Source organism: Acinetobacter sp. ANC 4973, from assembly GCF_002135275.1.
GTDB classification, from domain to species: Bacteria; Pseudomonadota; Gammaproteobacteria; order Pseudomonadales; family Moraxellaceae; genus Acinetobacter; species Acinetobacter kyonggiensis.
The window spans coordinates 1-115,343 of record NZ_NEGM01000010.1; the positions used below are offsets into that span (position 1 = coordinate 1).

The 115,343-nt window shown below is 40.9% G+C and carries 83 protein-coding genes and 3 pseudogenes (1 of these 86 running past the window's edge); 49 read left to right on the plus strand and 37 right to left on the minus strand.

What is annotated here, in order from left to right:
- Window positions 1-185, plus strand: a pseudogene (locus B9T30_RS12330) (hypothetical protein); the annotation flags it as partial.
- Between the two features lie 277 nt (window positions 186-462).
- Entirely contained in the window at window positions 463-699 is a 237-nt protein-coding gene (locus B9T30_RS12335) for a VF530 family DNA-binding protein (protein WP_086185257.1), read from the plus strand.
- Between the two features lie 739 nt (window positions 700-1,438).
- On the opposite strand, the gene B9T30_RS12345 is transcribed toward B9T30_RS12335, so the two are convergent.
- Window positions 1,439-2,377, minus strand: a complete 939-nt coding sequence (locus B9T30_RS12345) for a LysR family transcriptional regulator (protein ID WP_086185332.1) — start codon at window positions 2,375-2,377, stop codon at window positions 1,439-1,441.
- A 202-nt stretch (window positions 2,378-2,579) separates the two neighbouring features.
- Here B9T30_RS12345 and B9T30_RS12350 point away from each other — a divergent pair, with 202 nt between their 5' ends.
- The 3 genes and pseudogenes from B9T30_RS12350 (at window position 2,580) to B9T30_RS12355 (ending at window position 7,166) form a co-directional block, all read left to right on the plus strand.
- A complete protein-coding gene (locus tag B9T30_RS12350) occupies window positions 2,580-6,059 on the plus strand; it encodes an indolepyruvate ferredoxin oxidoreductase family protein (RefSeq protein WP_086185259.1) in 3,480 nt (1,159 codons plus the stop codon).
- 100 nt (window positions 6,060-6,159) lie between these two features.
- A pseudogene (locus tag B9T30_RS16375) lies at window positions 6,160-6,285 on the plus strand (MerR family transcriptional regulator); the annotation flags it as partial.
- A gap of 182 nt (window positions 6,286-6,467) precedes the next feature.
- Window positions 6,468-7,166, plus strand: a complete 699-nt coding sequence (locus B9T30_RS12355) for a DUF1826 domain-containing protein (RefSeq protein WP_086185260.1) — start codon at window positions 6,468-6,470, stop codon at window positions 7,164-7,166.
- Window positions 7,167-7,308: 142 nt separating this feature from the next.
- On the opposite strand, the gene B9T30_RS12360 is transcribed toward B9T30_RS12355, so the two are convergent.
- From B9T30_RS12360 to B9T30_RS12375, 4 genes are all read right to left on the minus strand, one after another.
- Window positions 7,309-8,109, minus strand: coding sequence for a sulfite exporter TauE/SafE family protein (locus B9T30_RS12360; RefSeq protein ID WP_086185261.1), 801 nt, complete (start codon window positions 8,107-8,109; stop codon window positions 7,309-7,311).
- 45 nt (window positions 8,110-8,154) lie between these two features.
- Window positions 8,155-8,646, minus strand: a complete 492-nt coding sequence (locus B9T30_RS12365; protein ID WP_086185262.1) for a flavin reductase — start codon at window positions 8,644-8,646, stop codon at window positions 8,155-8,157.
- Window positions 8,647-8,861: 215 nt separating this feature from the next.
- Window positions 8,862-9,893 carry a methionine synthase gene (locus B9T30_RS12370; RefSeq protein WP_086185263.1) on the minus strand — a complete coding sequence of 344 codons (1,032 nt, stop codon included), beginning with the start codon at window positions 9,891-9,893 and terminating at the stop codon, window positions 8,862-8,864.
- A 30-nt stretch (window positions 9,894-9,923) separates the two neighbouring features.
- Window positions 9,924-10,931, minus strand: coding sequence for a DUF1852 domain-containing protein (locus B9T30_RS12375; protein ID WP_086185264.1), 1,008 nt, complete (start codon window positions 10,929-10,931; stop codon window positions 9,924-9,926).
- Between the two features lie 511 nt (window positions 10,932-11,442).
- Here B9T30_RS12375 and B9T30_RS16860 point away from each other — a divergent pair.
- Complete coding sequence (locus B9T30_RS16860; RefSeq protein WP_413772572.1) at window positions 11,443-11,592, plus strand: hypothetical protein; 150 nt, start codon at window positions 11,443-11,445, stop codon at window positions 11,590-11,592.
- Between the two features lie 311 nt (window positions 11,593-11,903).
- Here the strand turns inward: B9T30_RS16860 and B9T30_RS12390 are convergent, their stop codons facing one another.
- From B9T30_RS12390 to B9T30_RS12400, 3 genes are all read right to left on the minus strand, one after another.
- Window positions 11,904-13,124: an acetamidase/formamidase family protein gene (locus B9T30_RS12390; RefSeq protein WP_086185266.1), complete on the minus strand. Its 1,221-nt coding sequence runs from the start codon at window positions 13,122-13,124 to the stop codon at window positions 11,904-11,906.
- 378 nt (window positions 13,125-13,502) lie between these two features.
- Window positions 13,503-15,659 (minus strand): TonB-dependent siderophore receptor, encoded by a 2,157-nt coding sequence (locus tag B9T30_RS12395; protein WP_086185267.1) that lies wholly within the window; start codon window positions 15,657-15,659, stop codon window positions 13,503-13,505.
- Between the two features lie 486 nt (window positions 15,660-16,145).
- Window positions 16,146-17,624, minus strand: a complete 1,479-nt coding sequence (locus B9T30_RS12400) for a PLP-dependent aminotransferase family protein (RefSeq protein WP_086185268.1) — start codon at window positions 17,622-17,624, stop codon at window positions 16,146-16,148.
- A 107-nt stretch (window positions 17,625-17,731) separates the two neighbouring features.
- On the opposite strand from B9T30_RS12400, the gene B9T30_RS12405 reads away from it, so the two are divergent.
- Window positions 17,732-18,919, plus strand: a complete 1,188-nt coding sequence (locus B9T30_RS12405; protein ID WP_086185269.1) for a benzoate/H(+) symporter BenE family transporter — start codon at window positions 17,732-17,734, stop codon at window positions 18,917-18,919.
- Between the two features lie 131 nt (window positions 18,920-19,050).
- Window positions 19,051-19,506, plus strand: a complete 456-nt coding sequence (locus B9T30_RS12410; RefSeq protein WP_086185270.1) for a GNAT family N-acetyltransferase — start codon at window positions 19,051-19,053, stop codon at window positions 19,504-19,506.
- Between the two features lie 62 nt (window positions 19,507-19,568).
- On the opposite strand, the gene B9T30_RS12415 is transcribed toward B9T30_RS12410, so the two are convergent.
- Entirely contained in the window at window positions 19,569-21,446 is a 1,878-nt protein-coding gene (locus B9T30_RS12415) for a potassium transporter Kup (RefSeq protein ID WP_086185271.1), read from the minus strand.
- Window positions 21,447-22,104: 658 nt separating this feature from the next.
- Here B9T30_RS12415 and B9T30_RS12420 point away from each other — a divergent pair.
- The 3 genes from B9T30_RS12420 to hchA all read left to right on the plus strand — a co-directional run bounded on the left by B9T30_RS12420 (window position 22,105) and on the right by hchA (window position 25,461).
- On the plus strand, window positions 22,105-23,031 hold the full coding sequence (locus B9T30_RS12420; protein ID WP_086185272.1) for a chromate resistance protein ChrB domain-containing protein: 927 nt from the start codon (window positions 22,105-22,107) through the stop codon (window positions 23,029-23,031).
- Window positions 23,028-24,377: a chromate efflux transporter gene (gene chrA / locus B9T30_RS12425; RefSeq protein ID WP_086185273.1), complete on the plus strand. Its 1,350-nt coding sequence runs from the start codon at window positions 23,028-23,030 to the stop codon at window positions 24,375-24,377. The genes B9T30_RS12420 and chrA overlap by 4 nt, the downstream gene beginning before the upstream one ends.
- 214 nt (window positions 24,378-24,591) lie before the next feature.
- Window positions 24,592-25,461 carry a glyoxalase III HchA gene (hchA, locus tag B9T30_RS12430; protein WP_086185274.1) on the plus strand — a complete coding sequence of 290 codons (870 nt, stop codon included), beginning with the start codon at window positions 24,592-24,594 and terminating at the stop codon, window positions 25,459-25,461.
- 283 nt (window positions 25,462-25,744) lie between these two features.
- Here the strand turns inward: hchA and B9T30_RS12435 are convergent, their stop codons facing one another.
- Genes B9T30_RS12435 through B9T30_RS12465 form a run of 7 tightly spaced genes read right to left on the minus strand, consistent with a single transcriptional unit; the run spans window position 25,745 to window position 36,909 of the window.
- Window positions 25,745-27,148 carry an efflux transporter outer membrane subunit gene (locus tag B9T30_RS12435; protein ID WP_086185333.1) on the minus strand — a complete coding sequence of 468 codons (1,404 nt, stop codon included), beginning with the start codon at window positions 27,146-27,148 and terminating at the stop codon, window positions 25,745-25,747.
- 11 nt (window positions 27,149-27,159) lie between these two features.
- A complete protein-coding gene (locus B9T30_RS12440; RefSeq protein ID WP_086185275.1) occupies window positions 27,160-30,264 on the minus strand; it encodes an efflux RND transporter permease subunit in 3,105 nt (1,034 codons plus the stop codon).
- Entirely contained in the window at window positions 30,261-33,344 is a 3,084-nt protein-coding gene (locus tag B9T30_RS12445) for an efflux RND transporter permease subunit (RefSeq protein WP_086185276.1), read from the minus strand. Before B9T30_RS12445 ends, B9T30_RS12440 begins: the two co-directional genes overlap by 4 nt.
- 3 nt (window positions 33,345-33,347) lie before the next feature.
- Complete coding sequence (locus tag B9T30_RS12450; protein ID WP_086185277.1) at window positions 33,348-34,556, minus strand: efflux RND transporter periplasmic adaptor subunit; 1,209 nt, start codon at window positions 34,554-34,556, stop codon at window positions 33,348-33,350.
- 9 nt (window positions 34,557-34,565) lie between these two features.
- Complete coding sequence (locus tag B9T30_RS12455) at window positions 34,566-34,919, minus strand: DUF3325 domain-containing protein (RefSeq protein WP_086185278.1); 354 nt, start codon at window positions 34,917-34,919, stop codon at window positions 34,566-34,568.
- On the minus strand, window positions 34,916-36,601 hold the full coding sequence (locus B9T30_RS12460) for a PepSY-associated TM helix domain-containing protein (protein ID WP_086185279.1): 1,686 nt from the start codon (window positions 36,599-36,601) through the stop codon (window positions 34,916-34,918). Before B9T30_RS12460 ends, B9T30_RS12455 begins: the two co-directional genes overlap by 4 nt.
- Window positions 36,598-36,909 (minus strand): hypothetical protein, encoded by a 312-nt coding sequence (locus B9T30_RS12465; RefSeq protein WP_143223208.1) that lies wholly within the window; start codon window positions 36,907-36,909, stop codon window positions 36,598-36,600. The genes B9T30_RS12460 and B9T30_RS12465 overlap by 4 nt, the downstream gene beginning before the upstream one ends.
- A 224-nt stretch (window positions 36,910-37,133) precedes the next feature.
- Between B9T30_RS12465 and B9T30_RS12470 the strand changes: the two genes are divergently transcribed.
- The 4 genes from B9T30_RS12470 to B9T30_RS12485 all read left to right on the plus strand — a co-directional run bounded on the left by B9T30_RS12470 (window position 37,134) and on the right by B9T30_RS12485 (window position 43,855).
- Window positions 37,134-37,649, plus strand: coding sequence for a sigma-70 family RNA polymerase sigma factor (locus B9T30_RS12470; protein ID WP_086185280.1), 516 nt, complete (start codon window positions 37,134-37,136; stop codon window positions 37,647-37,649).
- A gap of 21 nt (window positions 37,650-37,670) precedes the next feature.
- Window positions 37,671-38,630, plus strand: coding sequence for a FecR family protein (locus B9T30_RS12475; protein ID WP_086185281.1), 960 nt, complete (start codon window positions 37,671-37,673; stop codon window positions 38,628-38,630).
- A gap of 65 nt (window positions 38,631-38,695) precedes the next feature.
- On the plus strand, window positions 38,696-41,179 hold the full coding sequence (locus B9T30_RS12480; protein WP_086185282.1) for a TonB-dependent siderophore receptor: 2,484 nt from the start codon (window positions 38,696-38,698) through the stop codon (window positions 41,177-41,179).
- 168 nt (window positions 41,180-41,347) lie between these two features.
- On the plus strand, window positions 41,348-43,855 hold the full coding sequence (locus B9T30_RS12485) for a TonB-dependent siderophore receptor (protein ID WP_086185283.1): 2,508 nt from the start codon (window positions 41,348-41,350) through the stop codon (window positions 43,853-43,855).
- Between the two features lie 69 nt (window positions 43,856-43,924).
- Here B9T30_RS12485 and B9T30_RS12490 read toward each other — a convergent pair whose 3' ends face one another.
- The 9 genes and pseudogenes from B9T30_RS12490 to B9T30_RS12530 all read right to left on the minus strand — a co-directional run bounded on the left by B9T30_RS12490 (window position 43,925) and on the right by B9T30_RS12530 (window position 52,434).
- Window positions 43,925-44,719: a thiazole synthase gene (locus tag B9T30_RS12490; RefSeq protein WP_086185284.1), complete on the minus strand. Its 795-nt coding sequence runs from the start codon at window positions 44,717-44,719 to the stop codon at window positions 43,925-43,927.
- 12 nt (window positions 44,720-44,731) lie between these two features.
- A complete protein-coding gene (thiS, locus tag B9T30_RS12495; protein WP_086185285.1) occupies window positions 44,732-44,929 on the minus strand; it encodes a sulfur carrier protein ThiS in 198 nt (65 codons plus the stop codon).
- 160 nt (window positions 44,930-45,089) lie between these two features.
- Window positions 45,090-45,668 (minus strand): annotated as a pseudogene (locus tag B9T30_RS12500) (SDR family oxidoreductase); the annotation flags it as partial.
- Window positions 45,669-45,904: 236 nt separating this feature from the next.
- Complete coding sequence (locus tag B9T30_RS12505) at window positions 45,905-46,141, minus strand: SDR family NAD(P)-dependent oxidoreductase (RefSeq protein WP_086185287.1); 237 nt, start codon at window positions 46,139-46,141, stop codon at window positions 45,905-45,907.
- A 126-nt stretch (window positions 46,142-46,267) separates the two neighbouring features.
- A complete protein-coding gene (locus B9T30_RS12510) occupies window positions 46,268-47,326 on the minus strand; it encodes a 2,3-butanediol dehydrogenase (protein WP_086185288.1) in 1,059 nt (352 codons plus the stop codon).
- Window positions 47,327-47,473: 147 nt separating this feature from the next.
- Entirely contained in the window at window positions 47,474-48,874 is a 1,401-nt protein-coding gene (gene lpdA / locus B9T30_RS12515; RefSeq protein WP_086185289.1) for a dihydrolipoyl dehydrogenase, read from the minus strand.
- Window positions 48,875-48,884: 10 nt separating this feature from the next.
- On the minus strand, window positions 48,885-50,435 hold the full coding sequence (locus B9T30_RS12520) for a 2-oxo acid dehydrogenase subunit E2 (RefSeq protein WP_086185290.1): 1,551 nt from the start codon (window positions 50,433-50,435) through the stop codon (window positions 48,885-48,887).
- Window position 50,436: 1 nt separating this feature from the next.
- Complete coding sequence (locus B9T30_RS12525; protein ID WP_086166653.1) at window positions 50,437-51,456, minus strand: alpha-ketoacid dehydrogenase subunit beta; 1,020 nt, start codon at window positions 51,454-51,456, stop codon at window positions 50,437-50,439.
- Between the two features lie 15 nt (window positions 51,457-51,471).
- Complete coding sequence (locus tag B9T30_RS12530) at window positions 51,472-52,434, minus strand: thiamine pyrophosphate-dependent dehydrogenase E1 component subunit alpha (RefSeq protein ID WP_086185291.1); 963 nt, start codon at window positions 52,432-52,434, stop codon at window positions 51,472-51,474.
- Window positions 52,435-52,796: 362 nt separating this feature from the next.
- On the opposite strand from B9T30_RS12530, the gene lipA reads away from it, so the two are divergent.
- Both lipA and B9T30_RS12540 read left to right on the plus strand, forming a co-directional pair.
- Entirely contained in the window at window positions 52,797-53,780 is a 984-nt protein-coding gene (lipA, locus tag B9T30_RS12535) for a lipoyl synthase (protein ID WP_086185292.1), read from the plus strand.
- A 240-nt stretch (window positions 53,781-54,020) separates the two neighbouring features.
- The gene (locus B9T30_RS12540; RefSeq protein ID WP_086185293.1) at window positions 54,021-55,112 is read left to right on the plus strand and encodes a transcriptional regulator; all 1,092 of its coding nucleotides are present in this window, start codon (window positions 54,021-54,023) and stop codon (window positions 55,110-55,112) included.
- A 143-nt stretch (window positions 55,113-55,255) separates the two neighbouring features.
- On the opposite strand, the gene B9T30_RS12545 is transcribed toward B9T30_RS12540, so the two are convergent.
- Window positions 55,256-57,460 (minus strand): OsmC domain/YcaO domain-containing protein, encoded by a 2,205-nt coding sequence (locus B9T30_RS12545; protein ID WP_086185294.1) that lies wholly within the window; start codon window positions 57,458-57,460, stop codon window positions 55,256-55,258.
- Window positions 57,461-58,143: 683 nt separating this feature from the next.
- On the opposite strand from B9T30_RS12545, the gene B9T30_RS12550 reads away from it, so the two are divergent.
- Window positions 58,144-59,322, plus strand: a complete 1,179-nt coding sequence (locus B9T30_RS12550; RefSeq protein ID WP_086185295.1) for a heparin lyase I family protein — start codon at window positions 58,144-58,146, stop codon at window positions 59,320-59,322.
- 112 nt (window positions 59,323-59,434) lie between these two features.
- Here B9T30_RS12550 and B9T30_RS12555 read toward each other — a convergent pair whose 3' ends face one another.
- The 3 genes from B9T30_RS12555 to B9T30_RS12565 form a co-directional block, all read right to left on the minus strand.
- The gene (locus tag B9T30_RS12555; protein WP_086185296.1) at window positions 59,435-60,238 is read right to left on the minus strand and encodes a thioesterase family protein; all 804 of its coding nucleotides are present in this window, start codon (window positions 60,236-60,238) and stop codon (window positions 59,435-59,437) included.
- 215 nt (window positions 60,239-60,453) lie between these two features.
- Window positions 60,454-62,145 (minus strand): AMP-binding protein, encoded by a 1,692-nt coding sequence (locus B9T30_RS12560; RefSeq protein WP_086185297.1) that lies wholly within the window; start codon window positions 62,143-62,145, stop codon window positions 60,454-60,456.
- Window positions 62,146-62,266: 121 nt separating this feature from the next.
- Window positions 62,267-62,893, minus strand: a complete 627-nt coding sequence (locus B9T30_RS12565) for a TetR/AcrR family transcriptional regulator (RefSeq protein WP_074944392.1) — start codon at window positions 62,891-62,893, stop codon at window positions 62,267-62,269.
- Window positions 62,894-63,037: 144 nt separating this feature from the next.
- On the opposite strand from B9T30_RS12565, the gene B9T30_RS12570 reads away from it, so the two are divergent.
- The 7 genes from B9T30_RS12570 to B9T30_RS12600 all read left to right on the plus strand — a co-directional run bounded on the left by B9T30_RS12570 (window position 63,038) and on the right by B9T30_RS12600 (window position 71,014).
- On the plus strand, window positions 63,038-64,210 hold the full coding sequence (locus tag B9T30_RS12570; protein WP_086185334.1) for an isovaleryl-CoA dehydrogenase: 1,173 nt from the start codon (window positions 63,038-63,040) through the stop codon (window positions 64,208-64,210).
- A gap of 31 nt (window positions 64,211-64,241) precedes the next feature.
- The gene (locus B9T30_RS12575) at window positions 64,242-65,843 is read left to right on the plus strand and encodes a carboxyl transferase domain-containing protein (RefSeq protein ID WP_086185298.1); all 1,602 of its coding nucleotides are present in this window, start codon (window positions 64,242-64,244) and stop codon (window positions 65,841-65,843) included.
- Window positions 65,844-65,856: 13 nt separating this feature from the next.
- Window positions 65,857-66,651: an enoyl-CoA hydratase/isomerase family protein gene (locus tag B9T30_RS12580; protein ID WP_086185299.1), complete on the plus strand. Its 795-nt coding sequence runs from the start codon at window positions 65,857-65,859 to the stop codon at window positions 66,649-66,651.
- A gap of 19 nt (window positions 66,652-66,670) precedes the next feature.
- Window positions 66,671-68,662 carry an acetyl/propionyl/methylcrotonyl-CoA carboxylase subunit alpha gene (locus B9T30_RS12585; RefSeq protein ID WP_086185300.1) on the plus strand — a complete coding sequence of 664 codons (1,992 nt, stop codon included), beginning with the start codon at window positions 66,671-66,673 and terminating at the stop codon, window positions 68,660-68,662.
- Complete coding sequence (locus B9T30_RS12590) at window positions 68,659-69,561, plus strand: hydroxymethylglutaryl-CoA lyase (RefSeq protein ID WP_086185301.1); 903 nt, start codon at window positions 68,659-68,661, stop codon at window positions 69,559-69,561. The genes B9T30_RS12585 and B9T30_RS12590 overlap by 4 nt, the downstream gene beginning before the upstream one ends.
- 114 nt (window positions 69,562-69,675) lie before the next feature.
- On the plus strand, window positions 69,676-70,383 hold the full coding sequence (locus tag B9T30_RS12595) for a CoA transferase subunit A (RefSeq protein WP_086185302.1): 708 nt from the start codon (window positions 69,676-69,678) through the stop codon (window positions 70,381-70,383).
- A 1-nt stretch (window position 70,384) separates the two neighbouring features.
- The gene (locus B9T30_RS12600) at window positions 70,385-71,014 is read left to right on the plus strand and encodes a CoA transferase subunit B (protein ID WP_086185303.1); all 630 of its coding nucleotides are present in this window, start codon (window positions 70,385-70,387) and stop codon (window positions 71,012-71,014) included.
- 1,212 nt (window positions 71,015-72,226) lie between these two features.
- Here the strand turns inward: B9T30_RS12600 and B9T30_RS12605 are convergent.
- The 5 genes from B9T30_RS12605 to B9T30_RS12625 all read right to left on the minus strand — a co-directional run bounded on the left by B9T30_RS12605 (window position 72,227) and on the right by B9T30_RS12625 (window position 78,542).
- A complete protein-coding gene (locus B9T30_RS12605) occupies window positions 72,227-73,600 on the minus strand; it encodes an MFS transporter (RefSeq protein WP_086185304.1) in 1,374 nt (457 codons plus the stop codon).
- Window positions 73,601-74,260: 660 nt separating this feature from the next.
- A complete protein-coding gene (locus B9T30_RS12610; RefSeq protein ID WP_086185305.1) occupies window positions 74,261-74,749 on the minus strand; it encodes a MarR family winged helix-turn-helix transcriptional regulator in 489 nt (162 codons plus the stop codon).
- 140 nt (window positions 74,750-74,889) lie between these two features.
- Window positions 74,890-76,368 carry a sulfite reductase subunit alpha gene (locus B9T30_RS12615; protein ID WP_086185306.1) on the minus strand — a complete coding sequence of 493 codons (1,479 nt, stop codon included), beginning with the start codon at window positions 76,366-76,368 and terminating at the stop codon, window positions 74,890-74,892.
- A 13-nt stretch (window positions 76,369-76,381) separates the two neighbouring features.
- Complete coding sequence (locus tag B9T30_RS12620; RefSeq protein ID WP_086185307.1) at window positions 76,382-76,972, minus strand: PepSY-associated TM helix domain-containing protein; 591 nt, start codon at window positions 76,970-76,972, stop codon at window positions 76,382-76,384.
- 10 nt (window positions 76,973-76,982) lie between these two features.
- Window positions 76,983-78,542, minus strand: coding sequence for a DUF2271 domain-containing protein (locus tag B9T30_RS12625; protein WP_086185308.1), 1,560 nt, complete (start codon window positions 78,540-78,542; stop codon window positions 76,983-76,985).
- Window positions 78,543-78,647: 105 nt separating this feature from the next.
- Here B9T30_RS12625 and B9T30_RS12630 point away from each other — a divergent pair, with 105 nt between their 5' ends.
- A complete protein-coding gene (locus B9T30_RS12630; protein ID WP_086185309.1) occupies window positions 78,648-79,535 on the plus strand; it encodes a DUF4198 domain-containing protein in 888 nt (295 codons plus the stop codon).
- 426 nt (window positions 79,536-79,961) lie between these two features.
- Here the strand turns inward: B9T30_RS12630 and B9T30_RS12635 are convergent, their stop codons facing one another.
- The 3 genes from B9T30_RS12635 to B9T30_RS12645 form a co-directional block, all read right to left on the minus strand.
- Window positions 79,962-81,275, minus strand: a complete 1,314-nt coding sequence (locus B9T30_RS12635; protein WP_086185310.1) for a DcaP family trimeric outer membrane transporter — start codon at window positions 81,273-81,275, stop codon at window positions 79,962-79,964.
- A gap of 118 nt (window positions 81,276-81,393) precedes the next feature.
- The gene (locus tag B9T30_RS12640; protein WP_086185335.1) at window positions 81,394-82,767 is read right to left on the minus strand and encodes an MFS transporter; all 1,374 of its coding nucleotides are present in this window, start codon (window positions 82,765-82,767) and stop codon (window positions 81,394-81,396) included.
- Window positions 82,768-83,055: 288 nt separating this feature from the next.
- Window positions 83,056-83,970, minus strand: coding sequence for a LysR family transcriptional regulator (locus tag B9T30_RS12645; RefSeq protein WP_086166768.1), 915 nt, complete (start codon window positions 83,968-83,970; stop codon window positions 83,056-83,058).
- Between the two features lie 115 nt (window positions 83,971-84,085).
- Here B9T30_RS12645 and B9T30_RS12650 point away from each other — a divergent pair, with 115 nt between their 5' ends.
- The 23 genes from B9T30_RS12650 to B9T30_RS12760 form a co-directional block, all read left to right on the plus strand.
- On the plus strand, window positions 84,086-85,195 hold the full coding sequence (locus B9T30_RS12650) for a muconate/chloromuconate family cycloisomerase (protein WP_086185311.1): 1,110 nt from the start codon (window positions 84,086-84,088) through the stop codon (window positions 85,193-85,195).
- A 15-nt stretch (window positions 85,196-85,210) separates the two neighbouring features.
- On the plus strand, window positions 85,211-85,501 hold the full coding sequence (gene catC, locus B9T30_RS12655) for a muconolactone Delta-isomerase (RefSeq protein ID WP_086185312.1): 291 nt from the start codon (window positions 85,211-85,213) through the stop codon (window positions 85,499-85,501).
- 162 nt (window positions 85,502-85,663) lie between these two features.
- Complete coding sequence (gene catA, locus B9T30_RS12660) at window positions 85,664-86,584, plus strand: catechol 1,2-dioxygenase (RefSeq protein ID WP_086185313.1); 921 nt, start codon at window positions 85,664-85,666, stop codon at window positions 86,582-86,584.
- An 81-nt stretch (window positions 86,585-86,665) separates the two neighbouring features.
- The gene (gene benA, locus B9T30_RS12665; RefSeq protein WP_086185314.1) at window positions 86,666-88,051 is read left to right on the plus strand and encodes a benzoate 1,2-dioxygenase large subunit; all 1,386 of its coding nucleotides are present in this window, start codon (window positions 86,666-86,668) and stop codon (window positions 88,049-88,051) included.
- Window positions 88,048-88,539 (plus strand): benzoate 1,2-dioxygenase small subunit, encoded by a 492-nt coding sequence (benB, locus tag B9T30_RS12670; RefSeq protein WP_004649109.1) that lies wholly within the window; start codon window positions 88,048-88,050, stop codon window positions 88,537-88,539. The genes benA and benB overlap by 4 nt, the downstream gene beginning before the upstream one ends.
- An 81-nt stretch (window positions 88,540-88,620) precedes the next feature.
- On the plus strand, window positions 88,621-89,637 hold the full coding sequence (gene benC / locus B9T30_RS12675) for a benzoate 1,2-dioxygenase electron transfer component BenC (protein ID WP_086185315.1): 1,017 nt from the start codon (window positions 88,621-88,623) through the stop codon (window positions 89,635-89,637).
- A gap of 16 nt (window positions 89,638-89,653) precedes the next feature.
- A complete protein-coding gene (gene benD, locus B9T30_RS12680) occupies window positions 89,654-90,439 on the plus strand; it encodes a benzoate diol dehydrogenase BenD (RefSeq protein ID WP_086185316.1) in 786 nt (261 codons plus the stop codon).
- 60 nt (window positions 90,440-90,499) lie between these two features.
- Window positions 90,500-91,720, plus strand: a complete 1,221-nt coding sequence (benE, locus tag B9T30_RS12685; RefSeq protein WP_086185317.1) for a benzoate/H(+) symporter BenE — start codon at window positions 90,500-90,502, stop codon at window positions 91,718-91,720.
- Window positions 91,721-91,747: 27 nt separating this feature from the next.
- A complete protein-coding gene (locus B9T30_RS12690) occupies window positions 91,748-92,434 on the plus strand; it encodes a 3-oxoacid CoA-transferase subunit A (protein ID WP_086185318.1) in 687 nt (228 codons plus the stop codon).
- 17 nt (window positions 92,435-92,451) lie between these two features.
- Window positions 92,452-93,111: a 3-oxoacid CoA-transferase subunit B gene (locus tag B9T30_RS12695; protein ID WP_086185319.1), complete on the plus strand. Its 660-nt coding sequence runs from the start codon at window positions 92,452-92,454 to the stop codon at window positions 93,109-93,111.
- A gap of 58 nt (window positions 93,112-93,169) precedes the next feature.
- Complete coding sequence (pcaF, locus tag B9T30_RS12700; RefSeq protein WP_086185320.1) at window positions 93,170-94,372, plus strand: 3-oxoadipyl-CoA thiolase; 1,203 nt, start codon at window positions 93,170-93,172, stop codon at window positions 94,370-94,372.
- Between the two features lie 19 nt (window positions 94,373-94,391).
- Window positions 94,392-95,750 (plus strand): 3-carboxy-cis,cis-muconate cycloisomerase, encoded by a 1,359-nt coding sequence (gene pcaB / locus B9T30_RS12705; RefSeq protein ID WP_086185321.1) that lies wholly within the window; start codon window positions 94,392-94,394, stop codon window positions 95,748-95,750.
- Window positions 95,747-96,535, plus strand: coding sequence for a 3-oxoadipate enol-lactonase (gene pcaD / locus B9T30_RS12710; protein ID WP_086185322.1), 789 nt, complete (start codon window positions 95,747-95,749; stop codon window positions 96,533-96,535). The genes pcaB and pcaD overlap by 4 nt, the downstream gene beginning before the upstream one ends.
- A gap of 39 nt (window positions 96,536-96,574) precedes the next feature.
- Entirely contained in the window at window positions 96,575-97,930 is a 1,356-nt protein-coding gene (locus B9T30_RS12715; RefSeq protein WP_086185323.1) for an MFS transporter, read from the plus strand.
- Window positions 97,931-97,942: 12 nt separating this feature from the next.
- A complete protein-coding gene (gene pcaC / locus B9T30_RS12720; protein WP_086185324.1) occupies window positions 97,943-98,350 on the plus strand; it encodes a 4-carboxymuconolactone decarboxylase in 408 nt (135 codons plus the stop codon).
- A 21-nt stretch (window positions 98,351-98,371) separates the two neighbouring features.
- A complete protein-coding gene (gene pcaH / locus B9T30_RS12725) occupies window positions 98,372-99,097 on the plus strand; it encodes a protocatechuate 3,4-dioxygenase subunit beta (RefSeq protein WP_004649024.1) in 726 nt (241 codons plus the stop codon).
- 17 nt (window positions 99,098-99,114) lie between these two features.
- On the plus strand, window positions 99,115-99,744 hold the full coding sequence (gene pcaG, locus B9T30_RS12730; protein WP_086185325.1) for a protocatechuate 3,4-dioxygenase subunit alpha: 630 nt from the start codon (window positions 99,115-99,117) through the stop codon (window positions 99,742-99,744).
- A 123-nt stretch (window positions 99,745-99,867) separates the two neighbouring features.
- Window positions 99,868-100,677, plus strand: coding sequence for a type I 3-dehydroquinate dehydratase (aroD, locus tag B9T30_RS12735; protein WP_413772573.1), 810 nt, complete (start codon window positions 99,868-99,870; stop codon window positions 100,675-100,677).
- 21 nt (window positions 100,678-100,698) lie between these two features.
- Complete coding sequence (locus B9T30_RS12740) at window positions 100,699-102,159, plus strand: nitrous oxide reductase family maturation protein NosD (protein WP_086185327.1); 1,461 nt, start codon at window positions 100,699-100,701, stop codon at window positions 102,157-102,159.
- 64 nt (window positions 102,160-102,223) lie between these two features.
- A complete protein-coding gene (locus B9T30_RS12745) occupies window positions 102,224-103,543 on the plus strand; it encodes a carbohydrate porin (protein ID WP_086185328.1) in 1,320 nt (439 codons plus the stop codon).
- 175 nt (window positions 103,544-103,718) lie between these two features.
- Window positions 103,719-106,148, plus strand: coding sequence for a glucose/quinate/shikimate family membrane-bound PQQ-dependent dehydrogenase (locus tag B9T30_RS12750; protein ID WP_086185329.1), 2,430 nt, complete (start codon window positions 103,719-103,721; stop codon window positions 106,146-106,148).
- Window positions 106,149-106,934: 786 nt separating this feature from the next.
- On the plus strand, window positions 106,935-108,491 hold the full coding sequence (locus B9T30_RS12755) for a ShlB/FhaC/HecB family hemolysin secretion/activation protein (protein WP_171264169.1): 1,557 nt from the start codon (window positions 106,935-106,937) through the stop codon (window positions 108,489-108,491).
- A 49-nt stretch (window positions 108,492-108,540) separates the two neighbouring features.
- On the plus strand, window positions 108,541-115,343 hold the 5' portion of the coding sequence (locus B9T30_RS12760; RefSeq protein WP_086185331.1) for a filamentous hemagglutinin N-terminal domain-containing protein. The gene runs 2,029 nt beyond the window's last position; 6,803 of the gene's 8,832 nt are visible here — the first part of the coding sequence; the start codon lies at window positions 108,541-108,543; its stop codon lies off the right edge, out of view.

Sequence of the window (115,343 nt, forward strand, 5' to 3'; positions counted from 1 at the left end):
CTATTTCTAAAGATCATCAATATTTAATTCCAACGTATCAGCAAGCCAAAGGCAAAGTTATTTCAATTGAAATTAAGGAAGGTCTAACTAAGTCAAAACAAATTTGGTGGCGGACAAATGGAACTGGTCAGTTAGTTATTCAAGATAATCTTGAAAAGTCACCAACAATTCAAAAAGCTGTTTAGTATCAAAGGCTTATAATACATAATTTCGTATAATGTATATTATGTTAAATAGAGTGCACCTGAAAGAGGCCGTTTTCTTGTAGCTTTTTAACGGTAGCATATATTAAAAAGCTTTCTTTGAATTATTAATTATTTGAAATATTTTATGCATCAGCACTGTTGTAAATAAGAAGATAAGCTGTAATTTTCTATGTTAATTACGTTTAAATTCCAACCCTCTCATTTTCTAACTAGCTCAGGTTATAATAATGGCCTCCCAAAATATGGTTGATCTATTATGAACACCTCCAATGACCCTTTACACGGCAAAAAACTTGCTGACATTTTGGATGAATTATTGGATTACTACGGTGGCTTTGAAGGCTTAAATCGTAAAATTGAAATTAGATGTTTTTGCATAGATCCAAGTATTAAATCATCATTGCGATTCTTACGTACCACACCATGGGCACGTGAAAAAGTAGAAAGCTTATATTTGTATGTCTTACGCCAAAAAGCCAAACAGAAATCGTAGCTATCAAGACCCTAGTCTCAGCATAATATTTTATACCAAATAGTAAACTACACTTATTGAATAGCCACCGATTTTGTAGACACCTTTTAATTAGTGGTGGACTGCCACCACTCTCCTAGACAAACTTAGTCTATTCTTAAGACCTTTTTAGTAGGAAAATATGTATTCATAGCCAGGTTCATGAACCAAATATTTTATAATTTATCACTTTAGTGCTCTAAGTAATTAAATTTATTGCTTATTAAACATAAATTTAATTGTGAACTAGATTCTAGGTGAACATAAGATAAATAGAATATCCAAGACTGCGACCTACTATAGTTCGACTGTAGTCTCAGCTCAACATCATGAATTTGAACAAGTTTATTTATGATGTTGAGTGAGCTAATGAACATAATATACGTTATGCCGAAATCTACGCGCTATCTCATGCGATCAACATGATAATCTAATTTTATAAAAAACTGTTTGAGCTGATCTATTTCTATATCGTTATTTAATTCTGAATTTTGCAGTTGCTCTAACACTGTCTCCAGCAGATCGCGCATGTACACATAATCAGCCTTGGTTAAAACTCCCTTTGATCTATCATACTGACTGTTTTGTATATGTGTCTGTTCATCAATCTTTACCGACATCTTATCTATGGACTGTGGTTCGTGGTTCGTGGTTCGTGGTTCGTGGTAAATCTACTTTTTTATTTAATGTTTTCCTTAATGATCTTAATAGCGAATTGGGATTATAAAAAATAGTCTGTATCACTCTGAATTTTAGGCGAAATATGATGCTCAACCCACGTTAACCATGCTCTTGTTTTAGCATCAATAAAATGACGTGATGGTAGTAAGGTATAAACACCAATATCAGGTGATCTCCAATCTGCTAAGACGCGACGTAATCGTCCAGTACGTACAGCCTCAATCACAGCAAAGGTTGGAAGTAATGCGATGCCCATATCTTGCTGCACCATGTCCAGTAATAGTTCTGGTGTATCTGCAATCAATGGCCCTGTAATATCGATTTGATACGAACAACTATTTTCACTTACGAGATGCCATTGCGGTGTAATAGATGGATTCACCAATCTTAAACATGCGTGTTTTTGTAGATCATCTAATGATTTCGGTTCGCCATATTTTTCTAAATAGGCTGGTGATGCGCAAAGTAATGAAAATATTGTCCCAACTCGACGAGCAACAAATCTTGAGTCCGCCAAAGATTCCGTTAGATATAAACTTACGTCAATTCCTTTACCTAAAAGGTCTGGTACATTCTGCGAAGTACGGTATTCAACCGTAAGCTCTGGATAGGTTTGACAGAACTCGGCCAGCATCGGAGACACATAATGATGACCAAAACTAGCCATACTTAAAACACGTAATCTGCCCTGCGGTTTGCTTGCCATTCCCATGGCTTGAGCTTCGGCCTCTCCCACCATTGCGAGTACTTGACGGCATTGCTCTGCATAAGTTGCACCAATATCGGTCAACGCATGCTGTCTTGTAGATCGTTGTAGTAATTTTGTTCCTAAGCGCCCTTCTAACTCGCTAATGAGTCGGGACACTTGCGCTGTTGTCAGTTCCATTTGCTCTGCGGCAGCCGTAAAACTTCCACTATCAATGACTTTTAGGAAAGCATGCATTGCATGTAGTAATCCACCATCAAGATTTTTGCGCATAACGTAAATATCTTTTTCTAATTTACGCATTGTTGCACCAGTCTGGATCAACCACAATGACATTAATGTACATACATTGAACCGTTCTAATGCCTTAAATGAACTGATCAATCTTTATCTAAGTATGTCATTTACTCCAAATATTCAACCGGATGTTGAAATAAGAAAGTAGCTCGAACTACAAAATTCTAAGGAGACATAAATGAATATCGCGACAAAATTTACGCCAAATAAGATTCCAACCAAGGATGTATCACTTGAAGATAAATATTTAAGTGATGACGGTACTGCTTACATGACAGGTATTCAGGCAATGGTGCGTTTACCACTCGCGCAAACACGGCGGGATACTTTAAACGGTTATCATACTGCTGGTTTTATTTCTGGTTATCGTGGTTCCCCTGTCGGAAATTATGATAATTTTCTCTGGCAAGTTGAAGGCATACTCAAAGACCATCATGTTGTTTTTCAACCTGGCGTAAATGAAGATCTCGCTGCTACTGCAATTTGGGGTACTCAACAAGCCAATCTCGCAGGTCAAGGTAAATATGATGGTGTGACCGCTTGGTGGTATGGCAAAGGCCCTGGTGTAGATCGTTCAGGAGATGTTCTCCGTCATGCCAATCTTGCAGGAACATCAGAGTTAGGTGGCGTGGTTGCCTTCTTTGGTGATGACCACTCTTGTAAATCTTCAAGTATTCCACACCAGTCAGAACACGTTATGATCGGTTGTGGCATTCCAATTTTTTACCCGACCTCAATACAACAAATTCTGGATTTAGGTACTCATGCAGTCGCAATGTCACGCTTTGCGGGTGTATGGACTTCGATGAAGCTAGTCAGTGAAATTGTTGAAACCTCTGCTTCTGTGCATGTGGATTTAGATCGAGTCACTCCTGTTTTACCCAAAAATGTTCAAATGCCTGAAGATGGTGTCCACATCCGTTGGCCTGATCATGGTATTCAACAAGAAGAACGTCTTTATAAATATCGCTTACCCGCTGTATTGGCTTATGCACGTGAAAATGAACTGAATCAGGTGACATGGCATTGTCCTGATGCTCGTATTGGTATTGCAGCAAGTGGTAAAGGTTATTTAGATACAATTGAAGCGTTACGTATTCTAGGAATTGAAGGCGAAACAGCCCAACAGTTAGGACTTCGAATATATCAAGTTGCTTTAATTTGGCCCTTAGAGCCGCAAGGTCTTCGTGAATTTGCCGAAGGTTTAGAAGAATTGATCGTTGTAGAAGAAAAACGCCCTATCCTTGAAGCACAAATTAAAGATGAACTCTATGCACTTCCAGATGACAAACGCCCTCGCGTCATTGGTAAAGCTTGTGATGGAAAAGGTGAATGGAGTACATCTAGTGATGAAGCGCCTTTGATTGGTCACTATGAGTTCCAACCTGAACCTATTGCAAAAATGTTGGCAGCTCGATTCTTAAAATTAGATCTTCCAGAAAGCTTAAAAACACAAATTCAAAATAGAGTTGAGTTGTTAGAAAAAGCAGAGCAAGCGTCACGGCGTGTTCTTGATATTGCAGAACGCAAACCTTTCTTTTGTAGCGGCTGCCCTCACAACTCATCAACAGCATTACCCGAAGGTAGTCGTGCATTAGGTGGGATCGGTTGTCATTTTATTGCAGTCTCACTGGATCGTGGTACAGAAACATTCTCGCAAATGGGTGGTGAAGGTGTGAGTTGGGCTGGCGCTTCTCATTTCACCAATGAAAAGCATATTTTTGCCAATCTAGGCGATGGAACGTATTTCCATTCAGGTTATCTTGCAATACGCCAAGCGATCGCTGCAAAAATCAATATGACCTACAAAATTCTGTATAACGACGCAGTTGCAATGACGGGTGGACAACATGTCGATGGTCATCTCAGTGTGGCACAGTTAACACGACAACTGGATGCTGAAGGAATCACGAAACAAGTCATTGTCACTGATGAACCTGAGTTGATTCATGCAGAAGAAGGGATTGCTCCTCACGTCGAGATTTACCACAGAAATGAGCTGGATGATGTGCAACGCAAATTACGTGAGATTTCTGGCGTTACGGCTTTAATTTATGTTCAAACCTGTGCCAGTGAAAAACGTCGTCGTCGTAAACGCAATGCTTATCCAGATATTGCAGAGCGAGTTTTTATCAATAGTGAAATTTGTGAAGGTTGCGGTGACTGTTCTAAAAAATCGAACTGTTTATCGATTGAACCCGTTGAAACAGCGTTAGGAACGAAACGTCAAATTAATCAAAGCAGTTGTAACAAAGACTTCTCTTGTGTTGAGGGTTTCTGTCCAAGTTTTGTGACTGTCCATACCCGCGATACGAAACGCCCAGAAATATTCGAAGGTATAGACGCTGGCTGGCCAGAAAAGCCAATCATTCCTGAACTGGATCAACATCCTATCCGTATCATGGTCGGTGGTGTTGGTGGTACAGGTGTGGTTACAGCAGGTGCTTTACTTGGAATGGCTGCTCATTTGGAGGGTAAAGCTGCACGTATCATGGATATGGCTGGACTGGCTCAAAAAGGTGGTACGGTTTATTCCTACATACAACTCGCGACAGAAGATGATCAAATCTCGGCAACCAAAATCCCTGCGGGTCAATGTGATCTTTTAATCGGTGCCGATGCGATTGTTGCAGGCAGTAATGCAGCACTTTCTCGTTTAAAAGCTGATGCTGTTGTCATCGTCAATGAAGATGGTTCCCCTACTTCTGATTTCCTTGAGTCTCGTGATTGGTATGCGCCAATTACAGATTTGATTCATCGACTTCGTGGTCGAACTACACAAGGAAAACTCACATCTTTACCTGCAACACGTATTGCCACACAAGTGCTGGGGGATGCGATCTTTGCAAATCAGATATTACTTGGTATGGCTTGGCAATCAGGTCAAATTCCGTTGAAGCGTGAAAGTATTGAGGAGGCAATTCGTCTGAATGGCACTGCTGCTGAAAAAAACCTTGAGGCTTTCCGTATCGGCTGTCATCTGATGAGTGACCCTGACTTACCAAAACGCATTATTGCAACCATACCAACAACGCGTAAACCAACCACGTTGGCTGAACTCGTTGAAGATCGTTCGGCGCGTCTGGCAGAGTATTGGAATCAAGATTATGCAACTCAGTATCGAACACTTGTGGAGCAAGCTGCCAATGTATTGCCAGACGAACTCGCTGGAACAATTGCTACACAGCTCTATCGAGTCATGGCGTATAAAGATGAATACGAAGTTGCGCGCTTACTCACAGGAAAGAGCTTTAAACAATCGATTGAAACGCAGTTTGGTAAAGGTCTCCGTTTAACTTATCACTTAGCCCCTCCTGCTTTGGGTGCTCATGGCATCATACGCAAACGTGCTTTCGGATATTGGATGCGTATTCCAATGATGATTCTTGCTCGCCTACAGTGGCTTAGAGAAACTTTTCTTGATCCATTTGCTTTACAGCAAGAACGTCAAAAAGAATATGCTTGGCGTGACCGTTATATCGCATTTGTCAAAGACATTAGTTCTGCACCTGAAAATTATGACTTATCTGTTGCTGAGAAAATCGCTAAATTACCAGCAGATGTACGAGGTTTTGGTCATGTCAAAACGCAAGCGATGGACGCAGCGATACAACGTTGGGATGAGCTTTCATTGAGTCTTCGTAAAGAACATGAATAAAGGAAATAGCTTTATCTAAATAAGTAGCTGAAACAGGATCAAACTTAGGTTGTATTGATACTAAGGTTATAGATCAGGTTCAGCTACTTCATATTGATAATCTAATAGCTATCGTGAATACAGTGAAGATGATCTCAAACAACTTTTTTTGATTCAGCAAGCGCAACGAGTTGGGTTTTATTTAATTGAAATTAAGGCTTTTTTACGCAACACTGTTTGCAGCTATAGCTTAGCAACGTGAATATCTACGATTATAATTCACGTTGCTGAATATCCTAAGTAACTAGATAATGAGTTGTCTATTCTACGATCTATCCTAATCGTTAGCGAAATGATCTTGAATATCGCACAATCTAACTATGTTAAATTAAAGTATTCTAATGAATAGCACGTGATCCACTACTGATTATGAAAAACCCGTTTTCTGACAACACCCAAATTAGTGTAGTTTCTACTTTTTCTGAACTTGTAAAATCGAATTTTCAAGCAGATATGAATGCACTTTGCTGGTATAGACGTTTGCTTGGCGATTTTAAAGAGATTGTGGCTAAACTGCACTTAAAAGAGAATATTACAGAAGTTTCTGTTGAAGATCTTTTAGTATTACAACTTTCAGAAAATGGTCATTTTGCACGGGAAATTATCTTAAAAGATATACAGCTCTTAACTGATTTTGGAGCATCCCCTTCGCTTAATTTACTTAAAAGTTACGAACGGGATGATGAGCTAGATTTTATTTCAACAGATGTATATTCGTTTCACATTGATCGCTCACCCATCAAAACAGATACTTTTCTATGTACCTACCATGGTGCTGCAAGTGATATTCTGCCCAATGCTCAAGTTGAGCAAAAGATTTTGATTCCCGAGATCAGAGAAAAGCTCAAAGAACTACATGATGGCCCAGAAACTGAATTTGAAGCCTTCCTAGAAGACTATTTTTTTGATTTGCATTATCAACCTAAACCCAATGCAAAACCTGTGAATTTAGGCTCAGGGCATCTTTGGCGGCTGGCGGTAGATCATCCAACACAACAGGTTTTGCCCTGTGTTCATAGAGCACCTGCTGAAAATGAGGGTGAGTATAGATTGCTATTAATTTGTTAAATATTTATTCGATATATAAATTATTGAATTTTATCGCTATAAAATTTGGATGTTACATCTACCGATTTCTTAAATGCTACAATCAACAGTATAAAAGCCCATATTTAATGGGCTTTTATCAGAGGAATTAACTTAATATATTTCAACGTATTCCTTTAAAAAGGAAAAAGCATCCTACGATAAATAACAATGCGGCAAAACATTTTTTAAGCACTATTGGTGATAATGCATGTGCCACTTTAGCACCTAACTTCGCTGTAAAAAAACTCATTGAGCTTATACCAAAAAAAGCATAAATATGAACATAGCCAATACTGTTTGAGACCAAAACCTTGTCTTGTACCCCAAAAAATATAAAGCCTAGCGCACCAGCGACTGCAATTGGCAAACCACATGCTGCCGATGTTCCAACAGCTTTTTGCATGACCACGCCATAATGGTTTAGGTAAGGTACTGTTAAACTCCCTCCTCCAATCCCAAAAATTGCAGAAGCCACTCCTATCCCAGTACCTGCAAATACTTGTTTAGTCACTGGTGGAAGTACTTTATTCTGATCTACTGCCTTTTTTGCACCATCAAACATCTTATATGCAACCCAAATTGCAAATAAGCCAATAATTAACTGCAACTTAGCACTCGATAATAATCCAGCAACACCAGCCCCCAAAAATGCACCCAAAACCAAACCCGGTGCTAAATTTTTAAATACCGACCACAATACAGCTCCATTTTTATGATGCGCCATCAATGAACTTATCGATGTCACAATAATGGTCGCTAATGAAGTACCTAAAGCTAAATGCATCACAACTTCAGGGTCATAACCCATTTGCGTAAAGACCACATATAAAAGTGGTACGATGATAAGCCCACCACCAACACCAAAGAGCCCAGCGGTAAATCCAGCTAATGCGCCTATGGCTAAGAAAATAATTAATTCCACGATATATTTACTTGCTTAAGAATTGATATGAATTGAAAAATGACTTTAGGCGATTTCAACTTGCCCGACATGATGATAAGCGCGATTAAAATAAACTAAACTTTGATCCTGTTCACTGCGCTGAATCGCGGCAACACGGCACATGAAAATACTATGCGTTCCGACTTCTTGAATTTGTTCAATCTCACAATCAAAACTCACCAAAGCATCCTCTAAAACGGGTGCGCCAGTTTCTAATTCTGTCCAACGGCCATATTCAAAACGCTCTTCTGAACTCATTTTAGATGCAAATACGTTAGAAATATGCTGATGATCTGCGCCTAAAACATTTACAGTTAAAATTTTATTTTCTATAAAATGTTCATGTGACCGAGATGCTTTATTCATACAAACCAATAATGTCGGTGGTGTATCCGTGACACTACATACGGCAGATGCAGTGAATCCATAACGACCAGACACCCCTGCTGTGGTAACAACATTGACCGCACTTGTTAACAAAGACATTGCATTTTTAAAGTCTGTTGCTTGAATCATCACTTTGTTCCTAAATTGCACCGTATCTTTTTTTTATACTTCGCTATACCGCGTAATTTCGTTACACTGGCATAGCATCTGAATGAGTTCTAATCTGAGCGAGTTCTGAGTAGAACACTTAATCTTGATTGAGCTTAGGGTTAGCGTTTGGCCATTGAATATCAAATCCAATCAAGCCGAAACAGCTAACCCTGCACACATCACTCAGTCAGTGATTAGTTGTTCGAGAGCTCTTTACGAACAATTTCCGCGCCAGCACTTAAAGCATTGAGTTTGCCTCTTGCCACTTCACGAGCTAAAGGCGCCATACCACAGTTGGTCGATGGATAAAGCTTATCGGCATCTACAAACTGAAGTGCTTTGCGTAAGGTATCAGCCACTTCTTCTGGCGTTTCAACGGTATTGGTTGCCACATCAATTGCACCAACCATGACTTTTTTACCACGAATCAGTTCAATCAGATCCATTGGCACACGAGAGTTTTGACATTCGAGTGAGATGATATCAATTTTAGATTGTTGCAGTTTAGGAAATGCTTCTTCGTATTGGCGCCATTCTGAGCCTAACGTCTTTTTCCAATCTGTATTGGCTTTGATGCCATAGCCATAGCAAATATGAACCGCTGTTTCACACTTCAAACCTTCAAGTGCTCGCTCAAGCGTTGCAACACCCCAATCATTCACTTCATCAAAGAACACATTAAATGCAGGTTCATCGAACTGAATAATATCCACGCCCGCAGCTTCTAACTCACGCGCTTCTTGATTCAGAATCTTGGCAAATTCCCAAGCCAGTTTTTCACGACTTTTATAGTGACCGTCATACAGTGTGTCAATCATAGTCATCGGGCCAGGCAGCGCCCATTTAATCGGTTGATTGGTTTGGCTACGTAAAAATTTGGCATCTTCAACAAAAACAGGTTTTTGACGGCTCACCGCACCAACCACTGAAGGTACACTCGCATCATAACGATTACGAATTCGCACTGTTTCACGTTTCTCAAAATCAACGCCATCCAGATGTTCAATAAATGTGGTGACAAAATGCTGACGAGTTTGTTCGCCATCACTGACAATATCAATCCCTGCGTGCACTTGTTCTTGCAAAGATAAACGTAGCGCATCTTGCTTTGCTTCGATTAATGCATCACCTTCTAGTTTCCAAGGTGACCAAAGTTTTTCAGGCTCTGCAAGCCAAGACGGTTTCGGTAAGCTGCCAGCGGTTGATGTTGGTAATAAAATTGCCATTTTTAATCTTCTATCTCTATTTTAGGTGAATTACGCAGCGTTCGTTTTAACGTCATTACGCTCTACAGCGTAGTTGGCAGCCCATTGCTCAAGAATATTTTGATAAGGTTTAATGAAGTTTTCTTCAGTCCATTTACCTTGTTTTACCGCTAACTGGCCACGCTCAACACGGTCATACACAATTTGCGTCAATGAATAATCTGGGTACTCCAGACTTGCTTGATACACTTGCGCCGCTGAAGAATTTGCATTGTAAATTTCAGGGCGATAAACCTTTTGGAACGTTTCCATGGTGCTGATTGCGCTGATCAATTCAAGATCGGTGTAATCACGCAGCAAATCACCCGCAAAATAGAATGCTAAAGGTGCTGCGCTGCCTTTTGGCATAAAGTAACGAACCTGCAAGCCCATTTTATGGAAATAGTCATCTGTACGTGAGTATTCATCTTGCTTATACTCAACACCTAAAACAGGATGCAGATTGGCAGTACGGTAATACGTTTTGGTCGTTGAAACACTTAAGCAAATCACAGGCGATTTTTTAAATTCCGCTGTAAATGCATCTGAATTCACCAAATATTGATAAAGCTTGCCATGTAAATCACCAAAATTTTCTGGTGCATTCGATTTAGGCTGATTTTGAAAATATGCTGGCAGCACCACGCTAAAGTCATAATCACGTACATAAGAAGAAAAACTGTTGCCAATCATGCCATCAATACGTTGATTTGTTTTGTGATCTGTAATGGTACTTTTCAGCATTTCAATGACAGGGAATGTTTTACCATTACCCTCAATATCTAAATCTGCAGAAATAATATCAATTTCAATTGTATAGCGATCACCGTTAGGATTATCACAATCGGCTAAAGCATTAAAACGATTGTTAATCATTCGAAGCGTATTACGCAGGTTCTGTTCACGGCTTTCACCACGAGCCAAGTTGGCAAAGTTAGTCGTCAAACGTGTGCTTTCTGCTGGCTGATAGCTCTCATCGAAACGAATGCGTTTGATTGAACATGCAAATTCTTTACTCATGGTGATCCGCTACCCTAATTTTTAAAATAAAAGCAAAATTTCTGTATGGAGTAATTTATACTTGAAATAGAACATGAATAAAAATGATTTAATCTAACAATAAGATGAGTAAAATTCATTGTTTGTGTTCTGTGGTACTCATTAAGCATGAAAAGTAGAAAAGTTGGATATAGCTATCCTTGATAGATTGATTTATCAAAAATATAGTTAAACTATTGATAATAAATACTTATTATTTATTTTAACTTCGATACCAACAACATGGAAAATTGAAATAGCTCAACATCTGTTTAGGAACAATAGGTGTTACTTGCTATGAAGTCCAAGAGCTCTTGTGATGAATACACTTCATCTTAAACTGAGGAAATATCATTATGTTCATCCTCTTAAGCTTATCCAAATAGCTGTATACCCCATCTTTAGGTGAAGCTATGGAAATCCGAATAGAATCAAGTATCAACTTTCTATCTTTTTCTATAATTCCAATATTCACCCAATAAAGGAATATCTGATCGGTAGGAAAAAAATATTCGCTGTGCAGAGAATTACAATATCCATTTTATTGACGGCGAATTACGATACCAAAAATTGGTTTGAGCGAGCAAAGGTATGGAAGAATGAACTTGGAAAAGGTATTCGCTATGGTGAAACATTTTTGTGAGGATAGTATAAAAATAGACCTTCATAATGATGGCTGTACGGCTTTAATACCTGAATGAGATTTCCTTTACCGATTCTTCGGCAACCAAACTATAGTGTTACTGTATTTTTATTATCTGGAAAAAAAGATAATGAATTTATTCAATATATTTATAAACTAAACTTAGATGAATATAAGTTAAATAGCATATCCAGAACGCTAATCTAACAGAACCTCAATTGTTGCTACAGCTCAGCAACATAAATCTATAACAGTTTATTCATGTTGCTGAGTATCGTAATAAATCTAATAATCTGTTCTAAATTTATAAATTACTTCGCTTCAAATTCTTTAAAATCCGCCTTGCGAATTTTAGCGTGAATTCCTTTCGTTTTATCTACGACTTGGGAAACTTCAAAATCTGTAGCAGCACTGAGATAAGCATAAGCCGTTGCTTCATCAATACCATACTCTTTATTTAAGAATCGAATTGCTTCACGTGTAGACTTTCTCATCGCTTCATCCAAATCCTCATCTAAACCAGGAGTAATCCAAAACTCAGCATTTTCTGCTAAAGGTTGAACGATTTCTTTACCCGGTATTTTATCCTTCCCTGTCTTGAGTAGCGTAAATTTAAGTGTAGCTCGAGCAGATGCTTCTAGTGCTGTTAAAGCGACTTCGCCATCACCTTGTGCGAAATGACTATCGCCTGTATAAAAAAGAGCTCCAGGTACTTGTACAGGGTAATAAGCTGTTGAACCCGCTCCTAATTCATTAATATCAATATTTCCACCATACATTGCAGGCGGAACTGAATGTACAGGTTCAGAAGTGTTTGCAGCTACCCCCATGATGCCCATAAAGGGATAAAGCGGAAAACGAATAGATTTCCCTGACTCTGTTTTAAGAACACCTTCGTACTCACCATTCGTGTTTTTTTCAATTGGTGTAAAAATAGATACATTACCAAACCGTTCAGGATGTGCCGCAGAAGCATTTTCTAAGACTTGTTTTTTAGGAAACTCTCCAACTAAAGCACCCTTACCATGACGGTTTGAGATAACCCCATAAGGCACACGAGGTTCTACTTTTATAACTTCCACTTTTAAAATATCGCCAGGTTCAGCACCATCAATAGCAATAGGTCCTGTAACAATATGAGGGCCATCTTTATGAAAGTCATGGTTTAATTTAGATTGAGTAATTGTTTTTGCCTCATCTAAAATAAATTCAGATTTAACCCCTTTGGATTTGAAAAATTTTTCTGCATCGCGTCCTTGATCCTCAAGTAAACCTTCATGTGAAACAGTATCAAAAGTCACAACACTTCCTGAAGCAACGTTTAAAACTGGTTTAGAGTTTTTATTTGGCAAATAACCCCATGTAATTGTATTAAGAGTTGAAGGAACATAATAATTATTTTTATATGTACCATTTTTGATAAGCGTAGGAGTCTCAGAAATTTGTTTTAAAACCTTAAAATCTTCAGCATGAGTTAAGTTAACTGATGTTGCCGTCATTATAGCCAATGAGAGAAGCTTAAATTTTAACATTGTTTAAAATCCAGATATATTTAAAGTATTGAATATTTAGCAAATATTATGCCAATATAAATATTTATATAATTTATTGTTCTTCAAATTTTTTCTAACTGCCTATGAGTAAATAAACTTATCCATAAAAAACTCCCCTTAATGATGCAAACTTAAGCTATTTATAAATGAGTCACTTTTTATTTTTTAAATAAAAAAGACAATAATTTTGTCATCTATATTTCAATTTTTGACAAAAAACTTAGGAAATTTCTTATTAACTAAAATATTGATTTTTATTACTTTAATTTAATTGTTATGGCTTTACGTATCTGTAAAATAAAAACTGCCTGAGCTAAATACTCAGACAGTCTTGTGGAGCACAACTACAGCATTAAATTAGAAGTTCACAGTCCATGACAGCTGTGCTGTACGCGGTACACCAAGGAATAAATAGTCATCTCCAAAGAAGCTACCTGCATCTCGCCAGTATTTTTTATTGAACAGGTTGTCAATGTTAAAGCGAAGCATATTGTCAGAACCATACGCATGAAAGTTATAAGCTGCACCTACATCGAACACAGTATAATCCGATACTTTCACTGTGCCTGATTTATTGGCATATTTGCTACTGCTATATTGCATGCCTGCCAGTAAACGTAAGCCCTCGACTTGAGGCATTTGATAAGACAGATGGCTAGCAAAGCGGACAGTCGGCACATTTTGAGTTTGATGCCCTTTATACTCATCTACTTGTACACCTTCCAAACGTGAACGGGTCAGTGCCAAAGTAGATGTCATCTCTAGATTTTGAGCAATTCGACCTTGCAACCCCAATTCCAAACCTAAGTTGTGTTGTTCGCCATCGGTGACATAGTAATTATCTAAGTTGGTATATTGGTGGTCTTGTGTTAAGTCAAACAAAGCGGCAGTAAAGAGCAGCCCTTGCCACTGTTGTTTAAGACCTAACTCATATTGAGTTGAATGTCTTGGTGCTAAAGTTTCGAAGGCATTACCTACGATGCCTTTGTCAGGATTACCATAGGCAGACCACGGTGCTTGACTGCCATCACTTAAACCTTTGGCATAAGAAGCATACAGATGAGTGTTCTGCCAAGGCTGATACATCAACGCAAGCTGTGGTAGGAAGCGATTGAAGTCGGTGTCACGAATGCTGTTGCCATCCGCAGCATAGGCATTTTCATTCAAATGCAATAGCTTACCACCCAGCAAAACTGACCAAGTATCATTAAAATCAATCTGGTCGAGCAAGTTTAGCGCTGTTTGCTGACTATCTAATGATTTGTAATGATTACCTAGAGCTTTGTTCGTAGGTGTGTAGGTGATCGGATCATGATCAATATTTCCTGTACCCACCCATTCATTAATTGCATCATACTGTGCATGACGTTTGTAAGCATGTGACAGCTCTAAGCTAAGGTTATGTTGCCATGTTCCAGTGTTGAATTTACCATTTAAGCCTGTTTTAAATTGATTAGTCAGATAGCTATCATCAGGGCTACGGAAATCATAAATGTCATAGTTACCATTTTGGTCGAAGGTATATGCAAAGGATGAATAGTCATCCACAACTACACGGCTTTGTGAAGCTGACAGGTTCGTAGTCCAGTTGTTATTGATTTGATAGCTATATTTTAGGCTGGCATTTAGGCTGGCATTGGTTACAGGGTTGCTCCAGTTTTGATAACCCAGCAAACGATCCCATTCAACACCAGTGGGTACAGTTTTACCACCAAGCAACTGATAACCGGGTACTGAGCGCTGTTGTTGACGCTGTGATTCAAGATCAAATTCTAATTTTGAACGATCCGAAATTTTCCAGTCCAAAGCCAAAGAACCGAACGAACGTTTTCCATCAGCATGCTCAACATAAGGATGGATTTCTTCATGCGCCAAATTCACGCGATAGCCAAGCTGCTGATCGTCCCCTAACCAGCCACCAAGGTCAGTTGCTACACGATTGCCACCATGACTGTCGGCTTCAACACTTATAGAGCGAATATCTTTGGGACGTTTGCTGACATAATTGACCACACCGCCTGGCGTCGACATGCCACTTTGAATGGCACTAATGCCTTTTAAAATTTCGACTTGTTCTTTGTTTTCAAGCGCCACATTTTGCTCACCACGAAGTAAGTTGCCATTTAGCAAATAACTTGATCCTAAATTTAAAGCAAAGCCGCGCATGACAAAGTTTGAATAGTAACCAATTGGCGCATAGCCATCACCGACTGCGGCATCATTTTTAACCACATCGGCGAGTGTTTTCGCATGTTGATCTGCCATAAGTTCGGCTGTGACTGTGCTGATGGATGCTGGAATTTCTGCAAGGTTTTGTTGAGTAAACCCTGATAAATTCACTTTTGGTTGATAATAAGCAGTTTCTGCTGCTTGAGCTTTTACTGTGATCGTTGCGAGTCGTTGTGTATTATTTTCGACTTCAGCATGTGCCAATACTGGACTTAGCTCAAGACAAGAAAATGAACCAACTGCCAGTAATGCTTTTTGTAAACGAGAAAATGGATACGTTTTCACAATAGTTGCCTAACCCCAAAAGATAATCTTACAGCCTGAATTTTGTGGGCACGAGTATTCACAATTTTCTCAGATTGAACAAGCGTTTCTACAACATATCTAAAATTTAAAAAATTATCCCGATATGGCTATCTCAATGAGTGCGGTGTGGTTTTGTTGCACAAACTTATCTTGAAGGCTTATTTAGTAATATAATTTTCAAACGAATAAGCTAGCATCTAAAATTTATTGTACTGTCAACTGATCAACCTACAATCAAGCATTAATTAATCGAATAAATAAACGATCTGCTTTGACAAGCTTTAATCAAGGCAAAATGTAATGAGATCAACTATCCGCTAGTAACAAGGTAAATCTCGAAAGAGATGGCTTTGATAGACGATGAACACGATTTCTGAAACTTTCGATTGAAAAGATCACATGATCAAACACTTGGAATTATCGTAAACCTAAAAATAAGATTTACAATATTATGACTATACCGAGTTACCCCTTAATGAGCCATGCTAACTTTGCAATATTTGTTCTAATTTCATCAGGTGTATGTGCAGCATAACCAAAAAGTACGGCTGTTTTTTGAGATTTAATCTGACAATATCGGGATAATGGCTGTACTGCTAAATCCACTTTTGCGCATTGAGCAATAAAGTTCTGCTCTGTCCATGAATCATTTAGCCAACACACCACATGTATCCCCGAATCTGTGGGTTGAACAGTTAATACATCTGGAAGATGTTGCGCAATCGCTTCAATCAAAACCAGTTGGCGTTCATAACAAGCTTTTCTGACTTTGCGAACATGTCGGGCATAGTGCCCTTCCTGTATAAATAAAGCCAGTGCTACCTGTTCTAAATATGAACTACGAACATCGGTATGATATTTTGCCAGACTAAACACATCAATGAGTGCTTCAGGCACAACCATAAAACCCAATCTAAATTCAGGAAACATCATTTTAGAAAAAGTACCTGAATAAATAACCCGTTGTTGTTGATCTAATCCCTGTAAAGCTTGAATTGGATGTGTTCCATAACGGAATTCACTATTATAGTCATCTTCAAAAATCCATTTTTGCTGTTGCGCGGCCCACTCTAACAAAGCTAAACGCCGAGCTAAACTTAATGTTCCACCAAGTGGAAATTGATGTGACGGCGCAGTATAAATAAGTTTGCTTTCTGGATAGTTTTCAATAATCTCAGAAATTTTCATTCCTTCATCATCACTATTAATAGCGTGTACATGAATACCAAAACTACGAAAAATATTTAAAGCTGAATCATAACCAGGTTCATCCAGACACACCTGCTCTTGTGGCTGTAACAAAGCATAAGCCGCGAGATGAATCGCTTGCTGTGTACCATTTACAATAAGAATCTGATCTTCCGTAAAATTCAGCCCTCGTGTTGAACGTACATATTTACAAATTGCCTGACGCAAGGGTAAATAACCGCGTGGGTCATGGAACTGCCCTAATTGATAATAGGATTGTCGCCAAGCACGACTCAATAACTTTCCCCAAAGCTGGTGTGGAAACAAATCAACACATCCAACGCCCACATGAAATATTTTTCTCTCTTGGCTCGATGACAACGATGACTTCTGCCAATGTGGCAATAAACTGGCAATATGCGGATTGATATTTAATGTTTGTGTAGGGATATACGCTGGCTGATTTAAATCTTGTTGTATATGAATGAGCTGATCTGGTATCACAGCTGCGACATATGTGCCTGAGCTTGGTTTAGTCAATAAATAACCTTCATCCAATAAGCGATCTAAAGCTGCCAATACAGAATTACGGGAAATTGACATCATTTCTGCCAAAGCACGGCTTGAAGGCAGTTTTGTTCCACCAGATAAGCGACCCTCTAAAATCGCATCACGTAAGACACAATATAAACCGTCCTTAATTTGTCCTTTTGGCAAAATTAAATGGGGAAAATAAGCAGAAGATGAAGTTGCCATTGTAAGACTGGTACTTTAAAAAATATCAAAAGTGTATCTTATGACAATACCATAATTAAAAATACACTTTGTGCTTTCATTTCTAAAGCATTTTAGGGGCTAGACTTATGTCTTTTAAGCGTCATTTCCATGATTTTTTCCCCCCAGTTATGGCAGGCTTAATATCAGTCATTGTTAATTATGGCGGTACTTTTATTTTAATCTTTCAAGCCGCACAGATGGCAGGATTAAATCCAGCACTAACCGCCTCATGGATCTGGTCTATTTCCATCGGTGTGGGAATCACAGGGATATTATTAAGTTGGTATACCCGCGAACCCATTATTACTGCATGGTCAACTCCAGCTGCGGCTTTTCTAATCACGGCGCTTGTCACTGTTCCGTATGCAGAAGCAATTGGAGCTTATTTACTCTCCGCAGTCGCATTTATGATACTGGGCATTACAGGATATTTTGAAAAACTGATACGCCTCATTCCGATCAGTATTGCGTCAGGTTTATTGGCGGGCATCTTATTACAATTTGGTATTGCTGCCTTTTCCAATATGACTATTGATCCACTTTTAGCCATTTCATTATTTTTTGTTTATCTCGTTACCAAACGCTTCTCAGCAAGATATGCAATTGTTAGTGTTCTAAGCATTGGATTTATTTTTCTAATCTTTCAGTCACGTATTGATTTTTCTGGATTTGAACTTGAATTAACCGCCCCGATTTTTACAAAACCAACTTTTTCAATCAATGCAGCATTAAGTGTTGCCTTACCTTTATTTTTAATTACGTTAACTGGTCAATACATGCCTGGTTTACTCATACTTAAAAATGATGGCTTCAAAACCGATGCAAAACCTATTCTTATTGTGACAGCTCTAGGCTCATTCCTAATGGCACCTTTCGGCTCGCATGCATTTAATCTTGCCGCCATCACTGCTGCAATCTGTACAGGTAAAGAATCTCATGAAGACCCCTCAAAACGCTGGATTGCAGGTATTGCGGCAGGTCTGTTTTATATACTGGTGGGTATTTTTGGTGTGACATTGGCTGTTGTATTTGCAGCATTTCCAGCAGCATTTATCAGTACTTTGGCGGGGCTTGCTTTATTAGGCACAATTGCTGGCAGTCTGGCCAATACCATGAGTGACAGTCATAGCCGTGAAGCTGCACTCATTACCTTTGTTGCTACTGCTGCGAATATCACTTTATTTGGGATTGGTGGAGCATTCTGGGGACTGGTTTTAGGACTAATTTCTTATGTTATTCTCAATGGAAAATTCAGGAAAAATACCACTTCCTAATCTCAGACATAGAATTTGCTACAAAACTGGTACGCTTAAAAATATTAAAACTGTATCTTATAAGAGTACCATATCAACATTATGCTCTGATCATCTACATTTCAAACAGTAAAGATGATGGGAGTATCATAATGCACAATCATGAAATTCAGGTTATTCCAGTCCAGCAACAGGATTATCAGCAATGGATACCCTATTGGTTAGCCTATCAAGATTTTTATAAAGTCAATTTAGCTAATATCGTTACTCAAACCACTTGGCAACGCTTTTTTGATGAAGCTGAACCCGTGTATTGTGCTGTTGCTAGACAGAATGAAAAAGTCTTAGGTTTTGTACATTATGTTATTCACCGCTCAACTTGGGCAGAACAAAATTTTTGTTATCTGGAAGATTTATATGTATCGCCTGAAGTTCGTGGGCAGCAAATTGGTAAATGCCTAATTGAATATGTACAGAAGCAAGCCATTGCTCAGCAATGTACACGTTTATATTGGCATACGCAGGAAATCAACCATACTGCCCAAAAACTGTATGACTGGATTGCTGAAAAACCAGGTGTAATTGAATATCGTATGTCCCTAGAATAAAAAGTTTTATGTGAAATAAAAAAACACCTTCATAGAAGGTGTTTTTTTAAGATTAATTTTTTTTAAATTTCAATCTGGCTGCCTAATTCGACGACTCTGTTCGAAGGGATTTTATAAAAATCACTCACAGGGCTGGTATTTTTTTGCATAGTCACAAATAGCTTCTCACGCCAATTGGACATCTTATTTGACATGCTTGGAATCAGCCTTTCTCTAGACACAAAGAAACTTATATCCATTAAATTATATTCAATTCCTAATGTATCGAAGGCTTTCTCTAGTGCTTTAGGTACATCAGGTTCTTCTTTAAAACCATAATTTAAACGTATTCTATAAAAGCCTTTATCCAGTACTTCTGTCTCAATCCTATTTTCCGAATCGACATAAGGAATTTCCATAATATTTATGGTTACCAATAAGTTACGTTCATGAAGAACCTTATTGTGTTTTAAATTATGTAGCAGAGCATGAGGTACGACTTGTGGTGTTCCCGTTAAAAAGACTGCATTTCCGCTAATATTTTGAGTTGTATCACCCATATATTGAATAAAAGTATTCAAAGCAAGCGTATCCTTCTGCAATTTTGCTTGAAGAATTTCTTTGCCTTTTTTCCAAGTCATCATTAAGGTAAAAACGATAATCGCAATAAATACAGGCACCCAACCGCCAATAAAGACCTTGAGCAGATTAGAACTCAGTAAAATAAGGTCGATAAAGACAAAAGGAATAATGAAAAGTAATACTTTCCATGTTTGCCATTTCCAATAACTGTAAGCAAGAAAAGCAACTAATAACGTGTCACAGAACATAGTGACTGTCACTGCTAAGCCGTATGCGCCTGCTAGACTGCTACTATTCTCAAATATTAAGACTAAGATTGTAATAGAAATAAATAAAAGCCAATTCAGTAAAGGTATATAAATCTGCCCAATTTCTGAATCAGAGGTATGCAAAATTGTTAGGCGAGGTAAATATCCCAATTGAATGGCTTGTTTCGCCATAGAAAATACACCGCTGATTAAAGCTTGAGACGCGATTACTGCGGCCGCTGTTGCAAGAATAATCATCGGATAGAGAAGAGCTGAGGGTAAAAGTAAGTAAAATGGGTTGGCGATTGCGCTTGGGTCTCGTAACAGTAATGCGCCTTGTCCAGCATAATTCAGGATTAAACAAGGTAAAACGATTAAAAACCAACCTAATCGAATAGGCAAAATTCCAAAATGCCCCATATCAGCATACAAAGCTTCTCCACCTGTAACCGTTAGAACGACTGCTCCCATCACAAAAAATGAAATAAAAGGATTATTCACTACAAACAAAAAGGCCCAATGTGGACTAAGTAATGCGAGCACAAACGGACTTTGAATAATACTGCTGATACCTATAGCCCCAATGGAGAGAAACCATATTAAAGTTATAGGACCAAAAAATTTCCCCATGACTGCAGAACCATGTCTTTGAACAGCAAAAAGTGCGACTAAAATTCCAATACTGATTGGAATAATGAAGCGATCAAAAGCTGGTGTTGCAATGGAAAGACCTTCTACTGCTGAAAGTACAGAAATTGCAGGGGTAATGATTCCGTCCCCAAAAAATAAAGAAGCTCCCACAAAACCTAAGATAATTATTATAAATTTCTTTCGAGGAGAGAGACCTTTTTGGCGAAGATTTAACGCCAATAAAGCCATAATTCCCCCTTCACCATTGTTGTCAGCTCTCATGATGACCAATACATATTTAATTGAAACAATTAACGTGATAGTCCAAAAAATTAAAGACAGAATGCCTAAAACATTAATTTCATTAATAGGTAATCCACGCGTTGCATGAAAGCTCTCTTTTAATGCATATAAAGGACTCGTTCCGATGTCACCGAATACCACTCCTAGTGCAGCCAGTGTCAATGCTGGTACTGCCGGCTTACTCACTTTATTCTGCATGATATGCGAATCATAAAATTGATAAGCCTATAATTTTATCATTAGAGTGGTGTTAAAATTTCTTAGACATAAAAAACAATGCTTTATAAGAAATTAATAGATTTTTTATGTAAGTCTGTTCCATATAAGTGCATATTCAAAGAATTTTAATGGAAATAATGTTGCCCTAGTGCTAAATATTACTTCATCTATACGCATGTACAGGCGTTTTAAAAAGTACGATCATGACCAAAATGCTTGAGTGACCGACACGAATTAATGAAACAGTTCAACAAAAAATAGCTGAAATATTTGTTTTAATAAGACTTCATATTTTGCTTCATCTCCAATAGCAGCATGAAAGATTAAAAAGACAAAAAATCCTGCTCTAAAAAAGTATGCTTAACCAGAAAGCAATCATTAAACCCAGTAAATAAACCCTGTAACTAAAATCAGTAACTTAGATTCTGTGCTTGGTTATTTGATCAAAAAGATATTTCCTGTTAGCGCTTAGATATTCATTTCATACTAGCTGTACTATATGAATGGTATGCAATTCAAACAAAGCCTTATCTAGATAAATTTTTTATGGCTTTTGCACATATTCTTATTCAAGAAAAACCATTTTTCAATCCTGTAAAATTGTTATAAATTAAACAAAATATGTTGAGTTTATAACATGAAATTAGTATTACTTATCTCATCACTTCCCAGTCAAAGCACAACCGCAAGAATGCGAATTTGGCGTTCATTAAAGTCAAATGGTGCAGCAACTTTAAGAGATGGTGTTTACCTATTACCAGCAATACATTCTGAAAAATTCCAATCCGTTGTTCATGATCATCTCAATGAACATGGTCATGCCTATATCTTTCAGACCGAAGCTCCTGAAAATTTAGACCTTGCCCAAATTTTTGACAGGACTGGAGAATATGAAGAACTGAGAACCGAGATTTTACAAATACAAAATAATCTTGAGGAAAACAAGAAAAAAGAACATCTGAAACAGATTCGAAAATTAAGAAAAAACCTCAATTCACTGATAGAAATTGATTTTTTCCCCAATACGCATCAAAGCAAAACATTAAATGAACTCACCCGATTAGAACATGCCATTGCTCGGTTAGGTGAATACGATGAACCCAATAATTTTGAGCAGCCATTAGACGTCCTATTCAAGCAAGATTTTCAAAATAAAATCTGGGCAACCAGAAAGCGTCCTTGGGTTGACCGTTTGGCATCTGCATGGATCATTCAAAAATTTGTAGACCCTCAGGCAAAGTTTATTTGGTTAGAGCACCCCAATGATTGTCCCAAGGATGCCTTAGGTTTTGATTTTGATCATGCCCAATTTACCCATGTGAATAATCTAGTCAGCTTTGAAGTCTTAATACATAGCTTTGAATTACAAAATCCTGCGTTAAATAAAATCGCTGAAATTGTGCATTTTTTAGATGTTGGAGGAAATGAGCCTGCCGAAGCCCTAGGCATTGAAAAGATTTTACAAGGGCTCAGAAGCACAATCACAAATGATGACCAATTACTTTATCTTTCAAACCATATTTTTGATGGCTTATATGCAGACTTTCAAAGGAATTTAACATGAATAATAAGCCATCTTTAGCAGATCAAACAGAAATTGAATCTATCAGCTTTTGGCAAGCCTTCAAATTTTGGTTAAAACTTGGATTTATTAGCTTTGGCGGCCCTGCTGGGCAAATCGCGGTTATGCACCAAGAGTTGGTTGAAGAAAAAAAGTGGATTTCAGAACAGCGTTTTATGCATGCATTGAATTATTGCATGCTCTTACCTGGCCCCGAAGCTCAACAACTTGCCACTTATATTGGCTGGTTAATGCATAAAACCAAAGGTGGCATCATTGCAGGGGTTTTCTTTGTTCTACCTTCGCTTTTTATCCTGATTGGACTGTCTTGGGTCTATGTGAAATATGGCAATGTTCCCATCATTGCAGGTCTGTTTTACGGGATTAAGCCCGCGGTTGCCGCCATTGTATTTCACGCCACTTATCGTATTGGTAGTCGATCATTAAAGAATAAATTCTTATGGGCGATTGCGGTTGTGGCTTTTCTGGCAATATTTATTTTGAATATCCCTTTTCCTTTCATTGTTTTATGTGCAGCGATATCGGGTTATCTGGTCGGTAAAAAGTATCCTGATTTATTTATGCTCAATACACATCAGTCCAGTCAAAAATCTTATGGCCGTGCCATTATTGATGACGATACCCCTACACCTGAACATGCTATTTTTAAATGGTCTCATCTAATCAAAATAGCGGTAATTTCAGCACTTTTATGGGCAATTCCACTCGCTTCTTTAACAGCAGTTTTAGGATGGAGTCATTCTTATACTCAACTTGCTTGGTTTTTTACAAAAGCTGCACTGCTGACATTCGGTGGTGCTTATGCTGTTTTGCCTTATGTTTATCAGGGCGCGGTTGGTTTTTATCATTGGTTAACACCTACTCAAATGATTGATGGCCTAGCTTTAGGTGAAAGTACTCCCGGCCCCTTGATCATGGTGGTGGCTTTTGTCGGTTTCTTAGCAGCTTATAACCATTCACTGCTTGGGGCTGAACATCAATTTATTGCAGGTGCATTAGGTGCAATCATCGTCACGTGGTTTACTTTTATTTTCTCGTTTTTCTTCATTTTAGCAGGCGCCCCTATTATAGAATCTACGCATAATCAAATTAAATTCACCGCCCCTTTAACCGCCATTACTGCTGCCGTGGTGGGAGTCATTTTAAATTTGGCCCTCTTTTTATGTTACCACGTACTTTGGCCACAGGGTTTTGAGGGGAATTTCGATTATATTTCTGCCATTATTGCTATTTTAGCGGTAGCCGCATTATTTAAGTTTAATCAAAGTGTGCTCAGGGTCATCATCGGTTCTGCTTTAGTGGGTTTAACGATTAAACTTTTAATGTAATTTCTATTTGAAGCCTAAATTTTTCGCTATAAAACCTCGACAGGATGTCAGGGTTTTTTATTGCCAAATGTTTATTCTGTCGTGAGTTAAAGAATACATTTACATATTAAAACAGAGCCTGTTTTAAACTTTGTTATGCTAAATAGATGAGCTGTGGGACAGAACTCTAGCAACAAGATTGAAAATGATAAAGCAATAACAAAGGAGAATCAGCATGGCACAGACCAGCCAAGACCGTAATCCAACCCCTGACTTAGCTGAAGATAATGCCTTTTTCCCTTCACCTTATTCACTTTCCCAATACACTGCCAGTAAAACTGATTTTGATGGAACAGATTATCCAACGCCTTATATTGGGCATAAAAAAATTCTGATGATCGCAAGCGATGAACGTTATTTATTGATGAAAAATGGTAAGTTTTTTTCTACAGGCAATCATCCAGTGGAAACTTTACTGCCGATGTACCATTTAGACCGTGCGGGCTTTGATATTGACATTGCCACTTTATCGGGCAATCCCGTTAAACTTGAAATGTGGGCAATGCCACATGAAGATGCTGTCGTGCCTGCAACATTCCAAAAATACTTAACTCAGTTTAAAAAACCTTTAAAATTAGCAGATGTATTGAAAAGCAGTTTAGGTGACAACTCTCCTTATTTGGCTGTTCTTATTCCTGGTGGACATGGGGCTTTAATTGCTCTACCAGAAAGTGAAGACTTAAAAACCTTACTAAAATGGGCAGTAGCCAAAGATAAATTTGTCATTTCCTTATGTCATGGGCCAGCAGGTTTATTGGCTGCTGCATTGAATGAAGCACCCGAAAACTATATTTTCAAAGGTTATAAAATGTGTGTTTTCCCCGATGCACTGGATCAAGGAGCCAATTTGGACATTGGTTATATGCCGGGCGAATTACCTTGGTTACTGGCAGATCGCTTAGAAAAGTTGGGTGTCCAAGTGGTTAATAAAGAAATGTCTGGACAGTGTATTCAAGACCGTAAGTTAATTACCGGAGACAGTCCTTTGGCATCAAATACTTTGGGTAAAATGGCAGCGCAAGCACTCTTGGCTGAGGTTCAATAGTTAAACTTTGTTAAATCAAGAGCGCCTGAGCGCTCTTTTTGATGCATGCATTGCCTATAAGATTCTATTTACGCATCAATACTGTACTTTTAATGTGTAAGGTATATTTCGCAGAATTTAGTCATTAGATAACCTACATAAATCACAAATTTTTTCATGAAAAATCAAAATTAAAGAATTTATGTCTAAATTTTTTAACTAACAGACATTATTTGTGCCCTAAGATTAACTAAAATGCACTATATGGCTGAATTGGCAGCGGACTCTATTTATTAAAATAGCATTAAGACAAAGCGTAATTCCCACCCAATGCTGCAATCAATTGTGCTGTATTTTTAAGCTGCAACTGCTTGAGTTCTAAAGCAGCCTGTTCTGCTTGCAGTCTTAAATTTTGAGCACTCACCACTTCCAGATAGCTCACCAAACCTGCATTATAGCGCCGTGTAACGACTCGCTCATTTTCCACAGCCAGCGCCGATAATTTAGCTTGCTCTGCCTGCTGCTGCCTGAAACTGGCAGACTGCATCAGCGCATCTTCCACTTCTTTCCAGCCTGTCAGCACAGCCTGTTTATAGGCTGTAGATTTTTCATCATAATTTGCTTGTGCGGCAGCGATGTCGGCTTTTCTTTTACCACCATCCCATAGCACAGCAGCGGCTTTTAGCCCAGCCGACCATAAATACTGCGGAGACTGGAACAACTGACTGAAAATCTGGCTGTTCACAGCGCTGTTCAAACCAATACTAACGTCTGGCAGCCATGCAGTTTGCGCCAATCCCAGCTGCGCATGGGTCGCAGCTAAATCACGTTCAGCACGTATGACATCAGGTCGCTGTATTAATAAACGACTAGGCAGTTGTGTCGGCAACTTCGGTACTTGAAATACTATTTTTTGTGGCAGCAGTTGAAATTGAGCAACGCCCAGACCTTGTAAAATAGCCAAAATATTTTCTTGCAAATTACGTTCTCTTTGCTTTTCAAGCTGCTGTATCTGCACCTGTTTGAGCTGGGTTTCGGCCTGTATCACATCTGCACGCGCAATCATGCCAGCAGCATATTGATTCTTTAAAATCTGCACTGAACGGACATAGCTTTGCTGTGTTTGCTGAAGAATATTGATTTGCGCATCCAATACACGAATATTCCAATAGGCTTCTGTGGCCAGCAGCTGCTGGCTTAATTTGACCGCCTGCAATTCTGCGCCAGAAGCTTCAAGATTGGCTTGCTGTCCTTCTATAGCCTTTGCAACTCGCCCCCATACATCTGGTATCCAGCTGGCCTGAATTTCGCTGCTGAATTGACCACTTGAAGCTGCATTTTTTCCGCCACTGCGGTTTGCAGAGGCATTCAGCGCCAAACTCGGCTGGCGGACAGCACGCTGTTGTTCCAGCAATGCATTGGCATAACGGAAACGGGCTTCCGCCTGTCGCAGGCTTAAATTTTCCTGATTCAACTGCTGTATCAGTTGGCTGAGCGTCGGGTCATGATAAATCTGCCACCAATCTGCCTCAATTGGCTGTAGCGCATCGGTTGCTATCCAGTTTAGGCTGGCATATTTATACTGTTCATCTATCTGAACCTTAGGCACCTGATATTCTGGTGGCCGCAGCACAGCGGTCGAAGCGCATGCTGTCAATATCATTAAGCCACTGAGGCAAACTGCATTTTTATAGCGCAAACTCTGCATCCACATTGTTCCTATTTTCCTAAGCTCAAGGCATTTTTTATATTTAATCGTTGAAATTGCTGCGCTGTTTTTTCCAACAGCAAATACATAATGGGTGTGGTATACAGCGTCAGCAGTTGCCCCAGCGCTAAGCCGCCAGCAATGACCACGCCTAAAGGCTGGCGCAGTTCCGCACCTTCACCCCAGCTGAATGCCAAAGGAATAGCGCCCAGCAAAGCCGCTGTATTGGTCATTAAAATCGGGCGGAAGCGCAATGCCGCTGCCGACAGGACTGCGTCACGGGCAGATTTTCCTGCACGGCGTTCCTGCAAAGTAAAATCAATCAGCAGAATGGCATTTTTCACCACAATGCCAATCAGCAGAAACATACCCAGCAGTGCAATTAAGGTGAATTGAAAATTAAACAACCACAGCGTCAGCAATGCACCTAAGGCAACCGCGGGAATCGTGGATAAAATCGTCAAGGGATGAATCACACTTTCATACGTCACCCCCAGTAGAATATAAATCAGACCAATCACTGCTAAAATTAGTAATGGTGTACTTAATCCTGCCTGTAAGCTTTCTGCCTCTACATCTTTGTCTGCGGTCATGAAAATCTCATTCGGCAGCATAATTTCTGGCAAAAGGCTGCGAATGGCTGCATCCGCCTGTTCAGCACTGTAGCCTTGCTTCACCACATAGCCAATGCCCATGGCAGCATACTGATTACGTCGGTAAACCCGATCATTACTAATGCCATAAGACCATGTAGCGAAGTTGCTGAGCGGCACATATTCGCCTTGCTGATTTGGAATTTTCACATTGGTCAGTGATTCTGGCTGCTGGGTAAACTGCTGATCAACTTCCATCACCACATGAAATTGATTGCTTTGATTATAAATCGTGGAAATTTGGCGCTGCGAAAATGAGTTGTTCAATACGCTGGAAATGCTTTCAATATTCACGCCCAAACGCTGCGCTGCTTCACGGTCAATATCCAGCGTGACATGCTGTGCGCCTTCATCGCCCGTAGTTTCCACTTCTTCCAACTGCGGCAGCTTCTGCATCGCTTGGGTAACTTTTGGCGCCCATTCACGTAATAGTGCAATATTATCTGACTGGAGCAGTAGCATATGATCTTGACCGCTGCTACTGGAAAATGGATCATCCAGTTCAAGCTCCTGTTCAACCCATGCTGAAAAAACTGCGCCAGCCTGCCACGGCGCATTTTGCTTCATCCGCTCGACAATTTCATGTGAAGCTTTACCCTCACGCTCGGCCTTAGGCTTGAGGTTCACCATTAAAAAGGAATTGGTTGTTCCGCCTGCACCGCCCGATGTGCCGATCACATCTTTGACTGCTGGATCGCTTAACAGGCTTTGGCTAAACGCCGCAATTTTCGGCTGCATAATCTGGAAAGAAAATCCGTCATCACCGCGGATAAACGCTTCAACGCGCCCAGTGTCCTGTTCGGGCAGTACCCGTTTCGGCAGTGCCTGATATAGATAGACCGAAGCTGCAATGGCACTGCCCCACAGTAAAATTACCACATAGCTATGCCCGATCATCCATTTTAAGGAATGCAAATAGCCTTGGCTGAGTTTCTGCATACAGCCTTGGCTGATTCGGTATAAAGCATTATGTTTAGCGCTTTCAAGCGGTTTCAGGCAGCGTGCCGACAAACTTGGTGTCAGTGCCAGCGAGATGAAAACCGATAAAAGCACGATAAATACCAGCGTTAAAGAAAACTCCCTAAATAGCCGCTCGATCACACCGCCCATAAACAGCACGGAGATAAAAATCACCGCCAAGGCCAGATTCATGGCAATTAAGGTCATGCCGACTTCCTGAATGCCCTTAAGGGCAGCTTGCACAGGCGGCTCTCCCTGTTCAATGTGACGCTCAATATTTTCCAGCACCACAATCGCATCATCCACCACCAAGCCAATCGCCACAATTACCGCCATAATGGAGAGATTATTCAGCGAAAAACCCGCCAAATAAATCAAACTGCACGCGCCAATCAGGGTAACCAGCATCGTAATGCTTGGAACCAAAGCACTTTGCAGACGCCCCAGCATCAACGCCACCACAATAATCACCAGTAGCATCGAAAACAGTAAAGTATCACGCGCTTCATTCAATCCAGCGCGGATCATTTCCGAACCATCCATCACAATGCTGAGCTGCGCATCGGCGGGAATCTGCGAACGTAGCTGCGGCAGTTTCTGTTTAATTTTTTCAATTACAGCCACGGTATTGGCATTCGGCTGCCGGCTGATTTTAAGAATCACCGCAGGTTCACCATTATGAAAACCACTGACATAACGGTTCTCTACCGCATCCTGAACTTCGGCTACATCTTTAAGGCGAACGATGGTCTGGCCATGCTGATGAATAACCAAATTGGCAAAATCCGCAGCATTTTTCAAATTGGCCGAGAGCGCCACCTGCCAGCGCAGCTGCTGAGTTTCCACCACACCCAAAGCCTGCTGCACATTGCTTTTGACAATTGCTTCACGCACTTGCTCCAGTGATATGCCTTGCGAAATCAGCGCATTCGGATTTAAAGTAATCCGCACCGCTGGCATGGATGCCCCATCAATGCTGACATCACCAACACCGCTAATTTGTGCCAAATTTGGCTGTAACTGATTGCTGGCAATTTCATACAGCTTGCCAGCCGATAGATGCTTTGAACTGAATGCCAAATAAAAAATCGGGCTTTGGCTCGGATTGATCTTAAAATATTCAGGTGGACTGGGCATGCCAGAAGGAAGCTGCGACATGGCGGCATTAATGGCTGCTTGCACCTCTCGCGCTGCTTCGTTGATATCAGTATCTAGGTCGAAATGTAAAACCACCTGTGTGGCATTTTGGTTGCTAGATGAATTAATGCCTTTTACCCCAGAAACGCCCATCATGGCACGTTCCAGTGGTGCGGCAACCGTAGCCGATATACTTTCAGGGCTGGCCCCTGGCAAGCTGGCCCGAACCACAATAGTTGGAATATCTACCTGCGGCAAGGCCGCGACTGGCAAGCGAAAATAGGCCAATATACCCAGCAGCACAATCGCGATTGCCAGTAAAACACTGGCCACTGGACGGTGAATAAAAGTGGAAAGTAGGCTCAAGGCGCATCTCCCGTTTCATTCATGGCTGGCACTGCCGACTGGGCTTGTTGCAAGCGGTCAAAGAACAGATAAACTACGGGTGTGGTGAATAATGTCAGCAACTGGCTTAAAATCAAGCCGCCCACCATCACAATGCCCAAAGGCTGGCGCAGTTCAGCACCAGAACCTGAAGCCAGCATCAGAGGAATGGCTCCAACGAGAGCTGCCAGCGTGGTCATCAAAATTGGCCTGAAGCGCATTAAGGCAGCTTGATAAATCGCCTGCTGCGCTGAGAGACCGTCATTACGCTGTGCTGCTAAGGCAAAATCCACCATCATAATGCCATTTTTTTTGACCAAGCCAATCAGCAGAATGATGCCAATTAAAGCAATCATATCCAGTGGACGGCCAACTATAAACAGCGCCAGCAGCGCACCAATGGCCGCTGAAGGCAAGGTCGAAAGAATGGTAATTGGATGAATAAAGCTTTCATACAGCATGCCCAGCACCAGATACATGGTCACAATGGCTGCCAGCACCAGCCAAAAGGTATGCTGCAATGAGTTTTCAAAGGCCGCTGCTGCGCCCTGTAACTGCACGTTGACCTCTGCTGGCAGATTCAGAGAATCTTCAACACGGTGAATGGCTTGAATGCCTTCACCAAGGGAAACTCCCGATGCTAAATTGAAAGACACACTATGGGCGGGGAACTGCGCCTGCTGCTGCAAAAGAACTGGAGTGCGCTTTTGCACAACCACAGCCACGGAACTGAGCAGCACTGGCTCACCGCTGGCATTTTGAATATAGGTTTGATTCAGCGCATCAATGCCTTGCGTCAAGCTGGGGTCAAGTTCCAGCACAATGCGGTACTGATTCGCCTGCGTATATAAAGTGGCAATTTGGCGCTGCGCAAACAAATTTTGCAAGGCTCGGCTGATATCTTCAATACTCAAGCCTAAACGCGCAGCCGCATCGCGGTTGACATCAATAAATGCTTTCAGACCTTGACCGCCGTCTTCACTAGCAACGTCCGAGAACTCTGGCTGCTGCCGTAGAGCTTCGACAAAGATAGGACTAAACTGCTGCAAATCTTCCACTTTGGCTGCGGTCACACTTAGCTGGTATTGAGTCCGACTGATTTTGTCCTCAATGCTGAGCTCCTGCACCGGCTGCATCCAGCCTTTAATTCCCTGCACATGGCTGAACTGCTGTTTCAGGCGCGCTATGACCTGATCTGCACTGTCGCGCTCGGCATGCGCTTTCAGGTTAATCAGAATGCGTCCATTGCTGAGTTTTGGATTATTGGCATCAATGCCGATAAATGAAGATAAGCTCTCAACCGCAGGGTCTTTTAAAATCTGGCTGGCCAGTGCCTGCTGCCGTTCACCCATCGCCGTAAAGGAAATATCATCTGGTGCTTCGGTCACCACCTGTATGACCCCACTGTCCTGTATGGGGAAAAAACCTTTAGGAATGATCCAGTACAATGCGCCAGCCAAAACTACGGTGCCAAGCATCACCGCAAGCATTAGTGCCTGATGCTGAAATACCCATTGCAGTGCCTTACCATAGCGCTGAATAATCCGATCCAAACTCCAGCGGCTACGGCGTGGCGCATGTTTTGCATCTTTAAGCAAATAAGCGCACATCATCGGGGTCAAAGTTAAAGATACAATAAGTGATAAGCCAATTGCCGCTGCTAAAGTCACAGCAAATTCATGGAACAGCCGACCAACAACATCGCCCATAAATAACAAAGGAATCAGCACGGCAATCAGCGAAATAGTTAAAGAAATTAAGGTAAATCCAATTTCCCTCGACCCTTTGAGCGCAGCCTGTAGCAGACTTTTCCCCAATTCGCGGTGCCGTGCAATATTTTCCAGCATCACAATGGCATCATCCACCACAAATCCTGTAGCGATGGTTAAAGCCATCAACGTCAGGTTATTGACCGAAAAGCCAAGAAAATGCATCAGCACAAAGGTGCCGATGATTGACAGTGGCACCGCAATGCTCGGAATAATAGTGGCAGACAGGTTTCTTAAAAACAGGAACGTCACCATCACCACAAGGCAAACTGCAAATACCAGCTCTTTCTGTACATCCTGAATGGCGCTGCGGATGCTTTCCGTGCGGTCTGTCAGTACCCTAATTTGCACATTTTTAGGCAGATTACGCTGTAGTTCTGGCAAAACCTGCTTAATTTGATCCGCCACCTGAATAACATTGGCATTCGGCTGACGCTGCACATTAACCAGAATGGCAGACTGGCTGTCCGCCCATGCCGCCATGTATCGGTCTTCACTGCCTTCAATCACTTTCGCGACATCTTTTAGGCGGATCGGTGCGCCGCTGTTCCAGCGTAAAATCAGATTTTCATAATCCGTAATAGAGCGGATTTGGTCGTTGGCATCTAGCATGGTGGTGCGGTAAGGCCCATCAAAACTGCCTTTGGGCTGATTGGTATTGGCCACATTAATTGTTGCACGGACATCCTCAGCGCTCATTTTATAAGCCGCCAAAGCAGCAGGATTCATCTGCACCCGTATGGCTGGACGCTGCCCGCCAGCAAGGCTGACCATACCAACCCCTGAAAGCTGTGACAGTTTTTGCGCAACCCGTGTATCTACCATGTCATAGACAGTAGTGAGCGGTAAAGTTTTGGAGCTGACCGCCAGCGTAATAACCGGAACATCGGCTGGATTAACTTTGCGATAAATTGGTGGTGTAGGTAAATCACTAGGCAGTTTGCTGCTGGCTGTGCTGAGTGCTGACTGTACTTCCTGCTCCACCACACCCAGTTCTGCGCTTAATTCAAATTGCAGCGTGATGACCGATGCTCCGACTGAACTGTTCGAAGACATTTGCTTCAAGCCCGCAATTTTGCCCATTTCCCGTTCTAACGGCACCGTCACCGTGCGCTGCACCGTATCTGGATTGGCACCCGGCTGAAAGGTATAAATTTGAATAATCGGATAATCCACCTGTGGCAAGGCGGAAACTGGTAGAAGACGCCATACCAGCAGCCCACTGAACAGTAACGCCAGCATCAGCAGCATTGTGGCAACGGGGCGCAGAATAAAGAAACGTGAAATATTCATGCTTTATCCAGCAGTCGGTGGAATTGAAACAACCGCTTGCGGACTGTTCTGCACAATTTGTACTTCCTGCCCATCCGATAGCCGATCTATCCCCTCTAAGACCACACGTTCTGTTCCATTTAGCCCAGCTAAAATTTCGGTTTGGCCCTGCGAAGTCACGCCCAACTTCAGCATGCGTATTTCAGCTTTATTTTGAGTATTAATCACATAGACATAAGTGCCTTTTGCACCATGCTGAATAGCATCATTCGGAATACTGACCGCATCCCGAATGGTTTGGGCATTCAAGCGAATATTGACAAACTGATTCGGAAACAGCGCATCATCGCGGTTATCAAATACCGCTTTTAATTTTAATGTGCCAGTATTGAGGTCGATCTGGTTATCCAAAGCCTGTACCTGTCCTAAAGCCAATTGCTTTTGTTCGGCTTTGTCCCATACGCTGACTTGCGCTTTTTGCCCTTTGCCGGCTGCTGTGCGCAAGGTGTCTAAATAGTTTTCCGCCACCGCAAACTGCACATAAATTGGATGAACCTGCGTCACGGTGACTAAGCCAGCTTCTTCATTGGCCTGAATTAAATTACCGGCATCCTTTTGCTTAAATCCAACTCGCCCTGCAATGGGAGAATAAATTTTGGTATAAGACAATTGCAGTTTCGCGGCATCCACTTGTGCCTGATTGGCCTGAATTTGTCCTTTCAGTTGATTCACCAAAGCCTGCTGCTGCTCCACCTGTTGTTTCGCAATCGAGTCCTGCTTAAATAGCAATTGATAGCGCGCCAGCTCAGTTTCGGCATTGCGCAGCTGCGCCAAATTTTGCTGCTGCGTGCCTTGCGCCTGAGCCAATTCCACCTGAAAAGGCGCAGGATCAATTTGCGCTAGCAATTGACCTTTGCTAACCAAATGGCCTTCCTGAAAATAAATACGTTGCAACGTGCCCGAAACCTGACTCTGAACATTTACCGTATGCGCAGGAATAACCGTGCCAATGGCTTTTAATTCAACGCTTAAATCACGGCGCTCAACCGCAACGACCCGCACTGGAACAGGCTTACTCCATTGGCTAAACTCCTCTGTAGGCTTAGAAGATGCGGCTGCCCAATACCCATAGCCTGCGCCCAAAGCCAGAATAAGAATCAATCCAGTTAAATATTTAAATTTAGGGGCAAGAGGCTTTTTTTGGTGGTTTAAATTTTCAGTTAGATCACTCATGAACAACGCTTACCCATATATTCGAAAAAATTGCAGCCCAAGCGCCAAACACAGCAGGACTACAGAAAAATGTAAATTCAGCCAAGGTCGATAAGACTGAATAAAAACGATGCAGCCTGCGGCCGCAGTGGCAATGCCAAAGCATGCCGTAATGCCGACCGCCCAGCCCCATGCGAAAATGCCAGCACATAATGCAAGTAATAAACTGCACCAGCCTAAACCATAGCTGAGCTTGGCCAGTCTGAAAGGAAGCACACGGTTCAGGACTAATTTGGCATTGCGTTCCATAGAAAGGTTCAATGCGAACATGCCCAAATAGCAAAGCGCGCAGGCAGTTAAAATATTGACTGCATCAAGGCTCATGGCAGCTCCTCACTGACCTGAACCGCAGCAGCTTGAGTTTGTTTTGGCAGGCGCTTGGCCTTGGCTACGGACTTTTTTAAAATTGCTTCACGCTTTAGCCAAACTTTAGAGGCAGCCCAAGCCAGAACACTGCCTAAAAACACAAAGCCAAGGTCAATACTGGCCAGCACATAGTCCTGATGTGCCAGCGAAGCCCCCAAATGCCGTTCTGTCGTCAGCGCATTCAGCAGCGGCAGTAACAAATAAGCAAGGGAAGCAGTGCTCAGAATTTCCAGCCAAGCGCGTACAATTGGCCTGCACAGCGCATAAAGAAAACTTAGCGCCAAAGTGATATATAAACTGTGGATTTCCCAAGCGGCCCGATCAGCCAGATGTGCTGGAATTAAACGATTGGCCCAAAAATATACGGCAATCGCTAAAGGTAGCCCCGCAATCATGGCAATATTCAATCGCTCCACCAGTGCATGACCAAAGCTCATACGTTCGGCCTTTAGCTGTTTTGGCCTACGCTTTACTGTCCACAACACTAAACCTGTCGCAACCATCGCTGTACCCAACAGTCCTGTGATGACATACAAAATCCGAATTAGCGGTGAGGCAAAAGAGCCTTCATGTAATCCCAATACAGTCGTGGCAAATTGCATTGGTGCTTTGTCCTGATTGGATGGATTGTCAGCAATTTTTTTCCCATTGGATAAATCAAAATTTAGCGAGGTGCGTTGTCTAGCAATGCTGTCATGGCTGATTTGATAGAACTCTGCTTTGGCAGGTACTTCACCTTTGGCTGGATAGAAATTCACGCTGCCAATGCTATGCGCTCCCCATTCCCGCTGCGCCTGCTGCAATACAGGTTGGATTGGCACAAAAAGCTGCGCGTTCTGTCCCATCGACTGCGAAGCGATAGAAGTCTCTGCACCAAAGCGTGAGTTAGGATACAGTTCTGCATAGTAGCGCTCTGAATTTTTCTCGCCAAAACCATAGACCATCGGCACACCAAATGGCATATAGGCATTGGCAAAGAAAATCAGCCCACTATAAGTGATCATCAAATAAAACGGCAAAGCAATCACGCTGATGACATTATGCGCATCCAGCCATGAACGCTGACCTTTTGCGGGACGGAAAGTGAAAAAGTCCTTGAAAATCTTTTTGTGGGTGATGACACCCGAAATAATCGCCACGAACATGAACATGGTACAGATCCCGACGATGCGGATGGCCCAGTCATAAGGCAGATAATGCAAAGCATAATGCATGCGGTATAGCGCATCTCCGCCAGCGGTTTGCCGCGGCTTGAGCTGCTGTACTGGCGGCTGTCCAGTGTTTATATCCAAAACTTGAGTATGGTATTCACTGTAGCGCTGACCTTTCTGCGCAGGCAACGACCAGTTCACAGAGAATTCATCCCAGCCCCGCGCATTTGACAGTAAATTGATGCCCCAACGCTCAGCCTGCTGTGCTTCTGGCTGCTGTTTCAGATAAGCATAAGCTTTGTCCAATTGATCTGCTTCAGCTGGAACGGCTGCAACCTGCATAGCCCTTTCTGGCTGCATCCAGCGCGTCAGTTCAATCTGCACATAGCCTGCTGTTCCAGTTAAAAATACAAAAAACAGCACCCAGCCGACCACTAAGCCAGTCCATGTATGTAGCCAAGCCATGCACTGGCGGAAGCCTTCCTTCATAGCGTTCCCCACGGCTTGAGTAATACTGCCAATAAACCTAAACCCGCAATGCAGCCTAAAGTCAGGCAGAACGCATGAAACGCATTTTTAATACTGAATATGGCCAAGATAAAAACCAGCCACACCACAAAACTCAGTTGCAATCCAGCATATACAGCAAGCGCCAATTGCTCTGGAAACATTAGTCCAATGACTGGCACGGTTAAATTGGCAATACAAAAACCGCCCAAAGAGGCAAGCAAAATACGCAGCAGTACCATAAAGCGGTAATGCTGCTGATCATTCAGTCTAAAAATCATGGGCTTCATTTATCTATTCACTACTAACATGCAGAAACTGCTGTACAGCCATTACTGGCATTTACTACTAAGACGAGTGAAATAAAAAAAAAGCTCATCACAAATGTTGCGATTTGTAACTTTTAGTTGTTGCGTTTAAGAATGATTATTATTAAGATTATCAGGTAAATCATTACCTCCTAATTTTCAGTACAAATTTTAGGATTGTTGTCGCCAAGCCAATAGGCAAAACTATGAATCTGAATGTACAAAAACAGCTCTGGCTGAGCCATGTTTATCAAACGCATCAAACAACCTTATTGTCTTGGTTTAAGCATAAACTTCAGCATCACCATCAATCAGAAGATTTAAGTCAGGAAGTTTTTTATCGCGCTTTAAAAAGTAATTATTGTTTTACCAGTATTAAAGAACCGCAAGCTTGGTTAATGGGTATAGCAAAACATGTGATTATTGACCATTGGCGTCGTCAACATATTGAACGTTTATATTTAGAAGCACTGGCTCATTTACCCGAAGAATTTTATCCCTCTGCTGAGCATGAAGTGTGTATTCGGGAAACGTTATACCAAGTTCATTTAATGCTAGAAAAACTTCCACAACGTACAGCTCAAGTTTTTTTATTGTCACAATTGGATGGTCTGACCTATTACGCCATTGCTGAAAAGTTAAATATTTCTGAAGCAACGGTAAAACGTGATATGAAACTGGCTTTTCTCGCCTGTATAAATCTTTATAATTCTGAACATTAATTCAATTTACCACGGGTCTTTATGTCTGCTTCTCAGCCCATTCCTGAACATGTTATAGATGAAGCTACAGATTGGCTAGTCTTGTTACATTCAGGAGAAGTCACTGAATTGCAACGTCAACAATTCGAGCAGTGGAAAGTAGAAAACAAACAAAATGCCTTAGCCATTCAGCAAATCGAAAGACTGACGCACGGCCTATCTAACCTTCCAGCAAACTTCCAACCTGAACTGTTGGTGAATTCCGAACAAAAATTTCATTCGTCACTCAAAAGAAATATTGTATTTAGCCTTTCAGGACTATTTTTCCTTGGATTCATGGCATCTTGTTTTCCATGGGCAAAATGGCAAGCGGACTATCACACTGAAGTGGGTGAAATTAAATCAGTGCTATTAGAAGATGGTTCACAACTGATTTTATCCAGTAACAGTTATGTCAATATTCAATTTTCAGCACAAAAACGTCAGGTTAAGTTAATAGAAGGTGAAGTTTATATTCAAACCGCTAAGGATCAAAAAAGGCATCGTCCTTTTATTGTGGAGACACAGGATGGTCAAGTTGAAGCTTTAGGTACACAGTTTACTGTCCGTCAGGAAAATAGTCACAAAACAAAAGTAAGTGTTTATCAACATGCTGTCGCCATACACGCCGATCAGCTGACAGAAACCCGTATTATTCAGCAAGGTCATCGCGTTGTTTTTGATGACAATAATATTTCGAAATCAATCGTACTTCAAAATGATCGTCCTTATTGGACGCAACGACTTTTAGTGGTTGAAAAATGGCCTTTAGAAAAAGTTTTATCTGAACTCTACCGTTATAGGAAAGGAACTTATTTTCTGGATGAGAGTCTTAAAGCACTACCTGTATCTGGTGTTTTCTCACTCAAAAATACACAGCAAAGCTTAGAAACATTGGCTTATACACATCAACTTGAGCTGAATTTTTATAGTCCTTATCTTTTGAAGATTAAAAATAAATAAAGATTTGACCTTTTTTTCTGCGACATCCGACTTATAGAGAAATACACTCTTAATCGAGAAAGCGCATGACGGATTATCAGGCAAAAAGTACCTTGGCAATAGCGATACGGGCAGTATTATGGGGTATGCCCTTGGTTGTAACCAGCTTTACCACCAGCGCTATCTATGCTGCCAATGTGCATTCTATTTCTATTGCTTCTACATCCCTTGACCAAGCTCTTAAACAGCTCGCTATTCAAACAGGAACAACCATTAGTTATGACACCGCCTCTCTGTCGAAAATAAAGAGCATAGCACTTAAGGGAAATTATTCTGTAGATCAAGCCTTAGCTTTATTACTGCAACCGCATCAGTTAAATTCCGTGAAAATTGCGAGTGGTGGCTATAGCATTCAAGCTAAAACCAATACAGAAAAGCCTCAAGTCACCACTCAGCATCAAGCAAATGAACGACCCGCGACAGGAACAGATTCGGCACAATTGGCAACCATCTCTTTAACAGCCAATCAAGAAAAGACTTTAACTACTGAGGGTTCTGGTTCATATACGGCAAAAGCAACCACGGCTTCCACAGGCTTGGCACTTAGTTTAAAAGAAACACCGCAATTGGTTAGTGTCATTACTAATCAGCAAATGAAAGATCAAAATCTAACACAATTGACAGATGTCGTTAATCAAGCTGCGGGTTTGACGATCAATCAGGGTGGGAACATCGGTAGTGATAACTCGCCGATTTATGCACGTGGTCAACAAGTAGATAGCTATTTACTCGATGGTGTGAAGCTACTTAATTCATATTCAAGCATTTTCCAAAGTCAGGATATGGCACTGTTTGACCGCGTTGAAGTGGTTCGTGGTGCAAATGGATTAATGACTGGAGCTGGTACAGCCAGTGCAAGTATTAATATGGTCAGAAAAAAACCATTACAAGACTTCAAAGCCTCTATAAGTGCAGATGTCGGTTCTTGGGATACCTATCGAACAGACATTGATGTGTCATCTCCACTAAATGCATCTGGCAGCATTCGAGGTCGCGCGGTACTGGCCTATCAAGATGGTGATTCTTATATTGACCGCTTTAGTGAAGAACGCAAAGTGGCTTATGGCGTGGTAGAAGCAGATTTAACCGATCAAACCAAAGCGAGTTTTGGTGTCAGTTATCAACAAATTGATATTTCAGGTATCGCACGTGGCGGTTTACCCAGTTTTTATAGCGATGGATCCTTGATTAACTGGTCTCGTTCAGACTCAGCCGCAGCAAGTTGGACCTCCTCAGATCGCTCAACAACTGCTTATTTTGCTGATATTGACCATCAACTCAATGACCGATGGAAACTCAAAGGGGTTATTTCCCGAACGATCACCGATTCAGATGAAGTTGTAGGGTATACCTATTCACGAAATGGCATAAATAAAGCCACAGGCAGTGGTGCCATGCTTTATGCAACTCGTTGGGATTATCGCCCTACCCAAGATTTATTTAATTTAACGCTCAATGGTTCATTTGATTTGTTTAATCAAACCCATGACGTTGTTTTAGGAACCACCTATACCAAAAGTGAAAATAAACGTCCAACTTATTCTGGCTGGAATAATGGCATGACTTGGGTTGGAGATTTAGACAATATTTTCACTTGGAATGGTGCTACACCAAACCGCCCTGCGACTCAAATTGATGGCTGGTATAGTGGTGATGACCGCAGCCAATCCATCTTTGGCGCAGTACGTTTAAAACCAATAGATGATTTAGCCATTATTTTAGGGACTCGTGTTGAAGATTGGGAGCGAGTAACTGGAAGTTATATTACGTCTACCAATAAAACAACCTATACAACACGTGAAGAAAATGGTGAAGTCATTCCTTATATTGGAGTCACATATAATTTCACAGACTATTGGACAGCCTATGCCAGTTACACCAATATTTTTTCTCCGCAAGATAGAAAAACCATTACAGGAAGTTATATTGACCCCCTAGTTGGTAATAGTACTGAGCTGGGGCTTAAAGGTGAATTTTTTGATAACCAGTTAAACATTGGTGCTGCCATTTATCAGACTCAAGAAGATAATAAAGCCATTGCAATCACAAATGTTTTCGCTCCTGATGGATCACAGGCTTATCGTGCTGAATCAGGGACAGAAAGCAGAGGTTTTGAAGTGGAAGCCACTGGTAAAATTACAGATGTATGGCAAATTTCGAGCAGTTTTACGCGAAATATATCTAAAGATAGTAAAGGTGATGCACTCAATACCAATATCCCAAATAACACGGCCAAGCTATTTACAACATACACACTACCCTATTTTGACGAAGCGTTGACTGTAGGCGGTGGCATACGTTGGCAAAATGAAATCCATTCTGCGGATCGAAAGTTCACACAAAGTGAATATAGTGTTGTGGATTTAATGGCGCGTTATAAAATCACGAATAATTTGACGACAAACTTAAATCTAAATAATCTTTTTGATAAAAAGTATTATTTAACGACAGGAAATAGCTATTATGGCGCGCCAATAAACTTTAGAGTTGGGCTGAAATATGACTGGTAACAGTTAACGCTATTGGCGCTTTTTAATAGGCATCTTTAGATGCCTATTTTTATAAAACCTAGAGTTTTAGTTCAATTAAATTATAAATTAAAAAAAACTACATAAAAATGAGCTTTTATTTGTTCTTGTCCGACTTATAGATAAACATACTCTCAGACGAGAAATCTCATGAAGGAATATCGAGCAAATAATGCCTTGGCTCTTGCTATCCGTGCAATCTTTTTAGGCATGCCACTCGCTGTATGTAGCATGACAACGACATCTATATATGCAGCGACTGAGCATAATATTTCCATTGCAAAAAAATCACTTGATCAAGCTTTAACAGCGTTGGCTATCCAGTCAGGTATTACCATTAGCTATGATTCCGCTACTCTTTCTAAATTGCAAAGTTCAGGCTTAAACGGTCACTATTCAACTGAGCAAGCTTTGGCATTATTGTTAGCACCACATCAATTAGAGCCAGTAAAAATAGCCAGTGGTGGATATAGTATTCAAGCTAAAGTAGCTACTGCACCTCAAGATGCTCCAGTCGTTCAATTAGCACCGATTCATAGCCAAGCTGCACATTTAGACAGTCAAAACCGAGTATCTAGCAGCAAAAATGAATTGGGTGTATCACAATTACCCACCATTTCCATGGTTGCAGCTTCTGACAAAAAACAGGTGAATGTCGGTAAATCCGCACAAAATTTAAAAGAAATACCTCAATCTGTAACGGTCATTTCGCGTGAGCGTATGGATCAACAAGGTTTAAAAACGTTAGATGATGTCATGCTGCAAACCACAGGCGTGACACGAGAACAACTTTGGTTAAACAACAACTATAGTTCTCGGGGTCTAAAAATAGAAAATATCCGTTACGATGGCGGTGGTACATCAAGCGTTCAAGATCGAAATAATAACGCAGACATGGCGCAATATGAATCAGTGGCTTTACTTCGTGGTGCTGACGGATTATTTGGTGCAGGTGAAGCTGGCGGAGTCATTAATCTCACCTCAAAACGCCCCAAGGCTGAAACTGAAATCAATTCTACTCTCAGCATAGGCAGCTGGAATAATTATCGTGCTGAAATTGATGGCACAGGCGCGTTAAATACTGAGCAAACCATTCAAGGCCGTGCTGTTGCAGTTTTACAAGACCAAGACTTTTTTTACAAACCGACCCATAATCGCCGTGAAATGTTATACGGGGCACTCAACTTTGAGCTGAGTCCACAAACCACTTTATTTACAGGTGCAAGTTACCAAAAAGATAAAACCGATGCCTTTAATGCCAGTTTACCGCGTTGGCAAGATGGTGCAGATTTGAATTTACCACGTAGTACCACCATGGGCGCACCTTGGGGATGGATGGAACGTGAAAATATTTCTCTGTTTGCAAACGTACAACACGTATTTAATGATGACTGGAAAACACAATTTAATGTCCGTCACAATATCGGTGATGATGGAATTAATACTGCTGAAATGGAAGGCGCTGTTGATTATGGAACCCTTGAAAGCCAATGGTGGCGTAATCAAAGTAAAACTGATTTTAAAGAAACCACTGTCGATTTGAACCTACAAGGGAGTTTCAATTTATTTAATCAAAAGCATGATGTCATTTTAGGTATTGACCACAGTAACAGCACCAAAGATTTTAAAGAGAACTGGATTTACTATGGAAATGGTAATGCTTTTGAACATGTTGCTCCGCCAGAATGGTCTTATCCGCCAACCGACTGGGAAAGAATAAATAAAACAACCAATAAAAAAACGGGTTTATATGGTTCCTTACGTTTCCGTCCAGTTGAAAATCTTGCGCTGATTGCTGGTGGACGCTATATTTTAAAAGATGATAATAATGTTCATAATTTTAAAGCCCTCACTGGCACCAACCCCGATACCAAGACATTACAAGACAAACTATTTATTCCTTATTTTGGCATTGTTTATGATGTGACTGATAGAACAACACTGTATGCAAGTTCAGCGGAAATTTATAAAAGCCAAGCCAACTTATTGGATGTTAACAATCAACCTTTAGATCCGATTACAGGCACCAACTATGAAATTGGGATCAAATCGACCTTGTTTAATGATCAATTAAATACAAGTTTGGCTTTATATCAGGTCAAGAAAGAAGGAGAAGGTACTAGAATAAGTGGTACATGGAGCAGCCCTTGCTGTTATATCGATAGTGGTTCATATGAAAGCAAAGGTTTTGACGTTGAAGTAAATGGCAACATCACCCCTGAGTGGGACATTTCTGTAGGCTATACTTATAATGACAATGAAAATAAAAACAATACCAGTAAGCCTTTGAATAGTTACACACCTAAACATCTCGTTAAAGTTTGGACCAATTACAAATTAGATCAACTCGTGGAAGGGCTTGAAGTTGGTGGTGGCGTAACAGCCCAAAGTGAAAACTATAAAGATGGTTGGGTTCAAGCATATAACCCATTAACAGGAAAATATGATGGGGCATGGACTGAAATGCAAGTCGTGCAACCTAAATATGCACTTTGGTCATTACGAGCGGCTTATGCAATTAATCCCAACCTCAATTTAGCGCTCAATCTGAATAATATTTTTGATAAACGTTATTACAGTACCATTGGCGAGCCAGGCTATGGCAGTTTCTATGGTGAACCAAGAAGTTTCCTGTTAACACTAAAAGCTAAATATTAAAACAATCAAGTCAGTCATATAGAGATATGACTGACTTGATAAAATTGAGACAATGCTGCCCCCAATAATTCAACTTTTATTATAGAAAAAGTAGCCAGTTTCAGGTGAACTGGCACTCGCCATACGTTTACGTGGCATACGCCCAGCAAGAAAAGCCTCACGCCCAGCTTCAACGGCTTTTTTCATTGCCGATGCCATCAGTATCGGATTTTGTGCTGCCGCAATTGAGGTGTTCATGAGTACACCATCACAGCCTAGTTCCATAGCAATAGCAGCATCACTTGCTGTTCCCACACCCGCATCGACCAATACAGGAACTTTGGCATTTTCTTTAATAATTGAAAGTGTATGCGGATTGAGTATCCCCAATCCAGAGCCAATTAAACTCCCCAAAGGCATAATTGCAACACAGCCCATGCTTTCTAATTCTTGAGCAACAATTGGGTCATCCGAGGTATACACCATAATTTCAAAACCATCATCAATCAATGTCCGTGCAGCTTTTAGCGTTTCGATAACATTTGGATAAAGTGTTTTTTCATCACCTAGAACCTCAAGCTTGACGAGGTTATGTCCATCCAACAGTTCACGCGCCAACATACAGGTACGCACAGCACTCTGCGCGTCAAAACACCCTGCGGTGTTCGGTAAAATGGTATATTTATCTGGCGCAAGAACTGTCAATAAATTGGGTTGGTCAGCATGTTGGCCAATATTGACACGGCGAATCGCCACCGTAACAATTTCTGCACCACTGGCTTGAATGGCTAAATCTGTTTCCTTTAAGTCCTGATATTTCCCAGTTCCTACCAATAAACGTGACTTAAATGTTCTTGAACCAATAATAAGTGTGTCGTCTTCCATGTACGCTCCGAATTAACCGCCACCTACGGCATGAATAATTTCAATACAATCGTGATCTTGCAAGAGAATATGTTGAAGTTGAGATTTTGAAATAATCCTGTGATTATGCTCAACAGCAAAACGCTTACCCTCAAGTTGCAAATCCTGAATCAGTTGTAAAAGATTACTGTGAGTAATCTGTTTTGCTACGCCATTTAGAAAAATCCGCATGCTTCTGTCCTATTATTTTTATCGCCCACTTTTCTTTGCCTACTGTGAGACAACAAAAATCATGGTTAGCATTCTGAAAAACTAGATTTTAATGCTTAGTTGTCATTCAACCAGCTGCATCATGATGCAAATACAACGGGTTGTTGTTTGTCACCCACGCTTAGCGATATACAATCCCGCCATCGGTTAAAATGGATTGCCCTGTAATATAGTCAGAATCCTCACTGGCTAAAAATGCAACCAGTGCCGCCACATCTTCGGGTGTTTGCACTCGACCTAAAGCAATTCCTTCAACGTATTTTTTATAGGTTTCACCCATCGGTGCACCTGTTATTTCAGAAAACCGCTTATCAATTTCCACCCACATGTCTGTACCCACAATACCCGGACAATAGGCATTTACAGTAATGCCATGACTGGCATATTCTTTTGCTGCTGCTTGCGTTAATGCACGTACGGCAAATTTAGTCGCGGAATACACACCCAACAAAGCGAAGCCATCATGCCCTGCAATAGATGCGGTATTAATAATTTTCCCTTTTTGCTGACGTTCAATAAACTTCTTGGCAGCAGCCTGAATACCCCACAGCACGCCACCAACATTAATATCCGTAATTTTGCGGAACTCTTCTGGACTCACATCACTGATTGCCTGCACTTGAGCAATACCCGCATTATTAATCATAATATCGAAGCCACCCAGATGCTGCTCTGCGTAGTCAATGGCGTGGGTAATCTGCTCCAGTTGACTAGGGCCTGTTGATATTTCACAGATGCTTGCGACAGAGGACATTTTTAGGCGATACAAGGCATGTTTAGCGAAATTTAGTCATTCTAAATGAGTAAAACATAACGCAGTAGCGACAAAAAATGTCCCTGCCCCATAGGGTTATAGCTAAAACTTCCCCAAACTTCGTTATGAAATTTAACAAGGGGGTCACCATTGTCTGCATTTCATGCCTTGTTTGTGTTGTTTTAGCGAATAACGCAATGCATGGCTGAAATATCAACAGACCCTGTATCGGCATTAAAAATTGTCGCTTTTACCCCCAATGCTTCAACCTCAGTCTGCACTTTTTTTAATTTATCTACTGATAAATCCACCAAAGCCAAATGTACGCCTTCTTGCGCTAAGCGTAAGGCAATACCACGACCAATCCCTTGTGCTGCACCTGTAATTAGAGCGACTTTATTATTTAAACCTCTTGGCATAATACGTTCCTTTTATATTGCAGTTTATTTGCGTCAAACCCTCACTATCCCCACTGCTTATTCATTTTCCTGTACTTTTTAAGTCATAGCTTGTTTGACGCGCTTTAATCTTGTTTTTTAAATCTGCTACGGATGAACAATAATTTTAACTGCCGATTCATTGTTGTGAATAAGCGTTTCAAAACCCTCCGAAACCAAATCATCCAGCGCAATACGCTGGGTAATAAATGGCGCTAAATTAATTTTGCCTTGTTCAACCAATTTAATAGTTTCCTGATGGTCATTGACATAGGCAATTGTGCCGCGGATATCTAGCTCTTTCATCACCACGCTATGCACATTGACTGTAGCAGGATGGCTCCAAATCGAAACAATGACCAACACGCCTGTCGGCTTAATTGCAGTCACTAAAGTATCCATGACTTTATTGACACTGCTGCATTCAAAGGCCACATCCACACCGCGGTCAGCGGTAATTTTCATGACTTCTGCAACCACATCGACTTCCGACGGATCAAGCACATAATCGGCAACACCAGCTTCTTTGGCTTTTTCCTTCCGCTTGGCGCTCAGTTCGGTAATGATCACCGTTAAACCTTTGGCTTTTAAAATAGCGGAAAGCAATAAACCAATTGGCCCTGCACCACCAACCAAAGCAATGTCTCCAGTTTTTGCACCACTGCGGACATAGGCATGATGCCCAACCGACAAAGGCTCAATTAAAGCTGCCTGATCCAACGGAATATAATTGGAAATGGGGTGTACCCAGCGGCGCTGCACTGCAATTTTTTCAGCCAAGCCACCGCCGCGCCCGCCTAAGCCAATAAAGTTCATATTTTTCGATAGATGATAGTTATCTTCTGGCCCTGTCGGCACATCATCGGCAATGATATACGGCTCAACCACCACATGCTGTCCAACCTGAATATCATCTACGCCGTCACCGACCGCATAGACCACACCAGAGAATTCATGCCCCATGGTAATTGGCGCAGACTCACCCGAAATAGGATGCGGATGCCCGCACGGTGGAATAAAAATGGGGCCTTCCATAAATTCATGCAAGTCCGTTCCGCAAATACCGCACCACGCCACTTGAATGCCGACAGTGCCTGAGGTCACTTGCGGTTCTGGAATATCTTCAATGCGAATATCGCCTCGATCATAAAAACGCGCTGCTTTCATAACTGTTCCCAAATTATTGCTTGGCTGCCTAAAATCGGCAGCACTAATGAATGTTATTTAAATGTGATTTAAGTACTTTGGATGGGCTTATTCAGGGCCTAGTTAAAACGCTATGCGTTCCGATTAGGCCCTAAAAAACCTATAGTTTTAAATATGAATCGCGCGCTGCATGGCAGATAAAATAGATTCATGCATCGCTTCAGATAGTGTCGGATGCGGAAAAATCACCTGAGCTAAACTGTCATCGGTGGCTTCAAGGTACTTGGCAATTGCAAAACCTTGAATATGCTCGGTGACTTCATGCCCAACCATATGTGCGCCCATCAATTCGCCCGTTTCACGGTTGATAATGGTTTTGACAAATCCAGCGCTGGCGCCTAAAGCCAATGCTTTGCCGTTGGCCTGAAATGGAAATTTGCCAATATTGACTGAATAACCCGCTGCTTTGGCTTGCTGTTCAGTTAAGCCAATACTGGCCACTTGCGGATGGGTAAAAATACAGCCCGGAATTTGGGTGCGATCCAGCGGATGAACATTACCTATACCAGCAATTTTTTCCACACACAGAATAGCTTCATGACTGGCTTTATGCGCTAAGCATGGCGCACCCGCAACATCGCCAATCGCATACACGCCCACCACATTGGTTTTGCACCATTGATCGGTTTTAATAAAGCCTTTGTCCAATTCAATACCCAAACTGTCTAAACCCAGCTCGGCAGAATTTGGTCGCACGCCAATGGCAGACAGCACTTTGTCGAAAGTTAAGTGTTGCACTCCTGCTGCTGTTTCAATTTGGCAAGTGACTTGCTCATTCTGAATGTGCAAACTTTGCACTGTAGCTTCGGTCAGAATTTTCATACCGCGCTGCTCAAACTGCTTTTGCACATACTGCGCCACTTCCGCATCTTCTGTCGGCAGAATCTGCTTGGCAATGTCTAGCAAAGTGACTTCACAGCCCAAGTCATGATACAAACTGGCAAATTCACTGCCGATTGCCCCCGAACCAATCACCAGCAATGATTTCGGCAACTGTTCAGGTATCAGCGCTTCTTTATAGCTCCAGACATATTTTCCATCGACAGGCACTTGAGGCAGTAACGCTGCATGTGCTCCAGTTGCGACAATAATATGCGGTGCAGAAAGCTGCTGCTTGTTCCCCTCAGCATCGGTCAATTCTAAGCGTTCTTTCGCAGTAAACTTAGCCTTGGCATTAAAAACCGTGATTTGATTTTTTTTCAGCAGCTGCCCAATGCCTTGCACCAATTGGCTTGATACTTGTCGGCTATGCTTCACCAATTGAGTTATATCAAAATCAACAGTACCTACACTAAAACCAAACTGCTGGCTATGCTTAAGCTGCTGAGCAAGTTCTGCACCATGCAGTAATGCTTTGGTTGGAATACAGCCCCAGTTCAAGCAAATGCCGCCCAAATGATTGGCCTCAACCACCGCAGTTTTCAGTCCAAGCTGGGCTGCGCGGATGGCGGCTACATAGCCACCCGGCCCAGCACCAATGACGATCAAATCAAATTGAATGTCTGACATGTTCAATCTCCTACACCAAAATTAAGGCAGGATTTTCAACAAACTGCTTAAAAGCTGCTAAAAATTTCGCACCCAGTGCCCCGTCAATCACACGGTGATCGCAAGACAAAGTTGCTGTTACCATCTGGCGGATCACGATCTGGTCATTTTCAATTACTGCACGCTGCTCCGATGCGCCCAAGGCCAAAATAGCACCCTGTGGTGGATTGATAATCGCATCAAACTGCTTCACGCCCAGCATGCCCAAATTTGAAATGCTGAAACTGCCGCCTTGAAATTCATCTGGTGCAAGCTTTCCTATTTTGGCGCGTGTGGCTAAATCCCGAACCTCAGCAGAAATTTCTGCTAAAGACTTTTTATTCGCTGCTTTCACAATTGGCGTGATCAAGCCATTTTCAATGGCAACCGCGATAGAAATATCCGCATGCTTAAATTGTAAAATCTGCTGATTTTCTTCATCAAACTGCACATTGACTTGCGGCACTTTCATCAAGGCAGCAGCGGCAGCTTTAATCAGCATGTCATTTATCGACAGCTTAACCTGCGGAACCGTGGCATTAATTTGGCTGCGCAGCGCCTGAATAGCATTGACATTTAAATCAGCAATCAAGCGGAAATGTGGTGCATTGCGTTTCGCAGACTGCAAGCGTGAAGCTATTGCTCTGCGCATGCCATTCATGGCAATTGTAGTCACTGCGGCAGATGGAGCGGGTGCAGACGCACATTCCGTATGGCTTACACTTGGATTGTCACGTGCATAAACAGCTTCAACATCTTCCTTGCAAATACGGCCGCGCGAACCAGAGGCACGGCAATCATGTAAATTAATGCCCCATTGTTTGGCTAGGCGACGTGCGACTGGCGTGGCGGCAATTTGGCTGTCATCGGCAGTCGATTTGACCGCTTTACCGCTGGCTTGATGACGAATATCTGGCCACTGACCACCCGCTGTAATCACAGCGGTTTGAATATCACTGACACTGATGCGGCCTAAACGTCCAGATCCAGTAATTTTTGCCAAATTGACTTGATGCTTCTCTGCCAGCTTTTGCGCATGCGGGGTTGCGAAAATATCTTCAGACCGCTGATAACCTTGCAGCGCTGTAGGAATCACATAACCGCCTTGAACAGCAGGCTTTGAGGCTTTTGAAATGTTATTTTGCACAGGCACAACTTGTGCTGCGGTTTTAACCTGAACTGGTGCAGTTTTTTCCACAACGGCTTCAACTGTTTTTGTTTCGCTTTTTGATTCGCTTGCAGCTACAGGTGTACCGCCCAAAGACTGAACAAAGGCATCAATCTCTGCATCTGCAACCTGCGGTTCAGCGCAGACTGCAATAAAGCCACCGACAATTAAAGTATCCCCATTTTTTGCGAGAATTTTACGCAATGTGCCTTCGAATGGCGCTTCCAGCACATTGACGATTTTTGTGGTTTCAATCTCACAAATTTCCTGCCCTTTGGTAAAATGTTCACCCTCTTGGATGAGCCACTGGGCAATGGTGCCCTCTTCCATGGACAGCCCCCATTTGGGGATTTCTAAGGTTTTAATTTCGCTCATCCTAAGCCTCCAAAGTTTTACGTACAGCCTGTTCAATACGCGCTGCACTTGGCAGCCATTCTTTTTCTAGCACAGGGGAAAACGGTACAGGTGAATGTGGCGGAGTCACCAACTCAATTGGCGCTTTTAAATAGTGGAAGCCTTTTTGTGCAATCAGCGCTGCAACATCGTGGGCAAAGCCACAGCGGGCAGCAGATTCATCGACAATCACAACACGACCAGTTGAAGCAACCGACTCTAAAATACCCTCTTCATCCAAAGGTGAAATGGTTCGAGGGTCTACGACTTCAACTGATATGCCCTCTTTCGCCAGCTTGTCTGCAACTTCATTGGCGCGATGCACCATTAAGCTTAAGGCAATGATGGTGACATCCGTCCCTTCACGGGTATAGTTCGCCACGCCAAAAGGAATCGTATAAGCCTCATCGGGTACTTCACCCTTGATGTCATACAGCAATTTATGCTCACAGAACACCACTGGATCATCATCACGAATGGCTTGAATCAGTAAGCCTTTCACATCATAAGCACTAGACGGTACAACGACTTTTAAGCCGGGAACTGAGGCAAAGACATTATAAGGAGACTGTGAATGCTGTGCTGCGGCAGAAAAACCAGCACCGATCATGCCGCGTACCACCATTGGTGCTTTGGCCTTACCACCGAACATATAGCGGAATTTTGCCGCTTGGTTATACAGCATGTCATAGCACACACCGTAGAAGTCCATGAACATCAGGTCGGCTACAGGACGCAAGCCTGTCGCGGCTGCTCCTGCTGCCATACCGATAATGGCAGATTCGGTAATTGGAGTATCAATAACGCGCTCTGAACCAAACTCTGTCCATAAACCTTTAGTAACACCCAATACACCGCCAAAACCTTCCAGTTTATTGTCGTCGGTATTTTTGCCGCCATGACCGCCACGGACATCTTCACCCACCACAATGACCGAAGGATCACGGCGCATTTCTGATTCAATCGCTTCTTTAATCGCATTTCGATAACTTTTATTTGGCATTGCTTTACTATTCCTTTAGTAAGAGACGTAAACATCGGTAAGTAGTTGGGAAACTTCTGGATATTTTGCTGCGCGTGCTTTGGCTACAGCATCATCAACATTGGCTTTTGAAGCTGCATCAATCGCATCCAGTTTGGCTTCATCAATTTTGCCTTTGACTTTTTCACGGAAAATTTTCAGCGGATCTTTATGCTCTTTCACATAATCCAGTTCTTCTTTGGAACGGATCAGCCCCGGATCACCTTCAAAATGACCATAAAAACGGTTAGTGACCGTTTCAATCACGCTCGGCCCTTCACCACGACGCGCCCGTTCAATGGCCTTTTGTGCAACCTCATAAACCGCAAAAAAATCTGTTCCATCCACTTTTTCAGCCGGTAGACCAAACCCAGCGGCGCGCCCTGCAATATCTTTGCTACCCACGGCATAATCATGCGCAGTGCCTTCACCAAAACCATTGTTTTCAAAAACAAAAATAACAGGAAGTTTTAAAACCACCGCCATATTGATGGCTTCAAAGGTAAGGCCCTGATTTGAACCGCCGTCACCAGTAAAGGACAAACCGATGCCGCCCGTTTTTAATGTTTTGGCGCTTAAAGCCGCCCCAATCGCCAAAGGTGGACCACCGCCGACAATACCGTTTGCACCCAACATGCCTTTATCCAGATCGGCAATGTGCATCGAACCACCTTTACCGCGGCACAGACCGTCATCCTTACCAAAAATTTCCAGCATCATGCCGTGAATATCGCAACCTTTGGCAATGCAGTGACCATGTCCACGGTGGGTCGAGGTAATAAAATCTTTATCGGTTAAATTTTCGCAAATCCCAACAGCAACGGCTTCTTCACCACTGTATAAATGAATGAAGCCGGGGATATCGCCAGTATTATTTTCATCGTGAAGCCGATCCTCAAATTCACGAATATCTCGCATACGCTTATATGCAGCTAGCAATTGCTCTTCCGTTAATTGCATATTCTTAATCCTTTCTCTTTACTATAAAAAGCAAAATTTATAATGTAAAAACTCTAAATTAATATTCAGAATTTATTTGTTTATATAAAAATATTTCTCTTTATTTTAATATTAGACTAAATAGCAAAAGCACAAATATTAAAAATAAAGTAATTAAAAACAATAATTTGAGATAACTTAATATTTGTAATTTTTTATTAATCATCAAAAAATCATCAAAACCAACTTTTAACCAACCTTTGTTTAATATTGTTGTTATTTTTATTTGAATTATTTAATTTAAGTAATATAAACAGGGTTTGACATTATAAATAATAATGTTCTCTCATATTTTAATTATTTTATTTAATGGACTATTTAAAATGGATTTAAAACACGCCGTTCAAACAGGTCAAAAATTAAGGGGTGCAGAGAAACTTGCACGCATCCCAGTTAAAATTATTGCCACCGAAAAGATTCTGCAAAAGCCAGAATGGATTCGTGCCAAAATCAACCATCCTGAAGAAATCAGGCAGATCAAAGACTTATTACGCCAGCAAAAACTGCATACTGTCTGTGAAGAAGCTGCTTGCCCCAACCTGCCGCAATGCTTTGGCGGTGGCACCGCAACTTTTATGATTATGGGCGATATCTGTACGCGCCGATGCCCGTTTTGCGATGTCGCACATGGCAGACCCAATATATTGGATCCTGATGAACCACGGCACTTGGCCGAAACGGTTAAAAATCTGGATTTAAAATATGTGGTCATTACTTCGGTAGATCGAGATGACTTAAAAGATGGCGGTGCTCAGCATTTTGCTGACTGTATTCAAGAAATTCGCCAAACTAGCCCAGAAACTTTAATTGAAGTTTTAGTTCCTGATTTTCGCGCTCGTCTGGATATTGCGTTAAAAATTCTCAGTGAAAATCCACCTGATGTTTTTAATCATAATATTGAAACCGTTCCTCGCCTGTACCGTGCCATGCGCCCCGGTTCTGACTATGCACATTCGCTGGATTTGCTGCGAAAGTTTAAAGAATACTGTCCAGATGTTCCAACCAAATGCGGGCTGATGGTCGGCTTAGGTGAAGTGGAAGCTGAAGTCATTGTTCTGCTGAATGACCTGAGTGATCACTGGGTCGATTATGTAACGATTGGCCAATATCTACAGCCATCGAAGTCACATGCACCTATTCAACGCTTTGTTTCTTTGCAAGAGTTTGAACACTATCAAATACATGGAGAGCGTTTGGGCTTTAAAAATATTTGGAGTGCACCAATGGTACGTTCCAGCTATTTTGCCGACCGTCAATATTATGGTGAACCTGTGCCCAAGCCATTTAAACGGGATAAACGTACATAATGAGAAAATAGCTCACCAGTTTTGCCAAAGTATATTTCTAGCAAAACAGTTACTTTTTTTAACATTTGAGTCAGAAATAAGTATTTCTTGTTGATCAAGAGGGTTCTAAAGTAAGCCTACAATAAGTACGACTAACCAAAGATCAGGCCATAGATAAAAAGATAGATGGCTTGTAATATGAGAATAGAAATAGGCACTGGGCATTATGGATATTGCAGCCCAATCATAAAGGAATATGATATGAACCTGTTCAATAAAGCACATGCTCAAGCATTGCAAACTACGCATTTGGTCAATCTGGCTGCGGTTCATGCAGCGCCTATTTTAACCCTGCCGCAAGAATCTCAGCCTTCATTGTTCCGCCGTTCTATTCAGCATAATTATACTGATTTGCTTAAAATTGCCGATGATTCTGGCATGGCGATTGGTTTAACGGATCATCACGGTACATTGTTATGGACATGGAGCAGCTCAGCCATGCTTTCTTCTGCCGAGCAGGTTCATTTCATTGAAGGTGGACATTGGTCAACTCAGGCAGTTGGAACCAATGCCATTGGACTGACACTAAACAGCCATACCTCTAGCTGCGTTTACTCGCATGAAAATCAAATGGACAGCGTGCGGGACTGGGTGTGCTATGCAGCACCGATTTTAGATCCCAGCTCTGGTCAGTTTCATGGCATTATCAACCTTTCAACCAAATATAAAAAGCATACGCCACTCGGTTTACTTGCAGTTGAGCGTTGTGCAGATTTGGTACAACGTGCCATACAGTTTGAGCAGAAAAATGTACTGTACATTAAAGCCTTAGGTACACCTTGGATTCAGTTTAATCAGCAGGTTTTAACCCTGAGTCACCGACAAATTGAGATCCTGTGTATTTTAGCCTTACATAAAAATGGAATTGGTTTAGATGAATTGCATTATGCCTTGTACGGCGAACGCGATGTCAGCATTAAGACACTTAAAGCAGAGCTTTCCCAACTGCGCAACTTACTGCCAAATTGTATTGAACCCCGCATTTACAAATTAAGCTGTGAAATTCAATGCGACTTTTTAAGAGCCGAACAATCCTTAAATGCAGGCTTTCTTGCCAGTACTTTCGCGCTATATAAAGGAAGTTTTCTCAGTAAATCTGAAAGTCCATTTTTAAGTACATGGCGTAACTGTTTTGATGCACGACTCAGCCATCTTATTTATCAGATGCAAGATATTGATCAATTGTTACGAATTATTGGTCGTGTTCCTGAACGGATTGATGCGGTACAGCGTCTTTTGGAATTGCTTCCACAAGACAACAACTATAGAGATTATTTTTTAAAATTACTCTAAGCCGCATTCATCTTTATTAGATAAAAAAAGCAAAATTGAAAAACTCAGTTATTCAATTTTGCTTTTTTTAAACTTTAGTAACTCAGCCAGCACTAGGCGCAACCCCGTCATACTTGTGGTTGCGCCTAGCGATGACTCTAATCCTAACTGGCTAAAGCTAGCGTTTTGGCACGAGCCGCATGCAGTTTTTTGTAACTTTCAATTAAACGTAAATGGCGGTCTAAGCCTTCAAGTTTCATACTTGTTTCTGTTAAACCGTAGAAACGTACACTACCGTCCATAGAACCAATGACTGCATCCATACGTTCGTCACCAAACATACGGCGGAAATTGGCTTCATAATCATCCAAGTCCATCTCATCATCAAGTTCGACTTCTAGAACCACATTCATACACTGATAGAACAATCCACGTTCAACGGTATTGGTGTTGTACTGAAGGAAGGTTTCCACGAGTTCTTTCGCTTCTTCAAACGCTTGTAAAGCAATATAAATCAGCAGTTTTAGCTCAAGAATAGTGAGCTGCCCCCAAACCGTATTGTCGTCAAACTCAATACCAATCAATGTGGTGATGTCGGTGTAATCATCCACTTCAACTTCTTCTAGACGTTCAGCCAATGCTTCAAGCTGTTCATCGTCCAAGCGGTGTAAGTTCAAGATATCTTCACGGAATAACAATGCTTTGTTGGTGTTGTCCCAGACTAAGTCTTCAACCAGATAAATTTCCGAATAACCTGGCACCAAAATACGGCAAGCTGTTGCACCTAAATGCTTATACACCGCCATGTAGACTTCTTTGCCCATATCTTCAAGAATGCCAAATAACGCCGTAGCTTCTTCAGCATTGGAATTTTCACCTTGATTGGTAAAGTCCCACTCGACAAATTCATATTCTGACTTCGAGCTAAAAAAGCGCCATGACACCACACCACTAGAGTCAATAAAGTGTTCAACAAAGTTATTCGGTTCAGTTACGGCATTGCTGCTAAAGGTTGGTTTTGGTAAATCATTGAGACCTTCAAAACTACGACCTTGTAACAATTCTGTCAGACTGCGTTCTAATGCCACTTCCAATTTTGGATGCGCACCGAATGAGGCAAATACACCACCCGTACGCGGATTCATTAAGGTCACGCACATCACAGGATACTTCCCGCCCAATGAAGCATCTTTTACCAATACTGGAAAACCTTGTTCCTCTAAGCCTTTGATCCCTGCCAAAATACTTGGATATTTTGCCAATACGTCTTGCGGTACGTCAGGTAAGGTCTTTTCACCTTCCAAAATCTCACGTTTCACAGCACGTTCAAAAATTTCTGACAAACATTGTACCTGTGCTTCAGCCAAGGTATTGCCTGCACTCATGCCGTTACTTAAATATAAGTTTTCAATTAAGTTCGATGGGAAATACACCACCTCGCCATCGGAATGACGTACAAATGGTAATGAACAAATGCCACGTTCAGTATTGCCTGAGTTGGTATCATATAAATGCGTACCCAGCAGTTCATCGTCTGGATTGTAAATTTCTAGACAATATTCATCAAGAATTTCAGTCGGTAACTCACCTTCTGCACCCGGCTTAAACCATTTTTCATCTGGATAATGCACAAATTCAGCATGGGCAATGTCTTGACCCCAAAACTGATCGTTATAGAAGAAATTACAATTTAAACGCTCAATGAATTCACCCAGTGCCGAAGCCAAAGCACTTTCTTTGGTTGAGCCTTTACCATTGGTGAAACACATTGGTGATTGTGCATCACGAATATGTAAAGACCACACGTTCGGCACAATGTTACGCCACGAAGATATTTCAATCTTCATGCCTAAGCCTGCCAAAATACTGGACATATTGGCAATGGTTTCTTCTAACGGCAGATCTTTACCTGCAATAAAAGTACTGTTTTCTGAAGTCAAGCTTGGCATAAGCAACGCTTGTGCATCGGCATCAATGCTTTCTACTTCTTCAATAATAAATTCTGGCCCTGTTTGAATCACTTTTTTTACGGTACAGCGATCAATTGAGCGCAAAATGCCTTGGCGATCTTTTTCTGAAATATCGGCAGGCAGCTCAACTTGAATTTTAAAAATCTGCTTGTAGCGATTTTCTGGATCAACAATATTATTCTGCGACAGGCGAATATTGTCAGTCGGAATATCACGCGCTGCGCAGTACACTTTTACAAAGTAAGCCGCACATAATGCCGATGATGCCAGAAAATAGTCAAACGGACCGGGTGCAGAACCATCACCTTTATAGCGAATCGGCTGATCGGCAATCACCGAGAAGTCATCGAACTTGGCTTCTTGTCGAAGGTTGTCGAGATAATTAACCTTGATTTCCATGCTGGCACCTAACTATTCTTATGTGTCAGTACGGACACATAAAATTCCAAATATTGAGATATAAGCCGAATCACGGATAAGAAATTGACTTAAAAAAAGAGTGACTAGAGCAATGCGTTCAGTGGCCACACTTAGCGACTGACTCTAGTAATGATGGGCGCTATTATAGAGTTATTTTGTGGAGTTGATAACTTTTGTCTGTCTTTCCAGCTTATTTATGAAATTTATTTAAAATAATAACAACTTAGACTTAAATTTCCCCCGACTTACTCTGCAAAAATCATGCATTGCAGTCAGGTACAAGCAATACTGCATTTAAAATAGGCGATCTAATACTCAAGCAGGCTGACCAAATCACCTTCAATGCATTTTTCTTGCTATGTACTTTTTCATATATTCATAACCATCATTTAATTTTACAAAATTTAAGTGTATTAGATCGTGTGATCTTGTTGGATAAATTCAACAATAATAAGTGCTTGAATCACAAATATTTTGACCCATCGGTTAAAAACAAAAAGATCATTTATTGACGCGCTTAGTATAATAGGACGCATAATTTTAGGAATTTTGGTATTCCAAAAATTTGACTTGTTATCCCGCTCCAACTTTACATATTGGAACAAGGTTATGGATTAAACCTCGAGTCAAGCGAGTACTGAATATAATGAGAATGGATTTGAATGAAAAAACTTAAACCTTATTTAATATGCTCTATGCTTTTAGGAGTGACTGCATGTGGCGGTGGAAGCGAAGAAGCTTCAATAGAAATACCTGCTAAAGAATCACAAAATAGCGCTCCTGTTGCAATCATTCAATCACAGCATAACTTTGCATCTATCGTAGTCGGATCTTCAATTGTGCTGGATGGTTCGCAAAGTAAGGATGATCACGCTCAAACGCTTCAGTATAAATGGTCTGTCAAATCTAAGCCTGAAAACAGCAATTCTTTTATAGGATCAACCAATAACAAAACATTGGAATTTAGACCTGACAGGATGGGTCGTTATGAACTTAGTTTAAGCGTCAATGATGGCGAATTAGAGAGTCAAAGTAGTGTAGTGTCGATACAGGTTGTGGAAAAACCGATTACACCACTTCAAAATGAATTGGGCAAAGTAGTATTTCGTGATGGATTTTGGACAGGAAGCATCCTTGTTGATAAAGCAAATATCAATGTAAATGACTACACATGGAGTTCAATTGGACTTCAGATGGAAAATAGTAGTTCAGCAGAAATTGTTAAAGACCCTGCGGGCAGTGGGCAAAATGTTGCAAAATTTACAGTTCCTGATGATGGTCAATCTTACAGAGCAGAAATTCAAAGAAAGCAGTTTGAATGGGGACATTATAATTATTCAGTTTCCCATTATATTCCTTCTACATGGCCACGCTTTGATTATGGAACTATTTTAACCCAATGGCATGGTTACAGCCTGAACAATAAAAATTTGAATCCACCTATTGCGTTAGTCCTGTTTGGGAAAAAACCTGAATGGCAGCTACATGTATATCAATTAAAGCCTTTATCTTCTCCCTTAGCTGTACCCGAAACGGTCTTAAAGCGTTATGTTCTAGACGTGCCTGTAAATTATGATCAATGGCATAATTGGAATTTTGATATTCAATGGTCTCAGCTAGATGCTCATCAGCAAGTGATTCCAGGGTTAATTGTGGTGAAACATAATGACAAGGAAGTGGCAAGAATTTCTGGAGAAAACAATTATCATCAAGCTTGGCCACCCTATTTCCAAATGGGGATTTATAGATCCAGCTGGAGAGAAGGTGCGCTAAACCGTCCAATAGAAGGACAAGCTATAGTGGTTTATCATAAAGATGTGGTGATCAAAGATCTGAATTAACAGTTATTCATTGCCTAATACCCATATTTTAAGCGATAGCGAGTGGGCAATTTCTTTTGGTATTTTAAATTTTACCTCACTCGCTATTTTTATTTCAGCATTGTTCAATACGCTAAATCGCTAACTTTCTTAATGTTAAAATTTGCTCACTGCGACCAAAAGGGCCATGCACATCATGCAAAATTGAACTGGTCATTCCAATACCATCTGTACCAAATTGCTGGATCGCGTCGATACCCAACCACTTGCCTTGGGGTAAACGGTGTAAATGGATCTGTAAATCTAGATTTGGAAATGCCCAGCCATCTGTCGGTTTTTGTCTTGGAACTATACCATTGGCGGTATCGACCAAGCCCATTAAAGCGACAAAATCAGTGCTCTGTCGCTTTTCAATCATAGCCAAAGGCGTAGTAAGCCAAACAACGCCTTTACCTGCCCGATGCTCTGTATTTGCACGAGTTTCAATACTTTGAATAAATCCACCCGGCCAGTGTTTCATCCCTTCCCAAATTTCCAGATTTTCTGGATGCTCCACCTTTTGGTCTTCTAGACCTTCAATGGCTTTTGTATCCTGTGTCATCATTTTCCATGCTCGTGCCACAATACAGGTCTTACCATTGGCTTGCATTTCAGATTCAATGAGTTCAATGGTTTTCCCTGCTCGAATCATTCGCGTAGTAATACTGAATTCACCAAATGCAATTAAACCAAAAATATCCAAACTGATTCGACCAATACGCATGTCATTGCGCAATTGAAATTGCTCCAACTCAGCACAAATAATACCCGTTGCAGGTGCCATATGCTGTTCATGTGGATTCCATGCACCCTGTGCATGAATATTGGAACGATAATAAGCCGTGACACTACCATCGGCATGTTGTTCACTGTTTAATAATGAATAATAAGCTGACATATATTCCCTATTTACCTGTTGGCTTTTACTTTATAACATTGAATTTATTTATTTTTCATATCATCATTTAGCTTTACATCATTTAGATGTGGCATAAAGATCATTAAAAATAAAGATTGAAATTAAGCATTAAAATCTTGCTTCTCCTTTTATTTCTATACACTGAAATAAAAGGAGAAATACAGAACCTGATAATCAATACCTGATAATAAATATCAGGCAATATCTTCAATCAGATTAAGCTCTTGACGCATAAATTCCTGCAATTTGAATTTTTGTGCCTTGCCAGAAGCCGTCATTGGAAACTCAGTAAAGAAACGGACATAACGTGGCACTTTATTGTGAGAAATATGCTCTGCGCAATATCTACGGATTTCTTCTTCATTGGCTTGGTGATGATCGTGCAAAATAATACATGCACAAAGTTCTTCACCATAACGTGCATCAGGTAAGCCAATCACTTGCACATCAGAAATATCTGGATGTGTATAAAGAAAATCTTCAATTTCTTTAGGGAACAAGTTTTCACCGCCACGAATCACCACATCTTTAATGCGACCTTTGATTTTCACAAAGCCTTCATCATCCATTTCGGCAATATCACCCGTATGCATCCACTTGGCGACATCAATGACTTCTCCAGTTTTATCATTATCTTCCCAATAGCCCAGCATGACGGAATAACCGCGCACGCAGAGTTCACCCAGTTTGCCACGTGGCACAACTTTACCATTTTCATCAACAATTTTGATTTCAAGGTGTGGATGGACGCGCCCGACTGTGCCGACACGACGTTCAACAGAGTCTGAAGTTGAACTTTGCGCACTTACAGGTGCAGTTTCAGTCATGCCATAACAAATGGTAATTTCTGACATATGCATCCGTTCAATCACACGCTGCATAATTTCACGTGGACACGGACTGCCTGCCATAATGCCTGTACGCAAGCTAGACAAATCAAACTCATCGAACTGTTCATGTTCAAGCAGTGCAATAAACATGGTCGGAACACCATAAGCAGCGGTACATTTTTCTTGCTGAATCGCTTTGAGTGTATCGAGTGGATTAAACACAGCCGATGGATAAATCATGGCAGAACCATGCGTAATGCAGGCTAAATTGCCCATCACCATGCCAAAACAGTGGAATAAAGGCACAGAAATACAAACGCGGTCTTGTGGCGTTAAGTGAATGGCTTCACCGACAAAATATCCATTATTTAAAATATTATTGTGGGTCAGCATGGTGCCTTTGGGATTGCCCGTGGTGCCAGACGTGAATTGAATATTAATGGTTTCATCAAACTGAAGATCTGCGGCAATTGCCTGTAACTGGTCGAGCTGTACGGGTGTGGGTTCAGGCAGTAAATCAGCAAAACGATGAATGCCAGCATGCGTATCTTCATCAATTTTAATGATATGTTGCAAATGTGGTAGTCGTTTAACCGATAACAGTTTGCTGGTCGATTGCGTAATTTCAGGGGCAATTTTGGTTAAAATTTCCTGATAATTACTGCTTTTAAATTGTGATGCAATCACCAATGCCTTACAGGACACTTTATTGAGTACATATTCAAGCTCACTGCTTTTATATGCAGGATTCAAATTGACTAAAATAATACCGGCTTTAAATGCTGCAAATTGGGTAATGGTCCATTCCACGCAATTGGGTGACCAAATCGCAATTCTATCGCCCTTTTCCAAGCCTAATTTAAGCAGACTACAGGCAAAAGCATTGACTTGAGCCTGTAACTGCTTATAGCTTAAACGTACATTTTGATGCACGCTGATGACAGCATCCTGATTCGCATATTGCTGACAGGCTTGGTCAAACTTTTCACCAATCGTCATCCCAAGTAAGGGTTGACTGCTTGTTCCATAGGCATAACTTAACCGTACTTGTGTCATTGAATCACTCTCCTTGATTCTTTGTAATTATGATTCTTTCACTTTAATTGTTCATTTTTTTAACTCAGGACGACTTTCTCAAACAGCATTATTCTTGTGCTTAGCTTTTGTGTTTAACCGCTTATTTCTCCTCTGCTATGCATACTCCACTGACACAAAAATCGGCAATTTGTTTGACAAAGTAATCCTTATACGTCTGATCAAACATGACATTTTTTGATGGATTTAACGGTTCAATGACCACGAAAGTCATTGCACCCACCACGCACAGCGCTGCGGTGTTTAAATCTTCAAAGCCAAATTCACCATTGATTTTCCCTTCGGCAAGAATTTGGTTAATACTTTGTTTAATCAGTTGTTTACTGCGAAAACGCTCATGTTCTATCAACGGATCGACAGGTTCAAACATCAACGAATACGACAGTTGTGGACTGTTTAGAGCACGTTTAACAAAAGTGGTCACTGCCTTGTGTAATTTCTGCTTTGCTGAAAGTTCACTGGCAGCAATGGCATTCAGAATCTGAATTTCATGCTGTATGGCCTCTGCTAAAATTTCAATTAACACCTGACTCTTGTTATCAAAATAACGATAAACCAGACCACTCGATACGCCTGCACGTTCAGCAATCGCCTGTATTTGTGCATCTTTAAATCCACCTTGAGCAATCAGTTCACGTGCGGATTGCAAAATCGTCTGACGATTTTGTTCCATACGCTCCTGCATCAATGATGATCTTTTATAACTCATAATCGTATTCTCAACCAGATAAAATGAATTGTAAATCATTTTGTGAATTTTGATTCACTTTTTTGTAAAATCGTTGTATGGTAAAAATCAAGCACAATAAAAATGCTTTGAACAACAAATATAACCATCAGGATGAATGAAGAAATGAATCTGCAAAGTTTAAATTTCGGTTTGGATGAAACCTTACTTGCCCTTCGTGATTCAATCGCTGCATTTTGTGCAAAGGAAATTGCACCAATTGCTCAGCAAGTTGACCGAGACAATAAATTCCCTGCTCACCTATGGAAAAAATTTGGTGATATGGGTTTGTTGGGTCTAACGGTTGATGAGGAATACGGTGGTACTAACCTTGGTTATTTAGCCCATATTCTGGCAATGCAGGAAATTTCCCGTGCATCCGCCTCTATTGGCTTGTCATACGGCGCACATTCTAACTTATGTATTAATCAGATTAAGCGTAATGGTTCAGAGGAACAAAAAAAACGCTATCTGCCTAAACTGGTTTCAGGTGATTTTGTCGGTGCACTTGCCATGTCGGAACCGAATGCTGGTTCAGACGTGGTGAGCATGAAATTAAAAGCTGAAGATCATGGCGACCACTATCTGCTGAATGGCTCAAAAATGTGGATTACCAACGGTGGTGATGCTGATGTCTTGGTGGTGTATGCCAAAACAGATCTGAAAGCTGGCGCAAAAGGCATGACTGCTTTTCTGGTGGAAAAAGATATGCCCGGTTTCAGTCATGGTACACATCTGGATAAATTGGGCATGCGCGGTTCAAATACTTATCCGCTATTTTTCGATAATGTTGCGGTGCCTAAAGAAAATATATTGGGTGGCGTGGGTAACGGCACCAAAGTTTTAATGAGCGGTCTGGACTATGAACGTGCTGTTTTAAGTGCAGGGCCACTGGGCATTATGGATGCCTGTTTAGATACAGTGATTCCCTACATTCATGACCGTAAACAATTCGGTCAGGCTTTGGGTGAATTCCAGTTGATGCAAGGCAAAATTGCCGATATGTATTCGACATGGTTGGCCTGTAAGGCGCTTGTATATGCTGTAGGTGCCGAATGTGACAAAGCGGAACATAGCCGCAGCTTACGTAAAGATGCTGCCAGCGCAATTTTATATGCTGCGGAAAAAGCCACATGGATGGCAGGTGAAACCATACAAACCTTAGGTGGCAATGGTTATATCAATGAATTTGCCGCAGGTCGTTTATGGCGCGATGCCAAACTGTATGAGATTGGTGCAGGAACTTCTGAAATCCGTCGTATGTTAATTGGTCGTGAACTGTTTAACGAAACTAAATAAAACATTTTTAGCATTAACAGGGATGTTCAGAATGAATATATTACAAAGCAAAATTAATATCCGCAGTGATGATTTTAAAATCAATCAGGCTGCCATGCAGCTGCTGGTCGATGACTTAAAACAAAAAGCACAACAGATTGCATTGGGTGGTGGTGAAAAAGCCCGTGAAAAACATTTAGCGCGTGGCAAGCTGTTACCTCGTGAGCGAGTCGATCATCTGATTGATACAGGCACTGCATTTTTAGAAATTGGACAATTGGCTGCCTATCAAGTCTATGCCGATGATGTCCCTGCTGCTGGTGTTATTGCAGGTGTTGGGCAGGTAAATGGCGTGACTTGCATGATTGTGGCCAATGATGCCACCGTTAAAGGCGGAACCTATTATCCGCTGACAGTTAAAAAACATTTACGTGCGCAGGAAATTGCCGAACAGAATCATTTGCCGTGCATTTATCTGGTCGATTCAGGTGGTGCTTACTTGCCCATGCAAGATGAAGTTTTCCCTGACCGTGATCATTTTGGACGCATTTTCTACAATCAAGCACGGATGTCAAGCCAAGGCATTGCACAAATTGCCGTAGTGATGGGCAGCTGTACAGCAGGTGGCGCTTATGTGCCTGCTATGTCGGACGAAACCATTATTGTTCGCAATCAAGGTACAATTTTCTTGGGTGGCCCTCCTTTAGTGAAAGCGGCAACTGGTGAAGTGGTCAGCAGTGAAGACTTAGGTGGTGGTGATGTACATACGCGCTTATCTGGTGTAGCAGATCATTTGGCTGAAAGCGATGAACATGCCATTGCGATTGCCCGCAACATTGTGGCAAACCTAAATAAAAAACCGAATCAAAGCGCAGCTGACATTGAAGCGCCATTATTTGATGCAAAAGAGCTGTACGGCATTGTACCAAGTGATGCGCGCAAACCTTTTGATGTGCGTGAAGTGATTGCTCGCATTGTTGATGGTTCTCGTTTTGATGAATTTAAAGCGCGTTTTGGTACTACCTTAATCACTGGCTTTGCTGAACTTTTTGGTATGAAAGTCGGCATCATTGCCAATAACGGCATTTTATTTTCAGAGTCTGCGCAAAAAGGCGCGCACTTTATTGAACTGTGTACCCAGCGCAATATTCCATTGCTGTTCATTCAAAACATTACTGGCTTTATGGTTGGTCGCCAGTATGAAAATGAAGGAATTGCTAAAAATGGCGCCAAACTGGTGATGGCTGTTGCCAATGCCAACGTGCCTAAACTCACTTTAGTGATCGGTGGTTCTTTTGGCGCAGGCAATTACGGCATGTGTGGCCGCGCCTACTCTCCGCGTTTTCTCTGGACTTGGCCAAATTCACGCATTTCCGTGATGGGCGGTGAACAGGCATCAAGCGTATTATCGACCTTAAAGCGCGATCAGATTGAACAAAAAGGTGAAACATGGTCGGTAGAACAGGAAGATCAGTTTAAACAGCCGATCCGTGATCAATACGAACGTCAAGGGCATCCTTACTATGCATCATCGCGTCTTTGGGATGATGGCGTGATCGATCCTGCACAAACGCGTCATGTATTGGGCCTGAGCTTAGCCGCGGCAATGAATGCACCTATTGTGCCGACTAAATTTGGCGTATTCCGCATGTAAGAGGATGAAAAAAATGACCTATCAATTTTTACAGCTCGAACAGGCTAATCAGGTTGCAACAGTTTGGATTAACCGTGCCGAATTGCACAATGCCTTTAATACCGCCGTTATTGAAGAATTACAGCATTGCTTTACTTATTTAAATACACAGAATGATGTACGTGTAGTGGTGTTGGCAGGACGCGGCAAAAGTTTTTCCGCAGGTGCTGACCTGAACTGGATGAAACAAGCTGGGCAAGCCTCGCAGCAAGACAATGAAGCCGATGCACTAAAATTGGCAAAAATGCTGCAAAGCCTTGCCTGTTTAAGACAACCTACCATTGCGCGCGTACATGGCATTGCTTTTGGTGGTGGCATGGGGCTGGCTTCGGCTTGTGATATTTGTATTGCCAGCACTGACGCAAAATTTTCAACCTCTGAAGTTCGCCTAGGCTTAGCACCATCCACCATTAGCCCTTATGTGATTCGTGCCATTGGTGCACGTCAGGCTTCGCGTTATTTCTTAACCGCAGAACGTATTTCAGCAGAACAGGCCAAAAATATTGGCTTAGCGCATGAAGTTACCTTGCCAGAACAACTCGACAGCAAATTGGATGAAATTATACAAGCGCTGTTGTTGGGCGGCCCTCAAGCACAAGCATCTTCTAAACAACTGATTCAAATGGTGGATCAGCAGATTTTAACAGAACAATTGTTGCTGCAAACTGCACAACATATTGCCCATGTGCGTCAGGGAAATGAGGCTAAAAATGGCTTAAGTGCTTTTTTAGATAAACAAAGTCCTTCTTGGATCAAGACAACAGCATAACAACAATAAGGAAATGACTATGTTTCAAAAGATTCTCATTGCGAACCGTGGTGAAATTGCCTGCCGTGTGATCCGCAGCGCAAAAAAATTAGGCATTGCAACGGTTGCCGTATATTCAGATGCAGATGCTAATGCGCAGCATGTTAAGTTAGCAGATGAAGCGATTTATATTGGCGAATCCCCTGCTGCACAAAGTTATTTACAGGGCGAACGTATTATTCAGGCGGCACTGGATACGGGCGCACAGGCGATTCATCCCGGCTATGGTTTTTTATCAGAAAATGACCAGTTTGCATTGGCTTGTCAGCAAAATAACATTACCTTCATTGGCCCACCTGTCGCAGCCATTCTGGCGATGGGTTTAAAAGCCACCTCTAAAACCTTGATGGAAAAAGCCGGTGTACCCCTCACTCCGGGTTATCACGGTACTAATCAAGACATCAATTTTTTAAAACAACAAGCCGATGCCATTGGCTATCCAGTACTGATTAAAGCCAGTGCAGGTGGTGGTGGTAAAGGCATGCGCTTAGTAGAACGTAGCGAGGATTTCCTCAGTTCGCTTAGTTCTTGTAAAAGTGAAGCTAAATCAAGTTTCGGCAATGATGAAGTGTTGATTGAACGCTATGTGATTAATCCACGCCATATTGAAGTTCAAGTTTTTGGCGACACACATGGCAACTACGTGCATTTATTTGAACGTGATTGTTCGGTGCAGCGCCGTCATCAAAAAGTGCTTGAAGAAGCGCCTGCGCCATTGGTATCACAAGACAAACTCGATGCCATGCGCCAAGCTGCGATTGATGCTGCTCGTGCGGTCGATTATGTTGGCGCGGGCACGGTAGAATTTATTGTCGAGCAAGACGGTACAGCCTATTTCATGGAAATGAATACGCGCTTGCAAGTCGAACATCCTGTCACTGAAATGATTACCGGTGTGGACTTGGTCGAATGGCAGCTTCGTGTAGCTTTTGGCGAACCATTGCCAAAACAGCAAGATCAATTGTGTATTCATGGTCATGCCATTGAAGCCCGTGTGTATGCAGAAGAACCTGAAAAAGGCTTCTTGCCTGCTATTGGTCAAATCAGCTATTTGCATTATCCAGAGCAAAATCAATTTGTACGCGTCGACAGCGGCATTATTGAAGGTGATGAAATCAGCACCTATTATGATCCGATGATTGCCAAGCTGATTGTATGGGGTGAAAACCGTGAAGCAGCACTGGTACAAATGCACCATGCTTTAGGTCAGTTTCATGTCGAAGGTTTGGGCAACAACATTGCTTTTCTTGACCGTATTGTGCGCTGTGACTCTTTTAAACAGGCACAATTGGATACCAATCTGATTCAACGTGAAGATGCCTTTTTATTTCCAACGACACATAGCATTGCACCCCAATTGGTAATCACCGCTGCATTGACTGAACTGTTATCCCGTTTTAGCCAAAATAAAACCGCCAACAATCCTGTCTGGCAGACTGAATCACTTTGGCGCATCAATATTAACAGTAGCTATTGCTTAAAATTAATGCAGGATGAGCAGCTTGTTCAGGTACGCTTTACGGCTGAAAACGATGAATTTATTGCAGAATATTTGGACAGTAAATATCGTATTGCTGGAGAAATCCTCAGCAGAAATAGCATTCAAATTAAAATAGATGGTAAACAGAATAAATTCGCCTTTAGCCGAAATAGTCAGGGTGTAACGCTGTTTAAAGACAGTCAAAGTTATAAGTTTAATTATCTCAGCCAAAAATTCTCAACTGATGATACACAAAGCACTGAAGCGAATTTAAAAGCCCCTATGCCAGGGGTCATTACTCAAGTTTTAGTGGCTTTAAATGAACAGGTCAAAAAAGATGATGTGTTGATGACGCTTGAAGCCATGAAAATGGAATATGCCATTCGTGCGCCGCATGATGGCATGATCAGCTCTTGGTATTTTCAGGTTGGTGATCAGGTCAAAGCGGGTGATGAACTGGTGGAATTTCAGCTTTTGGAGGATGTTGCATGAGTGAATTTGTCAAAGTCGTGGAAGTTGGTCCACGTGACGGTTTACAAAATGAAAAGACACCGCTCACGCTGAAACAACGTAAAGCCTTGATTTTAGATTTGATGAAAACTGGCTTAAAGTCGATTGAAGTCGGTTCTTGTGTTTCGGCAAAATGGGTGCCACAAATGGCAGAAAGCGATGTGCTTTTTGCCCAATTGCCCAAAGACTCCAATATTCAGTTCAGCCTGCTTACTCCGAATTTAAAAGGTTTTGAATCTGCATGTGCTGTAGGCTGTCAAGAAGTTGCGGTCTTTACCGCAGCTTCTGAAAGTTTTACCCAAAAAAATATTAATTGTTCAATTGACGAAAGCTTGGAAAAATTTGCGGATGTAATGACAGCTGCGAAAGCCAATAACATTAAAGTCCGTGGCTATGTGTCATGTATGGTCGATTGCCCTTATGAAGGTGCGATTGACCCTGTACAAGTTGCTAAAGTCAGCAAACGTTTATTGGATATGGGCTGCTATGAAATTTCCTTAGGTGAAACCATTGGCACAGCGACACCAGACCGAGTCAAAAAAGTTTGGGAAGTATGTTTGGCTGAAATGGACAGTCGTGTTTTAGCGGGTCATTTCCATAATACCTATGGCATGGCCATTGCCAACATCTATCAATCCTTAACGCAAGGTATTCGTGTATTTGATTCATCCATTGCTGGCTTAGGCGGTTGTCCCTATGCCAAAGGTGCATCGGGTAATGTCTCAACTGAAGACTTGTATTACCTGCTGTCTAAAATGGGTTTTGAAACTGGTATTCATTTAGATGCTTTAATGCATGCTAGCCAAAATATCAGCCAAGTGTTAAATCGCCCCAATCCATCCAACTATGCCAATGCCTATTGGCAAACTCGTTGTGCTTAAAGCTAACATTGGCATGATTTTTAATGAAATTATGCCAAAGATTATTCTATTCATATTTAAAACCAAAATGTCATTACAAATGAATGACATTGTCAACAAAAATAGAGGTATCGGATGCCGAATAAAGTCTATGCAAGTGCAAATGCTGCATTACAGGATATTGTAAAAGATGGTCAAACCTTGGCAGTTGGTGGTTTTGGCTTATGTGGTATTCCTGAAGCATTAATTGTTGCATTGCAACAAACTGGAGCCAAACAACTGACCTGTATTTCTAACAATGCTGGAGTTGATGGTTTTGGTTTAGGTATTTTGCTGGAAACCAAACAAATTAAAAAAATGATTTCATCCTACGTGGGTGAAAACAAAGAATTTGAACGTCAGTATTTAAATGGGGAGTTGGAAGTTGAACTGACCCCTCAAGGTACTTTGGCTGAAAAACTTCGTGCAGGTGGTGCAGGTATTCCTGCATTTTTCACCCCGACAGGTGTCGGAACATTGATTGCAGAAGGCAAAGAAATTCGTAAGTTCAACGGTCAGGACTTTATTCTAGAAGAATCTTTAACCGCAGATATTGCACTGGTTAAAGCCTATAAAGCGGACAAAGCAGGCAATCTCATTTTCCGTAAGACAGCACAAAACTTTAATCCAGTTTGTGCTATGGCAGGAAAAATTAGTATTGCTGAAGTGGAAGAAATTGTTGAAATTGGCGATTTAGATCCAGATGAAATCCATTTACCAGGCATTTATATCAACCGTATTGTGCTCAATGCACATCCTGAGAAACGCATTGAACAAATGACATTGAAAACGGAGGCTGTATAACATGGCTTGGACACGTAATGAAATGGCACAGCGCGCTGCACTTGAGCTTGAAGATGGTTTCTATGTCAATTTAGGCATTGGTTTACCGACACTTGTTGCTAACTATATTCCTGAACATATTAATGTTTGGCTGCAATCTGAAAATGGCTTGCTCGGTATTGGAGAATTTCCAACTGCTGATACCGTAGATGCCGATTTAATCAATGCAGGTAAACAAACCGTTACAGCACGCAAAGGCGCAGCATTTTTTTCCAGTGCAGAATCATTTGCGATGATTCGCGGTGGGCATGTCAATATTGCGATTTTGGGTGCTATGGAAGTGTCTGAAACGGGCGACCTTGCCAATTGGATGATTCCTGGTAAAAAAGTCAAAGGTATGGGCGGTGCGATGGATCTGGTTGCTGGCGTGCAGAAAGTGGTCGTTCTGATGGAGCACTGTGCCAAAGACGGAACGCCAAAAATTGTTGGGCAATGTAGCCTGCCTTTAACAGGTAAAGGTGTGGTTCATCGTATTATTACCGATTTAGCTGTTATGGATATCACTGAACATGGCGTTAAGCTGGTGGAGCTTGCCCAAGATGTCAGTTTTGATGATATTCAAAAAGTCACAGGGGTAAACCTGATTCAGTAATTGATTTGTAGGAATTATTCCACACTTCCCTATCAAGTTGTGAGCAACTTGATAGGGAATTTTTTTGGCGCAGATATGGCAGCAAGTAAAAGTTGTTTAGAATAAAAAACGGATTTTGAGTATGCATAATTCTTAAAATATGTTGCTTAAAACATCCTGCCAAGATTTGCCTTGAAAATCACTGGTTGATTATAAAGATGGTCTTTGGGGACTCCTTCTGCTTAGGATGTTAATTGTATAAGTTTAAGATTTCTTAAACATGGTATGAACCTTGTTTCTATTCATTGATTTTGATCAGGTATTTTTCGGTTACTGTTTTGTTGAGCTGAATTTTATAATTTAGAAATATAAATTCTTTTATAACAATTTAATATTAATTTAATCAATTGCCATTTTTTAAAAATATCATTTTGCTTAGGCTATTTTGTAATGGCTTAAATATACGATTAAAAACATTTATTAGATTTCTTTCGCAAGTCATTTTTTGATCAATTCAAACCATTCGTAAAACTGAAATTCGTGAATAAATTCTAGAAAGTATTGGATTTATGAGTGTGGCATCCATGCCACACATTTCTTATCCTTGCACTGTATTTTAAAGTAGTGCTTAAAACTTGCTCAGGATGTCATGTATAGGAAACTAAAGGTTTTGATCTTGCGTAGCAATTATTTATTAACCTTTCAAGAATAGAAATAATACTTAGGCAAAGGCATAAAAATTGAATTAATTAAATGAGGTAGTGCTGACTTTAAAAAATCGTATGTTGAACATTTTTTGATTGATGTAAGTTATCTATTAAACAAATCGTTATTTATTTTAGTGACTTAGGATTAAAGCTCTGCTTTTACATTGCTAGATAAATAAAATTATGACGCAGCAATAAAGAATGATATTTAATTTTACTTAGGCTAATTTGAATCATTGGTTTATTTTAATACATCATTGATCAGCATATAAAGAAGTATATCCCCTACAATGCAACGCTGTATTTTGTGTACTTTAAACCTTCAAAATACGTCCACAGTACTATCGAAATAACGATAAAAGATGCGATTTAAAATTCAATTTGATTACTAAAATTTATGGTATTGAGTTGAGTATAAATGAGTGATGAAAGAAATTTATTCAACAAAAAAACCTGAAACTTATTTTAATGATTGATGAATATCATGTATAAAATAAGTTTCAGGCTATAAAATTATTTAACCAATTTATTCTTTAAGTGGCTCTTTTATATAATTCATATTTTCTGCTGGTGGAGTTTTAAGACTACTTAATACCGCATCAGAACGATTGTGATTAATAAAGGATAATGCCACTGCGCCAATTAAGCCTGCCGCTGCAATCACCATGAAATTTTGTTCAATAGGTAGATTTAGCGCAACAATGAAACCAATCAATACTGGTGAAAGAATTGCACCCATACGACCAATACCCGCTGCCATGCCAATACCAGTGGCACGAATTCCACTTGGATAGAATTGACCACAATATGCATAAGCCACAATTTGAGCACCTGTTGTACATGCACCCACCATACCGATGTTGAAATACAATACTTCAATTGGCATTGGCAAGGTCATCATATACAAGAACACACTGCCCAACCCATACATACAGACCAGAACCCATTTAATATGGAAACGGTCTGCCAACCCTCCACCAATAATACAGCCTGCGACTGCACCGACATTTAATGCAATAACAAAACTTAAAGCAGAACCTAAGGTATAACCTGACATTGCCATCAATTTGGTTAACCATGTGCTTAAGGCATAAACCATGAATAGGCCAGTAAAATACGCTCCCCAGAACATTAAGGTACTAAATGAACGACCCTCTTTAAAGAGTTGAACCATTGGAGTGTGTTCATTATCCGCTTTTATGGTTTGGGTAAATTCAACCGAAGTGTTCATTTGAATAGTTGGGTTGATGTCCTTAACTACTTTTTGTAAATCTTGCTGATTTTGACGTTTTAATAAATAAGCCAAAGATTCAGGCATTGATTTCATAATAAATGGCAGTAGTAAAACAGGAACACCCGCAGCAAAAAACACCACTTGCCAGCCAAACTCAACAATGAATTGTTTACCAATAACCGCTGCTAAAATACCGCCAATGGCATAACCTGAGAACATAAATGTGGTCATTAAACTGCGGATTTTTTTAGGAGAATACTCTGTCATTTGGGCAACAATATTCGGCATCACCCCTCCAATGCCTAATCCAGCGATAAAACGCAAAATACTAAAGGTCACTGGGTCATTGGCTAAACCAGCAGCTGCGGTAAAAACACTGAATAAAAATACACAAATTGCGATGGTCAATCGGCGACCAATTTTATCCGACAATGCACCTAGAAATATGGCGCCAAACATCATGCCGAAAAGTGCAGAACTGGCCATAAAACCAGCCGTCGAGGCAGTCACGCCCATTTCGGTCATAATAGAAGGCAAGGCAGCTCCAGCAACTGCAATATCATATCCGTCGATAATAATAATGATAAAACACCAAGCTAGCACTTTTGCATGAAACTTATTAAATTTCGCTTCATCTGCAACTTTATGTACATCTATGTACTGCATAATCATCTCCTTGATATTTATGATCATTACATTAATTGTTCTAAATATTTTTAGAAAAAATCATTTTTTTGAGTTTTCCTAATTTTTATCCATTTTTTTAAAAACTGTACTTATTCTCATCAGAGATTTTTTCGATTTAAAATTTTTCAAGCCATTTTAATCAGGGAATCCATTTCCATTTAATTTTTTGATCTGGTCTATACCCCATCTAAAACATCGAATAAGTAAACAAACTAATTATAAAGCCAATATATGTCAACAGCATTACATATATTTTTTTAATTTATTTTTTATTTTATATAATTCAATAAGATATAATTGTGATTTAAAGTTTAAATATCATCTAACTGACCTATTCGTGAATTTTAATTGATAAATAATGATGATTTAAACAGATCGGATTTAAGGCATTTTTTAATAAATTTGTTGCGCTAAATTAAAAACATAAAAGTAATATTGGAATAATAAATGAAATTTCACATGATGATATTTTAATAAATTGAATACGTCGTTATCATCGTTCAATAGAATAATAATTTGCCCGATGAGCAGTTTTCTCTGTGAATTGTGATAAATTTGCCAAATAAAAAGCTAAATCTAAAAGATTTAGCTGGTATGAAAAAAGAATCAATACATTTAGGAACTGTAATCGATCAGATTTTATTTTAGCTCTGAATCCGTCAGATTCACTTTCGCAATACTGGCATTTAATTTATTCATTAAATGCGCAAGCGTCACCATGTCATCAAATAAAAAACCTTCGAAAGTTTGTTGATAAAAATCAGCAACTTTAAGTTGTAATTGTACCCATGCATGTTGACCATTTTCAGTGAGGGCTACATTTTTAACCCGACGATCCTGTGTATCGCTAACACGTTGAACTTCCCCATCGCGTTCAAGACGCTTTAATACGCCATCCAAACTTTGTCGGCTAACCCCTAAATAATTGGTTAAGTCAGAAAAAGACATGCCCGTCTTAACTGATGGCCGCGATAAAGCCCCCAAAACAGCCCAATGTATAGATGAAATACCTAATTCTTTCTGACATTGGCGATCTAAGGTATTGCTGGCCTGAAATAAACGAAAAAAAAGTCGATTATGAATTGGAGCTACTGAATTCTGATAGACATTTTGGTCTACTTGACTCATTTCTTAAAACCTATCGTCATTATTTAAATTAATATTGCTTAATTAGCATAGATAAATGAATACGCAAAGTGCTTAATTGATATTTAACAAATCAAGTATCTTAATTTTCACTGTGCTGAATGCTACTTAATTTAAGTTTGTTAATAAATATCACGTTGATAACGCTTATTTTTCTTTAACTGTTTTAGTTGTTCTGCACCTAAAATATTGATCAAAGTTTTCTCCACCTCTTGTGCCATTCCTTTTAAGCTACCACAGACATAAATTGCAGCACCCGCTTCTATCCAATTTACAAGCTGTTCCGATTTCTGTTGTAAAATATGCTGTACATACACTTTTTCAGTTTGATCACGGGAAAAAGCATAGTCCACATCGGGTAAGAAACCTTGTTCTTGCCACAGCCCAATCTGCTGTTTATAAAGATGATCAAATTGCTGTTGGCGCTCACCAAAAATAAGCCAGTTCTGCCGATTGCCGTATTGTTGTTGTTGCGCCAAATGAGCCACTAAGCCAGCAATACCAGTGCCATTACCAACCAAAATAAGCGGTTGTTTCGATGCTTTTAAATGAAATGATGGATTAGAACGAATTTTTGCAGTAATCATTTGCCCAAGTACAGCATGCTCGGTTAACCAGCCTGAACCTAAACCAAGACCAGTTACTGTTTTTTCCTGTCGTACCACCAATTCTAATATTTTTTGTTCAGGAATACTTGCAATCGAATATTCACGTATTGCTAAATCATCAAAAGCTAAAATCCAATCTTGAAAGGATTCATTAGGGCGTTGCTCTGGTAATTGTCTTAAATCTTTAAACTGCAATATCGCAACTGAATTTTCGCTGACTGTTTGTTGCTGTGCGGCTAAAAAATACTGTATATCTTTAAGCGAGTTCCCACACTGAATTTCAAGAATATCTCCAGATGACCAGCTTAGAGCATCATCATAGGAGAGCTGAATTTGGTAAATTGGATTGCCTTGACTGCCGCTATTGAGACAAGTTCGATTTTTTAAAATCAATGAAGTCCAATCATTCTGTTGTGCTATTCGAGATAATGTTTGCGCGCTTAACTGTTCTAATTGTTTGAGCCAGTAATCTAAATCGGCCTGTTTTAAATGATCGACACACACCATTTCAAATAAAGCTTGAGCATTGGACTGCTGTAAATGTTGATCTAAAACTTGTCCAAAACGACAAAAATGGCTATAGCGTTTATCCCCTAAAGCTAAAATTGCATAAGACTGATGTGACAAATCTAAATTTTCATGGTTAAAGATGTGCTTGATTGCGAACTGTGCAGTATCAGGCGCATCTCCTTCACCATAAGTACTGACACACCAGAGCACTTTCTGAGCTTGGCACAATTGTTCTACTGTCAAATATTGCATATCGACAAGGCTGACTTTTTGCCCCACAGCGTGTAACTGTTGTGCAGTCTGCTGAGCGATATTCTCTGCCTGACCAGACTGACTGGCGAAAACTATCAAATAATCATTTTGATTGAAAGTCGCTAGTCGTTTTTGCTTACGATTTTTTAAAATCAAGTAAGCAATGATCACGACATAAAGCACCAGTAAGCTCACTAATGCAATTAAAACAACAGCCACAGAATATGTCATTAAATGATATTACCTATACCGCAGACCAAATCAGCAAAATAATCAACGCTAAACTTGCAGCAGTAAGTACAAGATGAGTAACCAAGCGGGTTTTAATGCTTAAAAATAGAATATAGCCGACTAAGGACAATGCGATCACAACAATAGCACTGATATCAATGAGCCAACTCCAAGCCGAACCTGAATTTTTACCACGGTGTAAATCATTCAGCATAGAGACTGTTGAAGCTGGTTTTTGAGTAATTTCCGTTTCACCAGTATCTGCCATAACCCAAATATCTGTCGCGCCAGCAGGACTTTCTAAGCGAATCATCACTTCATTGTCCATCACTTCACTACTTTGATAACGTCCCACCACATTTTGCTGTTGGCGCACGTAATTTAAAATAGCATCGCTTGGGTTTTCTTGCTGCTTGATCGACTTTAAAACGGACTCAGGCAAAATTAATTTCGTTGTTTCTTCTGTTTTTGCGGGTTCAAACCACTCAGGATGATTTAACAATAATCCTGTCACAGAAAAAAACAGTAAAGTCAAAAATGCGAAAGCAGAAAGCCAGCCATGCACATAGCGTGAATGGCGGTAAAAATCACGACGTTGATACACGAATTAAGCCTTAGTTCACTTTCTGAAAATTAAGTTTGACTGCACCAATTTCTTTTTGCGCAGGTAAGGTTTGGTTTGAGCCTTTGGCTTTAACATCCAAAGCAAAAGTTTGATAAGAATGCTCGCCATGCTCACGTGATGTTTCAATATGAATCAGGTACTTTCCTGCCGCTACTGCTTTACCAGTTTCATCTTTACCATCCCAAGCTAACTTGTACTGACCAGGCTGACGTGATGGTTTAGCCGTTGCATCTAAGTTTGGCATTTGACGACCATAACGGCGCCACCAAACATAGTTGGAGTTAATCCATTTTTCATCTTTACCCCAAACTGCCAATGTACGGACAATTTGCTTATCGGCATCCGTGACCCAGACCGAAACATAAGGCGCACGGTATTTTTCCACATCCATTTTAGGAATCGTCAAGTCAATCACGGCTTGATAGCCTGCTGGCCATTTAGCTGCGGATTGACTCGCTGCGACAGTATGCATTTCTGCATTTTGTGGCATTTGAACCAAGCTGTTCCAGCCCGAACTTTGATGAACTTGCCCATCGATTAAAGTTAGTTTAGCTTCATAACCAATAAGTGCCTCAATCAACGCTAAGCCTTCTGCTGGGCTCATTGCAGCTAATGCTGTGGCTAAAGCATCGGCATCTGCGGCACACGTTCCGACCACGACACATTGTTCAACGTGTTGTAAAGGCATACCAGTTTTTGCGTCAAGTAAATGACTTTGTCCTGCCAATGTACGGTAGCCCTGTCCACTAAATGCAATCGCTTGATCATTTAAGTTCAAGACTTGTTGTGGCGCGCTATTGTCATTATGTACAAAGGCATCTTGCACCCCAATTTTCCAGCCCTCTTTTTGCGGTGCATTACCCCAGACACGGATATCACCCCCAATATCAACCAACAAACCTTCAATGCTTGGTACGGCTTGACGTGCTGCAACCAATGCACGGTCAATAATGTAACCTTTCGCATAAGCATCAGGTGCAAATTTCACAGCTGAATCAATTGCGATGCTACGCTGTTCTGCGTCTAAGTTGACACTGTCAGATTGTAACTGATTTAACACTTGTGTACGAGTTGCTTCATCCAGTTTAACCACACCTTGTGATTGTTCCCACAAGGTAATGAGTTGCCCCAATCGTGCATCAAAAGCACCACAAGTTTTATCACGCCAAGTTTCACAAGCTGCAATCACCTCAAAAAGTTCTGCTGAAACATTCGCCTGTTTATTATTATTTAAAGCTGTAATTTCACTGTCATCACGCCATGTCGACAACACCTGATCTAATTGGCTAATTTCTTTTTGAATAGCATCTAAAGCACGTTTGGCATCTTGCTTAGAAGCACCTTGAACTACTACATCTAAAGACGTACCCAATATATGGTCACGATGGAAACGATGCGTTTGTGTTGCAATCTGTTCTGATTGTTCTATTTTTTCACTTTGCTCAGCAGCATTTGTGTGAAAAGGAGAAATCAGTGCCAACGCCATGACCAATGGCGAAAGACGAAATACCTTACGAATAGGATAAAAATTTCTAACAGCAGATGACATGCTGATTCTCCGGAATATTTTTAATGAATTTTATTGATAATGATAGTAGTTATCAAGTAGATTACGTGCATTCTATTAAATAAAGTTGATCTGGAGTCTCAAACAATGAAACATTGGTTCAAAATTGCTTTACTTACGTCATTACCTGTACTTAGTCATGCACATACCATGAGTCCATTTCTACTTCCTGAAGTGTTTGACACCAAAGCAGCGCAAAGCATAACTTTCCAAAGTGGCATCACGATAGAAAAATTCTTTGTTGCAGGAAATAATTTTAAAACCACTTATGTCATTACTGAACCTGATGGTCAACAAAAACCGATCAATGCTGCTGCTGCGTTAAAACGCTTTAATATTGCAGAATTTGATTTACCGAAAGAAGGTACTTACCGTATCCGCACACAAGATGCAGTGGGTAATAATGGCAAATATGCATTGGTTGATGGTCGTTGGTTACGTGTCCGCCCAGCTCGCGCTCCAATGCAAGCATCTGCGGATAAACCTGCTGAAACAGCCGCAATACCAAAAGCACCTGTTAATACTCAACCACCACGCGTCATTGCAGCCGATCAAGTTCCTGCAAATGCACAAACGCTTGAAGTGACCAATCATTTTATTGCTGAAAGTTATGTCACTAAGGGCAAACCTACTGCTATTCCAGTACCAAGTAAAAAAGGCTTTGAATTCAAATTATTAACTCATCCAAATGAATTATATGCAGGTGAGTCACTCAAAGCTCAAGTATTAATGAATGGAAAAGCTGTTCCAAACCTTGAAGTAGATGTATTTAAAGGCGCAGGCAGTTATGAGCCAAATGCAAAACGCGAACAGCCACATGTAAAAACCAATGCTAAAGGCGAAGTTGAAATTAAATTTGAGCAATCAGGTATTTATTTAATTACCACGGCTTACCCAGAAGCAAATCCTGATGCGACAAAAAAACCTGCCACTGAAAACTTTACTTATGGTTTAACTGTAGAAGTTACAGAATAATAAGCTTCTTTCATAAGTTATTTTTTAATCAATACAAGTAGTTCGTAAAGCCAAAATTAAAAATAAATTTTGGCAGGTGTTAGATTGATGAGTGTGGCATGGATGCCACACGTTTCCCATCCTTGCGCTGCATTTTAAAGCAGTGCTTAAAACTGGCTCAGGATGTCGTGTATGGGAAACAAAAGGTTTTTCTTGCGTAGCAGTGCTCCTCATTTTGACCTTTCAAAAGTAGAAATACTGCCTACGCAAAGGCATAAAAATTGAAACACTCAAATGAGGCAGTGCTGATTTAAAAAAAAATAGAATGTTGAAAATTTTTTGATTTATGCAAGTTGTCTAATTTTCATGCATAGATAAAATCTAAAAAATGATTCATATAAAAAAGCCTCTATTTTCAAATAGAGGCTTTTTATCAGTTATAAAAGATTAAAAGTTATAGATGGCAACTGCATTTACACGATTATCTTCACCCGTCTTGCTACCATTTGGCGCAGCAGCAAAAGCTTCACGTTCACCATAGACATATTCAAGACCAAAACTTAAAGGTTTGGTTGGACTATAAAAAACATTTGCCCAAGCTTGCCATAAGTCTTTATTGGCTTTCGTTTTATCCGCTAATGCATTGATATAGTTTGGGTCTTCATCAAAAGTCATATAACCATAACCGACAGTACCACGTAGTTTCTCATTAAACTGCTGAGTAAGACCGACAGTAATCGAATCAAATTCACTTTGTACAAGGCTACCATCCACCTGTGTCACTACGCCACTGTTGGCAAAGGAAACAAAACTGCTATCGCCTTTGACATGGTAGTAGTCTGCTTTTAACGTTGTTCTTGGAACCACTTCGTACTTAGCCCCTAAACCCACACCCCATGCCATTTCTTCATCTGTATTGGTTCTTTTTTCATGCCCCATGGCACGTGCACTGACATTAAAGTTGTTGGCAAACTGATGATTTAAACGTGCAGTTAAAGCAGGTAGACGTTGCGTAATTGAAGCATCTTTCGGGTCTTCAAGCGCCATAACCAGATTGGTTTGTGGGGTAAATTTAGTGGTATGACGTACCTGTGCAGTACGTTTCACAGCCCCACCGACATAGGCTAATGCATCTATGGTTTCAGGCATATAATCAGGCACTGCAAAATTTGACCAAGTTTGACCAATCAGCCAATCGGCATACGTTAAGTAAGCATGACGGATACGTAAATTATCAAGGCTGGCTCCTCCCAGAAAATCCACCTCAATTTTACCCTTTACCTCTTGATCAGCCACTTGGCTTTTAAAATCAACACCTAAACGGGTAGCAGCCAATGTCGATTTTAAGCGATCACTGTTTTCAGCATTTCCTTTCAGTGGCACCGAATTAATTTGATTGTACGGCATATTGACATTACCGCCACCTTCAGATTGATAAGATGCATCTAAACGAACATTTCCGTAAAAATTAAGCTCGGCACCTTTGGCAGTTTTTGCTACAGGTGCTGCTATAGCCACAGGCGCTGGGCGTTGAACCGCTGCAATAGCAGTTGCAGTCTGCGCTGTCTGTACTTTCTGTTGTTCAATAAGCTCACGTAAAGCTTGGACTTCTTGTCTTAGCTGTTCAACTTCTTGACTCTGCTTGCTTGGTAGTTGGGTTTGCGCTTGAGTTGATAAACTCATACCGCCCATACTTAAAGCAATCATGCTCATCATAAGGTTACGTTTTACTGTTGGTTGGGTTAATTGCGTGGTGTTCATCCTAAACTCACTTATGATTATTCGACAATACTTATGATTGTTCAACAAGAGTCTAGCAATAGATCACCAGTGCTACGATGGCGATCTATATCACCTAGACTATTGTCTATATTGAAAATTACTGCGTCACTTTACGTTCTAGTGATGGCGTTTGAATGCTGTGCTGCACGTGGGTTTGACCATCTACAGAAGCTTTTAAATTCACAAGGAATATAGCGATTGCTGCCAATACACCGGGAATGGCGATGACCAAAAAGTTCATTTGATGCGGAAGTTCAAAGGTTAATAATGCACCTGTCAGAACGGGTCCAACAATTGCGCCGATACGACCAATACCTGAAGCCCAACCCATACCTGTAGAGCGAACAGCTGTTGGGTAAAACTGTGCAACAAAAGTATAAAGTAAGATTTGCGAGCCAATTGTTGCGGCACCAGCAACGGCAATAAGGGTATAAAGCACAGCTTGTGGACTATTAAAACCCAGTAAAATAAGCGCAATCGCACCGACAGTAAACATAGTCGTGAGCACTGGTTTTAAATGGAATTTATCTGCTAGAACTCCGCCACCAATCGCGCCAATCATACCGCCAATATTCAGTGCGAATAGGAACATTAAGCTTGCACCTAACGAATATCCGGCTTGAATCATCAGTTTTGGTAACCAGCTTCCCAATGCATATACCATAAGCAAGCACATAAAGAATGCAGCCCAAAACATTAAGGTACTAAACATACGACCTTGCTGAAACAAAGCACGTAACGGTGCATCATCACCCACAGTTGCTTCGTTTAAAACAAAAGTTGTTTCCGCAGTCATCTCTTGTTCTGGTGCAATTTTTTGCACAATCGCACGCGTCTGTTCTGTTTCACCCTTTTTGGTTAAGAACATCAATGATTCTGGTAAAAATTTCCAAATCAACGGTAAAGTAAACAAAGGAATGCTGGCAAGGTAAAACATGATTTTCCAGCCATAAGTGGGTACTAACCAAGCACCCAATAATGCTGAAGCCATGCCCCCAATGGCATAGCCACTAAACATAATGGCAACCAAAGTACTGCGAATACGCTTAGGTGCATATTCAGTCATGAGCGCCACAACATTTGGCATGACCCCACCTATTCCTAAACCCGCTAGAAATCTTAAAGTTCCAAATTCCGTTGGTGTGGTTGCAAATGCACCTAGGAAAGTAAAACCACTGAAAATGGTAATACAAATCATGATGGTCTTTTTACGACCCAGTTTGTCTGAAAGCGTACCAAAACTCATGGCACCAAACATCATTCCAAATAACGCGGTACTGGCAAGCAATCCAGCTTGTACTGTCGTTAACGCCCACTCTTGCATGAGAATCGGTAAAACCACGCCATAAATGACTAAATCATAACCGTCGAAAATAATAATCATTAAACACCAGATAAGTACCCCCCAATGAAAAGGGGTAAATTTGGCTTCATCCACTAAAGTATTGATGTTCAGTTTATTTGTATTCACTTTGCGCTCCTGCATATGAATCTTTAGATTGAGCAAAGAATGGGGCAAAGCATTTTTTTTGTCCAAAACCGATTACATATATATTCATACCTTAAAAGTTCGTGTTTAATTTTCTCATTAGAAAAACAATACTTTAAAAATATCAAAAAAATAAAAACGCGCTTTATTTACTCTAAAAAAAGACCTGCTTATCAAATCATGTGACTTGATGAGCAGGTCTTTTTAAAAATGATGGTTTTAATTTGCTAAGTACTGGACTAAAACTGGGGGGAGCATTTCCTTCTGTTTTTAAATAACAGCACGATCATATTTAATCGCTTCTAGATCATAAACCTGATAGATGCAGTCAAATAATGAACGAATATCTTCACTTTCATCCATACTGCGTATTGCCAAAAATATTGGACTGACAGCAGCATCATCAAGTAAGGGAATATAGTGCAAATGTGATAGCTGAATGGTTTTAGCACTTTCAGGAACAATACAAATCCCCTCACCAGCGGCAACCAAACCGAGTGCGAGCTGGATTTCACGGACTTCTTTTAAATTTTTGGGATCTAAACTATATTCAGAAAAAAGTGATCTGACTTGCGTAGAAAAATTAGGTTTTGGGTGGCTTGGGTATAAAAATAATTTTTCATCAACGATATCTGTCAGATATACCCCTGCCTTTTGCAAAGCCAGTGGATGACTCGCATGTACCGCCACCATTAAAGGCTCTTCTCGCAAAAGTATACGTCTGATGGCGGGATCCGAAATTCGCAATCGACCAAAACCAACATCTATACGACCTTCTTTAAGCGATTGTATTTGTTCTTTAGTGCTCATTTCAATCAGCTCAATTTTTAAATGTTGCTGCTGTTGACGAAATAAATAGACGATTTTGGGCAATAGTCCATAAAGCAAAGAACCAACAAAACCCATCGTCACGGTTTTTTCGACCATGCCTACACGCTTAGTCATCGCCTTAATTTCTTCTGCATTAGACAAAAGTTTAACAGCGTGCTGATAAAAAAATTGACCTGCTTCCGTCGTTAATAATGGACGACTTCCACGTTCAAAAAGCTGTATTCCCAGCTCTGCTTCAAGGTTTTGTATCTGGCGGCTTAAAGGAGGTTGAGCAATAAATAGTTTTTCGGCTGCTTTAGTGAAACTCTGCTCTTCTACAACCGCTACAAAATAACGTAAATGTCTCAGTTCCATAATATTCCATACCTTATAAGCATAATAAAATGCAAATTTGATCTTCGACAGTAAATGTTTATTCTTTTAAGGTATACCACAAGAGATACACAAAGCAAGATTGAGAAGGCTAAAGATGTATAAATCTATAGAAACATTGCTTGTCGAAATTCCAACCATCCGCCCGCATAAAATGGCGGTTGCGACCATGCAAACCCAAACATTAGTACTGGTAAAAATAACGACATCAGATGGTTTTACAGGTTGGGGCGAAGCGACCACGATTGGTGGATTGGGATACGGTGATGAAAGCCCAGAAAGTGTAAAAACGAATATTGAGACATATTTTGCGCCTTTATTGAAATCACTTTCAGGCTTAAATTTCGCTCAGACCATTCAAACCATTAAACGTAACATTAATGGCAATCGCTTTGCTAAATGTGCGATTCAAACGGCCCTACTTGATATTCAAGCACAGCGTTTAAATCTGCCTTTAAGTGAAATTTTGGGTGGGCGTTTGCGTGACAGTGTTCCTGTTTTATGGGTACTCGCTTCAGGTAATACTGAAAAAGACATTGCTGAAGCAAAGAAAATGATTGAGTTGAAACGTCATAACGTATTCAAACTTAAAATTGGATCACGCCCAGTTGAAGAAGATGTCGCTCATGTTTTAGCCATCAAACAAGCACTGGGTGCAGATATTTCTATTCGTGTCGATGTCAATCGTGCATGGTCAGAACTTGAAGCAGTTAAAGGTATTCAAGCATTACAAGACGGTGGAGTTGATCTGATTGAACAACCCTGCGCAATTGAAAACCTAGATGCAATGCAACGTTTAACGCGCCGTTTTGATATCGCCATTATGGCAGATGAATCATTAAATGGCCCACACAGTGCTTACCAAATCGCACGAAATAATGGTGCATCTGTATTTGCTGTTAAGGTCGCTCAATCTGGTGGTCTGATTGAAGGCTGCGAAGTTGGAAAAATTGCCAAGCTTGCAGGCATTGATCTATATGGCGGCACCATGCTTGAAGGTCCTGTAGGAACCATTGCTTCAGCGCATGTTTTTTCAACCTTTGATCACTTAGCTTATGGCACAGAATTATTTGGTCCATTACTACTGACTGAAGAAATTTTAAAAACACCACTTCAATATCAAAACTATGAGTTGGTACTGCCAACGGTATCTGGTTTGGGTATCGAACTTGATTTAAACAAAATTGACAATTTACGTCGTCAGTAATTGAAGGAAATCAACATGCTTTTCCAAGTACGTATGAATGTAAACATTCCACTGGATATGCCAAGCGATCAAGCCAATGAAATCAAGGCGATTGAAAAAGCCTATTCACAGGATTTGCAACGCCAAGGTAAATGGCGTCATATCTGGCGTATTACAGGTCAATATTCAAACACCAGTATTTTTGATGTTGAAAGCAATGAAGAACTGCATAGCATTTTACAGGGACTTCCATTGTATCCGTACATGGAAATTGAAGTCATGGCATTGAACCGCCACCCTTCTTCAATCCGTGAAGATGACACCTGATTTTTTACAATGAAAGTGTGCTGTATCAAACAGAGTCACTTTTAAATAAAAGCAATACCAATCGGTAACTCAACAAGGATGTGGCAGCTAATGTTTTCTCGCAGTCCAAAGGATGAGAAAGCTAGCCACCTCAAATAGATTACATACTTAAGGAGAATTAGTATGAACCGTCAACAAATTGATGCGCTTGTGAAAGAAATGAACGTCGATACAGCGACAGGTCCTGTCGATGCACGTGTACAACAAATTATTGTCCGTTTATTGGGTGATTTTTTCCAAGCGATCGAAGATCTGGATATTTCACAAACAGAATTGTGGAAAGGTCTAGAGTACTTTACCGATGCGGGTCAAGCCAATGAGCTTGGTCTTTTGGCTGCTGGCTTGGGTCTTGAGCACTACCTTGACCTTCGCGCAGACGAAGCGGATGCAAAAGCAGGGATTACAGGTGGCACACCACGTACCATTGAAGGTCCATTATACGTTGCAGGAGCACCAGAGTCTGTAGGCTTCACCCGTATGGATGATGGTTCTGAAACTGATAAAATTCCGACTTTATTCATCGAAGGTACAGTAACGGATACTGAAGGCAACATTATTGAAGGAGCTAAAGTTGAAATCTGGCATGCAAATAGTTTAGGCAACTATTCGTTCTTTGATAAGTCACAATCTGACTTCAACTTACGTCGTACTGTTTTAAGTGATACAGCGGGGCAATATGTTGCACAAACCACAATGCCAGTTGGCTATGGTTGCCCGCCACAAGGTACGACTCAATTTGTTCTAGACAAACTTGGTCGTCATGGTAACCGTCCTTCTCACGTGCATTACTTTGTATCTGCACCGGGCTATCGCAAGTTAACCACGCAATTCAATATTGAAGGCGATAAATATCTTTGGGATGACTTTGCATTTGCTACACGCGACGGTTTAGTTGCGACCGCGGAAGATGTAACGGATGAAGCTGAAATTGCACGTCGCGGTTTAGATAAAGCATTCAAACACATTCAGTTCAATATTGAACTTGTAAAAGATGCTGCAACTGCACCTTCTACTGAAGTTGAACGTCGCCGCGCAAGCGCTTAATGACCTGATGATAAGGAACCGAGATGTCAATTTCATGACATTTCGGGGACTTGCCTAAATTTGGAAAGTTGGAGAACGGACATGCCTCGTATCCCTGTAATTAACACCAGCCATCTCGATCGCATTGATGAATTACTCGTTGAAAACTATGAAACAGGTGAATTTAAGCTTCATCGTTCAGTTTTTACAGATCAGGCCCTATTCGATTTAGAGATGAAATACATCTTTGAAGGCAACTGGGTGTACTTGGCACATGAAAGCCAAATTCCGAATAATAATGATTATTATACGACCTATATGGGTCGCCAACCGATCATCATCGCACGTAACCGTGCAGGTGAACTTAATGCAATGATCAATGCATGTTCACACCGTGGGGCGCAACTTTGTCGTCATAAAAAAGGCAATAAAGCAACCTACACCTGCCCATTCCACGGTTGGACATTTAACAACTCAGGTAAATTATTAAAAGTAAAAGATCCTTCTGATGCAGGCTATTCAGACTGCTTTAATCAAGACGGTTCACATGACTTGAAAAAAGTTGCTCGTTTTGAAAACTATAAAGGGTTTTTATTTGGCAGCTTAAACCCTGATGTTCCTCCGCTACAAGAATACCTTGGCGAAGCGACCAAAATTATCGATATGATTGTTGATCAGTCTGATCAAGGTCTTGAAGTTTTACGCGGTGCGTCTACCTATACCTATGAAGGTAACTGGAAGTTAACTGCTGAAAATGGTGCCGATGGTTACCATGTTTCTGCCGTACACTGGAACTATGCAGCCACCACTCAACACCGTAAAGAAGCTCAAGCAACCGATAATATTCGTGCGATGAGTGCCGGTTCTTGGGGTAAACAAGGCGGTGGTTCATACGGTTTTGACAATGGTCACATGCTACTTTGGACTCAATGGGCAAATCCAGAAGACCGCCCAAACTTCCCTAAAGCAGAGGAATATACCGAGAAATTTGGCGCTGCGATGTCAAAATGGATGATCGAGCGTTCTCGTAACCTGTGTATCTACCCGAATGTATATTTCATGGATCAGTTTGGTTCACAAATTCGTGTCCTTCGTCCACTGTCTCCGAGCAAAACTGAAGTCACCATTTACTGTATTGCACCTATTGGTGAAGACAAAGAAGCACGTACACGTCGTATTCGCCAGTATGAAGACTTTTTCAATGCTTCCGGTATGGCTACCCCAGATGACTTAGAAGAATTCCGTGCTTGCCAAGCGGGTTATGCCGGTATTGCACTTGAATGGAACGATATGAGCCGTGGTGCAAAACATTGGATTCAAGGTCCAGATGATGCAGCCAATGAAATTGGTTTAAAACCAAAACTTTCAGGTATTAAAACTGAAGATGAAGGTTTATACCTTGCTCAACATGAACATTGGTTACATCTAATGAAAGAAGCTATTGCCTCTGAAAAAGAACTTGCTGCAACTGAAGGAGAAAACGCATGAGCGCGATGACTTTAGAAAATATTGCTCAATTCCTCTATAAAGAAGCACGCTTTCTTGACGATGAGCAATGGGACGACTGGTTACAGTGTTATGCCCCTAGTGCAGAATTTTGGATGCCAGCATGGGATGATGATGACAAACTGACTACAGATCCTCAGTCTGAAATCTCTTTGATTTATTACCCAGACCGTCAAGGTTTGGAAGATCGCGTATTCCGTATTAAGACTGAACGTTCTTCTGCAACGATGCCGGATACACGCACTAGCCACAACATTTGCAATATTGAAGTTGTGGAACAAAACGGTGACTTAGTTACGGTACGTTTTAACTGGAACACCCTAAGTTTCCGTTATAAAACCAATTACAGCTATTTCGGCATGTCACGTTATGTCATCGATTTTTCTGGTGCAGAACCAAAAATCGTCAATAAATATGTGGTACTTAAAAATGACTATATTAATCAAGTGATTGATATCTACCACTTGTAAAGAACAAACAAAAATTCTTCAGTCAAATGGAAGATTGGCTGAAGAAGAACATCAGTTTTAAATATTTATAGGATTCTAGCCATGTCAAACCTTAATGTTGCACTTCAATTTGAAGATGGCGTTACACGTTTTATCAGCGTCGTTCAAGGCGAAACTTTATCTGATGCTGCTTACCGTCAAAAAATCAATATTCCTTTGGACTGTCGAGATGGGGCTTGTGGAACGTGTCGTGCTTTTTGTGAATCAGGTTCGTTTGACATGCCTGAAGAAACTTATATTGAAGATGCATTAACACCTGAAGAAGCCGCTCAAGGCTATATTCTAGCATGTCAGTGTCGTCCGACTTCTGATGCTGTATTTCAAATTCAAGCCTCTTCTGAACTGTGTAAAACAGAAATTCACCAATTCCAAGGCACACTTGAGCGTGTTGAAAAATTATCAGATTCAACCATCACTTTTGATATTCAGCTCGATGAAGGTCAACCTGACATTCACTTCCTTGCAGGTCAATATGTGAATGTCGGATTGCCGAATACTAACGAAACGCGTTCTTATTCTTTCAGTTCTAAACCGGGTAATCGTTTAACCAGTTTTGTGGTACGTAACGTACCGAATGGAAAAATGAGTGAGTTTTTAAGTGCCACGGCCCAAGCGGGTGACAAAATGACGTTCGCGGGTCCATTTGGCAGTTTCTATTTACGCCCAGTAACGCGTCCTGTACTTATGTTGGCGGGTGGTACTGGTATTGCACCGTTCATGTCGATGCTACAAGTTTTAGAAGAAAAAGGTTCAGAACATCCAGTCCGTTTAGTCTTTGGTGTTACCAATGACTTTGACTTGGTGGCGATTGAAAAATTAAACCAACTGCAAGACCAATTCTCTTGGTTTGAATACCGTACTGTGGTTGCAAATCCAGAATCTGCTCATGAACGTAAAGGTTATGTAACAGGTCATATTGAAAATGATTGGTTAAATAACGGTGATGTTGATATCTATTTATGTGGCCCAGTGCCTATGGTGGAAGCTGTTCGTGGCTGGCTCGATGCTGAAGGTGTAAAACCAGCGAGTTTCTTATTTGAAAAATTCTCTGCAAACTAATTCGGGAATCCATCAAATGTCTAATCGTCAAAGATTTACAAACAAAGTCGTGATTGTGACGGGTGCTGCTCAAGGGATTGGTCGTGGTGTTGCACTGCAAGTGGCATCGGAAGGTGCACAAGTGGTCATGGCAGACCTTTCTCCTTATGTGCAAGAAGTCTTAGCTGAAATTCAAGCATCAGGTGGTGATGCTGTCACCATCCATGCCGATTTGGAAACATTTGCAGGCGCACAATCGGTGGTTGAAAAAGCCATTGCAACTTATGGTCGTGTCGATGCGCTGATCAACAATGTCGGTGGTGCCATCTGGATGAAACCTTTCCAAGAGTTTTCTGAACAAGAAATTATTAAGGAAGTAAATCGTTCATTGTTCCCAACCATGTGGTGTTGTCGCGCAGTATTACCTGAAATGATTAAAAATCAGAAAGGTACGATTGTAAATGTCTCTTCAATTGCAACTCGTGGCATTAACCGTGTGCCGTACTCAGCATCCAAAGGTGGGGTAAATGGTTTAACAGCATCCCTTGCCTTTGAACACGCCAAAGATGGCATTCGTGTCAATGCTGTTGCAACGGGTGGAACTGAAGCACCGCCCCGCAAAGTACCGCGTAATGCCAACCCACTTTCTAAAAATGAACAACAATGGATGCAAGAAGTGGTTGATCAGACTATTGATCGTAGTTTTATGGGTCGTTACGGCAGCATTCAGGAGCAGGTCAATGCCATTGTATTCCTTGCTTCAGATGAATCTTCATATATAACAGGAACAGTGGTTCCTGTAGGTGGTGGTGATCAGGGTTAAATCTGATTTCATCAAAGATCAGCAGGTGCATTGAATTCTACGCATGGAGGCAATAGCCCAATGGCAACCCTGTTTAAAACGTTAAAAGAGGATTGGTCAATTTCAGCCACTGTCGCAGGATTTTTGGCAGTACTGATTTCCTACGCTGGTCCTTTAATTATCTTTTTCCAAGCGGCCCAAAAAGCAGAAGTCTCAAATGCCATGATGATTTCATGGATTTGGGGCATTTCAATAGGCGCTGCGGCGGCAGGTATTTTTCTGTCGATTAAATACAAAGTGCCTGTGATTACCGCTTGGTCTGCTCCCGGAACAGCTTTACTGGTCACGCTATTTCCGCATATTTCTTTAAATGAAGCCGTAGCAGCTTATATCACTTCTGCTGTGGTCATTTTTCTGATCGGAATTACTGGCTGTTTTGACAAACTATTGAAATGGATTCCCCAAGATGTCGCAGCTGGCATGATGGCAGGCATTCTTCTTCAGTTTGGTTTAGGGCTGTTTACGGCTACAGATACTATGCCAATGATTGTCTTTGGCATGTTAATGGTATTTTTGATTGCCAAACGCTTTGTGCCGCGCTATGCCATGGTTTGGGTACTTGTTTCAGGAATAGTATTGAGTCTATTTTTAGGCAAGATGAATCCTGTCGATGTCAATTTCACCCTTGCTATTCCACAATTTATTGCACCCGAATGGACTTGGAATTCAACCCTGAATCTTACCATTCCACTTATTTTAGTCAGCCTTTCCGGACAGTTCTTACCGGGTATGGCAATCATGAAATTGAGTGGTTACGACACCCCTGCTAAACCGATTATCACGGCAACCAGTATTGCATCGCTTGCCGTCGCTTGTGTCGGCGGCATCACCATTGTTCTTGCATCCATTACTGCTGCGTTATGTATGGGTAAAGATGCACACGAACTCAAAGAAAAGCGTTATATCGCCGGTATTGCCAACGGTATTTTTTATATTTTAGGCGGTTTATTTGCAGGCAGCATTGTCATGTTGTTTAGCTTACTGCCTAAAGAACTCGTTGCAGCATTAGCAGGGCTTGCTCTGCTCGGTGCAATTGCAACCAATATTTCAGTTGCGATGAAAAATGAATCTCATCGTGATGCAGCCCTAATTACATTCCTTGCTACTGCATCGGGTATGCATTTTTTAGGGCTGAGTTCAGTCTTTTGGGGCATTTGTATCGGTGTTATTGCACATTTATTTTTGACTAAACGCGAACCGAATACCACTGCTCTGCCCTCAACTCAAAGTTCAAAAAGTTAATGGGCAAACACTTGTCTAGGAAACATTATGATTGATAAAAGCGCTGCTTCGTTAACCGAAGCCTTATCCCAAATTAAAGATGGCTCAACCATCATGATTGGTGGTTTTGGTACAGCAGGTCAGCCTGCTGAACTGATTGATGGTTTAATTGAGCTGGGTACTCAAGACTTAGTCATCGTCAATAACAACGCAGGCAATGGCGATTATGGCTTGGCCAAACTGTTAAAAACTGGTGCTGTGCGTAAAATCATTTGTTCTTTCCCACGCCAATCCGACTCTTGGGTTTTCGATGAGCTGTACCGTGCTGGCAAAATTGAATTAGAACTGGTGCCACAAGGTAACTTGGCGTGTCGTATTCAAGCAGCAGGCATGGGACTCGGTCCAATTTACACCCCAACTGGTTTTGGCACCTTGCTGGCTGAAGGCAAACAAACACTCAATTACGAAGGCAAAGACTTCGTGCTGGAAAATCCAATTAAAGCCGACTTTGCCCTGATTAAAGCGCAACAAGGCGATCGTTGGGGTAACTTGGTGTATAACAAATCGGCACGTAACTTTGGTCCCATCATGGCTATGGCGGCAGATGTCACCATCGCACAAGTTGCTGAAGTGGTTGAACTCGGTGCTTTAGATCCAGAACATATCATCACCCCAGGGATTTTTGTTCAACACGTGGTTGCTGTGGGCACTAAACAACTTGAACAATCTGCTTAAGGCGTGAGGATTAAAAAATGAGTTATACCAAATTAAGCCGTGACCAAATTGCTGAACGTGTTGCACAAGACATTCCAGATGGTGCCTATGTCAATCTCGGCATTGGCTTACCAACCAAGATTTCCAACTATTTGCCTGCAGACAAAGACGTCTTTTTACATTCTGAAAATGGTTTGTTGGCCTTTGGCCCACCGCCTGCCAAAGGTGAAGAAGATCCTGAACTAATCAATGCGGGTAAAGAATTTGTCACCTTRCTRCAAGGCGGCTCATTCTTTCATCATGGTGATTCCTTCGCGATGATGCGTGGCGGTCACTTAGATATTGCTGTGCTTGGTGCTTTCCAAGTGGCTGAAAATGGTGACTTAGCCAATTGGCATACGGGTGCACCAGATGCCATTCCTGCGGTGGGTGGTGCCATGGACTTAGCAGTAGGTGCGAAAAAAGTCTTTATCACCACAGATCATGTCACTAAAAAAGGTGAACCGAAGATTGTCGCTGAACTGGCTTATCCCGCCACTGGTTTAAAATGTGTTGATCGTATTTATACCGACCTGTGTGTGATTGATGTCACGGCTGAGGGTATGCAAGTGATTGAAAAAGTGGACGGTTTGTCTTTTGAAGAGTTGCAGGCGATGACGGGTGCAAAACTGATTGATGCAACTTCATTGGATAAATAAGCAAACCTCCCTTTAAAAAGGGAGGAGCTTTCTCTAAATAAATTTTGAGCTCATTAAAATGAAAAACGCCTATATCGTAGATGCTATTCGTACACCCTTTGGTCGCTATGCCGGTGGTCTCGCTGCTATCCGTGCCGATGATTTAGGTGCATTACCCATTAAAGCGCTGATGCAACGTAATCCATCAGTGAATTGGGAATTGGTGGATGACATTATTTATGGTTGTGCCAATCAAGCCGGTGAAGACAACCGTAATGTCGGTCGTATGTCTGCACTGCTTGCAGGTGTGCCGTATCAAGTGCCGGCCACCACAGTGAATCGTTTATGTGGTTCATCACTGGATGCGATTGCCATGGCCGCGCGTGCCATTAAAGCCGGTGAAGCAGATTTAATCATTGCTGGCGGTGTAGAAAGCATGAGCCGTGCGCCTTTGGTGATGGGTAAAGCTGAAACGGCGTTTGGTCGTGCGCAGAAACTCGAAGACACCACCATGGGCTGGCGTTTTATCAATCCGAAATTGAAAGAGCTGTATGGTGTCGAAACCATGCCGCAAACCGCTGAGAATGTGGCAGTACAGTTCAATATTAATCGTGCCGATCAAGATCAGTTTGCGCTCAGCAGTCAACAACGCACCGCAGATGCCCAAGCGCGTGGTTTCTTTGAACAAGAAATTATTCCTGTATCCATTCCACAGCGTAAAGGCGAGCCTGTGGTGATCGCTCAGGATGAACATCCACGTGCTACCACGCTTGAAGTTTTAACCAAGCTGAAACCTGTGGTGAAAGCTGACGGTACGGTAACGGCGGGTAATGCTTCGGGCATTAATGATGGTGCAGCCGCGCTACTAATCGCATCGGATGATGCGATTACACAGTACGGTTTAAAAGCACGTGCCAAAATTATTGCTGCAACGACTGTCGGTGTTGAACCGCGCATCATGGGCTTTGCGCCTGCACCTGCGATTAAAAAACTCTTGGCGCAAACAGGTTTAACCCTTGAGCAAATGGATGTGATTGAACTGAATGAAGCTTTTGCCGCACAAGCTTTGGCGGTGACACGTGATTTAGGTATCAAAGATGGTTCGACACAGGTCAATCCGAATGGGGGTGCAATTGCTTTGGGTCATCCACTGGGTGCATCGGGTGCACGTTTGGTCACCACAGCACTGAACCAACTTGAAGCCACGGGCGGAACATACGCTTTGTGTTCAATGTGTATTGGCGTCGGGCAAGGTATCGCTCTGATTATTCAACGGGTTTAAGTCAAAGGATTGTCGTCTTATGAGCCACTTATATGCGAGTTTATTTTACCAAGCAGATATGACTGAAATTTTCAGTGATCATGCTTTGCTCAAGTACATGATTCAGGCTGAAGTGGCTTTGGCGAAAGCACAAGCGCAAGTTGGCGTGATTCCTGAATCTGCTGCTGCAATCATTGCCGATGTTGCCAATACTCAAGGTATTCAAGCGATTGATTTTGAAAACCTTGCAATAGCGACAGGACTCGCTGGGAATATCGCGATTCCATTTGTAAAGCAGTTTACAGCAGCAGTAAAAGCCGTTGATGAAGATGCTTCCCGCTATGTGCATTGGGGGGCAACCAGTCAAGATATTCTTGATACGGCGTGTATTTTACAAGCACGAGATGCTTTAGACGTTGTGGAATTTCAATTGCGACATGCGTATGCAGCATCACTCGAACTTGCAGAAAAATATCGCGCTGAAGTGATGATAGGACGCACTTGGTTGCAACAAGCATTACCCATTACTTTTGGACATAAAGCTGCACGTTGGGCAAGTGGTTTTAAACGTGATTTAGACCGTTTAGAACAAATGAAAGCACGTGTACTTGCCGCTCAACTCGGTGGTGCAGTGGGTTCATTGGCATCACTACTGGATCAAGGTTCAAAGGTTGTTGAAGCTTATGCCGCACAACTAAATCTGAGTGTTCCAACCTGTACTTGGCATGGAGAACGAGATCGTATTATTGAGATCGCAGGCTTTCTTGCCATCGTGGTGGGGAATACGGGGAAAATGGCACGTGATTGGTCATTGATGATGCAAACTGAAATTGCAGAAGTATTTGAACCTACAGCAAAAGGGCGTGGTGGTTCATCCACCATGCCACACAAGCGCAATCCCGTTGCCGCAGCTTCAATATTGGCAGCAGCTAATCGTGTACCTGCACTCATGTCGAGTATGTATCAAAGTATGGTTCAAGAACATGAACGTAGCTTAGGTTCTTGGCATGCAGAATGGTTGGCTTTACCTGAAATTTTTCAGCTTTGTGCAGGTGCGTTACAACGTACAGTTGAAGTGCTGCAAGGTTTAGAAGTCAATAGTAAAAATATGCAGCGCAATATAGAAACGACACAAGGCTTGATTATGGCTGAAGCTGTAATGATGGCACTCGCACCGAAAATGGGGCGTTTAAATGCACATCATTTGGTTGAAAAAGCTTGTAAACAAGCCGTTGCTGAGCAAAGTCATTTACAAGATATCGTAAGTTCATTTGTAGAAGTGAAACAGTATTTTAGTGCAGATGAATTAACACTTATTTTTAAACCTGAATCTTATTTAGGCAATATTCAGGATCAGATTGATGCTGTGCTTAAAGAAGCAAAAGGAGAGGCAAAGTGAATAACATTATCACCAACCGACAAGGAAAAACTTTATCTATACAAGTTGATGGATCTGAAAATTTGCCTGTCATTATCTTGTCCAATTCTTTAGGTACAGATAAAGGCATGTGGGATCCACAAGCAGCATATTTTAAAGATAAGTATAAAGTTGTGCGTTATGACACGCGTGGTCATGGCAAAAGTGATGTTATTGACAACACAACCTTAGCCAATTTAGGCGAAGATGTGATGGATATTATGGATGCTTTAAATATAGAAAAGGCCCATTTTTGTGGCATTTCTATGGGCGGAATCACTGCGCTTTGGTTAGGTTTAAATGCCGCTCATCGTTTCAATAGCATTACCGTTGCCAATTCAGCAGCTAAAATTGGTCAAGTCGATGCATGGATTAGCCGTGCGGATGCCGTTGAACAAAATGGTTTGGCTGATTTAGTTAAAACAACACATAGCCGCTGGTTTAGTGACAAATTTGATTATCAACATAATGCTTTGGCACAACAAACGATCCAAAGCTTAGCAACCACCAAGGTGAAAGGGTATGCAAATGCTTGTCGAGCTTTAGCATATGCAGATGTTCGTCATGAATTACCTCAACTCAAAATTCCAACTTTAATTATTTGTGGTTCGAAAGACCCTGTAACCACCGTAGAAGATGGTGAATTAATTAAAGAACACGTACTGAAGGGTGAGATTGCAATTTTAGCCGCATCTCATTTATCGAATATTGAATGCCCCGATGAATTCAGCCAAGTGCTAGAGAGATTTATCGAGAAAAATCAATAAAGTAATTAATGAAAAGGATTTGGCCTTAAGGAGGCAACAATGGCGTCTCAGGATAGTTATACGCATAAATCAGGAATAGATGCGCAAGCATTAATTAATCAATCGCCAATAAGCAAATATCAATGGCTTATTGCAGCCGTCTGTTTTCTGATTGTTTTTGTTGATGGTATTGATACCGCAGCAATGGGTTTTATTGCACCTGCACTTGCTCAAGATTGGGGCATTGATCGTTCACAGCTAGGTCCAGTAATGAGCGCAGCTTTGGGTGGGATGATTTTTGGTGCTTTATTTTCAGGCCCCATGGCTGACCGTTTTGGACGAAAAATTGTATTAGCAATTTCAATGCTGATTTTTGGTGGCTTTACCTTAGCCTGTGCCTATGCAACTGATCTCGATAGTCTGGTTGTTTTTCGCTTTTTAACGGGTATTGGCTTAGGCGCTGCAATGCCAAATGCAACCACTTTGTTTTCTGAATATTGTCCTGCACGTAGCCGTTCATTGTTAGTGACCTGTATGTTCTGTGGTTATAACTTGGGCATGGCAGTGGGTGGTTTTTTCAGTAGTTGGCTGATTCCTAACTATGGCTGGCACAGCTTATTTTTAGTCGGTGGCTGGTCACCGCTTATTTTAATGTTGGTGGTGGTTTTCTTTTTACCAGAATCGTACCGTTACCTTATTTTGAAAGGCAATAAAGCAACCCAAGTTAAAAAAATCCTGACGCGTATTGCCCCTGAGCAAGCCGTACATGCAACAGAATTTTATGTACCAGAAGAAAAGAACGAAAATACGGCCAAAAAAGGTGTATTTGGAATCCTGTTTTCAAAACAGTATGCCAAAGGAACCTTCTTGTTGTGGTTTACCTATTTTATGGGTCTGGTCATCATTTATTTACTCACCAGTTGGTTACCAACGCTGATGCGTGAAACTGGTGCCACGATGGAACGTGCTGCATTTATTGGTGGGTTATTCCAGTTCGGCGGTGTGCTCAGCGCATTGTTTGTCGGCTGGGCAATGGATCGTTTTAATCCAAACCGGATCATTGCCGGGTTCTATTTTGCAGCGGGTATTTTCGCTTTTATTGTGAGTCAAAGCCTTGCCAGCCCAACCTTACTTGCCATCTTTATTTTATGTGCAGGTATGGCAGTGAATGGTGCGCAATCTGCAATGCCAGTACTGAGCACACGTTTTTATCCAACCCAATGCCGTGCAACAGGTGTGGCATGGATGTCTGGTATTGGTCGTTTTGGTGCTGTATTTGGTGCATGGATTGGCGCAGTTTTACTGGGTAATAATTGGTCGTTCAGTTCAATTCTGAGCATGTTACTGATTCCAGCGACAGCTGCTGCACTTGCCATTCTTATTAAATCATTTGTTGCCCATACAGATGCAACTTAAGAGGTATTTATCATGAATGACGAAGAACGTTATACACAAGGCATACAAGTTCGTACTGCAGTATTAGGCGAAAAGCATGTCGGGCGATCTTTAGAAAATTTAAATGATTTTAATGAAGATTTTCAAAATTTTATTAGTCGTTTTGCTTGGGGGGAAGTGTGGTCACGCCCAGGTATGCCACGTCATACCCGTAGTTTAGTGACGATTGCTATTTTGCTCGCACTTGGACGTAACGATGAATTACGTATGCATATTCGTGCATGTTTCAACAATGGTGTGACCAAAGACGATTTAAAAGAACTCTTTATTCATTCTTCTTTATATGCAGGTTTACCTGCTGCAAATGCAGCCATGCATATGGCTGAAGAGATTTTTGAAGAAATGGGTATAGCGCCCAAAAAAATTGTGGAAGACCAATAAGGTATTTAAGGGAGAGATCAAATGTCTCAAATTATTTGGGGAGCTTACGCACAGCGTAATACCGACGACCATCCGCCAGCACATACGCCAGGCTATAAAACCAGTGTGTTACGTTCACCGAAAAATGCATTGATTGCGATTGGTGAAACCATTTCGGAAGTCACTGCACCACATTTTTCGGCTGACCAATTTGGGCCGAAAGATAATGATTTAATTTTAAACTGTGCCAAAGAAGGTTTGCCTGTGGGTGAACGTGTGATCGTACATGGTTATGTTCGTGATCAGTTTGGTCGCCCTGTTAAGAATGCATTACTCGAAGTGTGGCAAGCCAATGCTTCTGGGCGTTATCGTCATCCCAATGACCAATTTATTGGCTCACTCGATCCAAACTTTGGCGGTTGTGGTCGCATGATGACCGATGAAAATGGTTTTTATATTTTCCGTACCATTAAACCAGGCCCATACCCTTGGCGTAACCGTATTAATGAATGGCGACCTGCACATATTCACTTTTCACTGATTGCTGATGGTTGGGCACAACGCTTAATTTCACAGTTCTATTTTGAAGGTGACACCCTGATTGATTCATGTCCAATCTTGAAAACCATTCCATCAGAAGAACAACGTCGCGCACTCATTGCTTTAGAAGATAAAAGCAATTTTATTGAGGCAGATAGCCGCTGTTATCGTTTTGACATCACCTTACGTGGTCGTCGAGCGACTTACTTCGAAAACGAACTACATTAATGGATGGAGTATCAAAAATGAAAGGTTGGAATTTTGAAGAATTACATGAGACACCATCACAAACAGGTGGGCCTTATGTACATATTGGCTTATTGCCTAAACAGGCAGGTATTGAAGTTTTTGAAAATAACTTTAATAACGATCTGGTTAAAAATAACCCACAAGGTCAGCGCATTCGTTTAGAAGGTCAAGTTTTTGATGGTATTGGCGTACCTTTACGTGATGTTTTAGTTGAAATTTGGCAGGCAGATGCCAACGGCGTTTATCCAAGCCAAGCGGATTTCCAAGACAAAGTCGCAGATGTTAATTTCCATGGTTGGGGACGTGCAGGCGCTGACTTTAAGACAGGAATTTGGCATTTTGACACCATTAAACCGGGTACGGTTCCGGGTCGCAAGGCATCAACTCAAGCACCACACATTAACTTGATTATTTTCGCTCGCGGCATTAACACCGGCTTAAATACCCGTGTGTATTTTGAAGATGAAAGCGAAGCAAATGCGAATGACCCTGTACTTAACAGCATTGAATGGGAACCGCGTCGTCAAACCTTAATTGCCAAACGTGAAGAGCGCGATGGTGAAGTGGTTTATCGTTTTGATATTTATATTCAAGGCGAGAAAGAAACCGTTTTCTTAGATATTTAATCGAGCAAAATCTATTTTAGGATATTCGGCAGTCGTGGTTTTAGCGCTGCCGACTCACAAGGAAGAGTAATGATGAATCTAAATCAATTTGCGAAACAACTCTGTTTAGCCGCATCTATTTCAATGGCTTTTGTTGCAGCACAGGCAGAACCTTTAAATAAAGATATTTCTCCTGCAATTTATCACGTTAAAAATTTGAATATTGGTGAATTACCCGTCAAAACGATTGTACCGATTACTGCAAAAACCAAGCAACAAGCCTTAGAGCAAGCACAAATGATTGCTGAAAATCCAAATGCAGATATGGCTGAATTTCGTATTGATCTACTGGATTTTGCATCCGACACTAAAGCAGTAATTGCACTTGGCAAAGAGCTCAATCAAGTTCTGAAAAATAAACCGTTAATTGCCACAATTCGTACAGCCAATGAAGGCGGAAAACTGAAGGTTTCCGACGCTGAATATGAAAAAATTTATAGCGAATATTTAAAGCAACCTTTTATGCAGTTGCTGGATATTGAAATGTTTCGTGATCAAGCACGCGTAGAAAAACTCACCCAACGTGCGCATCAAAAAAATGTCTTGGTGATTATGTCAAACCACGATTTTGATAAAACCCCAGCTCAACAAGACATTGAACAACGCTTATTAAAACAAGATCAAATGGGTGCAGACATCCTCAAAATTGCAGTGATGCCGAAGTCTAAACAAGATGTACTTACCTTAATGAATGCAACGCTCAATGTCAGTCAGAAAAGTAAAAAGCCTTTATTGACCATGTCGATGGGACGCTTAGGCACGATTTCTCGTATTGCAACAGCAAATATGGGCGGCAGTATGAGTTTTGGCATGATTGGTGAAGCATCTGCACCCGGTCAAATTGATGTCGCTCAATTAAAGCAATTTTTAAAAACAGTTCAGCCAACCCCTTAATTTTTGGACAAGGATATCGCCATGAAATTAGCTTCACTACGTTTAACAGCACTAACTTTAGGATTAGTAAGTTCTGGATTTGCAGCCGCAGAAACCTATATTGTCGATCGTTATCAAGATGATAGCGCCAAAGGTTCATTACGTTGGGCAATAGAGCAATCAAATACAAATACAGCTCAAGAAAATGAAATCTTAATTCAAGCTGTGGGTAAAGCACCGTACATCATTAAGGCAGACAAGCCATTACCGCCTATTAAATCATCGGTCAAAATTATTGGCACACAATGGGACAAAACAGGTGAGTTTATTGCCATTGATGGTTCAAATTATATTAAAGGTGAAGGTGCTAAAGCTTGTCCGGGCGCAAATCCTGAACAGTATGGAACTAATGTGCGTACTACGACTTTACCGGGTTTGGTTCTACAAGACGTTAATGGTGTGACCTTAAAAGGTTTGGATATTCACCGTTTCTGTATTGGTGTTCTGGTTAATCGTTCAAGCAACAACCTGATTCAGCATAACCGTATTAGTAATAACTATGGTGGTTCAGGCGTCATGCTGACGGGTGATGATGGTAAAGGTAATCCAACTTCAACCACGACCAACAACAACAAAGTGCTAAATAACATATTTGTAGATAACGGTGATGGTTTAGAGTTAACACGCGGTGCAGCATTTAACCTAGTCGCAAATAATCTTTTTACTTCAACTAAAGCCAATCCAGAGCCATCACAAGGCATTGAAATTTTGTGGGGTAATGACAATGCTGTTGTGGGTAATAAATTTGAAAATTATTCAGATGGTTTGCAAATTAACTGGGGTAAACGTAATTACATTGCTTACAACGAACTGACCAATAACTCGATTGGATTTAATTTAACTGGTGACGGTAATATTTTTGACAGCAATAAAGTGCATGGTAATCGTGTCGGTGTGGCTATTCGTTCAGAAAAAGATGCCAATGCACGTACCACATTAACCAAAAATTTAATTTGGAATAATGGCAAAGATATTAAGCGTTGTGAGGCAGGTGGTTCTTGCGTACCGAATCAACGTTTAGGCGCAGTCATCTTTGCTGTTCCTGCATTAGAACATGCAGATTTTGTCGGTTCTCGTGGTGGCGGTGTGGTCATTGAAGCGGCAAAACTACAAAAAACCTGTACTCAACCCAATGAACAGGGCTGTAATGCCGTTCCAAATCAAGCGATTCAAGCACCTAAATTAAGTTTCAGTAAGGGACACGTGATTGCAGAGGTCAAGGCTCAGCCGAACCAACGCTATCAATTAGAATTCTTTGCAAACGGTCAATCAAATGCTCAAGAAGCTGAACAATATCTTGGCTCACAAGTAATTACCACCAATGCTGAAGGAAAAGCACAGGCATCTTGGAAGCCTGTTACTGCTTTAGCAACAATCACCGCGACTTTGACCAATCACTTAGGTGCAACTTCTGAACTTAGTCCAGCAGTACGCATTAAATAAAACAATTAAAACGTGGAAAACTCACATGGTGTGAGTTTTCCAAATAGAAAAGGGATATTTCGTTATGCAACACTTTTTTAAATTAAGCCTTTTATCCGTCGCTCTGTTGGGTAGTCAATTTGCCAGTGCAAATGAATTTTGGTCACAAGATCGTCAGTGGTTACTCGGTGACTGGAATGGTGAGCGTAAGCAACTTGAAGATCAAGGTTATAAATTTACGACATCCATTATGAGTCAGGCTGCAACCAATTTGGCAGGTGGTTATAACGATGACAATACCTTGGAAAATGCAGGGCAGTTAACGCTCGGTGCGACTTTCGACTTCAACAAAATTGCAGGTTGGGAAAACACGACCGCAGCAATCATGATGACCAAGCGAGATGGTAATTCACTTACGCTAGAACGTATTAAAGACCCGCGAAGCAGCGCTTTGGGCAATACACAAGAAATTTATGGCCGTGGAAAAATTTGGCGCTTAACACAGGCTTGGGTTAAAACAGGATTTGCAGACAATACGGTTCAGTTCAAAATTGGACGTATGGGTATGTCTGATGACTTCAATAGTTCACAGTGTGAATTTCAAAATTTACTGCTTTGTGGCGGTCAGTTAGGTAAGTCAATTGGTTCCATTTGGTACAACTGGCCTGTCGGTTTATGGGGTGCAAATGTTAAATATCAATTTGCACCAGAATGGACATTGGGATTAGGCGCTTATGAAGTCAATCCAGACAACGTAAAAACTCAATCAGACAGCGATGGTTTTAACCTTGATATGAATAATGTTGAAGGTGCCACGATTCCAGTCGAACTGGCATGGAAACCAAAACTGAGCATGTTTGATGGTTTGCCGGGGGAATATAAACTAGGTGCATTATATTCAACAGCTGAAGCCAAAGATGTCAAAACAACAGGCAAAGTCCATGACGGTAAACAAAGCTTTTGGCTAAATGCTCAGCAACAATTAACTCAGCAGGGTGCAGATCCAAAACGCGGTTTATATGTCAGTTTTAATGCTGTGATTAATGATAAAGCCACCACGACAGTCCAAAGTACTCAACAAATTGCACTTTGGTACAAGGGGCCATTAGAGAATCGTCCAAATGATTCCGTCGGTTTTGGTTTGGCGAATTATGTGGTGAATGAACGTGTGCAAGACCGACAAATTGCCACCAATCAAAGCCGAGGTTATGACCGCTATGACGCATTTGCCAGTGACTATACACCAATTCAACGAGATGAATTAAACGTTGAATTAAACTATACCTACCAATGGTCTCCAGCAGTCATGTTACGTCCAAATCTTCAATATATCCATCAACCTGCGGGTGTTAAAGAAGTCGATGATGCATGGGTTGCAGGATTAAGTATGCGCGTCAATTTTTAACAGTACCTAAAATTCAAAGTGATTAAAATACAAACAATAAAGCACTTTGGATTTAAACATTTTTTAAATTGCTCAAGCAAATCTATTGCTCAAGCAACACATTATCCGTGATTGAAAATGATGCTCAAAGGAGAGGGAGTGATCATTTAAACTCACAACACTTGGAGTAAGATGTATGTCTGAACCTCATTCTAAGTCTCAACCCATATTCAAAATATGGTGTTTTATACTTGGCTTAGCCTTGTTATTGACGGGCTTATTTTATTTGATTGGTGGTGGAAAACTCATTAGTTTGGGTGGTTCATGGTATTTCTTTATTGCGGGATTGCTGACCACAGCATCAGCAATTTTTGTTTTTAGAAAAAAAGCATTCGGTGTGTGGTTATTTGCGCTCGTATTTGTAGGCACCCTTGTTTGGGCATGGTTTGATGCAGGTTGGGACTTCTGGGCACTTTTTTCCAGACTGATGTTCCCTGCGGGTGTCTTTGCAGCTTTATTGCTTACTTTACCCGCCATTCGTCGCTATCAAGCACAAAGTAGCTTGGTTGTACCCGCTTATACAGGTGCAACAGTTGTCATTATTGGTATGTTGATTGCTTTTTATCAGATGTTTCAACCTCATCCGACTGTGGCTGCTTCAGGTCAGGAATTACCGCTTATTCCAGTCGATGCAGATAAACAGCAAGTCAATTGGCAGCATTATGGTAATGATACTAGTGGTAGTCGTTTTGCAGCATTAGACCAAATTAACCGTAATAATGTTAAAGATTTAAAAGAAGTCTGGCGTTTTCAAACAGGCGACCTGACGACAGGTACGGGAAATGGTGCAGAAGATCAAACCACACCTTTACAAGTAGGCGATAAAGTTTTTGTTTGTACGCCACACAATAACATTTTTGCACTGAATGCCGATACTGGTAAGCAAATTTGGAAAGCTGAAGTTAATTCAACAGCGGATGCATGGGAGCGTTGCCGTGGCGTTGCATATTTTGATGCCACACAACCCTTGGTGCAACCAACTTTAGCGGGTGCGACTCCTGTAACAACAGTCGCGGCAAATACGGCATGTCCACGTCGAGTCTATACCAATACACCAGATGGACGCTTAATTGCAGTCAATGCGGATACAGGTGAACGCTGTAAAGACTTTGGTGTCGATGGAACTGTAGATTTACTTGTAGGCTTAGGGGATGGAACCAAAGCGCCTCGTTTTGAGGTGACATCAGCACCGACTATTGCAGGTACAACTATCGTGATTGGTAGCCGTATTGCAGATAACGTTGCAGCAGATATGCCAGGTGGTGTTATTCGTGCATACGATGTCATTACAGGTAAATTACGTTGGGCATTTGATCCACGTAATCCAGATCCTAACTATGTCCTTAAAGCTGGCGAAATTTACAAGCGTAGTTCTGCAAACTCTTGGGCTGCAATGTCTTATGATCCACAAATGAATACAGTATTTTTGCCAATGGGCAGTTCATCTGTTGATGTTTGGGGTGGGAATCGTCAACCCGTTGATCATAAATATAATTCTTCGGTATTGGCCCTTGATGCGACTACGGGCAAAGAAAAGTGGGTCTATCAAACGGTACATAATGATCTGTGGGATTTTGACTTACCAATGCAACCCAGTTTAGTTGATTTTCCAATGAAAGATGGGACAACGAAACCTGCTGTTGTGATTGGAACCAAGTCAGGTCAGTTCTTTGTACTTGACCGTTTAACTGGACAACCTTTGACCAAAGTTGTTGAACAACCTGTAAAAGCTGCGGATATTCCAGATGAACAATACAGTGCGACACAACCGCGTTCAGTTGAAATGCCACAAATTGGTAATCAGACATTAACTGAATCAGATATGTGGGGCGCGACACCATTTGATCAACTGATGTGTCGTATTAACTTTAAATCAATGCGCTATGATGGTTTATTTACAGCACCCGGCACAGATGTATCACTGAGTTTTCCAGGTTCATTGGGTGGTATGAACTGGGGCAGCATAGCCTTTGATCCAACGCACCGTTATATGTTTGTTAATGACATGCGTTTAGGGTTATGGATACAACTCATTAAACAGACTCCAGAAGACCTTGAAATTCAGGCCAATGGTGGAGAAAAAGTAAATACAGGTATGGGTGCTGTACCCATGAAAGGTACACCATATAAAGTAAACAAAAACCGCTTTATGTCTGTATTGGGTATTCCATGTCAAAAACCGCCATTTGGAACAATGACGGCAATTGATATGACGACTCGTCAAATTGCATGGCAAGTTCCTTTAGGCACAGTACAAGATACGGGGCCGATGGGAATTAAAATGGGCTTAAAAGCGCCTATTGGTATGCCAACGATTGGCGGCCCAATGGCAACTCAGGGTGGTTTAGTGTTTTTTGCAGCAACGCAAGATTACTACTTAAGAGCATTTAACTCATCAAATGGTCAAGAACTTTGGAAATCACGCTTACCTGTCGGTAGCCAAGGTACTCCAATGAGTTATATTTCGCCTAAAACAGGAAAACAGTATGTTGTTATTTCTGCTGGTGGTGCACGCCAATCTCCTGACCATGGTGATTACGTGATTGCATATGCTTTAGATAAGTAACCTAAGTCCTACTTAAGCCAATGATTTAATGACTTGAACCGTTGGCTTATACGGTATAAAGCCGCTATTTAGTGAAGGCACTAAATAGCGGCTTTTTCAATCAACTTCTTGTCTTTGTTAAGCGATTCATTTTCTCATCCAAGTGTTCCAAAAGTGGAAATTCTAAAGGTTGTAAATCGTCCAAATACCCAAATGCGTCACGAGTACAATCAATTAGAAATAAATTTAGAATAAAAGATATTGATAAATAATTTAAAAAACATTGTGGTGCTTTATTTCATATTGAATTGTAGATCGCGAATTGTTCGTGGCAGACCTCTTTAAGAGGTCTTTTTTTGCCTGAATTTTTTAAATTTTGGACTGTTAAAGGAAAATACTTCGCTTAAAGGTAATGGTGAAACATTTTGTTACGCAATAAAATGTTCAGTATGCACATTTATGTTAATTAAAATGTTCAATCAACACATTTTTTAGACATAATGGAACAGCAAATCACGCTCTTTTATAGTTAAAGAGAAATACATCATATTTTTTGTATTTTATTTGTAGTCGTTTCAAGTTGAATTTTATTTGTTATGTCGTGTTTTTTGTTTCATTTGGGATTATTTGTTTAGAAAACAACCATGCATCTGTGATTTTCTTTTCCAGAGATATAGGGGCTTTTTAGCTAGATATTGTCGTTATTAAACAAAAATTCAAAACATAACGCCATCGTGATGTTTTCTGTTTAACAAAGGACAAAATATGACCTTTTCTAGATCTATACTTTTTATATGTGTGGCAACCATGATGCATTCTGCTTTTGCAAATGTTGAAACGAAGAACAGTAAAAAGTTAGAAGAAACGACAAGTACTCAAGTTACTGAACCATCTATTCAAGTTAATGAGGTTGTATTTTCAGGTAATACAATTTACACCGAGCAGCAATTAAAGAGTTTTGTAGAACAAGATCTAGGTCAGGCGATGACCTTAGCTCAAATAAAAGAACTTGCTCTTAAAGTGCAAAATATCTATCAACAAGCGGGCTATACTCTAACAAAAGTTGTTGTTCCACAACAAAATTTCCAGAGCGGTCAGCCCGTTCAGCTTTTAGTGCTAGAAGGAAAATTAGGGAAAATTGAATATACAGGGAACAATAAGTATTACGACACAAAATTTATTACTCAATCACTTTCAGCATCAGATATCGTTTCTGGACGAGCTTTCACATTAGGTCAACTTGAAAATACTTTAGCGCGAATCAATCGACAAGCTGGGGTCAAAGTTGCATCTGTACTTAAACCTGGAGCAGAGCAAGGTTCAACAGATATCAGTATTCAGGTTAATGAAGCCCCTCGTTTAATTGCAGCAGTTGAAGTCAATAATTATGGTTCTAAAAGTACGGGTGAATATCGTGTATTGCCATATCTTGACATTGTGAACTTAACGGGTCGTGGCGATGACCTTTCTTTTATGGGGATGCACTCGATTGATGGTGAAGGCAGTTATTTTGCACGTTTAGCTTACAACACACCTATTAATAGTTTTGGTACGAAAGCAGCAGCTTATGTTTACAAAGGAAACGTACGTGTTGGTGAACAGCTAACCATTTTAAATATACAAGGAGATAACAGCGGTTATGGCCTTGGTTTACAACATGACTTTGTCAAAGATGCACGTCATTTCTTTCAAGTAGAATCATGGTTTGAGTCATATGACCTAAAGCAAACCATGCTTGATGAAGCCTATGCGAATGATAAAATTAGAAAAATTAGATTGGTTGGGAATTTTGAACGTCTAGGGGAAAACAATCGCTCATTGTATTCCGTCAGCTTACATCAAGGCTTAGGCGACACTTTGGGGGCAATGCCAAAAGACTCTAATTTATCAACCCGCAGTATGGCCGGTGCCGATAATAGTTTTACCAAATTAGGTTTTGACTGGACACGAATTCAAAGAATTACACCTCGTTTTAGCTTGTTACCTCATTTAACAGCTCAATATGCATTTAACTCACTGGTTTCTGGAGAGCAGATTGCAATCGGTGGTTATAACTCTGTAATTGGTCAAGCGCCTTCAGCTTATTCTGGCGATAGTGGCTTTAACCTCAATCTAGAAGGTCGTTACGTTCTATTTCCTGAAAATGAGAAATATCAGTTATCTAGCCGTATAGATTATGGTCAGGTATTTACGAAAAAAGTTTCACTAAATCAAGATCGAAATAATGAATTAACAGGGATGTCGATCGGTTTATTGGCGAATCCAACCAAGAATATTAGCTTGAGATTAGATTACGGTCATGCTTTGGACAAAGCGGCAGACAAAGAAAATTATGCGTATTTCCAAGCCCGTTATACCTACTAATTTAATTGATAAGCAATCAAATATACTTTCAAAAATTGAGAAATAAGCCATGTCAAATATTAATAAATCGAGCAACACTTCGAAAAAAGTAGTACGTCCACGTAGCAAAAAAATTCAAGCAGCAGCTTTAACCGGTTTGGTAAGTGCTTGTTATTCTTCATTAGCACTTGCTTTACCAACAGGTGAATTTGTAGTCAATAATGGGGCAGGAACGGTTACTTTTGATCGTAATACAGCAAATACTTTAAATATTACTCAATCAGCGAACAAAGCGATTATTAACTGGTCGAACTTTGATATTAATCAAAATGAACTTGTTAAATTTATCCAAAGTGCAGGTAACAATGCCGTTACACTGAATAAAATTAATGGCAATTCAGTGACCCAAATCTCGGGTGCATTGCAAGCAAATGGCAATCTATTTCTGATTAACCCAGCGGGTATTGTTTTTAACGGTACTGCAAGTGTCAACGTAAATGGCTTACTTGCAACTACACTTGATGTCAATAACAATGATTTCATGAATGGTGCTGCTAGCTTTACAGGTTCAGCAAACTCAACAAGTAGCGTCAAAAACTTAGGCGACATCAAGGCTGGGGGGGCTGTATATTTAATCGCTCCTGAAGTTAGTAATGAAGGAACCATTACTGGAACAGCAATTGCAAGTCGCGTTGGTAAAGTCGTTCTTGGTGCTGGTGATAAGTTCGATGTGCAATTTGATTCATCAAATTTAATTGGCTTTCAAATCAATAACCTTCAACAAGCGGCTGCAACAACTGCAACCAATAGTGTAAAGAACAGTCAAACTGGTTTGATCCAAGCAGAAAATGTTTATATGTCTGCTGCTCAAACTGCTGCTTTGGAAAATAGTGTCGTTAATAACTCAGGTGTTGTTGAAGCCACGAGCCTAATCGATATATCTGCGGGAACAATTCAGCAAAATGGGGCTTTACTCAAAACGAATAATAGCCCGATAGATTTCAAGACAACAACCATCAACTTAAAAGCTTCGGATTCAATTAGTACCAATACAAATAGCAAGACGGCTGCGTCAACTTTAAATCTAGAGACAACTAAAGCTGAAGCTGGGATTGGTGGTACGGTTGGGGTCAATGATGGTTCAGATACAACACCTGTTAGTTTTGATGCAGATCTTGTTAATGCTAAAACCAATAAAGGTAACATTTATTTAAAAGATACTGCTGGTGGTGTAACCCTAGGTACAGTTGATACTGGTGCAAATATTCCTGCTGCAACAGCGAATTTTAAAACTGCAATTATTGCCAATGCTGTAGGTGGTGCAATCCGAGCAAGTGGTAATTCGAATGATATTCGTCGTGCTTTTTCTATAAACCTTACAGCCGATGGTGATATTGGTACGACTGCAACACCTCTTACAACTGACACAAGTTTTTTATCTGCTTATGCTAAAGATGGCAGTATTAATATCTCAAACTCAAGTTTTGACGCATCAGCATCACCACTTTCTTTAATATTAGGTAGTATTAAAACCGCTCAAACTTCGAATGGTATTTTAGTTTCAGCTATTGATGATGGTAATGGCAATATTCGTCTTGTTGATGGAACTCAAGGAACGAAAGATATTGTCATTAATACTGCTGGGAATCTACTTTTAACAGATTCAATCAATGCAACTCGTAATTTAAGCCTTAATGCGGGTGGTGCAATTCAAGCATCAGGTCGTCCTACAAATGGCGTAACGATATTACCAACATTGACAGCAGTTAAATTCAGTGCAACTGCTACTGGAGATATTGGTTTAGCAGCTCAGGCTATAAAAACAAATGTCGAGAATCTTACTGCAAATACAACAAATGGCGGTGTATTTTTAAGTGAACAAAATGGTCTAAGACGTGCTGATATTACAGCAACGAAAGACATTAGTTTAAATGCTGATACGGGTGATATTGTTCTAGGTGCGTTAACGACCCAAAAACAACAAACCAATAACTCTGTTACAACCGCAACAAAAGCAACAGTTTCTAGTAAAAAAGGGGCTATTCTTGCTGCTACAACAAACCCTGCTGCAACAAATATACAAGCAGGTGAATTAGATATATCAGCACTTAGCTCAATTGGCACAGCAAACAATAATATTAAAACAAATGTTGATCGAGTTAAGCTCACCAATACAGCGACAAGCTCTTCGGTTGGCTCATATATCAGCAATGCTTCAGAGTTGAAAAATATTGATGCAACTGTTCGCGGAACAAATGCCCTTGTAAAATTCGCGAATAATGGTCAACTTTCATTTGATGCAACGACAGGTAAACTCAAGTTGGTTGGAGGCTTAGGCGAAGCCTTAAACTTCACCAATGATAGTAGTACAGCTGCGACTCAGAATATTGTACTAGATGGCATCACACTTGGGTCTGAGCAAAAGTTAACGCTTTCAGCAACAGGGTCTGTAAACCAAAGTGGTACAACTCCAACCATTGCAAAAGAAATTACGATTACTGCTGGAAAAGGAATTGGTACAAATCAAGCGTTAAGCACCCAAACTAAAAAGGCGACCTTAACCAGTACGAGTGGCAATATCCAACTGAGCAATAGTTCATCAGATTTGGAAGTGAATGCAAAAGCGACAGGTGCTAATGCAGAGATTAGCGTTGATCAAACTGGTAATTTATTGGTCGCAAATGCTCAAGGTGCGGGTAAAATTACATTACATGCCAATAATGGAACACTTACAGATACAAGTAGTGCCACCATTAAAGGTACAGCCCTAGATGCAAAAGCGACAGCAATTGGCTCTACAAACAATCCGTTTAATACCCAAATTCAAGGTGGTGATGTTCAACTGATTGCGACCAATGGCGATATTAATTTTAGTAACGTTGGAAATATTACAGGTACAGGGCTAAATGCAAGCACCACAGGTAATATGGCGATTGCAAGTAATGGTAATGTTGCTTTTGGTACATTAAGTTCTAAAGGGAAAATGGTGATCACCATTGCTGGTGATGGTACAGATGCCAATGGAGCAACGGCTAACTTTGTTGTAAATAACCCAGAAGGTTTACGTTATGCGGCTAAATCAATGGGAACGGATAGTGACAAACTTGAGCTTCAAGTATCTAAACTTGTTGTGGATACCACTTCAGGCGGCATTTATGCAGTAAATAGTAATGGTACAGACTTTAATTTAGTCCATGCTGCTGCTTCAGGTGCTGGTAGTAATATCAATATTGAAACAGATAAAAACCTAAATTTAGGTGTAGTTGTATCACGTGGTAATACAGTCACTTTAAAAAGTGGTGGTGCAATTGAAGATGCCCGTACATCTGGAGAGACTTCACCAAATGTTAAAGCGAAATCTTTAGATATTTCTGCGGCTGCTGGAGTAGGTGCGAATAGTGCTCTTGCTTTAGATGTAAATTATATTGCGGCTACTGGCGGGAATAGTGCGGTTAAAGCCAATAACCTCAGTGCAATTGCCTTAGATTATGAAACGCTAAACAATAAATCAGTTACGATTTCAGCATCTGACATCATTATTTTAGATAATGGTGGTCGTGTTATTAAGCTACAGGATGGTGGTACGCTAAATTTAACTGCGACAGGTGGTAACATTGTTTTCCTTAATCAAAAGGATACGCTTGCAGTCGGTAGTGGAAACATTTCATTTGTTGCAAACTATGCTAGTTCTGATACAGGTTATAGTGGGGCAATCGTTACGGGTAACCTGACAACAACCAATGGCGGTAATATTAATGTAGAAGCTGCAAGTAATATTACCATCGGGATGTTAGATGCTGGTAATACGGGTAATGTCACGGTAAATGCGCATAACGGTATTATTATTGATGGTAATGGCGCAGCACAAAATATTCGTGGTAATGTCGTTACACTTTCAGCAAAAACACCTGATCGAAACACAGCTGAAATCAATCGTGAAACTGCAATTAGTGAACTATCGGCTAAAGAAGCATTGGTTAGCTCATTAACAACGTTAAAGAAGAACAACGAAGAAACTGTTCAAAGTACCACCAATGCTGAGAGTTTGGCGCAGAGAAACTTAATGCTCGCAGACTTTCTTCAAAAGATGACTGAACAGGAGTTTGATGAGAAAAGTGAAGAAGCTGATAGTTACCGAAATTTTTATGATGATTTAATGACGACATATAATTTAGCTAAGGTTATCTCAGATGCTTCGGGGCTTGTTTCCTCTGGTGCACAGGCTGTGCCTTTGGCTGGTGATGGTGGTGCTGAAGCAACAACAAGTGGATTTGAGGTTGCAACAGCAGCCGCAGAATTTATAGCAGATGAATACGATAAGCGTTACCTAGGTCCGAAAGAAGATGAAGTTACCGAACTACGTGTTGTCTTGGCTGAATATAATGCAAATCTTAAATCAGCAGAATCTGACCTTGCATATACAGAAATCTATCGTCAATCGGCTGAAGCGAACTTAGCAACGACAACTGAAGATTTGGTCAAGGCAACTCAAGCTCGTGATGCAAGCCTACAAATTCGTCGTCAGGCGCTAACTGCCTATGATTTAAATAAAGATATTGATAGTAGTGCAACGAAACCACTAGGTATTACAGCGAATCGCCTTGATATTAATGATGGCGGCACACTCAACACAAGTCTTTATTTAGATTCAACAGGTGATATTGGTTTAGGTAATATCCAGCTTAAAGCTGGTGATGATTTGATTGTTAAAGCTGCGGGTAGCGTCAATCAAGTTGGTACTGTTAAAGTCATTTCCGACCTAAGCAACAGCGCAAATATCAATCGTGGTCTAATCTCAATTGAAAGCAATGGTGGTGTTAAAAATCTAGCGGTAAATACGGATGGTGTATTTATTGCGGATGATTTTGTCATCAAAGCGAAAGATGGTGTAGGTGTAGATCGTGCAATCAATACTCAAATTGAAAACTTGAGTGTGGATGGTGGTAAAGGCGTCAATATCATTAATCATACGAACGATCCTTTAAATGTGACCCGCATTGGTACAGTCATTGGTATTTCTGGTGATGGCGATATTTCCCTGAAAACCAATGGTGATTTGGTTCTTAAAGAAATTATTAAAGATACCGACCTAAGTTCAAAAAACACCACGCATCTAACCAGTGTGAATGGTTCACTGGTTGATAGTAATCTTTCAGGCTTAAATGTACAAAGCAGCGAACTGATCGCAGATGCACATCATGATATTAATCTTGATACACAAGTTGATGGTTTAATCGCACATACAGATGCATCTGGACAAGGTCATCTTCAAATTCGTGAAGTAGATGACCTTAACATTCATGAAGTCAATGTTGGCAATGGAAATATTGACATCTTGGCTTCTAATATGGTTGTAGAGAAAATGAAAGCTCAAGATAGTGATCTTTCTGACTCTAGAGATGTCGGCAACATTTTGCTTAAAGCACGTAATAACAGCTATGTACGTGATGATGGTGATAATTCAACCCTGATTGAAGGTAAAAAATTAACCATTGATGCAGGTGCAGATATCGGTGGAAATACCAATCAATCTACAGCAACACGCTCTCTTGATACCAATGTAGATGAAGTTGTTATAAACGCAAAAGGCGTGGTAAATGTTGCTGAAGTGAACAACCTAAAAGTGAGTTCAATTCAAACAACGGGTGATGTCACTGTACAAAGTTTAACTGGTGATTTAAATATCGGTAAAATTGTTACCAATACCAATATTAACCAACCTACCACTGTCACTTTATTTGCTAAAGAAGGTGCTGTGATCAATGATTTGGCTAAAGATGCAAACCAAGCAACTGTAGATGCAAACCAAGCAACTGTTGAGCCAAATATTGTTGCCAACCGTTTAGCTGCCACAGCTAAAAATGGTGTCGGTACATCAAGCAACAATATGAATGTACGTATTGATCGTGTTGAAGCTGAAACAGAAAAAGGTGGAATTTATCTTACTGATCAAACAGGCAATCTTGAAGTTGCAGATGTAAAATCAGGTCTAGATTTAGATACTTTGAATGGGCTGAATGTTGCAAATACTGGGGATATTTCACTTACTGTTGAGCAAGGTTCACTAGAGCAAACCAATCAAGTCTCTACGTTGGCAGGAAATATTGCATTTGCAGTTAAGAATAATGTCAATATTGGTCAGCAACTCAAAACTTCACTCGGTTCAGTTCAAGTTAAAGCAGAAACAGGCAGCATTACGACAGAAGCAGATGCACCAATTTCAGCACAAGGTCAAGATGCAATTAATGGAAACATTAGCCTCACTGCGGCAACAGGTATTCGTCAGAATGCAAATGTTGTTAGCCAAGGTTATGGCGATATTAGCTATAAGAGCAGTACAGGTGACATCGTACAAAATGCGAATACTTCAACTTCTCGGGGTGATATCGACTACACAGCGGATGCTGGTAGCATTACTATGACTGAAGTGAAAAGCACAACGACTGGTCAAGGTAAGGTTACATACACAGCTGGTACAGATATTAATAGCCAGATTGTGAAAAGTAATGCAGGTAGTATTGCATTGACTGCAAATCGAGATGTTGTGATTGGTAATGAAACGACCACTGTACTCGGTCAAGTTGCGATCACTGCGAAAACAGGCAGCATTACGACAGAAGCAGATGCGCCAATTTCAGCGCAAGGTCAAGATGCAATTAATGGAAACATTAGCCTGACTGCGGCGACAGGTATTCGTCAGAATGCAAATGTTGTCAGCCAAGGTTATGGCGATATTAGCTATAAGAGCAGTACAGGCGACATTATACAAAATGCGAATACTTCAACTGCTCGGGGTAATATCGACTATACAGCGGATGCTGGTAGCATTACTATGGAGACAGGTACACTCACTTCTGTAGTGCAAAAAGGTAA

What these genes read in the sequence shown, in the direction of transcription:
- B9T30_RS12335 (WP_086185257.1), top strand. Translation starts at nt 463, where the DNA reads ATGAACACCTCCAATGACCCTTTACACGGCAAAAAACTTGCTGACATT.
- B9T30_RS12345 (WP_086185332.1), bottom strand. Translation starts at nt 2,377, where the DNA reads ATGCGCAAAAATCTTGATGGTGGATTACTACATGCAATGCATGCTTTC.
- B9T30_RS12350 (WP_086185259.1), top strand. Translation starts at nt 2,580, where the DNA reads ATGAATATCGCGACAAAATTTACGCCAAATAAGATTCCAACCAAGGAT.
- B9T30_RS12355 (WP_086185260.1), top strand. Translation starts at nt 6,468, where the DNA reads ATGAAAAACCCGTTTTCTGACAACACCCAAATTAGTGTAGTTTCTACT.
- B9T30_RS12365 (WP_086185262.1), bottom strand. Translation starts at nt 8,646, where the DNA reads ATGATTCAAGCAACAGACTTTAAAAATGCAATGTCTTTGTTAACAAGT.
- B9T30_RS12370 (WP_086185263.1), bottom strand. Translation starts at nt 9,893, where the DNA reads ATGGCAATTTTATTACCAACATCAACCGCTGGCAGCTTACCGAAACCG.
- B9T30_RS12375 (WP_086185264.1), bottom strand. Translation starts at nt 10,931, where the DNA reads ATGAGTAAAGAATTTGCATGTTCAATCAAACGCATTCGTTTCGATGAG.
- B9T30_RS12390 (WP_086185266.1), bottom strand. Translation starts at nt 13,124, where the DNA reads ATGTTAAAATTTAAGCTTCTCTCATTGGCTATAATGACGGCAACATCA.
- B9T30_RS12400 (WP_086185268.1), bottom strand. Translation starts at nt 17,624, where the DNA reads ATGGCAACTTCATCTTCTGCTTATTTTCCCCATTTAATTTTGCCAAAA.
- B9T30_RS12405 (WP_086185269.1), top strand. Translation starts at nt 17,732, where the DNA reads ATGTCTTTTAAGCGTCATTTCCATGATTTTTTCCCCCCAGTTATGGCA.
- B9T30_RS12410 (WP_086185270.1), top strand. Translation starts at nt 19,051, where the DNA reads ATGCACAATCATGAAATTCAGGTTATTCCAGTCCAGCAACAGGATTAT.
- B9T30_RS12415 (WP_086185271.1), bottom strand. Translation starts at nt 21,446, where the DNA reads ATGCAGAATAAAGTGAGTAAGCCGGCAGTACCAGCATTGACACTGGCT.
- B9T30_RS12420 (WP_086185272.1), top strand. Translation starts at nt 22,105, where the DNA reads ATGAAATTAGTATTACTTATCTCATCACTTCCCAGTCAAAGCACAACC.
- chrA (WP_086185273.1), top strand. Translation starts at nt 23,028, where the DNA reads ATGAATAATAAGCCATCTTTAGCAGATCAAACAGAAATTGAATCTATC.
- hchA (WP_086185274.1), top strand. Translation starts at nt 24,592, where the DNA reads ATGGCACAGACCAGCCAAGACCGTAATCCAACCCCTGACTTAGCTGAA.
- B9T30_RS12435 (WP_086185333.1), bottom strand. Translation starts at nt 27,148, where the DNA reads ATGCAGAGTTTGCGCTATAAAAATGCAGTTTGCCTCAGTGGCTTAATG.
- B9T30_RS12445 (WP_086185276.1), bottom strand. Translation starts at nt 33,344, where the DNA reads ATGAATATTTCACGTTTCTTTATTCTGCGCCCCGTTGCCACAATGCTG.
- B9T30_RS12450 (WP_086185277.1), bottom strand. Translation starts at nt 34,556, where the DNA reads ATGAGTGATCTAACTGAAAATTTAAACCACCAAAAAAAGCCTCTTGCC.
- B9T30_RS12455 (WP_086185278.1), bottom strand. Translation starts at nt 34,919, where the DNA reads ATGAGCCTTGATGCAGTCAATATTTTAACTGCCTGCGCGCTTTGCTAT.
- B9T30_RS12460 (WP_086185279.1), bottom strand. Translation starts at nt 36,601, where the DNA reads ATGAAGGAAGGCTTCCGCCAGTGCATGGCTTGGCTACATACATGGACT.
- B9T30_RS12465 (WP_143223208.1), bottom strand. Translation starts at nt 36,909, where the DNA reads ATGAAGCCCATGATTTTTAGACTGAATGATCAGCAGCATTACCGCTTT.
- B9T30_RS12470 (WP_086185280.1), top strand. Translation starts at nt 37,134, where the DNA reads ATGAATCTGAATGTACAAAAACAGCTCTGGCTGAGCCATGTTTATCAA.
- B9T30_RS12475 (WP_086185281.1), top strand. Translation starts at nt 37,671, where the DNA reads ATGTCTGCTTCTCAGCCCATTCCTGAACATGTTATAGATGAAGCTACA.
- B9T30_RS12480 (WP_086185282.1), top strand. Translation starts at nt 38,696, where the DNA reads ATGACGGATTATCAGGCAAAAAGTACCTTGGCAATAGCGATACGGGCA.
- B9T30_RS12485 (WP_086185283.1), top strand. Translation starts at nt 41,348, where the DNA reads ATGAAGGAATATCGAGCAAATAATGCCTTGGCTCTTGCTATCCGTGCA.
- B9T30_RS12490 (WP_086185284.1), bottom strand. Translation starts at nt 44,719, where the DNA reads ATGGAAGACGACACACTTATTATTGGTTCAAGAACATTTAAGTCACGT.
- thiS (WP_086185285.1), bottom strand. Translation starts at nt 44,929, where the DNA reads ATGCGGATTTTTCTAAATGGCGTAGCAAAACAGATTACTCACAGTAAT.
- B9T30_RS12505 (WP_086185287.1), bottom strand. Translation starts at nt 46,141, where the DNA reads ATGCCAAGAGGTTTAAATAATAAAGTCGCTCTAATTACAGGTGCAGCA.
- B9T30_RS12510 (WP_086185288.1), bottom strand. Translation starts at nt 47,326, where the DNA reads ATGAAAGCAGCGCGTTTTTATGATCGAGGCGATATTCGCATTGAAGAT.
- lpdA (WP_086185289.1), bottom strand. Translation starts at nt 48,874, where the DNA reads ATGTCAGACATTCAATTTGATTTGATCGTCATTGGTGCTGGGCCGGGT.
- B9T30_RS12520 (WP_086185290.1), bottom strand. Translation starts at nt 50,435, where the DNA reads ATGAGCGAAATTAAAACCTTAGAAATCCCCAAATGGGGGCTGTCCATG.
- B9T30_RS12525 (WP_086166653.1), bottom strand. Translation starts at nt 51,456, where the DNA reads ATGCCAAATAAAAGTTATCGAAATGCGATTAAAGAAGCGATTGAATCA.
- B9T30_RS12530 (WP_086185291.1), bottom strand. Translation starts at nt 52,434, where the DNA reads ATGCAATTAACGGAAGAGCAATTGCTAGCTGCATATAAGCGTATGCGA.
- lipA (WP_086185292.1), top strand. Translation starts at nt 52,797, where the DNA reads ATGGATTTAAAACACGCCGTTCAAACAGGTCAAAAATTAAGGGGTGCA.
- B9T30_RS12540 (WP_086185293.1), top strand. Translation starts at nt 54,021, where the DNA reads ATGAACCTGTTCAATAAAGCACATGCTCAAGCATTGCAAACTACGCAT.
- B9T30_RS12545 (WP_086185294.1), bottom strand. Translation starts at nt 57,460, where the DNA reads ATGGAAATCAAGGTTAATTATCTCGACAACCTTCGACAAGAAGCCAAG.
- B9T30_RS12550 (WP_086185295.1), top strand. Translation starts at nt 58,144, where the DNA reads ATGAAAAAACTTAAACCTTATTTAATATGCTCTATGCTTTTAGGAGTG.
- B9T30_RS12555 (WP_086185296.1), bottom strand. Translation starts at nt 60,238, where the DNA reads ATGTCAGCTTATTATTCATTATTAAACAGTGAACAACATGCCGATGGT.
- B9T30_RS12560 (WP_086185297.1), bottom strand. Translation starts at nt 62,145, where the DNA reads ATGACACAAGTACGGTTAAGTTATGCCTATGGAACAAGCAGTCAACCC.
- B9T30_RS12565 (WP_074944392.1), bottom strand. Translation starts at nt 62,893, where the DNA reads ATGAGTTATAAAAGATCATCATTGATGCAGGAGCGTATGGAACAAAAT.
- B9T30_RS12570 (WP_086185334.1), top strand. Translation starts at nt 63,038, where the DNA reads ATGAATCTGCAAAGTTTAAATTTCGGTTTGGATGAAACCTTACTTGCC.
- B9T30_RS12575 (WP_086185298.1), top strand. Translation starts at nt 64,242, where the DNA reads ATGAATATATTACAAAGCAAAATTAATATCCGCAGTGATGATTTTAAA.
- B9T30_RS12580 (WP_086185299.1), top strand. Translation starts at nt 65,857, where the DNA reads ATGACCTATCAATTTTTACAGCTCGAACAGGCTAATCAGGTTGCAACA.
- B9T30_RS12585 (WP_086185300.1), top strand. Translation starts at nt 66,671, where the DNA reads ATGTTTCAAAAGATTCTCATTGCGAACCGTGGTGAAATTGCCTGCCGT.
- B9T30_RS12590 (WP_086185301.1), top strand. Translation starts at nt 68,659, where the DNA reads ATGAGTGAATTTGTCAAAGTCGTGGAAGTTGGTCCACGTGACGGTTTA.
- B9T30_RS12595 (WP_086185302.1), top strand. Translation starts at nt 69,676, where the DNA reads ATGCCGAATAAAGTCTATGCAAGTGCAAATGCTGCATTACAGGATATT.
- B9T30_RS12600 (WP_086185303.1), top strand. Translation starts at nt 70,385, where the DNA reads ATGGCTTGGACACGTAATGAAATGGCACAGCGCGCTGCACTTGAGCTT.
- B9T30_RS12605 (WP_086185304.1), bottom strand. Translation starts at nt 73,600, where the DNA reads ATGCAGTACATAGATGTACATAAAGTTGCAGATGAAGCGAAATTTAAT.
- B9T30_RS12610 (WP_086185305.1), bottom strand. Translation starts at nt 74,749, where the DNA reads ATGAGTCAAGTAGACCAAAATGTCTATCAGAATTCAGTAGCTCCAATT.
- B9T30_RS12615 (WP_086185306.1), bottom strand. Translation starts at nt 76,368, where the DNA reads ATGACATATTCTGTGGCTGTTGTTTTAATTGCATTAGTGAGCTTACTG.
- B9T30_RS12625 (WP_086185308.1), bottom strand. Translation starts at nt 78,542, where the DNA reads ATGTCATCTGCTGTTAGAAATTTTTATCCTATTCGTAAGGTATTTCGT.
- B9T30_RS12630 (WP_086185309.1), top strand. Translation starts at nt 78,648, where the DNA reads ATGAAACATTGGTTCAAAATTGCTTTACTTACGTCATTACCTGTACTT.
- B9T30_RS12635 (WP_086185310.1), bottom strand. Translation starts at nt 81,275, where the DNA reads ATGAACACCACGCAATTAACCCAACCAACAGTAAAACGTAACCTTATG.
- B9T30_RS12645 (WP_086166768.1), bottom strand. Translation starts at nt 83,970, where the DNA reads ATGGAACTGAGACATTTACGTTATTTTGTAGCGGTTGTAGAAGAGCAG.
- B9T30_RS12650 (WP_086185311.1), top strand. Translation starts at nt 84,086, where the DNA reads ATGTATAAATCTATAGAAACATTGCTTGTCGAAATTCCAACCATCCGC.
- catC (WP_086185312.1), top strand. Translation starts at nt 85,211, where the DNA reads ATGCTTTTCCAAGTACGTATGAATGTAAACATTCCACTGGATATGCCA.
- catA (WP_086185313.1), top strand. Translation starts at nt 85,664, where the DNA reads ATGAACCGTCAACAAATTGATGCGCTTGTGAAAGAAATGAACGTCGAT.
- benA (WP_086185314.1), top strand. Translation starts at nt 86,666, where the DNA reads ATGCCTCGTATCCCTGTAATTAACACCAGCCATCTCGATCGCATTGAT.
- benB (WP_004649109.1), top strand. Translation starts at nt 88,048, where the DNA reads ATGAGCGCGATGACTTTAGAAAATATTGCTCAATTCCTCTATAAAGAA.
- benC (WP_086185315.1), top strand. Translation starts at nt 88,621, where the DNA reads ATGTCAAACCTTAATGTTGCACTTCAATTTGAAGATGGCGTTACACGT.
- benD (WP_086185316.1), top strand. Translation starts at nt 89,654, where the DNA reads ATGTCTAATCGTCAAAGATTTACAAACAAAGTCGTGATTGTGACGGGT.
- benE (WP_086185317.1), top strand. Translation starts at nt 90,500, where the DNA reads ATGGCAACCCTGTTTAAAACGTTAAAAGAGGATTGGTCAATTTCAGCC.
- B9T30_RS12690 (WP_086185318.1), top strand. Translation starts at nt 91,748, where the DNA reads ATGATTGATAAAAGCGCTGCTTCGTTAACCGAAGCCTTATCCCAAATT.
- pcaF (WP_086185320.1), top strand. Translation starts at nt 93,170, where the DNA reads ATGAAAAACGCCTATATCGTAGATGCTATTCGTACACCCTTTGGTCGC.
- pcaB (WP_086185321.1), top strand. Translation starts at nt 94,392, where the DNA reads ATGAGCCACTTATATGCGAGTTTATTTTACCAAGCAGATATGACTGAA.
- B9T30_RS12715 (WP_086185323.1), top strand. Translation starts at nt 96,575, where the DNA reads ATGGCGTCTCAGGATAGTTATACGCATAAATCAGGAATAGATGCGCAA.
- pcaC (WP_086185324.1), top strand. Translation starts at nt 97,943, where the DNA reads ATGAATGACGAAGAACGTTATACACAAGGCATACAAGTTCGTACTGCA.
- pcaH (WP_004649024.1), top strand. Translation starts at nt 98,372, where the DNA reads ATGTCTCAAATTATTTGGGGAGCTTACGCACAGCGTAATACCGACGAC.
- pcaG (WP_086185325.1), top strand. Translation starts at nt 99,115, where the DNA reads ATGAAAGGTTGGAATTTTGAAGAATTACATGAGACACCATCACAAACA.
- aroD (WP_413772573.1), top strand. Translation starts at nt 99,868, where the DNA reads ATGGCTTTTGTTGCAGCACAGGCAGAACCTTTAAATAAAGATATTTCT.
- B9T30_RS12740 (WP_086185327.1), top strand. Translation starts at nt 100,699, where the DNA reads ATGAAATTAGCTTCACTACGTTTAACAGCACTAACTTTAGGATTAGTA.
- B9T30_RS12745 (WP_086185328.1), top strand. Translation starts at nt 102,224, where the DNA reads ATGCAACACTTTTTTAAATTAAGCCTTTTATCCGTCGCTCTGTTGGGT.
- B9T30_RS12750 (WP_086185329.1), top strand. Translation starts at nt 103,719, where the DNA reads ATGTCTGAACCTCATTCTAAGTCTCAACCCATATTCAAAATATGGTGT.
- B9T30_RS12755 (WP_171264169.1), top strand. Translation starts at nt 106,935, where the DNA reads ATGATGCATTCTGCTTTTGCAAATGTTGAAACGAAGAACAGTAAAAAG.